Annotated in this window: 111 protein-coding genes, 4 tRNA genes and 2 pseudogenes (1 of these 117 cut by a window edge); 69 read left to right on the top strand and 48 right to left on the bottom strand. The window is 68.9% G+C overall.

Annotation, left to right across the window (positions count from 1 at the left end; translation table 11 throughout):
* Window positions 1-575, top strand: partial view of an MFS transporter gene (locus JL108_RS10265; RefSeq protein WP_205198190.1) — the end only. Its footprint begins 874 nt before the window's first position; only the last 575 of its 1,449 coding nucleotides appear in the window; its start codon lies off the left edge, out of view; the stop codon is at window positions 573-575.
* Window positions 576-755: 180 nt separating this feature from the next.
* On the opposite strand, the pseudogene JL108_RS20225 reads toward JL108_RS10265, so the two are convergent.
* The 6 genes and pseudogenes from JL108_RS20225 to JL108_RS10235 form a co-directional block, all read right to left on the bottom strand.
* Window positions 756-953: pseudogene (locus JL108_RS20225) on the bottom strand (helix-turn-helix domain-containing protein); the annotation flags it as partial.
* A gap of 72 nt (window positions 954-1,025) precedes the next feature.
* Entirely contained in the window at window positions 1,026-2,177 is a 1,152-nt protein-coding gene (locus tag JL108_RS10255; RefSeq protein ID WP_205198189.1) for a benzoate/H(+) symporter BenE family transporter, read from the bottom strand.
* A gap of 69 nt (window positions 2,178-2,246) precedes the next feature.
* Entirely contained in the window at window positions 2,247-2,840 is a 594-nt protein-coding gene (locus JL108_RS10250) for a YtxH domain-containing protein (protein WP_205198196.1), read from the bottom strand.
* A gap of 61 nt (window positions 2,841-2,901) precedes the next feature.
* Window positions 2,902-3,807, bottom strand: coding sequence for an oxygenase MpaB family protein (locus JL108_RS10245; protein ID WP_205198188.1), 906 nt, complete (start codon window positions 3,805-3,807; stop codon window positions 2,902-2,904).
* A gap of 151 nt (window positions 3,808-3,958) precedes the next feature.
* Window positions 3,959-4,498 carry a hypothetical protein gene (locus tag JL108_RS10240; RefSeq protein ID WP_240190889.1) on the bottom strand — a complete coding sequence of 180 codons (540 nt, stop codon included), beginning with the start codon at window positions 4,496-4,498 and terminating at the stop codon, window positions 3,959-3,961.
* A 29-nt stretch (window positions 4,499-4,527) separates the two neighbouring features.
* Complete coding sequence (locus JL108_RS10235; protein ID WP_205198187.1) at window positions 4,528-4,974, bottom strand: universal stress protein; 447 nt, start codon at window positions 4,972-4,974, stop codon at window positions 4,528-4,530.
* 195 nt (window positions 4,975-5,169) lie between these two features.
* Here JL108_RS10235 and JL108_RS10230 point away from each other — a divergent pair, with 195 nt between their 5' ends.
* The 5 genes from JL108_RS10230 (at window position 5,170) to JL108_RS10210 (ending at window position 9,540) form a co-directional block, all read left to right on the top strand.
* Window positions 5,170-6,297, top strand: coding sequence for a GAF domain-containing sensor histidine kinase (locus tag JL108_RS10230; RefSeq protein ID WP_205198186.1), 1,128 nt, complete (start codon window positions 5,170-5,172; stop codon window positions 6,295-6,297).
* Between the two features lie 152 nt (window positions 6,298-6,449).
* Window positions 6,450-7,079 (top strand): response regulator transcription factor, encoded by a 630-nt coding sequence (locus JL108_RS10225; RefSeq protein WP_205198185.1) that lies wholly within the window; start codon window positions 6,450-6,452, stop codon window positions 7,077-7,079.
* Between the two features lie 48 nt (window positions 7,080-7,127).
* Window positions 7,128-8,405: a serine hydroxymethyltransferase gene (gene glyA / locus JL108_RS10220; protein WP_205198184.1), complete on the top strand. Its 1,278-nt coding sequence runs from the start codon at window positions 7,128-7,130 to the stop codon at window positions 8,403-8,405.
* 2 nt (window positions 8,406-8,407) lie between these two features.
* Window positions 8,408-9,184, top strand: a complete 777-nt coding sequence (locus JL108_RS10215; protein WP_205198183.1) for an SURF1 family protein — start codon at window positions 8,408-8,410, stop codon at window positions 9,182-9,184.
* Entirely contained in the window at window positions 9,181-9,540 is a 360-nt protein-coding gene (locus JL108_RS10210; RefSeq protein ID WP_143914891.1) for a DUF3817 domain-containing protein, read from the top strand. The genes JL108_RS10215 and JL108_RS10210 overlap by 4 nt, the downstream gene beginning before the upstream one ends.
* 6 nt (window positions 9,541-9,546) lie before the next feature.
* Here JL108_RS10210 and JL108_RS10205 read toward each other — a convergent pair whose 3' ends face one another.
* The gene (locus tag JL108_RS10205) at window positions 9,547-10,350 is read right to left on the bottom strand and encodes an IclR family transcriptional regulator (RefSeq protein ID WP_205198182.1); all 804 of its coding nucleotides are present in this window, start codon (window positions 10,348-10,350) and stop codon (window positions 9,547-9,549) included.
* Between the two features lie 179 nt (window positions 10,351-10,529).
* Here JL108_RS10205 and ccrA point away from each other — a divergent pair, with 179 nt between their 5' ends.
* From ccrA to JL108_RS10170, 7 genes are read left to right on the top strand one after another with little or no spacing between them, the layout of a single operon-like run.
* Entirely contained in the window at window positions 10,530-11,804 is a 1,275-nt protein-coding gene (gene ccrA, locus JL108_RS10200) for a crotonyl-CoA carboxylase/reductase (RefSeq protein WP_205198181.1), read from the top strand.
* Between the two features lie 34 nt (window positions 11,805-11,838).
* A complete protein-coding gene (locus tag JL108_RS10195) occupies window positions 11,839-12,651 on the top strand; it encodes an enoyl-CoA hydratase/isomerase family protein (protein ID WP_185973234.1) in 813 nt (270 codons plus the stop codon).
* Complete coding sequence (locus JL108_RS10190; RefSeq protein ID WP_205198180.1) at window positions 12,651-14,756, top strand: acetate--CoA ligase family protein; 2,106 nt, start codon at window positions 12,651-12,653, stop codon at window positions 14,754-14,756. The genes JL108_RS10195 and JL108_RS10190 overlap by 1 nt, the downstream gene beginning before the upstream one ends.
* A gap of 2 nt (window positions 14,757-14,758) precedes the next feature.
* The gene (locus JL108_RS10185) at window positions 14,759-15,571 is read left to right on the top strand and encodes an ABC transporter ATP-binding protein (protein WP_143914887.1); all 813 of its coding nucleotides are present in this window, start codon (window positions 14,759-14,761) and stop codon (window positions 15,569-15,571) included.
* On the top strand, window positions 15,571-16,416 hold the full coding sequence (locus tag JL108_RS10180) for an ABC transporter permease (protein WP_205198179.1): 846 nt from the start codon (window positions 15,571-15,573) through the stop codon (window positions 16,414-16,416). The genes JL108_RS10185 and JL108_RS10180 overlap by 1 nt, the downstream gene beginning before the upstream one ends.
* A 25-nt stretch (window positions 16,417-16,441) precedes the next feature.
* A complete protein-coding gene (locus tag JL108_RS10175) occupies window positions 16,442-17,521 on the top strand; it encodes an ABC transporter substrate-binding protein (RefSeq protein WP_205198178.1) in 1,080 nt (359 codons plus the stop codon).
* 1 nt (window position 17,522) lies between these two features.
* Window positions 17,523-19,115, top strand: coding sequence for a thiamine pyrophosphate-binding protein (locus JL108_RS10170; RefSeq protein ID WP_205198177.1), 1,593 nt, complete (start codon window positions 17,523-17,525; stop codon window positions 19,113-19,115).
* A 146-nt stretch (window positions 19,116-19,261) separates the two neighbouring features.
* Here the strand turns inward: JL108_RS10170 and JL108_RS10165 are convergent, their stop codons facing one another.
* Both JL108_RS10165 and JL108_RS20220 read right to left on the bottom strand, forming a co-directional pair.
* Window positions 19,262-20,035, bottom strand: a complete 774-nt coding sequence (locus tag JL108_RS10165; RefSeq protein ID WP_307837238.1) for an enoyl-CoA hydratase/isomerase family protein — start codon at window positions 20,033-20,035, stop codon at window positions 19,262-19,264.
* Entirely contained in the window at window positions 20,032-20,157 is a 126-nt protein-coding gene (locus tag JL108_RS20220) for a hypothetical protein (RefSeq protein WP_275888621.1), read from the bottom strand. Before JL108_RS20220 ends, JL108_RS10165 begins: the two co-directional genes overlap by 4 nt.
* Before the next feature lie 74 nt (window positions 20,158-20,231).
* Here JL108_RS20220 and JL108_RS10160 point away from each other — a divergent pair, with 74 nt between their 5' ends.
* Window positions 20,232-20,750 (top strand): peptidylprolyl isomerase, encoded by a 519-nt coding sequence (locus JL108_RS10160; protein WP_143914882.1) that lies wholly within the window; start codon window positions 20,232-20,234, stop codon window positions 20,748-20,750.
* Window positions 20,751-20,838: 88 nt separating this feature from the next.
* Window positions 20,839-21,687, top strand: coding sequence for a rhomboid family intramembrane serine protease (locus JL108_RS20475; protein WP_205198175.1), 849 nt, complete (start codon window positions 20,839-20,841; stop codon window positions 21,685-21,687).
* Between the two features lie 260 nt (window positions 21,688-21,947).
* On the opposite strand, the pseudogene JL108_RS10150 reads toward JL108_RS20475, so the two are convergent.
* Window positions 21,948-22,190: pseudogene (locus tag JL108_RS10150) on the bottom strand (cell division protein CrgA); the annotation flags it as partial.
* A 62-nt stretch (window positions 22,191-22,252) separates the two neighbouring features.
* Between JL108_RS10150 and JL108_RS20470 the strand changes: the two are divergent.
* Window positions 22,253-23,005, top strand: coding sequence for a DUF881 domain-containing protein (locus tag JL108_RS20470; protein ID WP_307837237.1), 753 nt, complete (start codon window positions 22,253-22,255; stop codon window positions 23,003-23,005).
* 153 nt (window positions 23,006-23,158) lie between these two features.
* Here JL108_RS20470 and pknB read toward each other — a convergent pair whose 3' ends face one another.
* Genes pknB through JL108_RS10115 form a run of 6 tightly spaced genes read right to left on the bottom strand, consistent with a single transcriptional unit; the run spans window position 23,159 to window position 30,308 of the window.
* Window positions 23,159-24,883, bottom strand: a complete 1,725-nt coding sequence (gene pknB, locus JL108_RS10140; RefSeq protein WP_205198173.1) for a Stk1 family PASTA domain-containing Ser/Thr kinase — start codon at window positions 24,881-24,883, stop codon at window positions 23,159-23,161.
* A 46-nt stretch (window positions 24,884-24,929) separates the two neighbouring features.
* Window positions 24,930-26,396: a penicillin-binding protein 2 gene (locus JL108_RS10135; protein WP_205198172.1), complete on the bottom strand. Its 1,467-nt coding sequence runs from the start codon at window positions 26,394-26,396 to the stop codon at window positions 24,930-24,932.
* Window positions 26,393-27,769, bottom strand: coding sequence for an FtsW/RodA/SpoVE family cell cycle protein (locus JL108_RS10130; RefSeq protein ID WP_205198171.1), 1,377 nt, complete (start codon window positions 27,767-27,769; stop codon window positions 26,393-26,395). Before JL108_RS10130 ends, JL108_RS10135 begins: the two co-directional genes overlap by 4 nt.
* Window positions 27,766-29,076: a PP2C family serine/threonine-protein phosphatase gene (locus tag JL108_RS10125; RefSeq protein ID WP_205198170.1), complete on the bottom strand. Its 1,311-nt coding sequence runs from the start codon at window positions 29,074-29,076 to the stop codon at window positions 27,766-27,768. Before JL108_RS10125 ends, JL108_RS10130 begins: the two co-directional genes overlap by 4 nt.
* Window positions 29,077-29,574, bottom strand: a complete 498-nt coding sequence (locus JL108_RS10120; protein WP_143914707.1) for an FHA domain-containing protein — start codon at window positions 29,572-29,574, stop codon at window positions 29,077-29,079. It abuts the gene before it with no gap.
* Window positions 29,575-29,585: 11 nt separating this feature from the next.
* Entirely contained in the window at window positions 29,586-30,308 is a 723-nt protein-coding gene (locus JL108_RS10115) for a DUF3662 and FHA domain-containing protein (RefSeq protein WP_205198169.1), read from the bottom strand.
* A gap of 140 nt (window positions 30,309-30,448) precedes the next feature.
* On the opposite strand from JL108_RS10115, the gene JL108_RS10110 reads away from it, so the two are divergent.
* Window positions 30,449-30,531: transfer RNA gene (locus JL108_RS10110), tRNA-Leu, on the top strand.
* Between the two features lie 167 nt (window positions 30,532-30,698).
* Here JL108_RS10110 and JL108_RS10105 read toward each other — a convergent pair.
* The 3 genes from JL108_RS10105 to JL108_RS10095 all read right to left on the bottom strand — a co-directional run bounded on the left by JL108_RS10105 (window position 30,699) and on the right by JL108_RS10095 (window position 32,452).
* Window positions 30,699-31,121: a MarR family winged helix-turn-helix transcriptional regulator gene (locus JL108_RS10105; protein ID WP_205198168.1), complete on the bottom strand. Its 423-nt coding sequence runs from the start codon at window positions 31,119-31,121 to the stop codon at window positions 30,699-30,701.
* Window positions 31,118-31,774 carry a hypothetical protein gene (locus JL108_RS10100; RefSeq protein ID WP_205198167.1) on the bottom strand — a complete coding sequence of 219 codons (657 nt, stop codon included), beginning with the start codon at window positions 31,772-31,774 and terminating at the stop codon, window positions 31,118-31,120. Before JL108_RS10100 ends, JL108_RS10105 begins: the two co-directional genes overlap by 4 nt.
* Window positions 31,775-31,876: 102 nt before the next feature.
* On the bottom strand, window positions 31,877-32,452 hold the full coding sequence (locus JL108_RS10095; protein WP_205198166.1) for a dihydrofolate reductase family protein: 576 nt from the start codon (window positions 32,450-32,452) through the stop codon (window positions 31,877-31,879).
* 93 nt (window positions 32,453-32,545) lie between these two features.
* On the opposite strand from JL108_RS10095, the gene JL108_RS10090 reads away from it, so the two are divergent.
* The 3 genes from JL108_RS10090 to JL108_RS10080 are packed head-to-tail and all read left to right on the top strand — an operon-like array spanning window position 32,546 to window position 34,580.
* On the top strand, window positions 32,546-33,091 hold the full coding sequence (locus JL108_RS10090; protein WP_205198165.1) for a helix-turn-helix domain-containing protein: 546 nt from the start codon (window positions 32,546-32,548) through the stop codon (window positions 33,089-33,091).
* The gene (locus JL108_RS10085) at window positions 33,088-33,786 is read left to right on the top strand and encodes an ABC transporter ATP-binding protein (RefSeq protein ID WP_205198164.1); all 699 of its coding nucleotides are present in this window, start codon (window positions 33,088-33,090) and stop codon (window positions 33,784-33,786) included. The genes JL108_RS10090 and JL108_RS10085 overlap by 4 nt, the downstream gene beginning before the upstream one ends.
* On the top strand, window positions 33,783-34,580 hold the full coding sequence (locus JL108_RS10080) for a hypothetical protein (protein WP_205198163.1): 798 nt from the start codon (window positions 33,783-33,785) through the stop codon (window positions 34,578-34,580). The genes JL108_RS10085 and JL108_RS10080 overlap by 4 nt, the downstream gene beginning before the upstream one ends.
* Before the next feature lie 147 nt (window positions 34,581-34,727).
* On the opposite strand, the gene JL108_RS10075 is transcribed toward JL108_RS10080, so the two are convergent.
* Window positions 34,728-35,438 (bottom strand): AraC family transcriptional regulator, encoded by a 711-nt coding sequence (locus tag JL108_RS10075; RefSeq protein WP_205198162.1) that lies wholly within the window; start codon window positions 35,436-35,438, stop codon window positions 34,728-34,730.
* 181 nt (window positions 35,439-35,619) lie between these two features.
* On the opposite strand from JL108_RS10075, the gene JL108_RS10070 reads away from it, so the two are divergent.
* From JL108_RS10070 to JL108_RS10035, 8 genes are read left to right on the top strand one after another with little or no spacing between them, the layout of a single operon-like run.
* Window positions 35,620-36,714 (top strand): iron ABC transporter permease, encoded by a 1,095-nt coding sequence (locus tag JL108_RS10070; protein ID WP_205198161.1) that lies wholly within the window; start codon window positions 35,620-35,622, stop codon window positions 36,712-36,714.
* Window positions 36,715-36,719: 5 nt separating this feature from the next.
* On the top strand, window positions 36,720-37,778 hold the full coding sequence (locus JL108_RS10065; protein WP_205198160.1) for an iron chelate uptake ABC transporter family permease subunit: 1,059 nt from the start codon (window positions 36,720-36,722) through the stop codon (window positions 37,776-37,778).
* The gene (locus JL108_RS10060) at window positions 37,771-38,616 is read left to right on the top strand and encodes an ABC transporter ATP-binding protein (protein ID WP_205198159.1); all 846 of its coding nucleotides are present in this window, start codon (window positions 37,771-37,773) and stop codon (window positions 38,614-38,616) included. The genes JL108_RS10065 and JL108_RS10060 overlap by 8 nt, the downstream gene beginning before the upstream one ends.
* Window positions 38,613-39,572 (top strand): ABC transporter substrate-binding protein, encoded by a 960-nt coding sequence (locus tag JL108_RS10055; protein WP_205198158.1) that lies wholly within the window; start codon window positions 38,613-38,615, stop codon window positions 39,570-39,572. The genes JL108_RS10060 and JL108_RS10055 overlap by 4 nt, the downstream gene beginning before the upstream one ends.
* An 18-nt stretch (window positions 39,573-39,590) precedes the next feature.
* Window positions 39,591-41,126, top strand: a complete 1,536-nt coding sequence (locus tag JL108_RS10050) for an ABC transporter ATP-binding protein (RefSeq protein ID WP_205198157.1) — start codon at window positions 39,591-39,593, stop codon at window positions 41,124-41,126.
* Window positions 41,123-42,778 carry an ABC transporter ATP-binding protein gene (locus JL108_RS10045; protein ID WP_205198156.1) on the top strand — a complete coding sequence of 552 codons (1,656 nt, stop codon included), beginning with the start codon at window positions 41,123-41,125 and terminating at the stop codon, window positions 42,776-42,778. The genes JL108_RS10050 and JL108_RS10045 overlap by 4 nt, the downstream gene beginning before the upstream one ends.
* Window positions 42,775-43,665, top strand: coding sequence for a siderophore-interacting protein (locus JL108_RS10040; protein ID WP_205198155.1), 891 nt, complete (start codon window positions 42,775-42,777; stop codon window positions 43,663-43,665). Before JL108_RS10045 ends, JL108_RS10040 begins: the two co-directional genes overlap by 4 nt.
* Window positions 43,662-44,444 (top strand): DUF429 domain-containing protein, encoded by a 783-nt coding sequence (locus JL108_RS10035; protein ID WP_205198154.1) that lies wholly within the window; start codon window positions 43,662-43,664, stop codon window positions 44,442-44,444. Before JL108_RS10040 ends, JL108_RS10035 begins: the two co-directional genes overlap by 4 nt.
* On the opposite strand, the gene JL108_RS10030 is transcribed toward JL108_RS10035, so the two are convergent.
* The 5 genes from JL108_RS10030 to JL108_RS10010 all read right to left on the bottom strand — a co-directional run bounded on the left by JL108_RS10030 (window position 44,438) and on the right by JL108_RS10010 (window position 46,363).
* Entirely contained in the window at window positions 44,438-44,788 is a 351-nt protein-coding gene (locus tag JL108_RS10030; RefSeq protein ID WP_205198153.1) for a VOC family protein, read from the bottom strand. The genes JL108_RS10035 and JL108_RS10030 overlap by 7 nt on opposite strands.
* Before the next feature lie 94 nt (window positions 44,789-44,882).
* The gene (locus JL108_RS10025; protein ID WP_205198152.1) at window positions 44,883-45,146 is read right to left on the bottom strand and encodes a GlsB/YeaQ/YmgE family stress response membrane protein; all 264 of its coding nucleotides are present in this window, start codon (window positions 45,144-45,146) and stop codon (window positions 44,883-44,885) included.
* A gap of 50 nt (window positions 45,147-45,196) precedes the next feature.
* On the bottom strand, window positions 45,197-45,511 hold the full coding sequence (locus JL108_RS10020; RefSeq protein ID WP_205198151.1) for a DUF4235 domain-containing protein: 315 nt from the start codon (window positions 45,509-45,511) through the stop codon (window positions 45,197-45,199).
* Entirely contained in the window at window positions 45,508-46,062 is a 555-nt protein-coding gene (locus JL108_RS10015; RefSeq protein WP_143914719.1) for a type 1 glutamine amidotransferase domain-containing protein, read from the bottom strand. The genes JL108_RS10020 and JL108_RS10015 overlap by 4 nt, the downstream gene beginning before the upstream one ends.
* 16 nt (window positions 46,063-46,078) lie before the next feature.
* Window positions 46,079-46,363, bottom strand: a complete 285-nt coding sequence (locus JL108_RS10010; RefSeq protein ID WP_087622429.1) for a WhiB family transcriptional regulator — start codon at window positions 46,361-46,363, stop codon at window positions 46,079-46,081.
* Window positions 46,364-46,494: 131 nt separating this feature from the next.
* Here JL108_RS10010 and JL108_RS10005 point away from each other — a divergent pair, with 131 nt between their 5' ends.
* Genes JL108_RS10005 through JL108_RS09990 form a run of 4 tightly spaced genes read left to right on the top strand, consistent with a single transcriptional unit; the run spans window position 46,495 to window position 49,733 of the window.
* On the top strand, window positions 46,495-47,454 hold the full coding sequence (locus JL108_RS10005) for a MerR family transcriptional regulator (RefSeq protein WP_205198150.1): 960 nt from the start codon (window positions 46,495-46,497) through the stop codon (window positions 47,452-47,454).
* A gap of 58 nt (window positions 47,455-47,512) precedes the next feature.
* Window positions 47,513-48,316 (top strand): crotonase/enoyl-CoA hydratase family protein, encoded by an 804-nt coding sequence (locus JL108_RS10000; RefSeq protein ID WP_205198149.1) that lies wholly within the window; start codon window positions 47,513-47,515, stop codon window positions 48,314-48,316.
* Window positions 48,317-48,345: 29 nt separating this feature from the next.
* Entirely contained in the window at window positions 48,346-49,104 is a 759-nt protein-coding gene (locus tag JL108_RS09995) for a bifunctional 2-polyprenyl-6-hydroxyphenol methylase/3-demethylubiquinol 3-O-methyltransferase UbiG (protein WP_143914722.1), read from the top strand.
* Window positions 49,101-49,733, top strand: coding sequence for a YigZ family protein (locus JL108_RS09990; protein ID WP_205198194.1), 633 nt, complete (start codon window positions 49,101-49,103; stop codon window positions 49,731-49,733). The genes JL108_RS09995 and JL108_RS09990 overlap by 4 nt, the downstream gene beginning before the upstream one ends.
* Here JL108_RS09990 and JL108_RS09985 read toward each other — a convergent pair.
* Window positions 49,688-50,380, bottom strand: a complete 693-nt coding sequence (locus JL108_RS09985; RefSeq protein ID WP_205198148.1) for a GtrA family protein — start codon at window positions 50,378-50,380, stop codon at window positions 49,688-49,690. The genes JL108_RS09990 and JL108_RS09985 overlap by 46 nt on opposite strands.
* Window positions 50,381-50,488: 108 nt before the next feature.
* Between JL108_RS09985 and JL108_RS09980 the strand changes: the two genes are divergently transcribed.
* The gene (locus JL108_RS09980; RefSeq protein WP_205198147.1) at window positions 50,489-51,244 is read left to right on the top strand and encodes a polyprenol monophosphomannose synthase; all 756 of its coding nucleotides are present in this window, start codon (window positions 50,489-50,491) and stop codon (window positions 51,242-51,244) included.
* A 4-nt stretch (window positions 51,245-51,248) separates the two neighbouring features.
* On the opposite strand, the gene JL108_RS09975 is transcribed toward JL108_RS09980, so the two are convergent.
* A complete protein-coding gene (locus JL108_RS09975; RefSeq protein ID WP_205198146.1) occupies window positions 51,249-51,773 on the bottom strand; it encodes a TetR/AcrR family transcriptional regulator in 525 nt (174 codons plus the stop codon).
* 316 nt (window positions 51,774-52,089) lie between these two features.
* Here JL108_RS09975 and JL108_RS09970 point away from each other — a divergent pair, with 316 nt between their 5' ends.
* Together JL108_RS09970 and JL108_RS09965 are read left to right on the top strand one after the other, a co-directional pair.
* Window positions 52,090-53,598 carry an MFS transporter gene (locus JL108_RS09970; RefSeq protein ID WP_205198145.1) on the top strand — a complete coding sequence of 503 codons (1,509 nt, stop codon included), beginning with the start codon at window positions 52,090-52,092 and terminating at the stop codon, window positions 53,596-53,598.
* A 116-nt stretch (window positions 53,599-53,714) separates the two neighbouring features.
* Window positions 53,715-54,599, top strand: coding sequence for an EamA family transporter (locus tag JL108_RS09965; protein ID WP_307837236.1), 885 nt, complete (start codon window positions 53,715-53,717; stop codon window positions 54,597-54,599).
* 100 nt (window positions 54,600-54,699) lie between these two features.
* Here the strand turns inward: JL108_RS09965 and JL108_RS09960 are convergent, their stop codons facing one another.
* A complete protein-coding gene (locus JL108_RS09960) occupies window positions 54,700-55,251 on the bottom strand; it encodes a TetR/AcrR family transcriptional regulator (protein WP_205198144.1) in 552 nt (183 codons plus the stop codon).
* Window positions 55,252-55,277: 26 nt separating this feature from the next.
* Here JL108_RS09960 and JL108_RS09955 point away from each other — a divergent pair, with 26 nt between their 5' ends.
* Genes JL108_RS09955 through JL108_RS09945 form a run of 3 tightly spaced genes read left to right on the top strand, consistent with a single transcriptional unit; the run spans window position 55,278 to window position 59,661 of the window.
* On the top strand, window positions 55,278-56,852 hold the full coding sequence (locus JL108_RS09955) for a carboxyl transferase domain-containing protein (protein WP_205198143.1): 1,575 nt from the start codon (window positions 55,278-55,280) through the stop codon (window positions 56,850-56,852).
* Window positions 56,849-58,732 (top strand): biotin carboxylase N-terminal domain-containing protein, encoded by a 1,884-nt coding sequence (locus JL108_RS09950; RefSeq protein ID WP_205198142.1) that lies wholly within the window; start codon window positions 56,849-56,851, stop codon window positions 58,730-58,732. The genes JL108_RS09955 and JL108_RS09950 overlap by 4 nt, the downstream gene beginning before the upstream one ends.
* Window positions 58,732-59,661 carry a hydroxymethylglutaryl-CoA lyase gene (locus tag JL108_RS09945; protein ID WP_205198141.1) on the top strand — a complete coding sequence of 310 codons (930 nt, stop codon included), beginning with the start codon at window positions 58,732-58,734 and terminating at the stop codon, window positions 59,659-59,661. Before JL108_RS09950 ends, JL108_RS09945 begins: the two co-directional genes overlap by 1 nt.
* Before the next feature lie 223 nt (window positions 59,662-59,884).
* On the opposite strand, the gene JL108_RS09940 is transcribed toward JL108_RS09945, so the two are convergent.
* Window positions 59,885-60,556 (bottom strand): EcsC family protein, encoded by a 672-nt coding sequence (locus tag JL108_RS09940; RefSeq protein ID WP_143914731.1) that lies wholly within the window; start codon window positions 60,554-60,556, stop codon window positions 59,885-59,887.
* A gap of 80 nt (window positions 60,557-60,636) precedes the next feature.
* On the opposite strand from JL108_RS09940, the gene JL108_RS09935 reads away from it, so the two are divergent.
* The 4 genes from JL108_RS09935 (at window position 60,637) to JL108_RS20215 (ending at window position 63,939) form a co-directional block, all read left to right on the top strand.
* Window positions 60,637-61,608, top strand: a complete 972-nt coding sequence (locus JL108_RS09935; RefSeq protein WP_205198140.1) for a phosphotransferase — start codon at window positions 60,637-60,639, stop codon at window positions 61,606-61,608.
* On the top strand, window positions 61,605-62,285 hold the full coding sequence (aat, locus tag JL108_RS09930; protein ID WP_205198139.1) for a leucyl/phenylalanyl-tRNA--protein transferase: 681 nt from the start codon (window positions 61,605-61,607) through the stop codon (window positions 62,283-62,285). Before JL108_RS09935 ends, aat begins: the two co-directional genes overlap by 4 nt.
* Window positions 62,286-62,374: 89 nt before the next feature.
* Complete coding sequence (locus JL108_RS09925) at window positions 62,375-62,653, top strand: HU family DNA-binding protein (protein WP_087622326.1); 279 nt, start codon at window positions 62,375-62,377, stop codon at window positions 62,651-62,653.
* A gap of 170 nt (window positions 62,654-62,823) precedes the next feature.
* On the top strand, window positions 62,824-63,939 hold the full coding sequence (locus tag JL108_RS20215) for a CPBP family intramembrane glutamic endopeptidase (protein ID WP_205198138.1): 1,116 nt from the start codon (window positions 62,824-62,826) through the stop codon (window positions 63,937-63,939).
* On the opposite strand, the gene JL108_RS09915 is transcribed toward JL108_RS20215, so the two are convergent.
* Window positions 63,926-64,246, bottom strand: a complete 321-nt coding sequence (locus JL108_RS09915) for a rhodanese-like domain-containing protein (protein ID WP_143914735.1) — start codon at window positions 64,244-64,246, stop codon at window positions 63,926-63,928. The two genes, JL108_RS20215 and JL108_RS09915, sit on opposite strands and share 14 nt — an antisense overlap.
* Window positions 64,247-64,376: 130 nt before the next feature.
* On the opposite strand from JL108_RS09915, the gene JL108_RS09910 reads away from it, so the two are divergent.
* Complete coding sequence (locus tag JL108_RS09910; RefSeq protein ID WP_185973211.1) at window positions 64,377-64,778, top strand: ATP-binding protein; 402 nt, start codon at window positions 64,377-64,379, stop codon at window positions 64,776-64,778.
* 34 nt (window positions 64,779-64,812) lie between these two features.
* Window positions 64,813-65,637, top strand: coding sequence for a DUF5926 family protein (locus tag JL108_RS09905; protein WP_205198137.1), 825 nt, complete (start codon window positions 64,813-64,815; stop codon window positions 65,635-65,637).
* Here JL108_RS09905 and JL108_RS09900 read toward each other — a convergent pair.
* Window positions 65,576-66,817 (bottom strand): arginine deiminase, encoded by a 1,242-nt coding sequence (locus JL108_RS09900; protein ID WP_205198136.1) that lies wholly within the window; start codon window positions 66,815-66,817, stop codon window positions 65,576-65,578. The genes JL108_RS09905 and JL108_RS09900 overlap by 62 nt on opposite strands.
* Before the next feature lie 272 nt (window positions 66,818-67,089).
* Between JL108_RS09900 and JL108_RS09895 the strand changes: the two genes are divergently transcribed.
* From JL108_RS09895 to JL108_RS09880, 4 genes are all read left to right on the top strand, one after another.
* A complete protein-coding gene (locus JL108_RS09895) occupies window positions 67,090-67,800 on the top strand; it encodes an HAD family phosphatase (RefSeq protein WP_205198135.1) in 711 nt (236 codons plus the stop codon).
* Between the two features lie 79 nt (window positions 67,801-67,879).
* A complete protein-coding gene (locus JL108_RS09890; protein WP_143914740.1) occupies window positions 67,880-70,384 on the top strand; it encodes a glycoside hydrolase family 65 protein in 2,505 nt (834 codons plus the stop codon).
* Window positions 70,385-70,448: 64 nt separating this feature from the next.
* Window positions 70,449-71,636 carry an HNH endonuclease signature motif containing protein gene (locus tag JL108_RS09885; RefSeq protein ID WP_205198134.1) on the top strand — a complete coding sequence of 396 codons (1,188 nt, stop codon included), beginning with the start codon at window positions 70,449-70,451 and terminating at the stop codon, window positions 71,634-71,636.
* 70 nt (window positions 71,637-71,706) lie between these two features.
* Complete coding sequence (locus JL108_RS09880) at window positions 71,707-72,780, top strand: YihY/virulence factor BrkB family protein (RefSeq protein WP_205198133.1); 1,074 nt, start codon at window positions 71,707-71,709, stop codon at window positions 72,778-72,780.
* A gap of 55 nt (window positions 72,781-72,835) precedes the next feature.
* On the opposite strand, the gene JL108_RS09875 is transcribed toward JL108_RS09880, so the two are convergent.
* Window positions 72,836-74,446: a diacylglycerol kinase family protein gene (locus JL108_RS09875; protein WP_205198132.1), complete on the bottom strand. Its 1,611-nt coding sequence runs from the start codon at window positions 74,444-74,446 to the stop codon at window positions 72,836-72,838.
* Window positions 74,447-74,538: 92 nt separating this feature from the next.
* On the opposite strand from JL108_RS09875, the gene serS reads away from it, so the two are divergent.
* Window positions 74,539-75,807, top strand: a complete 1,269-nt coding sequence (serS, locus tag JL108_RS09870) for a serine--tRNA ligase (RefSeq protein WP_205198131.1) — start codon at window positions 74,539-74,541, stop codon at window positions 75,805-75,807.
* Complete coding sequence (locus tag JL108_RS09865) at window positions 75,804-76,586, top strand: HAD family hydrolase (protein ID WP_205198130.1); 783 nt, start codon at window positions 75,804-75,806, stop codon at window positions 76,584-76,586. Before serS ends, JL108_RS09865 begins: the two co-directional genes overlap by 4 nt.
* A 116-nt stretch (window positions 76,587-76,702) precedes the next feature.
* On the opposite strand, the gene JL108_RS09860 is transcribed toward JL108_RS09865, so the two are convergent.
* Genes JL108_RS09860 through JL108_RS09850 form a run of 3 tightly spaced genes read right to left on the bottom strand, consistent with a single transcriptional unit; the run spans window position 76,703 to window position 78,815 of the window.
* Entirely contained in the window at window positions 76,703-77,245 is a 543-nt protein-coding gene (locus JL108_RS09860; protein WP_205198129.1) for a sigma factor-like helix-turn-helix DNA-binding protein, read from the bottom strand.
* 13 nt (window positions 77,246-77,258) lie between these two features.
* A complete protein-coding gene (locus JL108_RS09855) occupies window positions 77,259-77,780 on the bottom strand; it encodes a bacterial proteasome activator family protein (protein WP_205198128.1) in 522 nt (173 codons plus the stop codon).
* A gap of 60 nt (window positions 77,781-77,840) precedes the next feature.
* Entirely contained in the window at window positions 77,841-78,815 is a 975-nt protein-coding gene (locus JL108_RS09850; protein ID WP_205198127.1) for an NAD(P)H-quinone oxidoreductase, read from the bottom strand.
* Window positions 78,816-78,847: 32 nt separating this feature from the next.
* On the opposite strand from JL108_RS09850, the gene JL108_RS09845 reads away from it, so the two are divergent.
* The 5 genes from JL108_RS09845 to JL108_RS09825 all read left to right on the top strand — a co-directional run bounded on the left by JL108_RS09845 (window position 78,848) and on the right by JL108_RS09825 (window position 82,230).
* The gene (locus JL108_RS09845) at window positions 78,848-79,633 is read left to right on the top strand and encodes a carbon-nitrogen hydrolase family protein (protein WP_205198126.1); all 786 of its coding nucleotides are present in this window, start codon (window positions 78,848-78,850) and stop codon (window positions 79,631-79,633) included.
* Window positions 79,630-80,691, top strand: coding sequence for a hypothetical protein (locus JL108_RS09840; RefSeq protein WP_205198125.1), 1,062 nt, complete (start codon window positions 79,630-79,632; stop codon window positions 80,689-80,691). Before JL108_RS09845 ends, JL108_RS09840 begins: the two co-directional genes overlap by 4 nt.
* Window positions 80,692-80,924: 233 nt before the next feature.
* A tRNA-Ser gene (locus JL108_RS09835) sits at window positions 80,925-81,013 on the top strand.
* 42 nt (window positions 81,014-81,055) lie between these two features.
* Window positions 81,056-81,685 (top strand): class F sortase, encoded by a 630-nt coding sequence (locus JL108_RS09830; RefSeq protein ID WP_205198124.1) that lies wholly within the window; start codon window positions 81,056-81,058, stop codon window positions 81,683-81,685.
* A gap of 62 nt (window positions 81,686-81,747) precedes the next feature.
* Complete coding sequence (locus JL108_RS09825; protein ID WP_205198123.1) at window positions 81,748-82,230, top strand: hypothetical protein; 483 nt, start codon at window positions 81,748-81,750, stop codon at window positions 82,228-82,230.
* Between the two features lie 285 nt (window positions 82,231-82,515).
* Here the strand turns inward: JL108_RS09825 and JL108_RS09820 are convergent.
* Window positions 82,516-82,602, bottom strand: a tRNA-Ser gene (locus JL108_RS09820).
* A 79-nt stretch (window positions 82,603-82,681) separates the two neighbouring features.
* On the bottom strand, window positions 82,682-83,332 hold the full coding sequence (locus JL108_RS09815) for a TetR/AcrR family transcriptional regulator (RefSeq protein ID WP_143912868.1): 651 nt from the start codon (window positions 83,330-83,332) through the stop codon (window positions 82,682-82,684).
* A 232-nt stretch (window positions 83,333-83,564) separates the two neighbouring features.
* On the opposite strand from JL108_RS09815, the gene JL108_RS09810 reads away from it, so the two are divergent.
* Window positions 83,565-83,637: transfer RNA gene (locus tag JL108_RS09810), tRNA-Arg, on the top strand.
* Between the two features lie 114 nt (window positions 83,638-83,751).
* Window positions 83,752-84,222: a hypothetical protein gene (locus tag JL108_RS09805; protein WP_205198122.1), complete on the top strand. Its 471-nt coding sequence runs from the start codon at window positions 83,752-83,754 to the stop codon at window positions 84,220-84,222.
* On the opposite strand, the gene JL108_RS09800 is transcribed toward JL108_RS09805, so the two are convergent.
* Window positions 84,215-84,655 carry a CBS domain-containing protein gene (locus JL108_RS09800; RefSeq protein ID WP_205198121.1) on the bottom strand — a complete coding sequence of 147 codons (441 nt, stop codon included), beginning with the start codon at window positions 84,653-84,655 and terminating at the stop codon, window positions 84,215-84,217. The genes JL108_RS09805 and JL108_RS09800 overlap by 8 nt on opposite strands.
* A gap of 276 nt (window positions 84,656-84,931) precedes the next feature.
* On the opposite strand from JL108_RS09800, the gene JL108_RS09795 reads away from it, so the two are divergent.
* From JL108_RS09795 to JL108_RS09780, 4 genes are all read left to right on the top strand, one after another.
* Window positions 84,932-86,239 carry an LssY C-terminal domain-containing protein gene (locus tag JL108_RS09795; RefSeq protein ID WP_205198120.1) on the top strand — a complete coding sequence of 436 codons (1,308 nt, stop codon included), beginning with the start codon at window positions 84,932-84,934 and terminating at the stop codon, window positions 86,237-86,239.
* Window positions 86,240-86,297: 58 nt separating this feature from the next.
* Window positions 86,298-89,414: an AAA family ATPase gene (locus tag JL108_RS09790; protein ID WP_205198119.1), complete on the top strand. Its 3,117-nt coding sequence runs from the start codon at window positions 86,298-86,300 to the stop codon at window positions 89,412-89,414.
* Between the two features lie 102 nt (window positions 89,415-89,516).
* Entirely contained in the window at window positions 89,517-89,867 is a 351-nt protein-coding gene (locus tag JL108_RS09785; RefSeq protein ID WP_143912863.1) for a YciI family protein, read from the top strand.
* Window positions 89,868-89,873: 6 nt separating this feature from the next.
* Complete coding sequence (locus JL108_RS09780; protein WP_205198118.1) at window positions 89,874-91,136, top strand: RNA polymerase sigma factor; 1,263 nt, start codon at window positions 89,874-89,876, stop codon at window positions 91,134-91,136.
* A 100-nt stretch (window positions 91,137-91,236) separates the two neighbouring features.
* On the opposite strand, the gene JL108_RS09775 is transcribed toward JL108_RS09780, so the two are convergent.
* The 3 genes from JL108_RS09775 to JL108_RS09765 all read right to left on the bottom strand — a co-directional run bounded on the left by JL108_RS09775 (window position 91,237) and on the right by JL108_RS09765 (window position 94,486).
* Entirely contained in the window at window positions 91,237-92,082 is an 846-nt protein-coding gene (locus JL108_RS09775) for an ABC transporter permease (protein WP_205198117.1), read from the bottom strand.
* Between the two features lie 76 nt (window positions 92,083-92,158).
* Complete coding sequence (locus tag JL108_RS09770; RefSeq protein WP_205198116.1) at window positions 92,159-93,157, bottom strand: ATP-binding cassette domain-containing protein; 999 nt, start codon at window positions 93,155-93,157, stop codon at window positions 92,159-92,161.
* A gap of 234 nt (window positions 93,158-93,391) precedes the next feature.
* Entirely contained in the window at window positions 93,392-94,486 is a 1,095-nt protein-coding gene (locus JL108_RS09765) for an LCP family protein (RefSeq protein ID WP_205198115.1), read from the bottom strand.
* 123 nt (window positions 94,487-94,609) lie between these two features.
* Here JL108_RS09765 and zwf point away from each other — a divergent pair, with 123 nt between their 5' ends.
* The 4 genes from zwf (at window position 94,610) to JL108_RS09745 (ending at window position 99,175) form a co-directional block, all read left to right on the top strand.
* Window positions 94,610-96,058, top strand: coding sequence for a glucose-6-phosphate dehydrogenase (gene zwf / locus JL108_RS09760; RefSeq protein WP_307837234.1), 1,449 nt, complete (start codon window positions 94,610-94,612; stop codon window positions 96,056-96,058).
* Window positions 96,051-97,877 (top strand): glycoside hydrolase family 15 protein, encoded by a 1,827-nt coding sequence (locus JL108_RS09755; protein WP_205198114.1) that lies wholly within the window; start codon window positions 96,051-96,053, stop codon window positions 97,875-97,877. Before zwf ends, JL108_RS09755 begins: the two co-directional genes overlap by 8 nt.
* Window positions 97,878-97,913: 36 nt before the next feature.
* Entirely contained in the window at window positions 97,914-98,789 is an 876-nt protein-coding gene (locus tag JL108_RS09750; RefSeq protein ID WP_205198113.1) for a carbohydrate kinase, read from the top strand.
* A gap of 212 nt (window positions 98,790-99,001) precedes the next feature.
* Complete coding sequence (locus JL108_RS09745) at window positions 99,002-99,175, top strand: CsbD family protein (protein ID WP_143912857.1); 174 nt, start codon at window positions 99,002-99,004, stop codon at window positions 99,173-99,175.
* Between the two features lie 169 nt (window positions 99,176-99,344).
* Here the strand turns inward: JL108_RS09745 and JL108_RS09740 are convergent, their stop codons facing one another.
* Window positions 99,345-99,713 (bottom strand): hypothetical protein, encoded by a 369-nt coding sequence (locus JL108_RS09740; RefSeq protein WP_143912856.1) that lies wholly within the window; start codon window positions 99,711-99,713, stop codon window positions 99,345-99,347.
* A gap of 3 nt (window positions 99,714-99,716) precedes the next feature.
* Window positions 99,717-102,047 carry an ATP-dependent DNA ligase gene (locus tag JL108_RS09735; protein WP_205198112.1) on the bottom strand — a complete coding sequence of 777 codons (2,331 nt, stop codon included), beginning with the start codon at window positions 102,045-102,047 and terminating at the stop codon, window positions 99,717-99,719.
* A 64-nt stretch (window positions 102,048-102,111) separates the two neighbouring features.
* On the opposite strand from JL108_RS09735, the gene JL108_RS09730 reads away from it, so the two are divergent.
* Entirely contained in the window at window positions 102,112-102,807 is a 696-nt protein-coding gene (locus JL108_RS09730) for a GAF and ANTAR domain-containing protein (RefSeq protein WP_205198111.1), read from the top strand.
* Window positions 102,808-102,817: 10 nt separating this feature from the next.
* Here JL108_RS09730 and JL108_RS09725 read toward each other — a convergent pair whose 3' ends face one another.
* The 3 genes from JL108_RS09725 to JL108_RS09715 all read right to left on the bottom strand — a co-directional run bounded on the left by JL108_RS09725 (window position 102,818) and on the right by JL108_RS09715 (window position 104,616).
* Window positions 102,818-103,666 (bottom strand): Ku protein, encoded by an 849-nt coding sequence (locus JL108_RS09725; protein WP_143912853.1) that lies wholly within the window; start codon window positions 103,664-103,666, stop codon window positions 102,818-102,820.
* Between the two features lie 82 nt (window positions 103,667-103,748).
* Window positions 103,749-104,081, bottom strand: coding sequence for a DUF3817 domain-containing protein (locus tag JL108_RS09720; RefSeq protein WP_307837233.1), 333 nt, complete (start codon window positions 104,079-104,081; stop codon window positions 103,749-103,751).
* 61 nt (window positions 104,082-104,142) lie between these two features.
* Complete coding sequence (locus JL108_RS09715; protein ID WP_205198109.1) at window positions 104,143-104,616, bottom strand: hypothetical protein; 474 nt, start codon at window positions 104,614-104,616, stop codon at window positions 104,143-104,145.
* Between the two features lie 138 nt (window positions 104,617-104,754).
* Between JL108_RS09715 and JL108_RS09710 the strand changes: the two genes are divergently transcribed.
* Window positions 104,755-105,414 carry an amino acid-binding protein gene (locus JL108_RS09710; protein ID WP_143912850.1) on the top strand — a complete coding sequence of 220 codons (660 nt, stop codon included), beginning with the start codon at window positions 104,755-104,757 and terminating at the stop codon, window positions 105,412-105,414.
* Window positions 105,415-105,557: 143 nt separating this feature from the next.
* On the opposite strand, the gene JL108_RS09705 is transcribed toward JL108_RS09710, so the two are convergent.
* Window positions 105,558-106,451 carry an SDR family oxidoreductase gene (locus tag JL108_RS09705; protein ID WP_205198108.1) on the bottom strand — a complete coding sequence of 298 codons (894 nt, stop codon included), beginning with the start codon at window positions 106,449-106,451 and terminating at the stop codon, window positions 105,558-105,560.
* Window positions 106,452-106,592: 141 nt separating this feature from the next.
* Here JL108_RS09705 and JL108_RS09700 point away from each other — a divergent pair, with 141 nt between their 5' ends.
* Complete coding sequence (locus tag JL108_RS09700) at window positions 106,593-108,134, top strand: Re/Si-specific NAD(P)(+) transhydrogenase subunit alpha (protein WP_205198107.1); 1,542 nt, start codon at window positions 106,593-106,595, stop codon at window positions 108,132-108,134.
* Window positions 108,135-108,162: 28 nt separating this feature from the next.
* Window positions 108,163-109,551, top strand: coding sequence for a Re/Si-specific NAD(P)(+) transhydrogenase subunit beta (pntB, locus tag JL108_RS09695; RefSeq protein ID WP_205198106.1), 1,389 nt, complete (start codon window positions 108,163-108,165; stop codon window positions 109,549-109,551).
* A 203-nt stretch (window positions 109,552-109,754) separates the two neighbouring features.
* On the opposite strand, the gene JL108_RS20210 is transcribed toward pntB, so the two are convergent.
* Window positions 109,755-111,836 (bottom strand): pyridoxal-phosphate dependent enzyme, encoded by a 2,082-nt coding sequence (locus JL108_RS20210; protein ID WP_275888620.1) that lies wholly within the window; start codon window positions 111,834-111,836, stop codon window positions 109,755-109,757.
* Between the last annotated feature and the right edge of the window lie 101 nt (window positions 111,837-111,937).

The raw sequence follows: 111,937 nt of genomic DNA, 5'->3' as shown, positions 1-111,937 counted from the left end.
CGCAGTTCAATCAGACGCCCCAGTCCGCCGGATACGGCTTCGGGGCGAGCGTGACCGAGTCGGGTCTGTTGATGCTCCCGGCGGCCGTGATGACCTTCGTCGCCGGCGTCGTCGCGTCCCGTATCGCCGATCGGATCGGTCCCAAGGCCGTGGTGGCCGGAGGCTCGGCCATCGCCTGCGGGGGACTGCTCATGCAGGGGCTGTGGCACGGCGAGCGTTGGCAGATGCTGGTCGCCAACGGACTCGCGGGTCTCGGCATCGGCCTGGCCTTCGCCTGCCTGGCCGCCCTGATCGTCGGCGCTGTGCCCGCGGATCAGACCGGTATCGCCTCGGGCATGAATGCGAACATCCGCACGATCGGCGGTGCGGTCGGATCGGCTGTCATGGCCGGTATCGTCACCGCGCACGCCACACCGGACGGGCTGCCCGTCGAGGCCGGTTACACGATCGGTTTCCTTGCCCTCGCCGGTGCCTTCGCCCTCGCGACCCTGTGCGCCCTCGCGATCCCCGTCCGATCGGAGGAGGAACTCGAGGACGCCCTCCTCCACGACGGTCTCAACGAAGAGCCGCGATGAAACCGAGGATCTGCTCTCGCAGCTGAGGGAATGCACCCTCGACCAGGCTCTTGGCCCCGAATCGCTCGATGCCACTCGCCGTCGGAAGGAAGTCGAAGGCCCGAGCATCTCCTTCGAGGGTCCCGATGATGTGGTCGTGGAGCTCAACGGCGAGTCCTCCCAGGTCGCCGTGAGTTCGATACCGGTCAGGCGCGCCAGGTCGAGGATCCGTCGCAGGTCGATGGTCGAGCCACCACTCTCGATGGCGCTGATCGTGCTCTGAGTGAGTCCGAGATCGTCGGCGAGATCGTGTTGTGTCATCCCGCGAGCCATCCGCGCCGGCTGGATGGCGAGGCCGATCTCGCCGGGAGCCCGCAGGCGTGCCTGTCGCCGAGTCATGGAGATCTCCGGAGAATGATCGGGATTTCGCGATACTGCGGGAGTATCGCGATATCCCGATCGAACACCCGCTCAGCGACGGAGCCGCAGCGCCAGATGGACGATGATCCCGGCGGCCAGCGCCCAGAAGGCCGCGCCGACACCCGCCAGGCTCACCCCCGACGCGGCGACGAGGAAGGTGATCACCGCCGGCTCGAGGCGGTCGTCTCCCATCAGCGCCGTTCGCAACGAGCCCGCCAGGGTGGCCAGTAGCGCCAGACCGGCGGCGGCCGCGACGAGATCGGCGGGGGCCGCCACCACCACCGCGGTGAGCAGGGCGGCGAACGGGGCGATCACGAGATAGGCCACCCCCATCGTCGTCGCGGCGATCCAGCGACGCGATGGATCCCGACCTGCTTCCGGCGACGCCGAGAGCGCCGCGCTGATCGCGGCGAGGTTGATCGCGTGCCCTCCGGCCGGTGCCCCCACGACGGTGCCGACGCCGGTCACGATCAGGCTCGCGCGCCACGGCGGCACGTAGCCGAAACCGGTGAGCACGGCGGCGCCGGGCACGTTCTGGGCGGCCATCGTGACCAGGTACAGCGGCACCGCGATGCTGACGAGAGCCTCGGTGGAGAACGCGGGCATCGTCCACCTCACCGAGGGCCAGAGCGCTCCCCCGAGTGGCTGCTCGGCGAAGGCGATGGCGAGCGCCACCGCCGTGAGGAGCGCCGCCGGCGCCGCCCAGCGGGGAGCGAGGATCATGATGACGAGCCAGACGAGGACGACGGGCCCGACGAGCCACGGCTCGGCCGCCGTCGCGGTGACCGGCACAAGACACAGCGGCACGAGCACGCCCGCCAGCATCGCCTGCGCGATCGACGCCGGAATGGCCCGCACGAGATCGGCCAGCGGCCGGAACGCCGCGGTGGCCACGATGAGGAGGCCGACGATGAGGAAGGCGCCGACCGCGGCCCGCCAACCCCCGGCGACCGCCCCGGTCGAGGCGAGCAGCGCGGCACCCGGGGTGGACCAGGCGGTCGTGACCGGAATCCGATAGCGGCGCGCGAGAAGGATGGCGCTGATCCCCTGCGTCACGCACAGAGCCAGCAGCCCGGACGCCGCCTGGGCCGGGGACGCCCCCACGGCCGCGAGCCCCGCGAGCACCACGGCGAACGAGCTGGTGAAGCCGACCGCCGCCGTGACGAGACCGGCGATCACCGGAGTGCGGGTCTCCTCACGCATGACCGGAGCGTACCGGTACGACGACGCCGCCGTCCCCAGAGGAGACGGCGGCGTCGGGGGACTCTCAGGTCAGGACGTGGAACCGGGACGCGGCTCGTCGGAGATCGTCTCCTCGAGCTGCTCGTCGATCGCGTCCTTGGTGTACGCGGCGGTGGCATCGGCCCGATCGTCGAGGGCCTGGGCCGCGGCTGCCAGGTCGTCGGCGAGAGCCTGGGCCTCATTGGACTGCTGGCGAGCCTCGTCGTCGGCCTGATCGCCGAAGGCCTCGTTCGCATCCGCGCGGTCGGTCAGTCGCTGGGACTCCTCAGCGAGGTCGTCGGAACGGTTCCAGGCCTCATTCGCCTTAGCGGCGCTGGCATCGGCCTCCTCCTCGGCAGCGAAGTCGGCGGCGCTCTTGACCTTCGCGGTCATCGCGCTGGCGGCCTCGTTCGCCCGCTCCGACACCTTGTCCGTGACATCGCTCGCCACATCGGCAGCCTTGTGGCCCGCCTCGGCGGCGACATCGGCCGCCTTGTGCTGCACGGTGTCGACCGTGCTCTGCACGGGCTCGGAGTTCCACAGCTTGTCGGCCTGCGCCTTGATCTGCTCGTAGCGCTCCCGCCCGGCCTTCGTGCCGAGCACGTAGCCGACGGCGGCGGCCGCCAGCAAGGTCAGCTTCTTCACGGTCGTTCACTCCTTATGGGATACGGGAAGACCACCATTGTGTCGCGCTCCGGACGATTCCTCACGTCGAGGCTCGCTCGGCCTCGAACCGCGGCCCGGACCCCGGGTCCGTGGCGGACTCGGGCGGGGTCATCGCCCAGCGGATGGTCGAGGTGACGACGATACCCGTCGCCCGCACGACGGTGCTCTCGGCGACGGGCAACCAGGGCACCCGCAGCGGCCAACGCGCCCAGCGAGGGAGCAGTCCGACGGCCGCCGCGGCCAGCGCGCCGTAGGGGCCGCGCAGGGTCAGTGGAACGGGTGGATGGACCAGGAGGAAGCGCGTGGCGGCGCGGGCGGCCGGCGTCGAGGCGAGGTCCGGTCGATAGGCGGCGAGCGTCTCGTCGAGCTCCCGCACCGATCGCGGCACGTCGGTCGCGCCGAGCGCTTCCCCGGTGACGGCCGCCTGCTCGACGTACAGGTCGCGCTCCTTCGTGGTGAGACGGCCGGAGCCGTACCGATCGTGGGCGCGCAGGAAGGAATCGACCTCGGCGACGTGCACCCAGCGCAGCAGCTCCGGGTCGCTCGCGGCATAGGGACGTCCGTCCGGCGCCGTGCCGCGGACGTGCTGGTGGACCGCGCGCACCACGGCCACGGCACGATCGGCGTCCTGGATCGTGCCGAAGGTCGTCTCGGCGAGGAAGGTGCTCGTGCGTTGCAGCCGACCCCAGGGATCGCCGCGGAATCCCGAGTGCTGGTCGACCGCGGCCATCGCGAGCGGGTGCAGGGACTGCAACAGGAGGGCACGGATGCCACCGACGAACATGGCGGCATCGGCGTGCACGCGCCAGAGGGGATCGTCCGGCCCGAACCGGCGCGGCCCTTCGGCACCGTGGATGCGTTCGCGTCGCCCGGCGCCTTCCGGTCCGGCGACGCGCGAGAAGATCACCCCGCCGAGGCGGGTCCGCGCGGCCTGGACCGGATCCATGGGTCGAGCATAGGCGGGCACTGGCGATAAGGAGCGGTGAACGAGCACGCACTCTGTGGTCGGTGCCGCCCTTGCTCGAAACCACCGTCCGGTGTTGCCCGGGGAGCACAGGGGAAGGCCCCGGCCGGAGCCGGGGCCTTCACGGTGACCGTCAGACGAGCCAGCGGTTCTTCTTGACGACCGGGAGGTTCTCCCACATCCGGCCGAGTCCGAGATAGCGACCCGAGGCGGTGAGGGCGAGGATTCCCAGCAGCAGCGCCTGGACGAGGTGCTCGTCCATGAACGGGTTGGTTGCCGGCCACAGCATCGCCGACCACATCAGGACCAGCATCACAGCCCCGGAGACGGACGCGATGTTGACGCCGATCCCGAGCATGAGCGCCAGCCCGATACCCAGGAGGCCGATCATGAAGAGCCAGTCGACCCAGGCCTGGCCGCCGAGGCCCTGATAGAAGTCCGCGAGCGGTCCGGTCGTGGCGTGACCCAGGAATCCTGCGGTCGGGCTGCCCCCGTTGACCCAGGAGTCCGCCCGGTCGGTGGAGAAGCCGAGGCCGAAGGTCTTGTCGAGGAAGGCCCAGAGGAACATCCACCCCATGCTCAGTCGAGCCAGTCCGAGGAGGACGTGTACAGGCCGCATGGCCGTGGTGGTGTCCGTGTGGGACGGGACATCGTGCTGGTAGGTGGTGCTCATGATGATCGCCTTTCCTTTCCGCAGGTGATCTAGCTGCCGACGTCCTCGGCGGGAGCCGGGACGGCGACGACGATGGTGGTGGAGTGGGTGAGGCAGTAGTGGCTCACCGAGCCTTGGAAGACCCGGCTCAGGCCCTTGTGCACCTGAGTGCCGACGACGAGCAGTGCCGCGTCGCGCGATGCCTCGACGAGCACCGGCCCCGGCATTCCGCTCACGACGGACAGCTTGCGAGGACTGTCGGCCTGGTCGAGCGGTCCGATGACGTCCTCGACCCACTGTTGGGCATTGGCGCGGGCGTCGTTCTCCATCGCCAGCCACGGGATCGCGTAGCCGCCCATCGCTTCGGCGGCGTCGATCTGCCAGCTGTGGACCATGTGGAGCTCGGCGCCTCGTAGATCGGCCTCGTGGGCGGCCCATCGCAGGGCCGCGGCACCGGCTCGGCTTCCGTCGACTCCGACGACGATCGTGGTGCTCATGATGTGTCCTTTCCTTCTGACACCTCCACTCTCCTCGTCGGCGAGACGTGCTGACAGGGCCGAGCGATGTGTCTGCTCGGGACGAAAGTCCCGGTCCGATCGGGACCTCTAGCGGTCCGCCGTCGTACCCCCAGACGCGTACCGGGGCGCCGGTAGAGCCACGTGACAGCAGTGACAGGCCTCTAGGCTGAGACCGTGGACGAGCGGCGGTGGGAACATGTGCTCGCGGCGGTGACCGATCTGGCGGCCGGCCGAGAGCTCGACGAGCTGATCGAGTCGATCGTCCAACGAGCCTGTGAGGTCACGGGCGCTCGATACGGCGCGCTGGGCGTCATCGATCCGGCTGCCAGCGAACACCGGCTGGCGCGTTTCACGACGTACGGGATCGATGACGAGACCCGGGCGCGGATCGGTGATCTGCCCGAGGGCCGCGGTCTGCTGGGTCATCTCATCGATCACCCGCATCCGCTCCGGCTGGACGATCTGCGCGAGCATCCGTCGTCGGTGGGGTTCCCGCCGCATCATCCGCCGATGACGAGCTTCCTCGGGGTTCCGGTGCACGTGGGCGAGGCGGTCTACGGCAATCTCTACCTCACCGGCAAGGACGGTGGCTTCGAGGTCGCCGACGAGCGCCTGGTGATCGCCCTCGCGGCCGCGGCGGGCGTGGCGATCGCCAATGCCCAGCTCTACGCCGCGCTGTTGGACGCGCGTGAGGAGCACGCGCAGCTCGCGGTGTACGCCGATCGCGATCGCATCGCCCGCGACCTGCACGATGTCGTGATCCAGCGGTTGTTCGCCACCGGCCTGTCCCTGGGTCGCTCCTCGCGGCGGATCGACGATCCGGCCGCGAGCGAGAGGGTCGCCGAGGCGATCGAGGAGATCGACGGCACGATCCGCGAGATCCGGCGCACCATCTTCGAGCTCGGCGACCGTACGGATCTGGTCAGCGCGATCCACCGGGTGGTCGAGACGGCCGCCGAGGCCCTCGAGCACCCGCCGACGGTCGAGATCGAGGGAGATCTCGAGGCCCTGGACCCGGCATTGGGCCAGCATGTGCTCGCGGTCGTCCGGGAGGGCCTGACCAATGTCGCTCGGCACGCTCATGCGGAGCACGTCACCGTCGAGATCCGGGTCGGCGCGGACGAGCTGAGCGTGTGCGTGGTCGATGACGGCCGTGGCATCTCCGCGCGCCCGCGCCGCGACAGCGGACTGCGGAATCTGCGCGAGCGCGCGCAGGCCCGCGACGGATCGGTGGCGGTGATCCCGCTGGCCCGCGGCGGCACCCAGCTGACCTGGCGCGTACCCGTCTCTCGCCTCTCCTGATCGCTGGGCGGTGACTTACGCACCCCTGACGTTGCTGCGCGGTGGGTTACGCACCCCTCGACCGCGTTGAGACGTGCGCAACCCACCGCCCACCGGGTCTGAGAGGTGCGTAAGTCACCGCCCGCGACCCGGCGATGGCCTAGATTGGAGGCGTGGAGACGACGCGGATCTTCCTGTTGGACGACCACGAGGTGGTGCGTCGCGGTATTCGCGATCTCTTGGAGGACGAGCCGGACCTGACGGTGGTCGGCGAGGCCGGTACCGCCGCGGACGCCCTCGCGCGTGTCCCGGCGGTGGCGCCCGATGTCGCGGTGCTCGACGCGCGCCTCCCCGACGGATCGGGCATCGAGGTCTGCCGCGAGATTCGTCGCCGACAGCCCGATGTGGCCGTGCTGATCCTCACCTCCTATGAGGACGACGACGCGCTCTTCGAGGCGATCAGCGCTGGTGCCGCCGGGTTCCTGCTCAAGCAGGTACGCGGAACCGATCTCATCGACGCCGTGCGGCGGGTCGCCGCCGGACAGTCGCTACTGGACCCGGCCGTCACACATGCCGTGCTCGAGCGGCTCCGTGCGAAGCCGCAGGATCCGCTGTCCGAGCTGAGCGATCAGGAACGACGCGTCTTCGTCCACCTGCGCGAGGGCTCGTCCAACCGGGAGATCGCCGAGGCGATGGTGTTGTCGGAGAAGACAGTCAAGAACTACGTGTCGACGATCCTCGCCAAGCTGGGACTCGAACGTCGTGCCCAGGTCGTGGTCTTCGCGCAACAGCACGGCATCTAAGCCCGATGCCGGGACGAGCTTGTCGTCAGGGCCGGATACTCTAGGGATATGAGCCATGACGCGCACCTCGTCGACTTCGATCCCGAGATTGCCTCGCTCCTCGATGCCGAGCTGAACCGCCAGCAGAGCACCCTGGAGATGATCGCCTCGGAGAACTTCGCGCCCGTCGCCGCCCTCGAGGCGCAGGGCAGCGTGCTCACCAACAAGTACGCCGAGGGTTACCCCGGCAAGCGGTACTACGGGGGTTGCGAGTTCGTCGATCAGGTCGAGCAGATCGCGATCGACCGGCTCAAGGAGCTCTTCGACGCCCGGTACGCCAATGTGCAGCCGCACTCGGGGGCGAGTGCCAATGCGGCCGCGCTCCATGCCCTCGCGAGCGCCGGCGACACCATCCTCGGTCTCGACCTCGCCAACGGCGGCCACCTCACGCACGGCATGAAGCTCAACTTCTCCGGGCGCCTCTACCACGTCGTCCCGTACCACGTGGTGCCCGAGACGGGCCTGGTCGACATGGACGAGGTCCGCGCTCTCGCGATCGAGCACCGGCCCAAGGTCATCATCGCGGGGTGGTCCGCTTACCCGCGCCAGCTCGACTTCGGCGCCTTCCGCGCGATCGCCGACGAGGTCGGTGCCAAGCTGTGGGTCGACATGGCGCACTTCGCCGGTCTCGTGGCAGCCGGTCTGCACCCCAGCCCGCTCCCCCACGCGCACCTGGTCACCACCACCACGCACAAGACCCTCGGTGGTCCGCGTGGCGGGGCGATCCTCACCAATGACGAGGAGGTCGCCAAGAAGATGCGCTCGGCGGTCTTCCCCGGGCAGCAGGGCGGTCCGCTCGAGCACGTGATCGCCGCCAAGGCCGTCGCCTTCAAGATGGCGCTCGAGCCCGAGTTCGCCGACCGCCAGCAGCGCACGCTCGACGGCGCGCGCATCCTGGCCGAGCGGCTGCTGGCCGATGACGCCAAGGCCGCCGGCATCCAGGTGCTGAGCGGGGGCACCGATGTCCACCTCGTGCTCGTCGACCTCCGTGACTCCGAGCTCGACGGACAGCAGGCCGAGGACCGCCTCGACGCCGTCGGCATCACGGTCAACCGCAACGCGGTGCCCAATGACCCGCGGCCCCCGATGGTCACCTCGGGCCTCCGCGTCGGCACGCCGGCGTTGGCGACCCGCGGTTTCGGCACCGACGAGTTCCGTGAGGTCGCCGACATCATCGCCGAGGCGCTCCAGCCCGGTGAGGTCGACGTCGACGGGCTGCGCAAGCGGACCGCCGCCCTGGCCGATCGCTTCCCGCTGTACCCCGGCGTCAAGCCCTTCACGGCCTGACCTTGACCGGCGAGCGCCCTCTCTCGACCTGGCGGCTGTGGTTCCGGCCGTCGATGATCGGGCTGCACGCCTTCGCGATCCTCGCGATCGCGGTCTGCGTGGTCGCCGGATCCTGGCAGCTGGGCGTGTACGACGCTCGGCAGTCCGAGCAGCGCGCCGATGTCCAGGAGGTACCGACCGCTCCCCTCGACGAGGTCTGGGGCCCCGACGACGTCTTCACCTCGGTGCAGCAGCGCCGTCCGGTGACCGTCACGGGCCAGTTCCGTCCGGCGGAGGAGCAGATCTGGGTGACGGACCAGGAGCAGGCCGGTGAGGGCGAGGGCAGCTGGCTCGTCGCGCCGGTCATGGTCGACGGCTCGGCCCTGCTCGTCGTGCGCGGGTGGACGGCCGAGGAGCCGGAGTCCTTCCCCGATGTCCCCCAGGGAATGGTGACCTTCGACGGCGTCCTCCAGCCGAGTGACACCCCGGCGGGCCGTTTCGACCCCGAGACCCGCACGATCGGTTCGGTACGGGTGCAGACCCTCATCAACGAGCTGCCCTACGACCTGTGGTCCGGCTACGCCCTCGGCGAGGACGAGGCGATCGTCCCGGCCGGGTTCGCCGCACCGGCCATCCCCGAGCCGGAGGTCTCCTGGACGGCTGGCGGCCGCAATCTCGGCTACGGATTGCAGTGGTGGGTGTTCGGCGGCTTCGTCGTCTTCATGTGGTGGCGGATGGGCCGCGAGTCCGTCGAGACCGCGCGCTCCGCATTGGACCGCGGCGATACGCTGACGACGTGACTTCCGAGCCGCAGACGACCGTGTCGCAGAAGGACGGGCTCCTCCGGGCCTATCAGGTGATGGCGACGATCGTCGGCATCAACCTCATCCTCGTGATGGCGGGCTTCCTCGGCAAGCTCGCCACCGACCACGGCTTCTTCCACGACAATGCCGGCGTCTTCCTGGTCATCGACCAGCTGCACGGACTGCTGTTCATCGTGCTCGTGGTGCTGGTGGCCAGGCTGACCCTGCGGCAGAGGTGGAGCTGGCTCTACATGGTCAGTGTGCTGTTGCTCGCCTGCATCCCGCTGGTCTCGTTCTGGTCGGAGCGCCGCACCACGCATCGGGTGCAGCGCGACCGTTCTCCCTCCTCCTAACCGCCCTCACCGCCGGGCGCCGTCATCGGCCTGCCGTTCGAGCTGGCCCTCGATCGTCGCGGCGGTGGCACGGAGCTGATCGACGATCTCGGAGAAGTCGCTGGGTGCCTCGACCATCGTCGGACGGGCGGCGGCAATCGCCGCGACGATCCGGCCGTCGTGGTGGATGGGCACCGAGGCGGCGTGCAGTCCGACCTCGTTCTCGCCCAGATTGGTCGCGTATCCGAGACGGCGCACCTCCTCGAGCTGCTGCTCGAGCTCACCGAGGTCGGCGATCGTGTGCTCGGTGACCTTGGGCGGGTCCTCCGGGTACAGGGTCGCGAGATGATGGGGCGGCAGTGCCGCGAGCAGCACCTTGCCGCTGCTGGTGCTGTGCGCCGGCGACCGTGACCCGATCCGGACGCTGACCCGCACCGGCCGGGGACTTTCGCACCCGTCGATGAAGCGGATGTCCGTGCCCTCCAGGACCGACAGGTGGACCGTCCAGCCTTGGGCGTTCGCGAGCCTCTCGATGTGCGGCATGCTGGCGCGCCTCAGTTCCTGATGATCGGTCGACGCGAGTGCGATCTCGACGAGGACCTCGCCGGGGAGGTAGACCCGCTTGATCGGGTCGTGCCGCAGGAACCCCAGATAGGTCAGGGTCGACAAGAGCCGGTGGGCTGTGGACCGCGCCACCCCGAGACGATCGCTGACCTCCGTGACGCGCAGCCGCGGCGAGTTACGGAGCCATAACAGGATGCGCAGGGCGTTCTCGGCCGACTCGACGAGATAGGGCGGCCGTGCCGCATCGTCCCCCTCAACGTATCGCATAGCAGAACATTACACCGATGATGTTGTTGTTAACAGAACGTTTCACGTCAAACCTCATTTGTTCTGTTCTAAAGAATTAACGCGGATGACATTTCCTTCCAGTGATACTCGTGCTTTGATATTGCCAGATCAACGATGTGACACGCGCCACAGGCTGGTGCGGCAATGGAGGAGAACCCGTGGACGACGTCCGAAGCCCTGTATCGACCTTCACCGGCTCAGTGCCGCTCGGTGAGCTGCCCGAGCCCGGAGAGGTTCCCAGCACCATGACCGCGCTCGTGGTTCGGGCGGAACGCTTCGGCGATCCCGAGCAGGCCTTCCAGGTCGAGACCGAGGTCCCTGTGCCGGCCCTCGGCCCCCACGAGGTGCTGATCGGCGTCAAGGCCGCCGGCGTCAACTACAACAACGTCTGGGCCGCCCGCGGCTATCCGGTCGACGTGATCGGGGCCCGGCAGCGTGCCGGGGAGCCCGAGGACTTTCACATCGGCGGCTCGGATGCCTCCGGCATCGTCTATGCCACGGGCTCCGAGGTCGAGGGCATCGAGATCGGCGACGAGGTCATCGTGCACCCGGGTTACTGGGACCAGCAGGATCCGTGGATCGCGGCGGGCAAGGATCCGATGATCGCCCCCAGCGCCCAGATCTGGGGCTACAACACGAACTACGGCTCCTTCGCCCAGTTCGCACGGGTTCAGGCCCACCAGGTGCTGCCGAAGGCCGCCCACCTCTCGTGGGCCGAGGCCGCCGCGCCGACCCTCGTCGGCACCACGGCGTATCGGATGCTGCACGGCTGGCAGGGCAATACGGTCCAGCCCGGGGACCTCGTCCTGGTGTGGGGCGGCTCGGGTGGACTCGGCACGCAGGCGATCCAGCTGGTGAACCAGGCCGGCGGCCAGGCGGTCGCCGTCGTCTCGGACGACGAGCGTGGCCGCTACGCCGAGAAGATCGGCGCGATCGGCTATATCGACCGGAACGACTACGGCCACTGGGGCGTGCCGCCGCTCGTCGACGACCGCGCCGGGCAGAAGGAGTGGACTTCCGAGGCGCGCCGCTTCGGCAAGCGCATCTGGGAGATCGCCGGTGAGCGCAAGGATCCGGCCATCGTCTTCGAGCACCCCGGCGGCACGACCGTGCCGACCAGCGTCTTCGTCTGCGAGTCCGGCGGCATGGTGGTCATCTGCGCGGGCACCAGCGGCTACGACGCGATGGTCGATCTGCGCTACCACTGGACCCGCCAGAAGCGCCTGCAGGGCAGCCACGGCACCAATGACGAGCAGGCGAAGGCCTACAACGATCTCGTCCGCGCCGGTGAGATCTCCCCGTGCCTCGGGCGGACCGTCCGCTTCGACGAGCTGCCGCAGGCCCACGCGGCCATGGGCCGCGGCGAACAGGTCTTCGGCAATGTCGTCGGCCTCGTCGGGGCCGTCGACGAACACGACGGCCGCTCTGCCTGACCCCCTTCCCCTGCTGACGAACGGAGCACGACCCATGCACTACGACGACCTGAACGTCTCTCGCGAGAACGGCGTCACCACGATCACCATCAACCGGCCCGAGAAGCACAATGCACTGCGGCAGCAGACCTTCGCCGAGCTCGGTGCGGCGGTCGCCGCGGCGGGCGCGGACAAGGAGACGCGCGTCATCGTCCTGACGGCCGCCGGCTCGCGGATCTTCTGCTCGGGCATCGACCTCGAGGCCGACGGACTCCCGGCGACCACCGAGGAGTGGGACGACCACACCAAGGGAAATGCCGATGTCATCCGCAGCATCTGGTACTGCGACAAGCCGGTCATCACCGCCCTCAACGGCGGCGCCATCGCCGGCGGCTGCAATCTGGCGATGGTCGGCGACCTGACGATCGCCGCCGACACTGCCTTCCTGTCCGAGCCGGAGATCCGCCACGGCGCCCTCTCGCCGCTGCTGATGCTGCCGTGGCTGATGAGCTTCAAGGGATTCAACGAGCTCTACCTGACGGGAGACCGCCTCGACGCGGCCCGGGCCCGCGAGGTCGGCCTGGTCAACTATGTGGTCGCGCCCGAGGACCTCGCACGGGAGGCGCAGCGTCTCGCCGAGCGGGTGGCCAATGCCCCGATGTACGCGCTCACCCTCGCCAAGCGCGCCGTGCGGCTCACCCTCGACATCCAGGGCTTCAAGGCGGCCCAGGATGCCCACCGCTATATCGACACGATCCTGCTCGGATCGCAGGGTGTCGTCGAGAAGGAGCGGATCATGGCCGTCCTCGCGGAGGACGGCATGGGCGCCTTCCTCCGCGCGAGGGACACGCCGTACGGGGAGCGATGATGGACGACCTGCGCACGCTGCTCGACCCGGTCTCCATCGCGGTCGTGGGCGCATCCCCTCGCGGGAACCGCGGTCTGCAGATCATCGAGAACCTGCAGCGCTTCGGCTCCTCGGCGCGGATCTATCCCGTCCATCCGCGGGAGACCACGATCGCCGGGCTGACGGCCTACCCCGACGCGGCGTCGTTGCCCGAGACCTGCGAGTTCGTCGCGATCGCCCTCGATGCCGATCGCTCCCTCGACGTGCTGGAGGAGTTCGTGGCCGCCGGCACCCGGGCGGGGTCGCTCATCGCCAGCGGCTTCGGGGAGGGCGGAAGCGGCGCCGAACAGCGGCGCCGCCTGGACGACATCCTCACCGAGTCCGGATTCCTGCTGTGCGGCCCGAACTGCTACGGGATCCTCAACGCCACGTCCGGATTCGCTGCCTACAGTGGCCAGCTCGTCGAGCCCTTCACCCGAGGGAATGTCGCCCTGGTCATGCAGTCCGGGGCGCTGACGCACTCGGTGACCGACTCGGCCGTGGGCCGCGGCCTCGGCCTGAGCCACCTCATCACCACCGGCAACGAGGCGGGCGTCGGTCTCGGACGTTATGTGCGGGCGCTGGCCCACGACGAGAATGTCGGCGTCATCGGCCTGTTCATCGAGGGGCTGCGCGATGTCGAGGAGTTCAGCTCCGCGGCCATCGAGGCCGCCGAAGCCGGCAAGCCGGTGGTCGCCCTCACTGTCGGCCGGTCCGCCCTGGGACAGCAGGCCGCGCTCGCCCACACCGGTGCGATCGCCGGCCAGGGATCGGCACTGGCCGGTCTGCTGCGGCGGTGTCATGTCGTCCAGGTCGACGACCTCGACGAGTTCCGCGAGACGCTGCTGCTCTTCTCCGCGGGATTGGTGCCCTCGGCCCCAGCGGCGGCGATCACGTCGATCTCCGGCGGCGGCACGGGCCTTTTGGCCGATCTGTCCGAGGACCTCGGCCTTCCGGTCGCTGAGCTGAGCGACGACTCCCATGAGAGCCTGGCCGCGGCCCTGCCGGGCTTCGCGACCGTCGCCAATCCGCTCGACCTGACCGGTGCCTCGGTCGAGGATCCCACCATCGCCATCCAGGCCCTGGATCTCCTCAAGGCCGACCCGGGAGTCGGCGTCGTGGCCCTCGCACTGAACGTCCTGCGCGGATCCGCAGGCCAGGAGTCGCTCTACCGCGAGCAGGCCGATCTGCTCGCCAAGTGCGCGGCGAACCCCGGGGCTCCGGTGCTCGCCTTGAGCCTGACGACCGGAGCGGCCGACGACGTCGTCGTCGACACCCTCACGCGCAGCGGCGTGCCGGTGCTATCGGGCGCCCGGGCCTCGATCGCGGCGATCACGGCCTGGCTCGCATGGCATGGCCGTGGTCGCCCGGCGCCGCTCGGCACCGGGATCACCGGGGATGTCGTGTCCTGGGACGGCGGACCTGTCGCGGCCGGGGCCCAGGCCATGGACCTGCTCGCTGAGGCGGGCGTGCCCACCCCCGCGTCGATCCTGGTCTCCTCCGCCGCGGAGGCCGTCGAGGCGTGGGACTCGCTCACCCCGCCCGTGGTGCTGAAGCTGGAGGCGGCCGGTCTCTCCCACAAGACCGAGGTCGGCGGGGTCGTCACCTCGATCGGATCCTGTGAACAGCTGATCGAGGAGGTCTCGCGCATGCGCGAGACCGTGCGGACGCGGGCCCCGGAGCTCGCCATCGACGGGTTCCTGCTCCAGGAGCAGGTCCAGGCGGACACGGTCGAGTGCATCGTCGGCGTCGTGCGTGACCCGCAGGTGGGGTTGGTGCTCACGGTCGCACCCGGAGGAGTATTGGCCGAGCTGATGGGTCCCGCTGTCACCGTGCCGGTTCCGGCGGTGCGGCAGGACATCGAGGAGCTCATCGACTCCTCGCCGCTGGCCACGCTGCTCGATGGCTACCGCGGCGCGGCGGCCAAAGATCGCTCGGCATTGGTAGATCTGGTCGAGCGCTTCGGCCGGCTCGCTGATCGATGCGGTTCCGACCTCGCGGCGGCGGAGCTCAATCCCGTCCTCGTAGGTGCCGAAGGAGACGGGGCGGTCGCGGTCGACGCCCTGTTCGTGAAGGAGGAGTTATGAGAATGACCACCACCGACCCAGCCCAGATCGACCGGCCCGAGGACGATCGGCTCATCTCGATCCGCGGGGCGACCCTCGCCTACCCCACGGCCAGTGGCGAGCCCGTCCAGGCCCTCGATCCGATCGACCTGGACGTCGCGAAGCAGGCCTTCGTCTCGCTCGTCGGTCCGTCCGGCTGTGGCAAGAGCACCCTGCTGAAGATCCTCGCGGGACTGCTCCGGCAGAGCAAAGGGGATGTCACCCTCAGCGGCACGCCGCTGAGCGGCCCGTCGCCCCACGTCGGCGTGGTCTTCCAGCAGCCGGTGCTGTTGCCGTGGCTGACCATCCTCAACAACGTCCTCCTGCCGATCCGAGTGCAGAAGCGCGATGTCGACCAGTACCGCGAGCGCGCGCGTGAACTGCTCTCCATGGTGGGCCTCGACGGCTTCGAGTCGCGCTATCCGTCCGAGCTGTCCGGCGGCATGCAGCAACGCGTCGGCATCGTGCGCGCCCTCGTGCCGGACCCGGAGATCCTCCTGATGGACGAGCCCTTCGGTGCCCTCGACGCGCTCACCCGCGAGCAGCTCAACGACGATCTGCAGACCATCTGGGCCGAGCAGCGCAAGACGGTCTTCTTCATCACGCACTCCATCCCGGAGGCGGTCTATCTCAGCGACCGTGTCCTGGTGATGTCCGAACGTCCTGGCCGGATCGTCGGCGACTTCACCGTGGACCTTCCCCGCCGCCGCACCCTCGACGATGTCGCGACCCCCGCGTTCGCCGAGCTCACCTCGCAGATCCGCCATCTGCTCAACGCCAAAGGAGGGATCGACTGATGTCCGTCGACACTGCCACCGTCGCCGCCCAGACCCGCGAGGACGCACCGCGCAAACGACGCCGCTCGACCAAGGGATCGGGTGACTGGATCGCCGTCATCGGCACCTTCGTCGTCGTGGTCGGCGGCTGGGAGGCGGTCGTGCGGATCGCCGATATCTCCGCGATCGTCCTGCCGCCGCCGTCGCTCATCGCCGTCAAGCTCTACGAGGGGATCGTGTACGGCACCTTCCTGCCCAATCTCGGCTATACGCTCACCGAGACGGTCCTCGGCTTCGCCATCGCGGCGCTGCTCGGCATCACCCTGGGGGCGCTGGTCGCCGAGATCCGCTGGGTGCGCCGAGCCGTCTACCCCTACATCGTCGCCTTTCAGACGGTGCCGAAGATCGCGCTCGCGCCGCTGCTGGTCATCTGGTTCGGCTTCGGCATGACCAGCAAGGTGATCGTCGCGGTGACGGTGGCCTTCTTCCCGGTCATCGTCAACACGATCGAGGGGCTGCAGAACACCGATCACCAGCGGATCGACATGATCCGGGCGATGGGGGCGGGACGCTTCGAGGCGTTCCGCCGGGTGAAGCTGCCCTCCGCGCTCCCGTACATCTTCGCCGGGCTCGACGCGGCGATCGTGCTCTCCCTGCTGGGCGCTGTGGTCGGCGAGTTCATGGGCTCACGGGCCGGACTCGGCAACCAGATCCTCATCTTCAACTCGGTGCTGGACATCGCCGGATCCTTCGCGGTGCTGATCCTGCTCTCGGTCATCGGGTTCCTGCTGCATCTCATCCTCGTCATGGTCCAGAAGCGCGTCGTGTTCTGGACCCAGGTCCACGCCGTCTCCAGCGGCGCCTAATCCGTCCCCCTCAGGAGTCAGATCCATGAACGCACTGTCCAAAGTCACCTGCTCGACCGCCGTCGCGATGACGGCCGTCCTCGCCCTGTCCGCCTGCGGCGGCTCATCGGGCGAGGGTGAGAACGAGAGCATCGTCGTCGCCATGGGCCACGAGGCGCCGTACCCCGGCGAAGAGGCCGTCATGTACGCCATCCCGAAGGGTCTCGGGCTGTTCGAGGACTACGGCATCGACGTGGACTACCAGCCCACGGCGGGCTCCGCGGTCGCCATCCAGCTGGTCCAGGCCGGTGAGGCCGATCTCGGTCAGGGCAACCCGTCCTCGGTGATGGCGGCCATCAACAAGGATGTCGACATCACCATCACCTACAACATCATCCCCGAGTACGGATCGGGTCTGGCGGTGCTCCCCGACAGCGCCATCGAGTCCCCGGACGATCTCGCGGGCACCACCATCGGCGTCGCGTCGCTGTCCTCCTCGCGTCTTCCCGAGGCGCAGGCCATGGCGGCCGAGGCGGGGCTCAGCGATGACGTGGAGTTCGTCGCCGTCGGTGTCGGCGCGCAGGCGGCGAGCGCACTCAGCTCGGGCAAGGTCGACGGGCTGTACCTCTGGGACGCCGCCTATCAGTCCATCCAGCTCGGTGGCACGGATCTGCGGGTCATCCGCGATGTGTTCCCTGAGGCCGACCAGCTGCTCGACTTCGTCCAGTACGCCAGCGGCGATGCGATCGAGAACAAGAGCGACGCCCTGGAGAAACTGGGGCGGGCTGGGGCGGTCGCCCAGGTGTGGGCCAAGGACAACCTCGAGGAGGCCCTCGACATGTTCTATGACGAGTTCCCCAATGCGCGATCCGACGGTGAGGGCCGCGAACGGGACCTGGCCATCTTGAAGTTCACGCTGGAGCAGTTCGATCCCGAGGGCAGCGCGCAGTCGGGCTTCGGTGACACGCCGAAGGATCGCACCGATGTCACGGCGGCCTTCCTCGCCGACAACGATCTGCTCCCCGAGGCGCTGCCGGCCGATGAGTATGTGGACAACAGCTTCGTGGAGGCCTACAACGAGGACATCGCTGCCGAGGTCGAGCGGATCTCGAAGGAATCGCGGTGAGATGAGGATCTACGAGGGCCTGGTCCGGGCGCTGCGGTCGGTGGGGGCCGATACGGTCTTCGGGCTGATGGGCGACGGCAATCTCGACCACGTGGTGACCTTCTCGGCGGCCGGGGGACGGTTCGTCCCCGTGCTGCACGAGGGCGGAGCCGTCAGCATGGCCGACGGCTGGTCGAGGACGACCGGGACGATCGGTGTCGCCTCCGTGACCCACGGCCCGGGGTTCACCAACACCCTGACCGCACTGACCGAGGCGGCGCGAGCGCACAGCCGCGTGCTGCTGCTCACCGGCGATACGCCCGAGGGCAGCGAGCATCTGCAGCGCTTCGATCTGCGGTCGGCCACCGAGCTCACCGGAGCGCGCTATGTGCGCGTCACCGAGGAGGGTGCCGCCGACCAGATCGCCGGGGCGCTCGATCAGGTCCGCACGGGTCCGGGGCCGGTGGTGCTCGACGTTCCGCTCGCGGTCGGCGGACGGGAGTTGCGTGGGTCTGTGGCATCGGCTCTGCCGGGCCGCGGCATCGACGTGACCGTCCTCGACGAGGATGCCCTCGATGCCGCGGTCGGTGTCCTCGCTTCGTCCCGCCGGCCGGTCGTCCTGGCGGGACGAGGAGCGGTGCTGTCCGAGGCACGCGGATCGCTGCTGGACCTCGCTGCCCGGCTCGGCGCACCGGTGGCCACCTCGTTGCTCGCGCGGGAGTACTTCGCGGGGGATGCGCGCGATCTCGGCATCGCCGGGACTCTGAGCGATCCGGCCACCCTCGACCTGCTGCTGCGCTCGGACTGCATCGTCTCCTTCGGGGCGAGCCTGAATCGCTTCACGATGGCGGAAGGGGCGCTGGCATCGGGCCGCGGCATCGTCCAGGTCGACCTCGACAAGGACGCCTTCGGCCGGCACGTGCGGCCGGATGCCGTGGTCCAGGGCGACGCGGCGGGGGTGGCCCGGGCGATGGTCGAGCTGCTCGCCGAAGCCGGGATCCAGCGTGAGGACTGGCACGCGGGTGTGCCGGCACCGTCAGCGGCCGCACCGCCGGTAGCGGCACGAGGGACGGTCGACGCGGGGGCGGCGATGGACGAGCTGAACCGGCTCCTTCCCGCGGAGCGGCTCGTCGTCACCGATACCGGGAGATTCGTGTACACGGCGTGGCGCCGGCTCGGTGTCGCGCACCCCTCGTCCTTCGTCCACACGCTCAACTTCGCGTCGATCGGACTGGGCGTCGCGACGGGTATCGGGGCGTCGGCGGCGCATCCGGATCGGCTCACGGTGGTGGTCGCCGGCGACGGCGGCGGGATGATGGGGCTGGGCGAGCTCACCACGGCCGTGCGCGAACGGCTCCCGCTGCTCATCGTGATCGTCGACGACGGGTCGTACGGCATGGAGCATCACGCGCTGCGGCAGGCGGGCCTCGACACCGACTACGCCCGGACCTCGTGGCCGAGCTTCGCCGATGTCGCGCGCGGCTACGGGGCCGAGGCGCACACGATCACCGATCTCGATCAGCTGCGCGATGTGCTGGAGCATCTGCCCGCAGTGCCCGCGGGTCCCGTGCTGATCGACCTCGTGGTGGACCCGGAGGCGATGGTCGCCGAGTAACCCCACCCCGTGAGCGGTGAGTTACGCACGTCTCAACCCGGTGGGCGGTGGGTTACGCACCTCTCAACCGTGTCGAGAGGTGCCTATCTCACCGCCCACGGTCGGGAGAGGTGCGTATCTCACCGCCCACGAGGTGGAGGTGCGGGTCAGCGACCGTGGAAGGTGGCGTTGCCGGGTCCGTCGGCCAGGAAGGACTCCATGCCGTGGCGCAGGTCTTCGGTGTCGAAGAGGGCGGACGCGACCGAGGTCGTGGCGGCGTTCGCGGCCGGCACTCCCCCGGCCTCGTACTGGCGCAGGATGTCCTTGGCGGCGCCGAAGGCCTTCGTGGGGCCGTCGGCGAGACCCTCGGCGAAGGATCGGACGTCGTCCTCGAAGGAATCGACCCCGTAGACCCGGTTGACGACATTCCAGCGTTCGAGCATGGCCGCGTCGTACTGCGCGCCGGTGAAGACGAACTCCTTGGCGCGGGCGACTCCCGCGCGGGACGCGAGCCGCTGCGTGCCGCCCATCGTGGGGGTCAGGCCGATCACCCGCTCGACCAGACCGAAGCGGGCCTTCTCGCTCGCGAGGAGCAGGTCGCAGGCCAACGCCACCTCGAAGGCCCAGGTGAGCGTCAGGGAGTGTGCCGCGAAGATCGTGGGGATCGGCAGCGCCTCGACACGGTCGGGGAGCTCGAGCATCCGATCGTAGAGTTCCTTGGTGGTCTCACGGCTGCCACGGGAGTTGAACTCGGAGACATCGACGCCGCCCGAGACGATCTTGCCCTCGGCGCGGATGACCAGAACGCGCGGCGGATCGGCCTCGACCTGCTCCAGCGCGACATCGAATTCCTCGTGCAATCGCAGCGAATAGAGGTTGACCGGCGGGTCGGAGAAGGTGAGGGTGGCGATCCCGCTGTCGCGGGTGAGCTCGACGCTCACCGCAGGCCGGCCGCGGCCGAGGACGGGTCGAAAGAGCCGCCCTTGTCGGCCGTGATCTTGCGGTAGACGACGACAGCGGCAGCGGCGAGTGCGCCGAGGACGACGAGACGACGAACAGACATGCCCACCACCGTAACGGTCCTGGTTGCCGGCTCGTGGGAGGATAGGAGAAAGCCCCCCGAAAGAAGGACCAGCAGTGCCCCTCAGCGCGACCCTGCACACCAATCGCGGCGACATCGTCGTGGACCTCTTCGAGCACCAGGCCCCGGTCACGGTGCAGAACTTCGTCGGCCTCGCCGAGGGCGGCAAGGAGTGGCTGGACCCCGAGACGCAGCAGGTCACCACACGGCCGCTGTACGCCGATGTGATCTTCCACCGTGTCATCGACGGCTTCATGATCCAGGGCGGTGACCCGCTCGGCAAGGGCACGGGCGGCCCCGGCTACGAGTTCGCGGACGAGTTCCACCCGGACTTGCAGTTCGACCGTCCCTACCTGCTCGCGATGGCCAATGCCGGCCCGGGCACCAATGGATCGCAGTTCTTCATCACCGTCGGCGCCCAGCCCCACCTGAACCGACGACACACGATCTTCGGCGAGGTGTCCGGCGATGAGAGCCGGGCCGTGGTCGATGCCATCGCCACCACCCCGACCGATCGCTTCGACCGGCCGACCGAGCCCGTCGTGATCGAGTCGGTGACCATCGACCGGTCGTGACCGAGCACAGCGAGGGCGGAGCGGGCGGCATGATGCCGCCCGCTCGTTCTCGCTGTTCGGTGGCGCAGCGTCTCGCCGGGGTGGCGATGTGACGCAACCCGCCGAGAACCATCGCTGCTACCGGCATCCCGATCGCGAGGCCTATATCCGGTGTCAGCGATGTGACCGGTACATCTGCCCGGAGGACATGCGCGAGGCATCGGTCGGCTTCCAGTGCCCCGAGTGCGTGGCCGAGGGGCGTGCCTCGGTCCGTCAGCCGCGTACGGTGGCCGGCGGCGCCATCTCACTGAACACCAGCGCGGCGACACTCACGATCATCGGCATCAATGTCGCGATCCACCTCATCGTGTTCCTGACGGGTGGATGGTCCAGTCCGCTGAGCCAGCAGGGCGCGATGTCAGGGGTGCGGGTCGCCTTCTTCGACGAGTACTGGCGCCTGCTGACGGCGGCCTTCCTGCACTCGACGTGGCTGCATCTGGGCTTCAATATGTTCGCGCTGTACCTGTTCGGTCCGTTCATCGAACAGATCCTGGGGCGCGTGCGGTTCGTGCTGACCTATCTGACCCTCGCGGTCGCGTCCTCGGTCTTCGTCTTCTGGCTGTTCGCACCCGGTGGGGCGACCGTGGGTGCCTCGGGGGCCGTGTTCGGGATGTTCGGGCTCGCGTTGGTCTTCCTCATCCGGCAGCGACAGAATGTCACGGGCATGCTGGTGCTGCTGGGCATCAACGCGTTCATCAGCCTGCAGCCGGGCATCAGCTGGCAGGGGCATCTCGGGGGTTTCGTCACCGGAGTGCTGCTGGGACTGGTCTTCGCCTACGCCCCTCGCGAGCGGCGGACGCTCTGGCAGGCACTGGTCTTCGTCGCCCTGTGGATACTGATCGCCGGCGCCACGACCCTGCGTTCGCTCGAGCTCACCAGTACCTTCTTCGGTCTCTGACCTCACCCGCCCGCTGGGCGGTGAGCCGTCAACCACCGTCTCCGAGTTGACCTCGGTCCCCTTCCGCGATCGAATGACACCCGTGTAGTTATCCACAGCTGTGTGCACACATGTGGAGAGTTACACGGGTGTTATTCACACGGTTACCCCCAGCCGTGGACAACTTGATCGACGGGAATGACGAACGCGCCGGACATCGGGCCACGATGGAGCTCTCCATCGGCCCGACGCCCGGCGCGTCGGTCGAGTAGGGGAAGGGACTACTCCCACTTCATCGCGAACCCGAAGGCCGCGACGATGAAGCCCATGCCGATCGCCAGATTCCACTGGCCGAGATCGGAGTACCAGGGGATCGTGATGTCGGTGGAGCTGATCGTGTAGAACACCACGATCCACAGCAGACCGATGACGGCCGAGATGACCATGGCGGGTGCGGCCCAGCGATTGCCGATCTTCTGCGGCTTCGGTCCGCGGGACTCGTTCTTCTTGCGAAGGGGCACGGTCGTACTCCGATGGGTTCGGCGGCCAGGCGGCCGGTTCGGTGTTCTGCACTAGCCTAGTGCGCGTGGCGAGGCATGAGGAGTCCGGGCGCGATCGGCGCGTCCGGCGCGGCTGGCATCTCGGTGTGCTGGGCGTCAGCGTCGTGTGCGGATACGCCTTCGTCGCGGCCAATGTCACCTCCGACGGTCTGGACCTGCGTCCCGCGGGTGGCGATATCTCGACCCTGCTGTCCGATCGGGCGCGCGTGGTCGAGAAGCGTCAGGCCGATGCCTCCGCGCTCCAGCGTGAGATCGACCGTTTCACCGAGCAGGCCACGAGCTCGTCGGGGCTGGACGAGGCCCGCGAGCGGGTCCGTGCCCTGGAGCCGGTGAGCGGTTTCTCCGAGCTCACCGGGCCGGGGATGCGGATCACCCTGACCGATGCCCCTCGCGAGGTCGCCCCCGAGGGCGTGGACCCGAACTTCCTGGTGGTCCATCAGCAGGACATCCAAGCCTTCGTCAACGCCCTGTGGGCGGGGGGCGCCGAGGCGGTCACCCTCCAGGGACAGCGGCTCATCTCCACCACCGGCATCAAGTGCGTCGGCAACACCGTCGTGCTCGACGGCGTGCCCTACTCACCGCCCTATGTCATCGAGGCGATCGGAGATCCGGGCGACATGTCGATCGCCCTGTCCCAGTCGCCAGAGGTCGTGACCTACCGGGACTGGGCCGCGCGGTACCAGCTCGGCTACGACCGCAGCACGGTCGACGCGCTCGTGGCACCGGCGTACGAGGGCTCGCTCAATCTCGAGCACGCCCAGGTCAGCGAAGACGGCTAGCTCTAACCCCTCGGCCCGGCGGCGGTAGCTCATCAACCTATCGATCCGGGCGGCGGTAGCTGGTCAACCTTATCGAGTCGCGATGGGGTTGATGGTCTACCGCCACCCGGGGAGGTGGGGTTGATGGCTTACCGCCAGTCGGGAGTGACCCGCTTACCGGGGTGACGGGCTCCTCGGTGGTGAGGGAGAGGGCGACTCGTCGTCATCATCATTGGTCGACACGGTGATGGTGATCTCCGCACCCGGTGACACCTGGGTGCCGCTGCCGGGGTTCTGCGAGATGACCCGTCCATTGGGCTCGTCGGCATTCGCATCCTCGGTGATGTTCACCGTGAAGCCAGCGTCCTCGAGGGTCTTCTGGGCATCGTCGCGATCCTGGCCGACGACATTCGGCACCGCGACCTGGCCACGGGAGATGATCAAGGTGACGGTGCTGCCCTTGGGCAGCGACGTGCCGGCCGGCGGATTGGTGTTCAGCACAGTGCCGGCGGCGGCCTCGTTGTCGTTCTCCTGCCGTTCGACCTGGAATCCGGCATCGGCGAGGAGCTTCTCGGCCGAGTCGGCGTCATAGTCCCTCAGATTGGGGACCTCGACCTGTTCGGGACCGGTGCTGATGACCAGATCGACGGCCGAACCCTCGTCGACCGTCTCACCCTCGCCCGGTTCGGTGCGGATCACCTGGCCGGACTCGACATCGGGATTGGCCTCCTCGACGACATCGCCGACCTGCAGTCCTTCATTGTCGAGTGCCCGTGTGGCGGTCTGCTCGTCCATGCCGGCGACCGCGGGTACCGCGGTCTGAGCGACCGGATCGTCCTCGCTCTCGAACCAGCCCGCGAAGTAGCCGAAGCCGAGCGCGGCGATCAGTGCGATGAGCAGCACCGCCAACGCGATCCACCACTTCTTCTTGGACGGGGACCCCTCCTCGTCGGCATCCGCCGCGGTCGGTACCGCCGCGGCGGCGGCCGGTGCGACCGCGGTGGCACCGATCGCCTGTGTCGCCTGGGTGGGAGCGTCGACGTGCCCACCGGCCAGCACGCGCTCGATGTCCTTGCGCATGTCGGCCGCGCTGGAATAACGGTCGTCGACGCGCTTGGCGAGGGCCTTGGCGACGATGTGGTCGATCTCGAGGCTGACCTCGGGATTGAGCTGCGAGGGGGGCGTGGCCTCCTCGCGCACATGCTGATATGCCACGGAGACCGGGCTGTCGCCGACGAAGGGCGGACGGCCGGTCAACAGCTCGTAGAGCACGCAGCCGGTGGAGTAGATGTCGCTGCGGGCATCGACGGTCTCGCCGCGGGCCTGCTCGGGAGACAGGTACTGGGCGGTGCCGATGACGGCGGCCGTCTGCGTCATGGCGCTGGAGGAGTCGGCGATCGCGCGAGCGATGCCGAAGTCCATGACCTTCACCTGACCGGCCGGCGTCAGCATGATGTTGGCCGGCTTGATGTCGCGGTGGATGATGCCCGCGCGGTGGCTGTAGTCCAAGGCGCTGAGGATGTCGGCGGTGATCGACAGGGCGCGTTCGGGCATGATCTTGCGCCCGTCGCGCAGCACGTCGCGCAGCGTCCGGCCCTCGACGAGCTCCATGACGATGTACGGGATGTTGTTGCCGTGGATGTCCTCGGCCTCGCCGGTGTCGTAGACCGCGACGATGGAGGGGTGGTTCAGCGACGCCGCCGACTGCGCCTCGCGACGGAATCGTTCCTGGAAGGTCGGATCGGCCGCGAGGTCGGCGCGCAGTTGCTTGATCGCGACGGGGCGTCCCAGACGCAGGTCACGGCCTTCGCGTACGTCGGCCATGCCACCGCGACCCAGGAGGCCGCTGATTTCGTAGCGGTCTCCCAGTGGAACGGGGGTCTCGTCCGATTCGGTCATGCTGTTCAGTCTCCCAGACGGTGTTGGGCGGTGAGGGGGGTCAGGGTCATCGCAGGATCGCCTCCATGACGGCGCGGGCGATCGGGCCGCCGAGGCGCCCGCCTCCGATATCGGAGGTATTGCCCTCCAAGGACTCGACCATGACGGCGACGGCGACCTGCGGGTCGTCCGCCGGGGCGAAGCCGACGAACCAGGCATATGGCGGGCGGCCCTCGGCCGACTCGGCGGTGCCGGTCTTGCCGCCGACCTGGACGCCGGGGATCGCGGCGGGACCTCCGGTGCCGGAGTCCACGACCGACACCATCATGTCCTTGAGCTGGCCGGCCTTGCCGGCGCTCATGGCCTCGCTGAGACGCTCGGGCTTGGTCGTGTCGAGGACTTCCAGATTGGGCGCACGCACGGTGTCGACGAGATAGGGCGTCATCACGGAGCCGTCGTTGGCGATCCCCGCGGCGACCATCGCCATCTGCAACGGCGTGGCGGTGACCTCGTACTGACCGATGCCGGTCTGCGCGAGCTGCGTGTCCTCGAGATTCGAGCTCTGGCCGGTCACCAGGCTCTCGTTGGCGGCGATCCCGGAGATGGGGTCGGTGCCGAAGCCGAACTTCTCGGCCTGCTCGATGAGCTCGTCCTCGCCGACCTGATTGGCGAGGTCGCCGAAGGTGACATTGCAGGAGACCTCGAGGGCCTGGCGCAGCGTGATCGGATCGCCACCGCAGTTGCCGCCGCCCTGATTGGGCAGCGTGTAGGTCTTGCCCGGGAACGTGAGCTCCGCTCCGCCCTTGACCTGCGAATCGGGATTGAGGTCGAGATTCTCCATCGCCGCGGCGGCGGTGACCAGCTTGAAGGTCGAGCCCGGCGGGAGCGTGGCCTGGGTGGCGCGGTTGGCCATCGGCTGGTTGTCGTCATTGGTGAGCTGGTCCCAGGCGTCGTTGGTGGCCTGGAGGTCGTGGCTCGCGAGAGCGTTCGGGTCGTAGCTCGGCTGCGTCGCGAGGGCGAGGACCGCCCCGGTCTGCGGGTCGATGGCGGCGACCGCGCCTCGGGTGCCCTCGCCGAGGTCCCGCAGCCCTTCGGCGGCGGCGCGCTGCGCGACCGGGTCGATGGTCAGCTCCACGCTGCCGCCCTGGGGCTCCTGGTTGCCGAGCAGGTCGACGACCCTGTTGACGAAGAGCCGGTTGTCGTCGCCGGACAGGATGCTGTTCTGGCTGCGTTCGATCGCGCTCTGGCCGTAGATGTAGGAGAAGTAGCCCGTCAGCGGGGCGTAGAGCGGACCCTCGGGATACTGCCGCTGGAATCGCCAGCGGTCGTTCGAGGGGACGCTCTCGGCGATCGCCGTTCCATCGACGAGGATCGCCCCGCGCTCGCGGCTGAACTGCTCGTCCATGACGCGACGGTTGCCCTCGCGGGCGTTCAGGTTGTCGGCGTCCAGCGCCTGGATGTAGTTGACGTTGAACAGCAGCCCCACGAACATCACGAGACAGGCCACCGCGAGGATGCGGATCGGCTTGTTCACAGCTTCACCACCTGGGTCTGGTCATCCGCGTCGACGCGGGAGGTCTTCGGCGCGGGGCGCCGGGTCTGGTCACTGATGCGTAGCAGCAGCGCGATGATCGCCCAGTTCATGACGATCGACGATCCGCCCTGGGCGAGGAAGGGCGCCGTCAGGCCCGTGAGAGGGATGAGGCGCGTGACGCCTCCGGCGACGATGAAGACCTGGATCGCGAAGGACATCGTCAGGCCGATGCCGAGCAGCTTGCCGAAGCCGTCGCGGCAGGTCAGGGCGATCCGCAGGCCGCGTTCGACGATCAGGCCGTAGATCAGCAGGACCGCCATGAGCCCGGTGAGGCCGAGCTCCTCGCCGAGCGAGGCGAGGATGAAGTCGGAGAAGGAGAAGGGCGTGAGCTCCGGGCTGCCCAACCCCCAGCCGCGCCCGAGCACGCCGCCGTGGGCGAGCCCGAACAGTGCGCTGATGATCTGCCCGTTCTGGTCGGGATTGCTGAAGGGATCGAGCCACGCCTCGAAGCGCACACGCACGTGACCGAAGGCCGTGTAGCCGAACCACGCCCCGACCACGAACAACAGGGCGCCGACGACCAGCCATCCGGGACGTTCGGTGGCGACGTACAGCACCACCACGAAGAGCCCGAAGAACAGCAGCGAGGAACCCAGATCGCGCTGGAAGACCAGGATGCCGACGCTGATCAGCCAGCCGAGCAGGATCGGGCCCAGATCCCGGCCGCGCGGGAGGTCGATGCCGAGCAGCCGCTTGCCGGCCAGGGCGAGGACGTCGCGCTTCACGACGAGATAGCCGGCGAAGAAGATCGCCAGGCAGACCTTGGCGGCCTCGCCGGGCTGGAAGCTGAACGGGCCGAGGTGAATCCAGATGCGTGCGCCGTTGATCTCCTGGCCGATCCCGGGGAGGAGAGGGAGCAGCAGCAGACCGATCGCCACCAGTCCGAAGGTGTAGGTGAAGCCCTGGAGTCGGCGGTGGTCACGCACCACGACGAGCACCGCCGTGAAGGCCACGATGCCGACGAAGGTCCAGATCACCTGACCCGTCGCGAAGGCCCCGCGGTCGGGGTTGATCGCCTGCCGGCCGAGGTCGAGGCGATGGATCATCACCAGGCCGAGCCCGTTGAGACACAGGACGAGGGGCAGCAGCACAGGATCGGCATAGGGCGCGAAACGGCGTACGGCCAGATGGGCGCCGACGGCGGCCAGCACGAGACCCCCGATGAGCCGGTACGTGTCGGTGGGGATGGCGCCGGTGGTCCCGAGGCCGACGGCGATATAGCCGAAGACGCCGATGACCACGGCCATCAGGGTCAGGACCAGCTCGGCGCCGCGGCGCTTGCGTGGAGCGAGGGTGGGCGATTGATCGCTCATGGCGCCCCCTCCGTCGCCGGCTCGGTGGTGGCGCTCGGGGAGGCAGAGGGCGTGGGCTCGGGGAGTGAGGACTGCAGGTTCTCGACGATCTGGTCGGCGTCCTCGCGGCTGGCGGCGCTGATGCCGTCCTCGACCCGGCCCTGCTGGTAGTCCGGGAGGTCGGCGATCTCGATGTCGGTGCGCTCGTCGACCTGCTGCAGGGTGATGCCCGGGAGGGAGGCATCGACGCCGCGATAGATGGCGACCCGGCCGTCGTCCTCGGCGACGTAGTACTGCTGCTGGCTCCACTCGTAGGCCCAGTAGGCGACGCCTCCGGCGAGGCCGAGCAGGAGGAGGACGCCGATGGTCCACCGCACCCACCGCCAGCGGCTCGGCGGTCGGGGCGCGTAGCGGAGCTCCTCGGGGTCCTGCTGCTCGCGTCCCGTGGACGGATGCTCACCGGTGGTGTCGACCGGGGCTGCGACGGCGGCGACGGGGCCGGTCTCGTCGGACTGACGGGGTCGTGGGGCGTCGGCGGCGGCACCGACGATCTGCGGCTTGCCGTCGGCGCAGGCGAGTTCCGCGTCCGTCTCGTCCTCGGTCGTGGCCTCGACGAACTCTCCGATCACGACGGTGACATTGTCGACGCCTCCGCCCTCGAGGGCCAGCCGGACCAGCTCGGTCGCGGCGGCGTCGATCGACTCCAGGCGCATGGCCTGCTCGATGCCGTCGTCGTCGACCATGTCGGACAGCCCGTCGCTGCACAGCAGGTAGCGGTCCCCCGCGGACGGCTGCAACCAGGACAGGTCGGCCTCGTTGTCATCGCGGCCGAGCATGGCGCGGAGGAGCAGAGACCGGTGCGGGTGGACGCGGGCTTCCTCGCGGGTGATGCGTCCTTCGTCGACGAGGCTCTGCACGAAGGTGTGATCGGTGCTGATCTGGGCGAGGCGGCCTTCGCGGAGGCGGTAGACGCGCGAGTCGCCGATGTGCGCCCAGGCGAGCTTCTCGCCGTCCCAGAGCAGTGCCTCGAGCGTGGTGCCCATGCCCTCGACCGCCGGGTCGTCGGTGATGAGCTGTCCGAGGCGGTCGTTCGCGTGGTCGACGGCGGTGCCGAGGACGCTCAGCGCGTCGGTGTCCTCGGGCAGGTCCCGCTCGACCTCACCGCGGATGACGTTCAGGGTCTGCGAGGAGGCGAGGTCCCCGGCGGCGGCACCGCCCATCCCGTCGGCCAACAGCAGGAGCCGGCTGCTCGCGTAGCCGGAGTCCTGGTTGTTCGAGCGTCGCAGTCCTGTGTCGGTGAGTGCGACGTAGCGGTAGGTGAGTGCCATCTACTTGCGCAGCTCCACGATCGTCTTGCCGAGCCGCACCTGGGTGCCGAGCGGCACGGGGACCGGCGAGGTGATCCGCTGGCTGCCGATGTAGGTGCCGTTGGTGGAGCCCAGATCCTCGACGAACCACTGTTCGCCGTTGCTGGCGAAGCGGGCGTGACGCGTCGAGACGTAGTCGTCGTTGAGCCGGATCGCCGCGTCGGTGCCGCGACCGAGCAGCAGCGGCTCGTCACCGAGCGGCACGCTCTGTCCGGCATTGGGGCCGTCGACGATCTGCAGCACCGAGGGCCGGCCGCGGGCCCCGCGCTTCTTGGGCGTCTTCTTCTTGGGGGTGGCGGGTGTGGGGGTCTTGCCGGCCTTGGCCGCTTTGGCGACGGGCCGGGTGGGCACCCGGGTGCCGAAGATGTCGGTGCGGATCACCGAGACGGCGGACAGCACGAAGATCCACAAGACGGCCAGGAAGCCGAACTTGATGAGAGTCAGGGTCAGTTCGCTCATGGTGCTCCGGATCACCGAGTGGACGAGGGGATGCGCACGGTGAGCGTAGTGTTTCCGAGCCGAATCTGCGACCCGTCGGCCACCGGCGAGGATTCTACGCGCCGTCCGTCGACGACCACGCCGTTGGTGGAACCGAGGTCTTCGACGGCCACGGCGGGGGCATCGGCGAGCCCGCCCACGTGGATGCGGGCGTGCCGGCGGGAGATACCTGGGTCGTCGATCTTGAGATCGCTGTCGGAGCCGCGGCCGATGACCAGGCCGGGTGGACTGACGGGGTGCTTCATGCCGCCGACCTCGAGGACCACGGCGGCTGAACGCACGGAGGTGTCGGTGAGTCGCTCGGCGGGTGAGGCGTGGACGGTCGCATTCGTGCGGCTGTCGACCGTGAAGCGTCCCGTGCGCAGCGTGTCGTCGCGCTCGAAGGTGATCGCCAGCCCGCCGGCGAGGGTGTACCGCTGCTCCTCGACGTGCTCGCGTACCAACGTGGCGAGCTCCTCGGCGAGCGTGGAGCCGAACGGTGTCAGCCGCTCGTAGTCCGCCTGGGAGAGATGCACCGTGAAGTCGTTGGGGACGAGGATGCGGTCGCGGGAGAGGATGCTGGTGGAGTTGTCGATCTCGCGTTGCAGCTCGGCAGCGATCTCGACCGGCTGCACCGCGCTGCGGAACGCCCGCGCGAAAGCACCCGTGACGGCGCCTTCGAGGCGTCGCTCGAAGCGGCTCAGGACGCCAGCCATGGTGCACTCCTCTCGCTGGGGACCGGGCAGTGACTCTCCTTGATCGTATCGGTCCCGTGGAGGCGGGCCGGTACGCGACTGGCCGAAGGGCGCTGCTAGACTCATTCCTCGGTCGTAGCGTCGGTGACGGACGGCCACACGCGCGAGTGGCGGAATGGTAGACGCGCTGGCTTCAGGTGCCAGTGTCCGCAAGGGCGTGGGGGTTCAAATCCCCCCTCGCGCACAGTACTGATCAGCCCCTCATCCGGTCTCACGGGTGAGGGGCTGTCGCGTATTCGCGGCACGCTCGGGAGGCGGCGGTAGGTCATCAACCCCTCCCGCCGGGGGGCGGTAGCCGATCAACCCCATCGAGCGCGGATGAGGTTGACGGTCTACCTGCGCCAGGGTTGATCAGTCCTCCAGCGCACGAGCGATGTCCTCGGTGGCGTCGAGGAAGGTCTGTGCCTGGTCGTCGGTCCACCGCTCGATGACCTCAAGCAGCCGTCCGATGCTGTCGGCGTAGAGCGCCTGGAAGCGCTCGATGCTGGTGGCGTGGATGTGGATCGAGCGGCGGTCGGCGGCATCGGGATGGCGTTCGATCCAGCCATCCCTCTCCAATCGGGTCAGCACCCCGGTCATCGTCGCCAGATGCGTGGAGGTCCGGTGCGCGAGGGCTGTGGGGGTCTGCGGTCCTTCGCGGTGCAGCACCTCCAGTACGGTCAGGTCGCTCTCGCGTAGCCCTGCCGTGTTGGCGACGGCGCGGTCGTGGGTAGCGAAGCCGGTGCGCAGCCTGCGGAGCGCGAGTATCAGCGAGTCGCTCGAGGGCGTGGTCATGTCTCCAGTCTCCTCGCGAACAAGGGGAACGGCGTGATCCCCACCTCGCGCAGTTGTCCGCGCACCGTTCGGTAGAACGACGGACGCAGCAGCTGGTTCGCCAGGAAGGGCACCACCTTCCCCGGGATGACGGCGTAGTTCATGATGAGGAAGGGCGCGTCCCCGGTGAACTCCAGGAGCGTGGAATTGTCGACTCCGAGCTTGTCGGCGTACCACCTCGCCACGGAGGTCCACGCCCCGACCGCCTCCTCGGAGCTCGCCTCGCCGGCGAAGTGGTTCAAGAGGATCTCCCCGCCGCGGTCCTCGGTGTCGCCGATCCTCCCCGCGTTGCGAGCCGTCAGGGCGAGCTCCGGCTGATCCAGTCCGAGGGCTGCGGCCCGTTCGACCAGCAGGTCGCTCAGCGGTTCATCGGCGTGGACGAGCAGTGCGAGATCGTAACGGGGACCGCCATCGATGGGCGGGATCGCGGTGATCTCCAGTGCGTGGGCGGTGGAGACCTCCCCCTCTGCCGTGAGCTCTGTGGCGAGTCGTGCCAGCTCGCGCCCGTGCTCCGCGCGCTTCTGACTGAAGCGGACGAAGGGGCCGGTCAGGCGCAGGTCGATCGCCCAGGCGAGGTGGGTGAACCAGCCTTCCAGTGGCGCTTCGAGGTCCATGTGTCACTCCTTGCTACGAGATTCATATTTTATGAAAACCATAGTAACCGGACAGACACTTATGCCGCGAGGTGGCGTGTGACTACTGCCTTGTCGAGACCGTCAGGATTTTCGCTGGGGAGGATCGGCCCGGCGGTAGTGCAGGGCGACCGCGCCATTGCTGAGCGGCTTGGCGGACATCAGCTCGAGGCGTCGAGTGCCGGGCAGTCCGCCCTGGTGCAGCGTGGGGCCGTGGCCGGCGATCATCGGGTGCAGGAGGAAGGCGTACTCGTCGATCAGATCCAGTCGGTCCAGTTCCGTCGCGAGGGCGCCGCTGCCGACCAGCACCCCGTCGGGAGTCGCTTCCTTGAGTTCCCGAACCGCCGTGCGCAGGTCGCCGGTGAGGTGGTGGCTGTTGCTCCACGGGAAATCAGTGCGCGTGGAGGAGACCACGTACTTGGGCTTGGACTCCAGCTTGAGGGCCCACTCGCGGATCGCCGGCGGTGCGTCCTCGTCGCCGCGGGCGACCGCGGGCCAGGAGCTCTCCATCATCTCGTAGGTGACGCGGCCCCACAGCATGGCGCCGCTCTCGTCCATGAGGCGGGTGAAGTAGGCGTGCGTCTCGTCGTCGGCGATGCCCTCCCGGTGGTCGACGCAGCCGTCGAGGGTGACATTGAGGCTGAACGTCAGCAGGCCCATAGGCCGATGGTAGGCCGTCGATTCCCGGGCCGCCCCTCCAACGCTCAACGGGAACATGAACAATATCAGTATTGATAGTGATAGCCTTGAGGTATGTCGATGCCCTCGGTAGTGCTGCACCCGGTCCGGCTGCAGATCGTGCAGGCCCTCCTCGGTGAGGAGCTGACCACCCACCAGCTCCATCGACGTCTGCCCGATGTCCCCATTGCGACCTTGTACCGTCACGTCGCCCAGCTGGTGAGGCACGAGCTGATCGAGGTCGCTGGTGAGCAACAGGTTCGGGGTGCGAGCGAGAAGACCTATCGCTTGGCGGCGGGGTTCGCCAACCCGACAGCCGAGGAGCTGGCCGGCTCGAGCTCGGAGGAGTTGTTGACGGCCTTCACCGTGTTCACCTCCGGTCTGATCCGCGACTTCGGCGAGTACCTCGGAGGCGACGGGCGCGATCTGGCCGCCGACCGGGTGAGCTTCGCCCAGGCGGACTTCTGGGCGACCGATGAGGAGGTCGACGAGCTCACCGGTGCGCTGATGGAAGCGCTCGTCGCCGTGCGCGCCCATGGCCCGGGTGAGGGACGGCGGCGACGGAAGCTCACGACGATCCTGGTCCCTCGGCCAGAGCCTGAAGCGGAGGGCTCGGCATGAGCACCGCGCAGGCTGCCGGGCTCGTGGTGGGGTACGGAGAGACGGAGGTCGCCGGTCCGCTCGACCTCCGGCTCCGCCCCGGCATCACCGCCTTGCTCGGCCGGAACGGCTCAGGCAAGACGACCTTGATGCGGACGCTCTGCGGCATCATCCCGGCACTGCGTGGGACGTGCCGGGTGCTCGACGTCGAGGTCGAGGACGGCGCGGCGGTCCGCTCGCGAGTGGGCTATCTCGGGCATGAGTCCGCGCTGGCCACGTCTCTGACCGTCGAGCAGAATCTCGAGTTCTGGCAGAGCGTCACCGGCACCTATCCCGAGGTCACCAGGGTCGGCCTGCCGGAGCTGATCGAGCGTTTCGACCTGTCGGAGCTCGTGTCGCGGAAGGTCGCGACGCTGAGCCGAGGCCAGCGTCAGCGGGTCGATCTCGCGCGGCTGGCGATGACGGACCCGGAGTTCGTCGTGCTCGACGAGCCGCTCAGCGGACTCGACCCGGTCTACGCCGCGCAGACCCGCGACCTGTTGCGTGACTGGGGACGCGAGCGCACGGTGCTCTACTCGACGCACAGCGTGCCCGAGGCGATCGAGCTCGCCGACGCCTATCTGATCGTCACCGGACACGAGGTGGTCGAGCTCGGCGGTGACGGAACGGCGGTCACCGAGACGGACATCCTCGAGATCCTGGGGAGGACCTCATGAGCGTGGGCCGCCGCCGCATCCTCGCGTTCGCCCGACGCGCCTGGCGCCAGCAGCGCAGCACCGCCGTGTGGCTGGCAGCGGTGGTCGGAGGCGTGCTCGGCGTGGTGGTGTTCCTCGGGTCCGGGGGCGCGAACACGCTGCCGGAGCTGTCCGAGCTGATCCCGACGGAGGGGACCGGCCTCGTCTCCGTCCATGACGACGGTGGGTTCCTCCCGATGACCGCCTATGTGCTGACCATGGCTCCGGCCGTCCTCGGCATGCTGGTGGCCGTCGTCGCGACGCTGACCCTCCCCGGGGTCGTCGCCGACGATGTCAGCGGCGGAGGCATCGAGGTCCTGCTCGCCGGACCGATCCCGCGCCGCTCGCTCTTCATCGCGTACCTCGGCGCCGGTCTCCTGCTCACGGCGGCTTCTTGGGTCGTGGCCACGGTGAGCTTCGCCCTGGCGATGGCCGCGACCGCCGTGGTGCTGGGGGTGAGCGTCACGGTCTCGGTCGCCTATGTTGCGGCGATTGTCGTCGTGCCCCTGTCGATGGCGATCTGGTCGTCCACGGTGACGCTGTTCGGCGCGCTGCTGTATCCCGGCAGCCTGGAGTCCAAGGCGGGCTTGAATGGCGGGCCGATCAGGTTGCTGGCGATGCTCCCGGCGCTGGTGGCCGTGCCATCGGTCCTGCTGCTGCCGGGCTGGGTACTGGCGGCCCTCGCCTGCGTCCTCGTCGGTACTACGGCCGCGAGTGCGGTGCTGGTCGCGCTGACCGCCCGGGGCTTTCGGAGCACTCGGGTCCTCAGCGCCTGACGGTGTACCCCTACGTCAGCGGTAGCCGAGCACGCGGGGTGTGACGAGATCGTCGCGGGCGCGCTTCCGGGGTTGACCCACGTCATCTGCTCGGCTACCGGAGCCTCGCCGCAAGCGCGGGCGGGCTGCTGAGTCCACCGTGCGCTCTCAGCCATGTGAGAAGTGGCCCGGGGTCGTGCGGAAGTGTCGCTTGAAGGCGTCGATGTAGCCGTTCGTGCTCGTATAGCCGACGCCGGCGGCTACATCGTGCACGTGGTCACCTCGTCCGAGGGCGGGGAGGCTGGCGTTGAGGCGGATATTGGTCCGCCAGTTCGGAAAGCTGAGACCGGTCTCGCGCGAGATCAGACGTTGGAGGGTCTTGCCGCTGGTATAGAGGCTCTCGCCCCACTGGTCCAGGGTGCGGGCATCTCGGGGGTCATTCAGCAAAGCCGTGGCGAGCTCGTAGGCCCTGGGATCACGCGGAATCGGGATGACCAGTCCGTCGTCGTCCACCGGATGGAGAGCGCTCCGGGCGGTACGCCAGGAGCGACGCGCGACTTCCGTCCGGTCGGTCTGGGCGAGGGTTCTCAGTGCCTCCGCGGCGCGCTCGGAGACCAGGACGCGCCGGGCACCGTGGACGGGCGGCACATCCGCGCACTGGATGAACATGGCACGTGAGCACGAGTTCGGAACGACATCGCCCGGAACGCCGGGAGGGATCCACGCTCCCTGTCGGGGGGTGAGCGCCCAGCGCCGGTTGCCGAGGTGGACGGTCATGCTGCCTTCGAACGCCCAGACCAGTCCGCCGCTGTCGCCGGGCAGTAGGTCCCATTCGTAGGCGCCGAATCCGTAGACGGCCCCGAAGTCGGTCCGGTGCACTCGAAGGACGGATCGATCATCCAATTCGTGCACGCGAGAGAACAGCAGATGGTTGTGCACGCGCTCTCCGAGGATGTCCGGATATTTGGATGAACTCTAGCTTAGCCTCACCTAATCTTAAGCGCGATTGTCTGTGCCTCTCCGCGCGCAAGGCCGGGGTGAATGAGCTTTCGAAGGTCCGATGTCCCACGATCGAACTACCCAAGACGAGCCCGCCGTGCGGTCGGGTCGCTGGCCGATGCTGAACACCGAGGATCGGCGGACGATGCAACGTTCGGCAGGGGTGCGGTCCGCGTGGCTCATCGTCTGCGTCGGGGCTGTGTTGCTCGCGGTCGTCGGGAGTGTCCTGGTGGGCTCATCGTCGATCTCACCCGGAGAAGCGTGGCAGGCACTCCTCGACGGGGGTGTTCCACTGACCGATGCCGCGGTGGCCGTACGGGAGGTGCGACTCCCGAGGACGGTGACGGCCGTGCTCGTCGGTGCCGCGATGGGCGCCGCCGGTGCGCTCATGCAGGGCGTGACCCGCAATCCCCTGGCCGACCCAGGGATCCTCGGAGTCAATGCGGGGGCGGCGTTCATGGTGGTCGTGGCGATCGGCGTCTTCGGGCTAGCCACGCCGTCGCGGTTCCTGTGGTTCGCCTTCGCGGGCGCGCTGGGTGCCACCGTCCTGGTCTACGCGCTCGGCAACCGGGGCCCGGCGCGCGGTTCACCGGTCATGATGACGCTGGCGGGGGCTGCGGTGACGATCCTGCTCACCTCCGCCAGCTCGATCCTGCTGCTCACCGATCGTGCCGGACAACTGGTCTTCGCGCGCTGGAGCGTCGGATCGCTCGAAGGGGCACGGCTGACGGTCATCGGGCAACTCGCACCGTTCCTGCTGCTCGGCATCGCCCTCGCGATCGTCAGCGGACGCCTCCTCAACGCGTTGAGCCTGGGCGAGGAAGTGGCCCGGGGGCTCGGTCAGCGGGTGGGTCCCGCGCGGGTGATCGTGCTCGCCGCGGTCACCCTTTGCTGCGGCGCCGGTACGGCTGCCGCTGGGCCGGTGTCCTTCGTGGGGCTGGCGGTCCCGCATCTGGCCCGCAGGATGGTGGGCCCCGATTATCGCTGGGTGACCGGACTATCAGTGCTGCTCGGAGCGGTGTTCCTGTTGCTCGCCGATATCGCCGGCCGCGTCATCGTCGCCCCCTCGGTGCTTCCGGCCGGCGCTCTGACCGCGATCATCGGCGGACCGGTGTTCATCGCGCTCGCCCAGAGCAGACGATTGCGAGAGCTGTGAACGCGATGACCATCACGTCCTCCGAGACCGGATCGCCCCGCACTGCCGAGTCAGTGCGCAGCTGGCGGCGCGCTCGGAGTCGGCGCGAGCGTTCAGTGGGGGCCACCCTGATCCTGCTCAGCCTCCTGCTGGTCTGCCTGGCCAGCGTCAGGGGGTCTTATGACCTGAATGTCGCCGAGGTGGCGCTCGGGGCGGTGGGCATCGGCGATCCGATGACCGTCTATGTCGTGCAGCAGCTGCGGCTGCCGCGCTCAGCCGTGGCCTTCGGCGTCGGGATGGCGTTCGGCGTATCGGGGGCGGTGTTCCAGTCCCTCGCCCGCAATGCCCTCGCGAGCCCGGACATCATCGGGATCAGCACCGGAGCGAGCTTCGGCGCGGTGCTGGTGATCGCGACGATCGGATCGAGCGCTGTGCTCGTCCCGGCCGCGGCATTCGGGGGAGCCCTCGTGACAGCGGCCTTCGTGACGGCGTTCTCCTTGCGCAGCTCGGTATCGCCGATGCGGCTGATCCTGGTCGGCATCGGGCTGCAGGCCACGCTCGGTGCCGTCATCGGGGTCGTTCTCGCGCGTCTCGACCCCGGCCGGATCGAGCAGTCGCTGAGGTGGCTCAGCGGCAGCATCTCCGGTCGCGGGTGGCTGCACGTCGCAGGGATCGCCGGCCTCCTGCTCCTCCTCGCCGTCCCGCTGCACGTCGGTACTCGTCCTCTGGGCGTACTCCAGCTCGGCGATCAGGTGGCGCGCTCGGCTGGAGTCGGCACCCGGAGCTGGCAGATCACGCTCATCGTGTTGGCCTGTGTGCTCTGCGCCGGAGGGGTGTCGGTCGCCGGTCCCGTGCTGCTGATCGCTTTTCTCGGCCCGCCGATCGCCCGGCGCCTCATCGGCTCGCCGGGGCCGGCGCTGGCGATGAGCGGCATCGTCTCGGGCACCGTGATGGTGGCATCGGACCTCATCGCACGGGAGGGCATCGGCCATCTCAGTCTGCCCGTGGGGATCGTCACCGGGCTGCTGGGCGCACCGGTGCTGTTGTGGGTGCTGCTGCGCGGCAAGGGAGTAGGCCATGGCTGAACAGCTCTCCGTAGAGCTTCGTGCCGAGGGACTCGCACTCGGATACGGGCGGACCGACATCGTCTCCGGTGTCGATCTGACACTGGCTCCGGGCACGGTCACCGCCGTCGTCGGGGCCAACGGATCCGGGAAGTCGACCCTCCTACGCGGACTCGCGCGTCTGCTGCCCGCGACCAGTGGTCGCGTTCTTCTGGGCGGGCAGGACATCCGGCGGCTGAGCCAGCGCACCCTCGGCAAGCGGATCGCCGTGCTGCCGCAGGCTCCGGTGGCACCGGAGGGGATCCGGGTCGCCGACCTCGTCGCCCGCGGCCGCTACGTCCACCAGTCCTGGCTGAGACCGTGGTCGCGGGCGGATGAAGACGCCGTAGGGCATGCACTCGACGTCACCGGCTGTGCCGCCTTCGCGACCCGACCGCTCGATGAGCTGTCGGGGGGACAGCGCCAGCGCGCGTGGATCGCGATGGTGATCGCGCAGGATGCCGGCGTGTTGTTGTTGGACGAGCCGATCACCTTCCTCGACCTCGCACACCAGCTAGACGTGCTCGACCTCCTCGCCGATCTCAACCAGTACGACGGACGCAGTGTGGTGATGGTTCTCCACGACCTGAACCTCGCCGCCCGCTACGCACACCGCATCGTCGTCATGCGCTCGGGGCAGGTGCTCCGCGACGGCGCACCCGACGACGTGGTCGACGACTCCCTCCTCGCCGAGGCCTTCGGGTTGGACGCGAAGGTCGTACGCGACGAGGTCGCCGGAACCCCGCACGTCCTTCCCATCGGTCGGCACCTACGCCTGTCCGCTCCCCCCGCACCAGCATCCCGAAAGGAAATCCCGTGAGGCACCGCTCCCTGATTCGCGTCACCACCGCTGTCGCCCTGACTGTCATGCTCGCTGCCGCGTGTTCCCCCGCCGATCCCGAGCCGGCGTCCGGCGATGAGACGAGGACCGTGGACGATCAGTTCGGCACCGTGACCTTCACCGGCACCCCCGAGCGGGTCGTGGCCAGTGGAAACACTGAGTCTGACATCGCCATCGCACTGGGGGTGACTCCCGTTGCGATGGGTCAGTGGTACGACGAGGACGACGGCTCATCGCCGTGGCGCCGCGAGATGCTCGACGGTGAGCAGCCGGAGATCATCGGCTACAACCCGGACGGATACGACGTCGAGGAAACGCTGGCCTTCGAGCCCGACCTCGTGCTGGGCGGCTTCGATCTAGAGGAGGAGCCCTATCGGCAGCTGAGCGCCGTCGCTCCCACCCTCTCCATGCCCTATAGCGCGACGGGGGATGAGCTGACCCGCGCCGTCGGTGTCGCGCTGAACCGCGAGGCCGAGGCCGAGGACCTCATCGAGCGCACCCAGGCGATGGTCGCGGACGCCGCGGAGGAGTTCCCCGAGCTCGACGGCAAGACCATCTCCGTCGTCTCCGACGGGTCCCCAGGCACGCTCGTCGACATGACCGGCGCCACGCTGAATCTCGGGATGCTCGAAGGGCTGGGTCTGACCGGTGCCCCCGGGGTGTCGGATTTCGCCGCGGATGACTACACCGAGGTGCCGGCGGAGAACTGGACCGTCTTCGACGGCGACATCCTCGTGGTGGCCTACTACGACGAGGCCGTGCGTGCCGAGGTCGAGGCCAGCGAGCTTTTCCAGCGCATTCCGGCGGTGCGCAACGGCCATTACTTGGCGCTGACCGATCGCGACGATGTGGAGCTGATCCGTGCCGCCGCGCCGCCGTGGGTGCAGTACGCGCTGCGTATCCTGGTCCCTCGTCTGGCTGAGATCGCCCGCTGACCGGGGACGTCTCCTGAGATGTCCACTGGATCCGCGCTGCTCAGCAAGGCCCTCGGCCACACCCGGCGCGGGGTGGTCGGTGGCGCTGCCCTCGGTGCCGTGGGGGAGTTCGCGCTGGTCGCCATCCCACTGGTGATGCAGCTCGGACTGGATGAGGGACTCATCGGCGGTGACGCGGGGGCGGTGATCGTCTCGGCCCTCGCCCTGGCAGTTCTCGGGGTGACCGCGACGATAGTGCGTCAGGCCGAGCAGCATGTCACCTGGATGGCCGGTGCGCGTACCGTCGGCCTGCTGCGGGCAGAGGTCGCGGCGGCGGTCCTGCGATGCCCCGACAGGACATCGTCCGGTGATCTCAGCAGCAGGCTGAACCGGGATGCCGATGAGATCTGGGAGTGGCTGTCGGGCGTCGTGTCGAGCATCCGTCTGATCTTCGGGGTCGCCGGTGTGATCGTGGCCGTTGCGGTGCTCGATCCGATCCTGGGCGGCCTTGCCATCGTCGCGGCCGCGCTCACCTTCCTGACCGGCGTGGCCTTCCCCCGCCGGTACGAACGCCGGAGCGCCGTGGCCGCGCGGACGATGGGCGCGTCGACCCAACGACTGGAGGAGCTGCTCACCGGACTTGGAACGATTCGCGGTCTCGGCGCAGAGGCGCCGTTCCTGCGCCGTCATCGGCACGCATCCGAGCACGCGGCCGCCTCGATGCTGGCCACTGGACGGTTAGTCGCACTCTGGTCGGCTGCCGCGTCCGCCGTGCCGTTGGCGGCCGGGGTCGCAGGACTGCTGGTCGGTGGGCTCGCGGCCGCCGACGAGCGCCTCAGCGTCGGTACCGTGGTTGCCTTCTCCGGCTGGATGATCCTGCTCGCCGACCAATGCTCGGCATTGTCTCGGCAACATGCGGGTCGCCGCTCGGCCGCGGCAGCCGCCGCTCGGCTGGCGGAGATCCTCGACGCGCCGCCCTCGCGCACGGGCCGGCGTCTCCCGCAGTCCGGGACATTGCTTGCCGAGGGGGTGCGGGACGGCGAGACATCCATCGTCGACGTCGAGCTGCCCCCGGGGGCGCACCAGCGGATGGAGGTGTCGGACAGTGGCGCGGTCGCACGGCTGTTGACAGGCGTCCAAGCTCCTGATGGGGGCACCATCGGGTTCGGCGGTATCGAGTTCGCTGATGCTGCCGAGGATGCCGTCGCCGAACGCATCCGTCTCGCGCCCCAGCATCCGGTGCTGATCATCGGGACGATCGCCGAGAACATCGCCCTGGGTCGAGCGGTCACCGTGCAGACGCTCCGCGAAGCCTGCCGCCGCGCCGGGATCCTCGACGAGATCGATGCCTTCCCCGACGGATGGGAAACCCTCCTGGGCGATCGAGGAGCGGGGCTCTCCGGTGGGCAGCGGCAGCGTATCGGCATCGCCCGCTCACTGATCGGCGAGCCGGCGGTCCTCGTCCTCGATGACGCGACCAGTGCCCTCGATCCGGTCTCCGAGGCCCGGGTGAGGGCCGGCGTGACATCGGGTGAAGAGTCGACCGTGCAGCTGGAGACCCGGAGCACGCCATGAGAGAGATCAGGTTCCTGCTCCCCTTCCTGCGGACGGATGCGAAGCGAATCGCTCTCGCGATCGTCTGCGCTCTCCTGGCCGCTGCATCCCTCGCCACGTTGCCGTTGCTCACCGGCCGTGTCGTCGATCTGGCTCTTGCCGGGGAGTCCGGCGCCATCGTGTCGGCGGCCGCGTTCGCCGCGGCCGCGGTCACCTGCCACGTCGTCGCGGGCTGGGGGGCGGCCATGCTGCTGACCGGCGTCGCGTCGCGGCTCGGCCATCTTCTACGGCGCACCTACGCGGAGCGGCTCGCACGAACCTCGCTGTGCGAGCTCGAGGCTCATCGCACCGGGGACCTGCTCTCCCGCGGCAGTGCGGAGGTCGAGGAGGTCGCCGACTTCGCCGCCTCGGGACTGAGCAGTCTCATCGTCACCGTCGTGTACCTGATCGTCAGTCTGGCGGCCCTCACGACCTACTCGTGGCAGCTCACCCTTCTCGTCGTCTCCCTGGCCCTGCCCGCGGCGATCATCGTGATGATGCGCTTCCAGCGTCGTGCCGACGAGGCCTTCGGCGCGGAGGCGGAGGCGCTCGCGGACCTCACGGCGACGGTCGTCGAAGGAGCCACCGTCGCCGTCTCCCTTCGCGGACGCGAGTCTCGTGAATGGTGGTCCCGGCGCGTGGCGGGACTCAACCGCAGGCTGCTCGACGCTGTCTCCAGGACCGTTCGCGCGTTGAACACGCTGCCCGTGCTGACCGCGCTCGAGAGTCTCGTGCTGGCCGCGCTTCTCCTCGTGGGCGGCGTGCTCACCGCCGCGGGGTTGATCACGGCCGGCACCGTCACCGCCTTCCTCGTCGCCACCGGCACGCTGTTCGCCAGCACGAGCGATCTGGGCGATATCCTCGGCGCGCTTCAGTCGGCGCGGGCGCGGGTGCGGCGTTTCATCGAGGTCGCGGGCACCTCCCCCGACACCGGCAGCACCGCGTCTCCTCGCGATGGCGCACTCAGTCTCACCGATGTCACGTTCGAGTATGCGGGGCGGCAGGCGTTGTTCGAGTCGCTGCATCTCGACCTTCCGGCCGGGTCGAGAACTGCTCTGGTAGGACCCTCGGGAGCGGGGAAGTCCACTCTGGCGAAGATCCTCGCCGGTCTCTACGCACCTGACCGGGGTGTGAGCACGGTTGGCGGAGTTCCAGCGCCATGTGCCGTCAGTTCGACGGGCGGCCGGGCCATAGCCCTGGTGACCCAGGAGCATCATCTGATCCCTGGCACGCTGCGCGAGAACCTCTTCCTGCGAGAGGATGCCGACCCGGTTGCTGGGGTCGCCGCTCTCGGTCTGGGCTCGTGGGTCGAAGCCGCGGGAGGACTCGACGCACCGCTGGATCCCGCCGGGATCGGTGCCGTCGACCGGCAGCTGATCGGGATGATCCGCGCGGTCCTGACCCGCGCCGACGTGTTGATCCTCGACGAGCCCACGGCGAGCCTCGACCTCGAGACGGACACACGCCTGCTCGACGCATTGCTGCGCGCACGGCCCGAACTCACCGTCGTGGTCGTCACCCACCGTGAGGCCGCGCTCGACCTGTTCGACGTCGTCCTGGGCGTCGAGGGAGGACATGTCACCCCCCGCGCTCGGTCCGCGGGGGCGCCACCACCATGTGAGGAGAGCTCATGAGTACGACGTATGTGCGGGCCACCGTCGCCCATGTCCAGCGGTTGACGCCCGCGATGATCCGCATCACTCTGAGGAGCGACGATCTGCGCGACTATGAGGCCGACGGGTATCCCGACGACTACTGCCGGGTGCTGTTCCCACATCCTGGCGAGCGTGAGCCGGTGATCCCGGAGACTGTGGACGGACTGCAGGTCACTCCTGCCGGCCGCGTCGATGCGCCGATGCGCAACTACTCCATCCGGCGACTCGACCGAGATGTTCGTGAGGTCGATATCGACTTCGTCGTCCACGGTCGTGGGATCGCCACCAACTGGGCACAACGGGCCCGACCCGGGGACGTGCTGGCGCTAGGACCGGCCGGTGGCGGATATGCCCCGCCCGCCGGTGTCGCCTGGCGCCACCTCGCCGCTGACATCACGGCACTTCCCGCGGCCAGTCGCGTCATCGAGGAACTGTCGGCGGGGGAACGTCTCATCGCCAGCATCGTCGTACCCACGCCGGCAGACGAGCAGAGACTCGTCTCCGCGGGTGACGTGGAATTGCGCTGGACCCATGAGCCCGATCCGGCTCGCGTCGGCGCGGCCCTGCTGCGTGCCGTCGAAGAGTTCGCTGCCCCGGCCGGCGAAGGATATACGTGGGTCTGCGGCGAGAACACTGCCTGCCGTCTCGCACGTAGGCACCTGCGTCACACGCTCGGACTGCCCGCGGACCGCTACCGCACCCTCGGATACTGGCGTCTCGACGACGAACGCTGGGCCGCACGCTACCGGGAGGTCGCCGATGAGGTCGATCAGCGGATCGAGGAAGCTGGAGCCGCGATCAGCGATGACGAACGATTCATGGACGAGGTCGAGCGCATCTACGAGGAGGCAGGACTCGGCTGGTGACCGGCTTCGCCCGGCGGGCCGGGTCGTGTGCCATCGGGGACGATGGTGCGGTGGAGTTCGTCGGCGTCGACCTGGCCTGGGGTGAGCGCGGGCGCACCGGCCTGGCGGCACTCGATGGCTCCGGAGCGCTGGTCGACACTGCGAGTGTCCGGACCGATGACGAGATCGATGCGTGGCTCGCGCCGCGTGACCTCGCGGTCGTCGCCGTGGACGCGCCGCTGCTCGTGCCGAATGAGACGGGGATGCGCTCCGGTGAGGCGGAGGTGACCTCCGCCTTCGGCCGTTACGGTGCCGGTTGCCACGCCACCAACCGCGGGCGTCCGTGGTTCGACCCGCCGCGCGGTGAGCTATTGGCTCGTCGACACGGCTGGACGACTGATCCGCGGCGCGTGGAGGGCGTCGTCTGCGTCGAGGTCTATCCACACGCGGCGCTCGTGGGACTGTTCGCCCTGCCCTACCGGCTCGCCTACAAGCGCGGGCGCGGGCGGATGATCGATGAACGGCGCGAGGAATTCAGTCGGCTGCTCGGGCTCCTCGAGAGTGTGCGCAGGCTCCGTCTGATGTCGTCACCGGTGTGGGCACGGCTGCGTACCGCGGTGGAGGGCGCGCGCCGGCAGGTCGACCTGGACCGGGTCGAGGACGAGATCGACGCCATCGTCTGTGCGGATCTCGCCTGGCGGTGGCGTCATGAGGCGGGCACGCTGCGGGTCTATGGCGACCCGTCGGCCGGCTATCTCCTCGCGCCGCCTCCGCCGACGCACGCGGCGCGTCGTCAGTGAGCGCCCGAGATGCAGAACACGTTGCCGTCCGGGTCGGCCATGACGATCCAACGGAAATCGCCCATCGTCTGCTCATCGAGACGCTCCGCGCCCGACGCCACCAGTCGCGCGGCCTCGTCGTCGAGATCGCCATCGGCTTCCAGATCGAGATGGACACGATTCTTGCCGGGTGTGGGATCGGCGACCTTCTGGAAGGCCAGGCGGGGGCCGCTGCTCAGTTGCACCACCGAGAACCAGCCGTCGTTCTCGGCGATGACCTCGCCTCCGGTCTGCTCGGCCCACCAGCGGCCGAGTGGCAGTGGGTCGGTGGAGTCACAGGTGATCATCACGGGGCGCAGGCTCATGTACAGCACTCTAGAACCGACCACTGACATCGCAGCCGCGTAGACGAGGGGCCGCCGACCGGGTGGTCGGCGGCCCCTTATCGGGTGGCGCGGGTCAGGCCTTCTTGCGACCCGTGACCGCGTTGAACACGATGAGGACGATGATCGCGCCGATCACCGATCCGATGATGCCGGCGGTGTTGCCGAGACCGAAGCCGTCGCCGCTGATGACGGCGCCGATCGAGCCACCGACGAACGAGCCGACGACGCCCAGGATGATCGTGCCGATCACGCCCATGCTGTCGTCACCGGGGACGACAGCGCGTGCGATGAAACCGGCGATGAGGCCGACGAGCAGGAAGACGAGGAGACTCCACATGATGATGCCTTTCGTGACGGGGAAGTGAGGGGGGAAGTGAGGGGACGGGGTCAGTTACCGGGCCACTCGCCGGTGGCCTTCTGGAACGCACGCGCGCCTTGGCGTTGGACGAGGGCCTTCACCACGGAGAAGATCGCGCCCTGCAGCACGGCGGCCAGCAGGATCTCCTTGAGCGAGAACTCCGACTCCAGCGGGCCCGGGGCGTCTCCCTCGGAATTGGGGCTCACCCGCTTCCAGATCTGCTTGAAGGCGAAGCCCGCCACGACACCGGCGATGATCGAGCTGACGATGCCGACCGGCTTGTAGAGGATTTTTGCCGAGGTGCTCGCCTCGGCCTCCGCACCCGCGAAGTCCTTGCCGCTCATCGCTGTCCCACCACGTCCACGATGGTGGCGTTGAACGCCTCGAGATCGTCGGGATTGCGTGAGGTGATGAGGTCGAAGCCTTCTGCGGTGCAGTGCTTGACCGTCTCGTCGACCCACTGGCCACCCGCGTTGACGATGTCGGTGCGCAGGCTCGGGTATGACGTCAGCGTCTTGCCCCGCGTGAGCCCGGTCTCGACGAGTGCCCAGGGGCCGTGGCAGATCGCGGCGATCGGCTTGCCGGCCGCGGCGAAGGCCTTGATGAACCCGAGTGCGGTGTCATCGAGACGGAGGGTGTCCGCGTTGACGGTGCCACCGGGGATCACCACCGCGTCGAAGTCATCGACCGAGAGATCGGCGATGGTGGCGTCCGGGGCGAACGTCTCGTCCTTGTCGACATCGCCGACCATCGACTGAACATCGTCGGAGGCGGGGGCGGCATGGACGGCTCGGCCTCCAGCCGAGATGATGGCCTCTCGGGGGGACGTGAGTTCGACTTTCTCGACGCCGACCTGTGAGGTGATGATCGCGATGGACTTGCCTTCCAGAGACATGGTCCTCCCTTCGCCGTCAGCTGGCGATCCGCTGCTCGAGCAGCTTGGATCGTTCGGATTCGGTGAGTCCGCCCCAGACGCCGTAGGGCTCCTGGACGCGCAGGGCGTGCTCGCGGCACTGGTCGATGACCGGGCAGGTGGCGCAGACGGCCTTGGCGGCCTCTTCACGCCGATGTCGCTTGGCGCCACGCTCGGCTTCGGGGGAGAAGAACACCGAGGAGTCGGCACCCATGCAGGCGCCCTCCCACTGCCAGGCGTACGACTCGATGATGGGGGACGGGAGACGCTTGATGTTCACCATGCTGCTGCCTTCCACGTGCGAACTGTGGGACGTCGTGGCTGCTTGCTCAACCCCGAGTGATGACGTGCCGATAAACTTACTCATAACCTATTCACATGGCAAGGCCGTGAACAAGTTCTAAACTGATCGAGATGGTGATGACCCCCGACCCGCCCCCTCCCGCGGATCCTGACGAGGCCTCGACCGCTGCCCACTGGCGCGGTGCTGCCGACGTGACCTGGAGCGTGGGCATGGTCGCCGAGCGCCTGGACATCTCGGCCTCGACGCTGCGCACATGGGAGCGCCGCTACGGTCTCGGCCCCACCTTGCGCACGAGCGGAGGCCATCGCCGCTACTCCGCGCTCGACATCGACCGCGTCGATCTGATGCGTCGGCTGTTGGCGCGTGGGGTCACCGCCCAAGAAGCGGCCAAGGTCGCCAAGCGACTCGTCGGCGACCAGGCATCCGCGACGGAGATCGTCCCCGCTGCCGAGCCGACACCCGACCAGCGTCGCCTCGCCGAGCAGTTCGTCGAGGCGACCCAGTCCTTCGACGCTCGTGCGCTCCACCAGGTCGCGGCGACCGCGCTGGAGACCTTCGGCACCGTGGAAGCCTGGGACGACGTGTTCGTGCCGGCCTTCGTGGAGATCGGCGAGCGCTGGGCCGACGGCCGACTGGGAGTGGAAGGCGAGCATCTCGCCAGCTCGAGCGTCCTCAGCGCCTTGCGTGCGCATTCGCGCCGTCAGACGCTGCCCGAGCTCGACCGCCCGACCTCGGTCATCGTCGCGAGTGCGGAGGACGACCAGCACAAGCTCCCCGTCGTGGCGCTCGAGGCCGCGCTGTGCGAACACGGCATCAGCTCGGTGGAGCTCGGCGCGCGACTGCCCGCGTCGGCATTGGAGACGGTCCTGACCGCGGTGCGTCCGCAGGTGCTGTTCCTCTGGGCGTCGATGACCAGGCCTCCCCGCGACCCCGTGATCGCGGTGCTCGACCGGCTCGCGGACGACACCACCGTCGTGCTCGCGGGTCCCGGCTGGCCGGCCGATGTCGCCACCGTCAAGGGACTTCACGACACCGTCGAGGTCGTGCTCTCCCGCGTCCTGGCCACCTGAGCGCCGTCTCGCGCCGCACTCGGTCCGTGGGTGGGGCGCAGGACACTAGGGTGTGCTCATGAGCGAGCGTCAGGTGGAGACCGAGATCGAGGGACCGATCGCCCGGGTGTGGCTCAATCGGCCCGACAAACTCAATGCGATCACCTTCGACCTCCTCGACGGCCTGGTCGACGCCGCCGCGACGATCGAACGCGAGCGCGGCGTCCGCGCGGTGCTGCTAGAAGGACGCGGCTCCTCCTTCTGCGCCGGCCTCGACTTCGGTGCGGTCCTGACCCGCAAGCGCGAGGTGGCCAGGCGCTTCCTCGCCAACCCCCTTCGCGGCACGAACGGATTCCAGCGCCCGCTCTGGGTCTGGCGCGAACTGCCCGTCCCGGTCATCGCGCTCACCCGCGGACACGTCTTCGGCGGGGGCATCCAGCTGGCGCTCGCGGCGGACTTCCGCTTCACCACACCGGACTGCCAGTGGTCGGTGATGGAGGCCAAGTGGGGCCTCGTCCCCGACATGAGCGGCTCGGTTCCCCTCGGTGATCTCGTGCCGGCCGATGTCGCCAAGCGGCTCGTACTGACCGGCGAGGTCTTCTCCGGCGAGAAGGCCGTCGACTACGGTGTCGCCTCCGGGGTCCATGAGGATCCCTCGGTCCCGGCGGAGGAGCTGGTCGATCAGATCCTGGAGCGCTCGCCGGATGCCGTCGCCGCCGGCAAACGGCTCATGGACCGCACGCGCCGGTCCACCCCGCGCCGCGCATTCCGTCTCGAACGCCGCTTCCAGCAGGCGATGATGCGTTCGGCCAACACCCGGGAGGCGCGACGCGCCGGCACCGCCAAGGAGGCTCCGGCCTTCGGCCCCCGCACGTTCGGCTGAGTCGTCCGGGGCCCGGGTAGGGTGGTGCCGTGAGTGAGAAGCGCAAGAAGGTCGCCGACCAGTACGACCGCGATTACGACTACACCAAGTACTGGGACAACCGGGACTACGAGCATGCCGCCGAGGAGATCGCGATCCGACGGTTGCTGGACGGACAGCGCTTCGCCGCCGCCGCCGACATCGGTGGCGGTTTCGGTCGGCTGTCGCTGCTGCTGCGCGAGTACGCCGACCGCGTGACCCTCGCGGAGCCGAGCCGCACCCAGCTCGAGGCCGCCGCCAAGCTGCTGGAGGGCACCGACATCGCTCAGGTCCAGATGCAGGCCGATGACCTGAAGTTCGAGGACGGCGAGCTCGACCTCATCACCATGGTCCGCGTCATGCATCACCTGCCCGCCCCGGCGGACGAGTTCGCCGAGATCGCGCGTGTGTTGCGTCCCGGCGGCACCGCGATCATCGAGGTCGCCAACCTCGGCCACTTCAAGAACCGTCGTAAGTACAAAAAGCTCGGTCAGCCGCTCCCGACCGAGCCCGTCAGCATCCGCACGGCCCCGGTCGACGAGCCCGACGCGATCGCCTTCGTCAACCACAACATCGACACCGTCGTCGGGCAGCTCTCGGAGGCCGGACTGCAGCTGAGCGACAAGCTCTCGGTGAGCAATCTGCGCAGCCAGACCCTGAAGAAGTACCTGCCGATCGGGGTCATGACCACCGTCGAGAAGCTCGCCCAGCGTCCGCTCGCCGGTCGTGACTTCGGTCCGTCCATCTTCCTGAAGCTGCGGCGCCGCTGAGGTCGTACCGCACCCTCGGCCTCGCGGTCGGGAATGAGGCTCAGGCCGAGATCGAGGTCAAGCGGTCTCGGTTCCTCGCGTGTGTCCGCCGGGTGCAGAGTGAGGACGACGCCCGAGCGACCATCGAGGAGATCCGCGCCCGGCACCGCGACGCTCGGCACCACTGCACCGCCTTCGTCATCGGGCCACGAGCGGACCTCCAGCGCTCCAATGACGACGGAGAGCCGTCCGGCACGGCCGGTCGGCCGATGCTGGAGGTCCTCAACGGACACGGATTGAGCGATGTGGTGGCCGTCGTCACCCGCTGGTTCGGTGGCACGCTGCTCGGTGCCGGTGGGCTCGTTCGCGCCTACGGAGACGCGACCGCGGCGGCCCTCGATGTCGCCGGCACCCGTGAGCGTCGCCTCCTCGACATCGTGCGGGTCCAGGTGCCGATGAACGAGGCGGGCCCGCTGGAGCACCGCCTACGGCAGGCGGGGGAAGTGATCGACGCCCACTACGACGAGCGGGTCACCTATCGCGTGGCCACGACCGATGCGGACGCGCTCACGCGCGACATCGCGGTGTGGAGCGCCGGTGCCGTTCAGGTGGAGTCGGCGGGATCGCTCTGGCGCGACATCGTGGGATGAGGCGCGTCGGCGTCGCTGCCGGTGAAGACGACCTTCTCGGCGCGCTCGAGCCGGGTGCCGGAGACCGGTACCTCCTCGCGGTGATGTCCCCACACCCAGTACCGGTAGAGCACGAAGCGGAAGATCGTGCCGAGGGCGAGGCCCACGACGTTCGCGGAGATGTTGTCGGCCAGGGCGCTGGTCAGGTCGAGCACGTGATGGCTGAACCACAGGCACAGCAGGCTCACACCCATGCCGCCGAGCGAGACCACCAGGTACTCCAGGAACTCCTTGAACCATCCGGGACGCCGTTCGGCACGGAAGGTCCAGTAGCGATTGCCTACCCAGTTGAAGACGATGGCCACGGAGGTGCTCACCGTCTTCGCGCCCAGGGCGGTGGTCACCCAGGTCTCGCCGCCGAGGGGGCCGAAGCGCAGCAGATTGAACAGACCCACGTCGACGACCAGCCCGATGAGACCCACCACGCCGAACTTGAGGGCGTAGCTGACGACGCGATCCCACAGCGTGTGCACGGCGCGCGCAAGGGGGAGGGGCACGGGGCGGCTGCCTTCGGTGACGGGACGACGAGAGCCGGTCTTCCGGCCGATCTCCCACAGTAGCTCGCCGGCCGAACCATGCTCGCGGAGCCGATCGGGGTCGATCGGCACGATCCCGAGCGGGCTGAGGACCCCTGGCGTACCGTGGGCGGGTTGTGACTCCCGCGAGCCTGGGGAGTCGGCAATCGTGACCGCTACCGACCTCCGGGAGACGCCGCCATGGACCAGGGCACTCGTGCGTTGGTGATCGTGCCGACCTACAACGAGCGCGAGAACATCCTCGAAGCGCTCGATCGCGTACTGCTGGCAGTGGATGCCGATGTGCTGGTCGTCGACGATGCGAGTCCCGATGGCACGGCCCAGCTCGCCCGTGACTATGAGGACGACCGTGTGCACCTACTGGAGCGGTCCGGGAAGCGCGGCCTCGGCAGTGCCTACATCGCCGGCTTCGACTGGGGGCTGGAGCGTGGCTATGGCGTCCTCGTCGAGATGGACGCCGACGGCTCGCACCCGGCCGGCCGGCTCGAGGCCCTCATCGAGGAAGTGCGCTCAGGACGTGCGGACCTCGCGATCGGGTCGCGGTGGGTGCGCGGCGGCTCGGTGGTCGACTGGCCGCGGCACCGGGAGGTCCTCAGCAGGGGTGCGAACACCTACGCCCGGCTGATGCTGGGGCTCGGCGTGCACGATGCGACGGCGGGCTTCCGGGCCTTCTCCGCCGAACTGTTGCGACGCTACGACCTGGGCGCGGTGAACGCCCGCGGCTACTGCTTCCAGATCGACATGACCGTGCGCGGACGCGATCTCGGTGCCCGCATCGTGGAGATCCCGATCGAGTTCCGCGACCGGGAGAAGGGCACCTCGAAGATGAGCGGCGACATCATCCTCGAGGCGATGCGGAAGGTCACCTGGTGGGGTCTTCGCCGGCTGGCCGGCCGCAAGCTGCAGGAGCGCCCAGCGCTCGACGCCCCGCGCTGATCTCTTAGAAGTCCAGGCGGGCGAGCACGTCGCGCACGTGCTCGAGCGCCTGGGGATGGGTGAATCCCGAGGTGTCGTCGAAGTAGAGGCCGTCGCCGATCAGCTGGATCGTGCGGGCGAGGGCCTCGTCGCCGAGATGCTCGCTGAGCACCGCGAACCACTGTTCTCGCAGCGAGGCGAGGGCGTTGCCGGCCCGCTCGTCGTTCTCCTGGGCGATGCGGGCGGCGGCGATCAGTGCGCGATCGAAGGCCGAGCCGGAGTCCACGGAGGTCTCCAGGTAGTAGTCCACGGGTCCTTGCGGCGCCGTCCGCATCGCGGCGATATCGCGTTCACCCATCTCCTGCATGCGAGAGAGCATCGCGTCGACGAGGTCGTCCTTGCTGTGGAAGTGGTAGAGCAGTCCTCCCTTGGAGACCCCGGCCGCCCCGGCGACATTGTCGAGTGTCGCCGAGCGGCTCCCCTCGGTCACCAGCAGGGTCTCGAAGGCGTCGAGCAGCTTGTCGCGAGTGGAGGGTTCCTCGGCCGGCATGCGCCGAGTCTAGCGATGACCGTAGGGACCCCGTCCGCCAAGGAGCGAGCGCCAGCGAGTGACTAATGGAGCCATCGCAGAAGGGGCGTAGCCGCGATGGAAGCGAAGCGAGGCGGGTTACGCAAGCCGGTGAGCTTACGTATCCCGCCTCGCCCGCTCGTTCCTCGCGGGCTCACGTTCGGGCGCTGAGCGCCCTCACTGGCGAGCGAGTACACGCCCGTGAGCGAAGCGAGGCGGGGTGGGCTCAGTGTACGTGGCATAGCTCATATACCAGGGAATTTGGGTACTGTACCGGCTGGACGGTACAGTAAAGCTCATGACCATGATCGATACCTCTGCGCCGGTCCGTGCCGGCCGCCGTGAGTGGCTCGCCCTCGCGGTCCTCATGATTCCCGTCCTCCTGGTGTCGGTCGACAACACGGTCCTGAGCTTCGCGCTGCCGGAGATCAGCACGGATCTGCGGCCCACCGGGAACCAGCTGTTGTGGATCGTTGACATCTACGCGCTCATGCTCGCCGGTCTGCTCATCGCGATGGGCTCGATCGGCGACCGCGTCGGCCGTCGCCGGCTGCTGCTCATCGGCGCGAGCGGCTTCGGGGTCGTCTCGCTGTTCGCCGCGTGGGCCGAGTCCCCGGAGGCGCTCATCCTCGCCCGGGCCCTCTTGGGCTTCTTCGGCGCGACCCTCATGCCCTCGACGCTCTCGATCATCCGCAATGTCTTCGACCACGCCCGCGATCGCCGCGTCGCCATCGCCACGTGGGCGGCGATGTTCTCCGGTGGCGCCGCTCTCGGCCCCATCGTCGGCGGCTGGCTGCTCGAGCACTTCTGGTGGGGCTCGGTCTTCCTCATCAACGTGCCGCTGATCGTCGTCTTCCTGCCCTTGGCGCTGTTCCTGTTGCCGGAGTCTCGCGACCCCAACCCGGGGCCCCTCGACTTCGCCTCGATCGCTCTGTCGATGCTCGCCATGGTGCCCGCGGTCTTCGCGATCAAGCACGGCGCCAAGGCCGGGCTCGATTCGGTGACCCTCGCCTCGATCGGCCTGGCGATCGGCGCTGGCTGGCTGTTCGTGCGCCGGCAGCAGCAGCGCGACAATCCCATGCTCGATGTCACCCTGTTCAAGAATCGGGTCTTCACCGGCGCGATCGTGGCCAACATGCTGAGCCTGATGGGTCTGGCCGGGTTCCTGTTCTTCGGATCCCAGCTGCTGCAGCTCGTGATCGGGCTGTCGCCGATGCGGGCGGCCACGGTGCTGCTGCCCGGTCTGATCGTCACGGTGGTGTTCGGCTTCGTCGCGGTGCGTCTCGTCGAGCGCTTCCCGGTCCGGGTGCTGGTGAGCGGCAGCTTCGTCGCCTCCTCCCTCGGCTACACGATCGCCGCGTTCACCGGACATCCGACGGTGATGAGCGTGCTCATCGCCTTCGCGATCATGGGGATCGGCATCGGTATCGCCGAGACACTCACGAATGACCTCATCCTCGCGAGCGTCCCGCCCCAGAAGGCGGGCGCGGCCTCAGCCATCTCCGAGACGGCCTATGAGGTCGGAGCGGTGCTGGGTACGGCGGTGCTCGGCAGCATCCTGACTGCCACTTACCGGGCACAGCTCACGGTCCCGGCGGAGTTGGCGTACGGCGAGAAGCGGCATGCCTTCGAGACCCTCGGCAGCACGATGCAGTACGCCGCGAAGTATCCGAACGGTCTAGGCGAACAGCTCGCGGAATCGGCCCGGAACGCCTTCGATCTCGGCGTGCAGCTGACCTCGGGCACGGCGATCTTCGTCGCCCTCGCCGCCGCCTTCGTCTCGTGGCGGGCCTTCCGCCGCCTCTGACCTCGCCGCTCGGGCGGTGCGCTATCCCATACCTCACGACGCGAGGTACGGGATGACGCACCGCCCGAGCCCATGCCGTGGCCGGCGCTGTCGTAGCCCGGTGAGATCGTGGGAGCGTGCCGGCACGCGACAGCGCCCTGGCCGTGCTCGTCGCGGTGCTCTGGGGACTCAACTTCGTCATCATCGACGAAGGGATGAGCGGCGTGCCCCCGCTGCTGTTCCTCGCGGTGCGTTTCGCCTTCGTCGCCTTCCCGCTCGTGCTGTTCGTGCCGCGACCAGGGGCCCGATGGCAATCGGTGGTGGCTGTGGGAGCCTTCATGAGCCTCGGACAGTTCAGCCTGCTCTACCTGGGGTTGGCGGCCGGCATGCCCTCGGGGCTCGCCTCGCTGGTGCTCCAGGCGCAGGTGATCTTCACGATCGTGCTGGCCTGGGCCGCGCTCGGTGAACGCACGGCGACCCGTCAGGTCATCGGGGTGGTGGTCGGCGCGGCCGGTCTGCTCCTGGTGGCGATCGCCCACGGGCTGCGAGCCCCGGTGCTCCCGGTGGTCATCACGATCGGCGCGGCGTTCTCCTGGGCCGTGGGCAATGTCGTCGCGCGACAGGCCAAGGTGTCCTCGGGGCTGTCCCTCGTGGTGTGGTCGGCGCTCGTCGTGCCGGTGCCGTGTCTGCTGCTCTCACTGCTCGTCGACGGTCCCGCGGCGATCGCGGATGCCGTGTCCGCCTTCGGCTGGGGCGCCGCGGCCAGCACCGCCTACACGGCTATCGGTGCATCGCTGATCGGGTACACGATCTTCAACGGACTGCTCTCCCGGCATCCGGCCGGGTCCGTCGTGCCGTTCATCCTGCTGGTCCCCGTCGTCGGCATCGCGGCGGCATGGGCCGTGCAGGACGAGGTGCCCACCCCGCTGGAGGCGGTGGGTGCGGTCGTGATGATGACCGGTGTCGCGATCGCGAGCATCACTCGGCGGCGTCCGCCGGTCGCCCTCGGCGAGCCGTCCTAGCCCCCGAGACTCGCGCCGCTGACGCTCAACTCTTGCCGGGCTGTGGCCCCTGGGGCGCCGTGAAAAGGGCCACAACCCGGCGAAAGTCGGACCCGGAGGGTCAGGGGCCGAGGAGGGCGCGGTGGGCCATCTGCGTCAGGAGGGCGCGCATCTGCCGGTCGTTCAGGCGGGCGGAGTGCGGCGTGGAGTTGAGCAGGCCGAAGGCCGCCTGCACGCTCGCTCGCGCGGCCGGGCGATCGAGGTCCGTCCGCAGCTCGCGGAGCACACCGACCCACACGTCGATGTACGCCAGCTGCGTCTCGCGCACCCGCTCTCGTGAGGCGGCGTCCAAGGTCGACCACTCGCGCTCCTGGATCACGATGAGCGCCGGATGGGTGAGCGCGAATTCCACGTGCCAGTCGATGAGCGCGTCGAGGGCGGCTGAGGCATCGGGGGCCTCATCGGCGCGCCGTGTGCCCTCCGCGAGGAGCCGGTCGCTGACCGAGGTGAGCGAGTGCTGCAATAGCTCGGCCTTGCCGGAGAAGTGCTTGTAGAGCGCGGGACCGGAGATGCCCACCGCCTCGCCGATGTCCTGTACCGAGACGCCGTGGAACCCCCGCTCGGCGAAGAGCTCCGCCGCGACGTCCACGATCTGCTGTTGGCGGGTGACCACGATCGCAGCGTAGCGCATCGTGGTTAATGACTGTTAACCTTCGAGGCGTGACCCTCCAGGATCTCGTCTCCGAACTCCGTGAGCGCACCGCCGTCGCCCGGCGTGGCGGCAGCGATGCCGCCCGCGAACGGCATCTGTCCCGCGGCAAGCTGCTCCCTCGAGATCGCGTGGACCGGCTGCTCGACCCCGGCTCACCGTTCCTCGAGATCGCACCGCTCGCGGCGCACGACATGTACGGCGGCGATGTGCCGAGCGCGGGTATCGTCACCGGCATCGGCCGGGTCGCGGGACGCGAATGCGTCGTCGTCGCCAATGACGCGACGGTCAAAGGCGGCACCTACTACCCGCTCACCGTCAAGAAGCACCTGCGGGCGCAGACGATCGCCCAGCAGAATCGGCTCCCGTGCGTCTACCTCGTCGACTCCGGTGGAGCCTTCCTGCCGATGCAGGACGAGGTGTTCCCCGACCGCGAGCACTTCGGCCGGATCTTCTACAACCAGGCACAGATGTCGGCGCAGGGCATCGCGCAGATCGCCGCCGTCATGGGCTCCTGCACCGCCGGCGGCGCCTACGTGCCGGCGATGAGCGACGAGAGCGTCATCGTGCGCGACCAGGGCACGATCTTCCTCGGCGGGCCGCCGCTCGTGAAGGCCGCCACCGGCGAGGTCGTCACGGCCGAGGAGCTCGGTGGGGGAGACGTGCACGCCCGGACCTCCGGCGTGGTGGACCATCTCGCCGAGGACGACGAGCACGCGCTGGCGATCGTCCGCTCCATCGTCGAGACCCTCGAACGCCCACAGGCCCCCGCCTATGTCCGGCGCGAGCCCGTCGAGCCGAGGGATGACCCGTCCGGCCTCTACGACGTGATCCCCGACGACCCGCGCGTGCCCTATGACGTACGCGAGGTCATCCGCCGGATCGTCGACGACTCGCGCCTACACGAGTTCAAGCCGCTCTACGGCGATACCCTCGTCTGCGGTTTCGCCCACATCTGGGGCTACCCCGTCGCCATCCTGGCCAATAACGGCATCCTCTTCAGTGAGTCGGCGATGAAGGGCGCGCACTTCATCGAGCTGGCCAACCAGCGCGGCATCCCGCTGGTCTTCCTGCAGAACATCACCGGCTTCATGGTCGGCAGGGAGTATGAGAACGGCGGCATCGCCAAGGACGGCGCCAAGCTCGTCACCGCCGTGGCGTCCAGCGTCGTCCCGAAGTTCACCGTCGTCATCGGCGGCTCGTACGGCGCCGGGAACTATGGCATGTGCGGCCGCGCCTACGACCCGCGCTTCCTCTGGATATGGCCCAACGCCCGGATCTCGGTCATGGGCGGCGAGCAGGCCGCGTCGGTGCTCGCCACCGTCCGCCGCGACGCCCTCGAGGCCAAGGGCGGCGAGTGGAGCGAGGAGGACGAGGAGGCCTTCAAGGAGCCGATCCGCGCGCAATACGAGGAGCAGGGGTCCCCCTACTACTCCACCGCCCGACTGTGGGACGACGGCATCATCGACCCGGCCGACACCCGCCGCGTGCTCGGCCTCGGACTCCAGGCTGCCTCGCACGCTCTCATCCCCGCCACCCCACAGTTCGGAGTGTTCCGGCTATGACCTTCTCCCGTGTCCTCATCGCCAACCGTGGCGAGATCGCCCGCCGCATCATCCGGGCCTGCCGCGACGCCGGACTCGTCAGCATCGCGGTCTACTCCGAAGCCGACGCCGACGCCGCCTTCACCCGCGAGGCCGACGAGTCCGTGCGCATCGGCCCCACCCCCGCGAGCGAGTCCTATCTCTCGATCGAGGTGATCCTCGACGCCGCCCGTCGCACCGGTGCCGAGGCGGTCCATCCCGGTTACGGCTTCCTGTCCGAGCGGGCGGAGTTCGCTCGGGCGGTGACCGAGGCCGGGCTGGTGTTCATCGGCCCGAGCGCCGAGGTGATGGAGGCGATGGGCCGCAAGGACCGCGCCCGCGATATCGCCGAGCGCGCCGGGGTCCCCGTCACCCCGCGCTTCGAGCCCGATGACATCTCCGCGGACGCCTTCCCGGTCCTCGTGAAGGCGGCGGCAGGAGGGGGTGGCAAGGGCATGCACGTCGCTCGACGCCCCGATGACCTCGCCGATGCGCTCGCGGTGGCGAGTCGTGAGGCCCGGTCCGCCTTCGGCGATGACACGCTGCTGATCGAGAAGTACGTCGAGCGGGGTCGGCACGTCGAGGTGCAGGTCTTCGGCGACACCCGCGGCGAGATCGTGCATCTCTACGAGCGTGACTGTTCGGCGCAGCGACGGCACCAGAAGGTCATCGAAGAGGCTCCGGCGCCCTTCCTCGACCCGGCGGTCAGGCAGTTGCTGCTCGACTCGGCAGTCGCGCTCTGCCGCGAGGTCGGGTATGTGGGCGCCGGGACCGTCGAGTTCCTGGTCGCGGGCACCGATGCCTACTTCCTGGAGATGAACACCCGGCTCCAAGTCGAGCATCCGGTCACTGAGGAAGTCACCGGTGTCGATCTCGTGCAGTGGCAGTTCCAGATCGCGCAGGGGGAACCGCTGCCGCTGCGCCAGGACGAGATCGGCTGTGAGGGCCACGCGATCGAGGCCCGGATCTATGCCGAGGACCCCTATGCCGGCTTCCTGCCGCAGGCCGGTCGGGTGGTCGACGTGCAGTGGCCGTGGCACGAACGCGTCGAGGCGGCGCTCGACGGTCCAGGCGAGATCGGTACGGCCTACGATCCGATGCTGGCCAAGATCATCACGCGCGGGGCCACGCGGGACGAGGCGATCGACGCGCTCGTCGCCGCGCTGAGCGAGACGGCGGTGCTCGGGGTCACCACCAATACCGGCTTCGTCCGCCGGCTGGCGGACAGTACGGCCTTCCGCGAGGGCGATGTGCACACCGGATGGCTCGATGATCCCGAGCTCTCGTCCGCATTGCTCGATCGACCGGAACTCAGTGACCGGGCGCTGGCCGAGGCGGCTCAATGTATGACCGAGCCGGCCGAGGACGATCCCTTCGGGTGCCGCGACGGATGGCGTTCGGCCGGCCACGCAGGTCCCGACCGCGTGGTCCTCGTCGAACAGTTCGGTCAGCGGCACGAGATCGACCTGGATGCTTCCGCGCAATGTCGTCGTGAGGCGATACCTGAGCCGTGGATAAGTGCGCCGTGGCTACGGCGGATCGGCGGCCGGGTCTGGGTCGCCCAGCACGGTGAGTCGTGGGTTCTGGAGGTCCCGGATCCGATGTCGCGTGCCCGCTCCGCCGCCCAGGGCGACGAGACGGTGACGGCGCCGATGCCGGGAACGGTCCTTACGGTCGAGGTCGCCGAAGGCGATCGGGTCGTCGCCGATCAGCGCATCGCGACGATGGAGGCGATGAAGATGGAGCTCACGCTCGTCGCCCCCCACGACGGAGTGGTGGGAGAACTCGGCGCCCGGCCGGGGCAACAGGTGCCGATCGGGCAGGTGATCGCCCGGGTCACCGCGGCCGACGGGGACGCCTGATGGGCCGCGCCCTGCCGATGACGGTCCGCGAGGAGGGACTGCCCGAGCGGGTGACGATCTACGAGGTCGGACCGCGCGACGGGCTGCAGAATGAGAAGGCGATCGTCCCGCTGGAGGTCAAGGCGGCGTTCGTGGAGCGGCTGGTGGCTGCCGGCCTGCCGATCGTGGAGGCGACGAGCTTCGTGCATCCGCGCTGGGTGCCGCAGCTCGCCGATGCGGCCGAGCTGGTGGCCCGGCTCGACCTGGGCGGCCCGACCCCGCTGCCGGTGCTGGTGCCCAATCAGCGCGGCCTCGATCGGGCGATCGAGGCCGGATGCCGGCACATCGCGGTCTTCGCCAGCGCGACGGAGACCTTCGCGGCCAAGAACCTGAACACGACGCTGGAGGACCAGTTCGCGATGTTCGAGCCGGTCGTGCGGCGCGCCCTCGATCAGGGGATCGATGTCCGCGCCTATGTGTCGATGTGCTTCGGCGATCCGTGGGAGGGCGCGGTCCCGATCGAACAGGTGGTCGCGGTCGGCACCCGGCTGCTCGGCCTCGGTGCCTCGCAGCTCTCGCTCGGCGACACGATCGGCGTGGGAACCGTGGGTCACGTGGGCGCACTCGTCGAGGCCTTCGGCGCTGCGGGTGTGGGTGTCGACCAGCTCGCGATGCACTTCCACGACACCTACGGCCAGGCGCTCGCCAATGCCCATGCGGCGTTGCGCCAAGGGATCACGACCTTCGACGCCTCGGCCGGCGGCCTCGGCGGATGTCCCTATGCCGAGAGCGCTACCGGCAATCTGGCCACCGAGGATCTGATCTGGATGCTCGACGGCCTCGGCATCGAGCACGGCGTCGACCTCGATGCGGTGGTGGCGACGAGCATCTGGATGGCCGAACAGCTGGGTCGCCCCAGCCCGTCGGCCGTCGTCCGCGCCCTCACCTGAACCCCGAACCCGCTCTCTGACCCTCCGGGTCCAACTTTTGGCCACTTGTGGCCCCTTCGGAAGCCGGAGAAGGGCCACATCTTGGTCCGGAAGCTCACCTTGTCCGGTTGTCGAGACGATCTCAGTATGCGGTCACCCCGCGAGGAGAGAGCAGGATGTGGCCACTTGTGGCCCGTTCAGAGGTCGTCGAAAGGGCCACAAGTGGCCAAAAGTTGGACGGGGCTCAGCGCAGCCGGCGGTCGCGCAACTCGGTCTGGGCGTACTTCCCGACCTGCCAGGTGCCGAGACCGTCGGCGCCGGCGCCCACCGCGCCGCCCAGCAGCGGCACCCGCTTGCCGACGAGCATGACCGCACGCCGACCGACCGTGCGACCGACGAGCTCCCCGGTGACCTCCCGGGCGATGCGGTCGTCGAGCGCCGGGTCATGGACCGGCGAGGTGGCCATCGCCATCGGCGATGACGGCAACCGGTGGCTACGGATCATCTGCTCGACGGTCTCCTCGCCCAGCATGACCGCCAGGATCGCATTGCGGACCCGTGGGTCCTCGATGTCGTAGCCGCGCAGATGCGCCACGCTCGCGACCAGATGGCACTGCACGATCGTCACGCCCACGACATTCGCCGGCAGGGTCGCGGCCGCGATCGAGAGGCCGCCGAGATTGGTGACGAATCCCTGGAGCCCGGCCAGGCTGGTGTGCGTGCGCACGAGGGCTGCGACGGCCTTCTCGACGTCGCCACCGTGGCTCGCCAGCTTGCCGCCGGCCGTCTCGATGACCGGCCGCAGGGGTCCGGCGCCGTCGATGGCGCGATCCAGCACCGCGCGGACATAGCCGGAGGCGACGCGGGGAACCAGCTTCGATCCCGCGCCGACGGCCATAGTGCTTCCCAGACCCATACCCCCAGGATAGAAGCCGTTCCTATCCGCGGGGCCCGAATCTGCGCGAGGATGTGAGGGGGACGATCGAGGGAGCACCCATGACGGTCCGGACACCGCCTTTCTCGCAGCAGGTCGTGAGCCCGGCGTGGCGCTCCGCGGCGACGGAGTGGATCGCCGAGATGGTCACCCGTGCGGGGTGGCGTCTCACCGGCCCGATCCGCCAACCGCGTATTCGACCCTGGTCGACCCAGCTGGTGGTGGCGACCGACCACGGCGATGTCTGGTTCAAGGCCAACTGCCGCGCGGCCCGGTTCGAAGCGGGGGTGCACCAGCTGCTCACCCAGCTGATCCCCGAGCTTCTCCAGCGACCGCTGGCCGTCGACCCGCGCCGCGGATGGCTGCTCACCGCCGACCACGGAGAGCGTCCCCTCGAGGACACGGACGCCGGCACCGCGGACTGGTGCGCGCTCGTGCGCGAGGGAGCGCGATGGCAGCAGCGGCTGGCCGACCATGGAACCGAGCTGCTGGAGGCCGGGCTCCCGGATCATTCCCCCAGGACGGTGCCCGAGCGGTTCGATCAGCTCCTCGACGCCCTCGAAGGTCTGCCGGACCTGCATCCCTCGGCGCTCACGGCTGACGAGGCGACGCGATTCCGGCGGCATCGCGACGAACTCGCCGAGGCGTGCGCGGCATTGGAGGCCTCGTCGCTGCCCACCACGTTCCAGCACGGCGACCTGCACTGGGGCAATGTGTGGGGAACGCGCGAGCAGCCGCGATTGTTCGACTTCGGCGACGCGAGCTGGGCGCCCGCCGTCGAGCTGCTGTCCGTCCCCCGCGCGGTCGCGCGCATGGGGGCGGATGTCGACTGGCCCGGAGTCGTCGCCGCCTACCTGGAGGTCTGGGACATCGACCACACGGCCTGGGGCGTGGCCTGGAACGCGGCGACCTTCACCCATGCGGTCAATCGCGCCGGGAGCTGGTGGAGCCTGCTGCAGGAGGCGACCGAGGCCGAGTGGGAGCAGTGGGGTGAGGCACCGCTGGCCCATCTGCGCGAGATGATGAGGACATGACCGGACCGGTGCCGCTGCCGCCACCCGTGTGGGACTTCACCTCGGCGCGGTGGCCGGAGGACGACTGCGTCGCGGCGGGCGCCGACCTCGAACCCTCGACTCTGGTCGAGGCCTACCGCAATGGCCTCTTCCCGATGCCCGATGGGGGGCAGCTGTTGTGGTGGTGCCCGCTCGAGCGCGGTGTGCTCGAACCGGGGCGCATCCGGGTCTCGCGGTCGCTGCGCGCCTCGACGCGTCGGTTCACGATCACGGTCGACCAGGACTTCGCCGGAGTGGTCGCCGGGTGTGCCGATCCGCGTCGCCCGGGCGCCTGGATCGACCGCTCGATCGCGCGCGCTTACCAGCGATTGCACGAATTCGGCTGGGCACATTCGATCGAGGTCCGTGACGACGACGGTGCGCTGGTGGGCGGTCTGTACGGCGTCGCCGTGGGACGCCTGTTCGCCGGGGAATCGATGTTCCATCGGGTGAGAGACGCGTCCAAGGTGGCCCTGGTGGCGTTGAACGAACTCTTGGAATCGCAGGCAGGATCGGACTATCTTGTCGACACGCAGTGGCAGACGCCGCACCTGGCCTCACTCGGCGTGACCACGGTGAGACGAGAGGAGTACCTGCGTCGTATCGGCCCGCTGACCGCCGGTCAGCCGCTGGACTGGACGTTCTCTACCACCGGATAAACCCCGCGACACGGCCGGGTAGGGCTTGGAATTTCGCGGAGTATTCATAGACTGGCGGACGCACACATCAATCTGCACTAGGAGTTTTCGTGGCTCTCTCCCGCAACGACCTCGTCGCCGCCCTCGCTGAGCAGGCCGGCGTGACCAAGACCGACGCCGACAAGGTGCTCTCGGCCTTCAGCGATGTCGTCCTCGACGCCGTCTCCAAGGGCGACAAGGTCTCCATCCCCGGCATCCTGTCGGTCGAGCGCGTCGAGCGCGCCGCTCGCACGGGCCGGAACCCCGCCACCGGCGAGACGATCGACATCCCGGCCGGTTACGGCGTGAAGGTCAGCGCCGGCTCGCGCCTGAAGGCCGCCGCCAAGTAAGACGTCCCGCTCCGGACCTTCCTCGCCGCCGATCGCGGCGAGGGAAGAGGTCCTGTGCGTGATGGCGACATCGACGCGCCCCCGTTCCTCGTGGACGGGGGCGCGTCGTCGTTCCGGCTCCTGTGGACGGGCTCCGACGGTTGTGGGCGGCATATGTGACGATGCGAGGCATGGCCACCCGCTTCCACCGACTCGCACGCGAGTCCACCGACTTCGCCCACTGGAAGCTGCCGGTCGCCGCGGTGCTCGCGGTGTGCTTCTTCTTCGCGGCGTCGATCGTGCTCGTGCTCGGTGCGCTCGTGGTGGTGGCCATCGACGGGTCGCCCGGTGGGGTCGACGACTTCCTCGACGCCACGGCACGGTTCGACCTGCTCGATCCGGGCATCTTCGCGTTCGCGATGGTCTCCATCATCGTGATGGTCCCGAGTGTGTGGTCCGCGACGGCCATCGTGTGGCGCAGGCACGCGCGCTACCTGCTGTCGGTCGAGGGGCGGCTGCGATGGGGTTGGCTGGCGCGGTGCGCGCTGATCGCGGTCGGGGCGCTGGGAGTCGCGATCGGCGGGGCGGTGGCTATGGAGGCCTCCACCGGACCCCTGACCTACGAGTTCACCGGGCGATCGGCGTTGATGATCGTGCTCGTCCTGCTGCTCGTTCCGCTGCAGTCTGCCGCCGAGGAGTACGCCTTCCGTGGTTTCGGTCTGCAACTCATCGGTTCGTGGGTGAGATCGCCGGTCCTGCCGCTGCTGGTGACCACGCTGGTATTCGCCGCCGGACACATCTACGAGTTCTGGGGCCTGGTCGACGTCGCGGTGTTCGGGTTGACCGCCGGCTGGTTGACGATCCGTACCGGGGGACTCGAAGCGGCGATCGCGGTCCACGTGGTCAACAACGTGCTGCTGTTCGTGCTCGGCGCGGTGGGGCTTGTCGACCCCACGGGCGAGCAGGGCGATCTCGGTCCCGTCGATGTGCTGCCGACGGTGGTCGCGATGGCGGTGATCGTCGCGCTGGTCGAGTGGCAGGCGCGTCGAGTCGGACTGGTGACCGAGCGTGCGCCCCAGCCGCCGCGTCCGGTGCCGCCGGTCGGTCCAGCGACGCCCCCGCGTCCACCGGTGACGGGACCACCCGCCGGGCCGCCGATGAGCTGGCCCCCGCAGGCGGCGCCCCCGCCGCGGCATCCGGTGGTGCCGGTGCCGCCGAACGCGCCGGACTATCCCGGGCAGCTCACCCCCGGCTGGCCGCGTCCTGGAGAAAGGGGCAGCGGTGACGAACGGGTCAGGCGGTGGTGACGGGGCGTCCCGCGGCGTGCCACGCCTCGATGCCGCCCTCGAGGTTGACCACGTGATAGCCCTGCTGGGAGAGCCAGGCGGTGGCTCGTGCCGACCTGCCGCCGAGGTGGCACATGACCACGGTCGGGGTCTGCGGATCGAGCTCTCCGACGCGGTCGGGCAGCGTCCCCAGGGGGATATGCGTCGCCCCGGATACATGCCCCGAGGTCCACTCATCGGGCTCGCGCACGTCGAGCACGACGAGCTCGGCCGGCAGCGGATCGGGCAGGTCGGCGACGGTCACCGAGGGGATCGACGAGTCGTTCATGGTTTCATTGTGTCGCACGGTCAATTGCACGGCGAACTCCCCGAGTGGTTTCCTAGGTGACGCTGTCGGGTCCTTGTTCGAGTTGAGGGGCCGTGTCGTCTGGGCGAGGATGGAGCGACAGGAGGTGACCATGATCGAGACGTCGGCGTCTGTCAGGCTGCCGTTCGAGTCCTCCACGCCGAGCCTGGCGCGGACGAAGCTCGCGGCCTTCCTGACCCGACACGAGGTCAGCCCCGAGGTCATCGACAATGGCCTGATCGTCTTGAGCGAGATGATCGCCAACGCGGTGTCGCACGGCTCCCCGGACGACAGCGGATCCATGGAGATCACCTGGTCGATCAACGGCGAGCTGCTCGAGCTCAGCGTCCTCGACGCCGGCAGCGGAGCGACTCTCAAACCGGTCGACTTCGACGAGGACTCGCTGAGCGGTCGCGGGCTCTCCATCATCAACCGTGTGGCCGACCGCTGGTGGGTGGACATGTCCCAGGGCACGCGAGTCAGCGCCGAGCTGGCGATCAGCGACGCCCTCTGATCTCAGGAGACCTGTGGGTAGGAAAACACGTCGCGTGCGTCACCGCGTCGAGAAGATGCCCTTCGCCGCCCGACCCTTCGAGGGACTCCCCGATGAGCGTGAGTGGATAGCGCTCCGCAACTTCGTCGAGCGCGGACGCGCCACCGTGACCTTGCGCGATGGTCGGCAGATCAGCATCGTCAGTCAGCTGCCCGGTGCCGTGGCGGCCTGTGTCAAGGAGGACGGCGAGATCCAGGTCGCCATCCAGGTGGCGCACGATTTCGGTGATCTCAGCCGGGATCTGGCGCATGCGATCGCGCTGGCATCCGATCGCGAGCCCGGTTCGATGGTCTCGATGACCGACCCGGGGGTCGGGGAGCGGATGCAGGACATCATCGACCCCGACAGCACCTTCGAGATCGAGCTCCTGGAGAACTTCGACTTCTGGAAGCCCTCCGATCCGGAGATCGAGATCGACATGAACCTCGACACGGCGATGCTGGAGGCCAAGACGCTGTCGCACGCCAGCTGGCGGATCCGGCCCCACGCCTACGTCACGCAGTACGGGTCCTTCGAGTCCTATCTGCGGTGGTTCCTCGTCGAGGACGAGAATGCGGTGCTCACCGCTCTCGCGCGGCTCCACCTGGCGGCGACCGATCGCGTCGGGGGCCGCCATCTGCTGGGCACGTTCAAGGCCGACGGCCTCCCGGTCCTCGTGTGGGAGGTGGACCGCTTCGACGATCACGAGAAGCTCGCCAAGCATCTCGCGAATGTCGAGGAGGCGTTGACGGAGGCGCTCGCGCGCGATGACGAACCGCTCACCCAGGCGGAGCGGTCGGCGCGGCAGAGCCTGTTGTCGCGCCAGGTGGTCGTGCGCTGACCCTGTCGATCGGGCACGACATGCACCTCGGGCCGCCGCGGCCGGAGCCGAGCTCGGACCCGGGGATGGTCACGACGTCGATCCCGGCGTCGCGGAGCCGGTCGTTGGTCTGCTCGTTGCGTTCGTAGGCCACTGTCACGCGCGGTGCGAGGGCGAGGGTGTTGTTGCCGTCGTCCCACTGCTCGCGTTCTGCGGTGACCGGGTCGAGTCCGGTGTCGATGCGGTGCAGTTCCTCGATGCCCATGGCCTCGGCGGCGGTCTCGAAGAAGGGCCGGGCCGGTGCCGCGTGGAGATCCTCGCCGTCCCAGGTGATCGCGTGCGCTCGCAGTCGTGCGGCCATCGTCGGGTAGACCACCACCGTGTCGACGTCGACCATGGTGACGATCGTGTCGAGGTGCATCGTGGCCCGGTCCTGGGCGATCGGCACCGCGAGGACGGTCCGGGCGAGGCCGTGGGACAGCACCTGCTCGGCGAATCGCTCGCAGCCGGCCGGTGTGGTTCGCTCGCCGACGCCGACGGCGATCACGTCCGGCGCGAGCAGCAGGACGTCCCCGCCCTCGAGATGCTCGCGGTGGGGGCCGTGGAGGACGGTGGTGTCCTCGAAACGCGGATGAAAACGGTAGATCGATCCGGTCAGCTGGGTCTCGCGTGACCGCGCGGGCATCGCGAGGCTGGTCACGGCGACGTGCTCGGGGAGCCAGAACGAGGAGTCGCGGGTGAACAGGAGATTCGGCAGCGGGTCGATCAGGAAGTCCTCGTGGGCCAGCAGACTCGTGACCAGGGTGGAGGTCCCGCTGAGCTCGTCGTTGCGCAGGCCGGCGGTCAGGACGGTGGCGAGCGCGGAGGGCTCGAGATCGGCGAGGGCCTCGCGCAGATAGCGACGGAGCCCGAGGCCCAGTCGCGGGTCGGCCGCCGTCTCGTCGATGACGTGGTGCCGGGCGGCCGGGTCCTGCAGTGTCTCGGTGAGCAGCGCGACGAGGTAGAGCACCTCGACTCCTCGTGCCCGCAGCGCATCGGTGAAGGCGTCGTGCTCCTCCTGGGCTCGCGATACCCAGGGGATCGCGTCGAAGAGCAGCTGATCGTTGTTCCGCGGCGTGAGGCGCGCCAGCTCCGGGCCCGGCCGGTGCACCAGGACGGTACGCAGCGTCCCGGTCTCGCTGTCGGCGCCTCGGAACGTCATGTCGGCAATCTACGAGCCCGAATCGTCGCGCGCCAGCGGTCTCCACCGGCCGCCGACCACGAAGGATGTGACTCTGGGGTTGCTCCGGTGACCCCAGAGGCACATCTTTCGTCGGGGCTCGACGGACGATGTGACTCTGTGGCTGCCAGGGCAACCGCGGAAGCAGATCCTTCGTCGTCCTCGGCGGACCCGGGAAACCGACGATCGAGAACGTGGTTCGACTCACCGCGCCCAGGCTTTCGCATCGGAACTCTGGCCGTAGGCTTGGTGGGGTGAATTGGAGCGACTACGACGCCGCGCTGTTCGACCTCGACGGTGTCATCACGCCCACGGCCGTCGTGCACATGCGCGCCTGGAGCGCGATGTTCAACGACTTTCTCGCCGACCTGCCCGACCAGCGTCCGTACACCGATGACGACTACTACCGTTATGTCGACGGCAAGCCGCGCTTCGAGGGCGTGGCGTCGTTCCTGGAGTCGCGTGGGATCGACCTGCCCTACGGCGACCCCGCCGACGATTCGAGCCAGCGCACGGTGTGCGGGCTCGGCAACCGCAAGAACGAGGCCTTCTCCGAGGTGCTGGCCGCTGAGGGCGTCGAGGCGTATCCGGGGTCGCGACGGCTCGTCGAGCAGCTCGCGGAGCGGGGCATCAAGCTTGCGGTCGTGTCCAGTTCGCGCAATGCCCCCACCGTCCTGCGTGCGGCGGGGATGATCGACTACTTCCCCGTCATCGTCGACGGTCGTGTGGCGGAGGAGGAGCAGCTCGCCGGCAAGCCCCAGCCCGACACCTTCCTCGACGCCGCGGCCAAGCTGAGCGTCCCGAAGGAGCGCGCCGTCGTGCTCGAGGACGCGGTGTCCGGCGTGCAGGCGGGCCGTGCCGGGGCTTTCGGTCTCGTCGTCGGCGTCGACCGCGGTGCGGGCCGCGACACATTGCTGGAGAACGGCGCCGATATCGTCGTCACCGACCTGGAGGAGCTGGCATGAGCGAGCGCAGCGAGCGAATGGTGGGTGTTGACGAGTGCCGCCATCGGCCTAGTCTTCTTCTCGTCGAGGCGGTGGGGGCATGAGCTCACATGAGGCACCGCGCATCCACGACTTTCTGGATCGCGGCCGGTTCCCGCTCGACGAGTGGCGTCTGGTCGAGGACCACCCGAACCACGAGGATCTCGGGGTCACCGAGACCCTCTTCGCCGTCGGCAACGGCTACCTGGGCATGCGGGGCAATGTCATCGAGGGCCGCGACTCGCATACCCACGGCACCTTCATCAACGGCTTCCACGAGACCTGGCCGATCCAGCACGCCGAGGAGGCCTACGGCTTCGCCCGCGTCGGCCAGACCATCGTCAACGCCCCCGATGCCAAGATCATGCGGCTCTACGTCGACGACGAGCCGTTGCTGCTCACCATCGCCGACCTGGTCGAGTACGAGCGGTCGCTGGACTTCCGCTCCGGTGTGCTCGAACGCGACATCATCTGGCGGACGCCGAGCGGCAAGCGCGTCCGGGTCTCCACCAAGCGCATGGTGTCCTTCACACAGCGCCACCTCGCGGTCATGACCTTCGAGGTCGAGATGCTCGACAGCGCCGCGCCGATCGCCATCTCCTCGCAGATCCTCAACCGCCAGGACGGCGAGGACGAGTACCACGTGCGCTCCAAGGCGATGGGCGAAGGACACGACCCCCGCAAGTCCGACACCTTCAGCCGCCGCGTGCTCGAGCCGATGTACAGCTGGGGGAGCGCGGCCGACGGGCGGATGGTCCTCGGCTATCGCGCGGTCGACAGTGGCATGACCCTCGCGGTCGCCGCCGACCACCTCTTCGAGACCGACAACGAGTGGGAGCAGTCGGTCCAGGTCGACGACGACCTCGCCAAGATCACCTACAAGGTCAACGCCCAGCCGGGCAAGCCCGTCAAGCTCGTCAAGCTCGCGGCCTATCACACCTCGCGGGGTGTGCCGCCGCGCGAGCTCGTGGATCGCTGCCGCCGCACCCTCGACCGCGCCAAGGACGAGGGCGTGCAGAAGCAGTTCGACGACCAGCGTGCCTGGCTCGATGCGTTCTGGGAGCGCTCCGATGTCACCGTCGCCGGCCAGCCGGCGATCCAGCAGGCCGTGCGCTGGAATCTCTTCCAGATCGCCCAGGCCTCGGCGCGCGCCGAGGGTCAGGGTGTCCCGGCCAAGGGCGTCACCGGCTCGGGGTACAGCGGCCACTATTTCTGGGACACCGAGGTCTATGTCCTGCCGTTCCTGACATACACCTCGCCGCACTGGGCCCGCAACGCGCTGCGCTTCCGCTATTCGCTGCTCGACGCGGCCCGTCGACGGGCCACCGAGATGGCCCAACGCGGCGCGTTGTTCCCTTGGCGCACCATCAACGGCGAGGAGGCCTCGGCCTACTACGCCGCCGGGACCGCGCAGTACCACATCGACGCCGACGTGGCCTACGCGCTGACCCAGTACCTCGCGGCCACGGGGGACACCGAGTTCCTCACCCGCGAGGCGATCGATGTGCTCGTCGAGACCGCGCGGATGTGGGCCGACCTCGGATTCTGGCGCGACGAGCAGGACGGTGCGTTCCACATCCACGGTGTCACCGGCCCTGATGAGTACACGACCGTCGTCAACGACAATCTCTTCACCAATGTCATGGCCCGGTTCAACCTGCAGGCGGCGGCGCGGGCGGTGCGGGAGCTGGCCGAGCGCGACGGCGCCACCTACGATCGGCTCGTCTCACGACTGTCCCTCGTCGAGACCGAGGTCGAGGACTGGGAGCGCGCCGGCCGCGACATGGCCATCCCCTTCGACGAGCACCTCGGCATCCACCCGCAGGACCAGCATTTCCTCGAGCGGGAGGTCTGGGATCTCGACCACACGGGCCTCGACAAGCGTCCGCTGCTGTTGAACTATCACCCGCTGGTCATCTATCGCTTCCAGGTCATCAAGCAGGCCGATGTGGTGTTGGCGCTGTTCCTGCAGGGCGATCACTTCACCGATGAGCAGAAGCGCGCCAATTTCGAGTACTACGACCCGATCACCACCGGCGACTCGACCCTCTCGGGGGTGGTGCAGTCGATCATGGCCGCCGAGGTCGGCTATCACGACCTCGCGCTGCGGTACTTCCTCGGCGCGCTCTTCGTGGACCTCGCCGACCGGCATCACAATGCGAGCGACGGCGTCCATGTCGCCTCGACCGGGGGTGTCTGGAGCTGTCTGACCTCGGGATTCGGCGGGTTCCGCGATCACAATGGGGTCTTCGCCCTCGATCCTCGGCTCCCGGACGGCTGGCAGGAGCTCACGTTCCGGGTCACGTTGCACGGGGCGCGGGTACGCGTCTCCGTGCGGTCCGACGAGGTCGAGCTGGTGGTCGAGGACCAGCAGCCCGATGCCGACGGGCGTCTCGTCACGCCGACGATCGTGGTGCGAGGCAAGGAGATCGCGGTGCCCGACGACGAGCCCGTCGTCGTCGCCCTCGACGGCCAGGGGCCACGGCTGGAGGGCACGCCGCCCCCGGTGGCCGGCCGTCGCCGCGCCGACGGCACGATCATCTCGGCCATCGTCCCGGGGGCCTGAGCCGTTCATAACAAGCTCGCCATCATCTCTTGATGTTCGAACGTTTGTTCGATACTATAGGTGTATGACTTCGGGGGATCTGGCGCAGCGGCTGCGGGAGACCGCAGCGCTGTTGGAGGCGTTCGCCCCCTCGACCGATGCGCTACGGGCGCTCGAAGAGACGAGCAATGCGATCGATGCCGCTAAGGCTCAACTGACTGCTGAGATGTCGGAGACCCTGGAGTACGAGGGTGAGGGGTATAGCTCGGTGAAGGCGTGGTTGCGTGATCAGCTCCGGGTGAGCTCGCGGCGGGCGAGTGAGTTGGTCAGGTCTGGGGTGACGCTGAAGCAGATCCCCGAGGCCGCCGAGCTGGCCTCAGCCGGTGGGATGTCGTTGGAGCATGTGAAGCACCTGTCGTATGCGGTCACCCATGTCGGTCCGGGTCATACCCGTGAGCTGCTCCCGGAGCTGTTGGACGTGGCCTCGACTCACGAGCCTGCCGCGCTACGTCAGGTGGTCCGCACCCTGCGGGACGCGGTCTATCCCGATGAACTGGATCAGGCGTGGATCGATGGCATGGCCCGTGAGGATATCCAGGTGAACCCCGTCCCTGGCGGTGTTCACATCAACGGGTTCCTCAACTCCACCACCGGCGCCAAACTCACCACGTTGTTGCAGTCCCTGTCCGCGCCCCAGGGCGCCGATGATCCGCGCACGAGCGCCCAGCGGCGGGTCGACGGGCTGGAACGTCTCCTCGACTCGGTGTTGGAGAGCGGGCTACCGCGCGATCAGGGGGTGCGTCCGCACCTGGCCCTGACGATCGACGCCAGCACCCTGATGAACGATGCCGGGTCTGGGGAGTTGGTGGGGTTTGGGACCATCGGCATCCGCCAGCTGCAGGAGATGATCTGCGAAGCCGACCTCACTCCCGTCGCCATCGGGGGTAAGGACGGAGTCCTGGACGTCGGCAGATCCAGCCGGTTGGCGACACCCAGGCAACGGACTGCGGTCCTCGCCCGACAAGGACACCAATGCGCGTCCCCGGGATGTCGGGCACCCGTGGTGCATATCCACCACATCATCTGGTGGTCCCGCGGTGGACCCACCGACCTCGCGAATTTGATCGGGCTATGTCCGAGATGCCATAGGGCGGTTCATGCCGGAGCACTCGTGATCGACCCCACGACCCACGAGTTCCGCGACAGACACCACCGCCTCCTCCCCGGCAGTCACCCCCGACACCGACGACGAAAACTCGCCCACGCCAGCTGACCTGATCTGCTCGGCGTCGACGGACCGACTCCCGTAGGCTCAGCGGAACGCTGTCGACGAGGGGAGTGCCGTGATCGTGGCGTGGCTCGCCGTCGCCCTCGTGGCCGGCGGCATCGTCGCCGCGGTGCTGCGATGGCGGCAGACGGCCGACAGCCCGGCGCTCGCCACTCGCGTCGAAGGACTCACCCGGCGTCACCCGATCTCGCTATGGGGCGTCAACCTTCCCTACCTCGCCGTGCGGACCGTCCGGCGCTGCGGTGACGTGCGGGTCACCGGTCTGGCCGCCGAGATGACCTACTACGCGCTCATCTCCCTCCTGCCGTTGGCCAGCGCGCTCGGCGCCGCGCTCGGATTCGTCGAGAGGGTGGTCGGCCGTGCCGAGGCCGATCGTCTCGAGGAGGCGATCGTCGAGACGGTCGGCGGCGTGTTCGACGAGGACGTCGCCACGGATGTCGTCATCCCGATCGTCGAAGGCACCCTCCGTCAGGAACGCGCCGGGTTGGCGATCGGCAGCATCGTCATCGCCGTCTGGCTCGCGAGCCGGATGTTCAGGGCGGCGATCCGCGCACTCGACGATGCCTACCAGGTGCGGGAGCGCCGCACCTTCCTCCAGCAGGTCCTCCTCGGTGTCGGACTGTCCTTCGCCGCGATCGTGACGGTGCTGGTGCTCGTGTCCCTCATCGTCATCGGACCGCTCTTCGGCAGCGGCCGCGAGGTGGCCGAAGCCGCGGAGATCGGCGCCCTGTTCGACGACACCTGGAATGTGCTGCGGTGGCCGGTCGCGGCGGTGGTCTGCATCGCCTTCCTGGTGGCGCTCTACCGGTTCGGACCGAACACGACGACCACCTGGCGGCAGTGCTGGCCGGGAGCGGTCTTCGGCACCCTCGGTCTGATCGTGGCGGCCTGGGGGTTCCAGGTCTATCTGCGGGTGGCCGGACCACGGACCCCGCAATTCGACGACTCCACGATGGCGGTCGACATCGCCACCCAGGTGCTCGGCTCGGTCCTCGCCGGTGTGCTGTGGGTCTGGCTCAGCAGCATCGTCGTGCTCGCCGGCGGGGTCCTCAACGCCGAGATCACCCGAATCCGCGAGCGGTCGAACACGCCTGACGATGGCGAGTCGCCGGTGAGGGGCGGTGCGTGAGCGTCCATCTCGTCCGAGCAGATGGACGCTAACCCACCGCCCGAGGGGAGGGGCGTCAGGTGGCCGGGGGAAGCGCGACCGGCACGCGGATGAGCACGACTCCCTGATGCACCTCGGCGGTGATCTCGCTGCCCTCACCGACACCGTCGCCGTCGAGTTGCATCGGCACCGGCTTCTCGGCCTTCACGTGCACGCGCTCGCCGCTGAGCCGGGTCAGGCGTTTGTCATTGGTCAGCCGCCGAGTCATCACCCGCGCGACGATGGCCACCCAGCCGATGAACCGCTTGGGCGCCACCACGACGACATCCAGACGGCCGTCGTCGATCTCCGCGTCGGGGAGCAGAGGAATCCCACCCTGCAGCTGTCCCACATTGCCGACCACGACGGTACGCGCCTTGAAGGTCACCGGCTCCTCGTCGTCGATGGTGATGGTGACCTTGGTGCGCGGGAAGGTGATGGCCCGCGTGCCGGAGACGAAGTAGGCGAGGAAACCGACCTTCTTCTTCAGCTGGTCGTTGACCCCCGACATGATCATCGCGTCCATGCCGAGGCCGGCCATCACGAGGAAGGCGGTGTCGTCCTCGTCGTCGCGGCGGAAGGTCGCCAGGTCGATCGCCCGGTCCTGTCCGGCATAGACGACATCGAGCGCGTCCCGCGTGTTGACCGGGATGTCGAGATTGCGGGCCAGGAGATTCCCGGTGCCGTGGGGCAGGATGCCGACCGCGACACCGGTGCGAGCCGCCTCCTCGCACACCGCGCGCACCGTGCCGTCGCCACCGGCGGCCACCACGAGGTCGACGCCACCGGCGATCGCCGCGCGCGTCTGCCCGTGACCGGGATCCTCGACGGTCGTCTCGAACCAGCGTGGCTCGTTCCATCCGTAGGAGGCGGCGACCTGGCTCACCTTCGCCCGGAAGTCGGCCACATCGGCGATCTTCGACGGATTGAGGATCACGGCGGACTGGAAGCGGCCGCTGCCGGTGGCGGTGGCCGTCTCGGACGGTGCGCGGCCATTGCCGCTGACCAGCAGGATCCACAGCAGCATCGTGGCCAGCGACCCGAAGGCCACCCCGGCGACCACATCGCTGAAGAAGTGCACCCCCAGGAGGACGCGACTGGCGGCGACCGCGAGGGTGAGCAGGGTCCACAGTGTCAGCAGGACCCGGCGCTTCCATCCACGCCCGGTCGCGACGACCGTCAACAGTCCCAGAACGGTGAAGAAGACGCCCGCACCGGCACTGTGGCCGCTGGGGAAGGAGTAGCCACCGATCTCATGGAGTGGGTGATCCCAGAAGGGGCGATCGCGGGTGAAGATGAGCTTGATCAGCGCATTGCCGCCGATGACGACGATGCCGCTGGCGATCACCCAGCCCGCGATCCCGCGTTCCTTGCGCCACAGCATCCAACCCGCCAGGACGGCGAGTCCGATACCGGTGCCCCAGTTGCTGGCGACGACGGCGATGATCTCGAGGAGATCGATGAGCCACTCTCGTTGCCGGCTGACATCGTAGGCGGCGTCGGCGATGCTCCGATCGAGGTCGAGCTGGGCGGACCACCCCCACGACAGTCCGATCGCCGGAACGGCGAACAGCAGCGTCAGGACGGCTACCAACGCCGGTATCTGCCACTGCCGGTCGGGGTCAGCGCGTCGGACGTCGATCGCCACGGGGCTCCTCTCGGGTGATGCGGTGCTCGAACAGCGTAATCGACCGGCACCGGACAGTCCCGTCGGCGCGGGCCGGTCGATAGGCTGGCAGCGTGATCGACCCGCGCGTTCTCCGTGACCAGCCCGATGCCCTGCGTGATGCTCTGCGCCGCCGAGGCGAGTCCGTGGACCTCGTCGACGAGCTCATCGCCGCCGACGAACACCGCCGATCGTCCATCGCGGCCTTCGAGCACCTGCGCAGCGAGCAGAAGACCCTCGGCAAGCAGGTCGCCAAGGCCCAGGGCGAGGAGAAGCAGGCCCTGCTGACGCGCACCAAGGAGCTCTCCGCCCAGGTCAAGCAGGCCGATGCGGACCGGGACGAGGCCGGCCGCCACTTCCACGCCCTGATGCAGCGCGTTCCCAACTTCACCGCGCCGGAGTCCCCCGAGGGCGGCGAGGACGATTTCGTCGTGCTGGAGACCCACGGCACGCCGCGTGATTTCGCCGCTGAGGGTTTCGAGCCGCGGGACCACCTCGAGCTCGGCGAGCTGCTCGGCGCCATCGACATGGAGCGGGGAGCCAAGGTCAGCGGCTCGCGCTTCTACTTCCTGACCGGGGTCGGCGCACAGCTGGAGCTCGCTCTTACTCAGCTCGCGATGAGCAAGGCGGCCGAGTGGGGCTTCACCCCGGTCATCCCGCCCGCGCTCGTCAAGCCCGAGGCGATGGCCGGCACGGGATTCCTCGGCCAGGCCGCCGACGATGTCTATCGCATCGAGAAGGACGATCTGTACCTCGTCGGCACCTCCGAGGTGCCGATGGCGGCCTACCACAGCGACGAGATCCTCGACCCCGCCGCGATGCCGCTGCGCTATGCCGCCTTCAGCCCGTGCTTCCGTCGTGAGGCCGGGTCGTACGGCAAGGACACCCGCGGCATCTTCCGGGTCCACTGGTTCGACAAGGTCGAGATGTTCGTCTACACCTCCGAGGAGGAGTCCTACGCCGAGCATGAGCGCATCCTCGGCTGGGAGAAGGCGTGGCTCGACGCGCTCGAGCTGCCCTATCGGGTGATCGATGTGGCCACCGGCGATCTCGGCATGTCCGCCTACCGCAAGTTCGACTGCGAGGCGTGGATCCCCACGCAGGGCACCTACCGCGAGGTCTCCTCGGCCTCCAACTGCACCCAGTTCCAGTCCCGGCGGCTCGACATTCGGCTCCGCGGCGAGGACGGCACCGTCCCCGCGGCGACCCTCAACGGCACGCTCTGCGCCATGACGCGCACGATCGTGGCGCTGCTGGAGAACGGCCAGCAGGCGGACGGCTCGGTGCGTCTGCCCGCGGCCCTCCAGCCCTTCCTCGGCGAGATCCTGGAGCCTCGCCGATGAGCTGGTTCCCGAAGCTCGTGGCGCTGGACGTCGACGGCACGATCGTCGACGGTGAGAACCTGATGACGACGGCGGTCGGCACGGCGATCCACGCGATGCGCGAGCGCGGCTCCGAGATCGTCATCGCCACCGGACGGTCCGCCCCCGGCGTGTACGACGTGCTGCACAAGCTCGCGATCGACGACGGCATCGCGGTCTCCAGCAATGGCTCGGTGGTCTTCGATGTCGACCCCTTCCGGGTGCGTCACCTGGTGACCTTCGATGCGCGTGAGGCGGTCGCCCGGGTGCTCAAGACGATGCCCGAGGCGATCGTCGCGGTCGAGGACGTCGGTGTGGGCTATCGCGTCTCCCAGCCGTTCCCCGCCGGCGAGATCAACGGCACCATCGTCGTCGAGGAGGTCGATGACCTCGTGCGCGAGCCGGTCAGCCGCGTCATCATCCGTTCGCCCGAGCACGACTCGGAGGAGTTCCACGCCCTCGTCGCCGACCTCGGCCTCGACGACACCAACTACTTCATCGGCTACAGCTCCTGGCTGGACTTGGCACCGGTCGGCGTCTCGAAGGCCTCCGGGCTCGACTACGTGTGCCAGGCGCGGGGCATCTCGCCCGCGGATGTGCTCGCGGTCGGCGACGGCCGCAACGATATCGAGATGCTGCAGTGGGCCGGACGCGGCGTGGCGATGGGCCAGGCGCCCGACGAGGTCACACGCGTGGCGGACTCCGTCACCGGCGGCATCGACGAGGACGGTCTCGCCGAGGAGCTCTCCCGCTACCTCTGAGGTCCCCGGGCCCCTGATCTTCCGTCGGCCGCTCACGCAAGATGTGCCTCGGTGGTCGCCATGGCAGCCACCGAGGCACATCCTTCGTGGGGGTCAACAGCAGCCACGCTGTACTACTAGGCGGTCTTCTCCAGATCGTCGAAGACGTCGAGCACCTGGGCGATCGTGGGCGGCGCGACCGGACTCGGGGGTGCCGGTGACTCGGTCTCCCGGGCGCGCCGCAGGTGGCGCTTGACCGTGGACAGCGAGCATCCGAGGCGCTCCGCGAGCTGCCGGCTCGTGTCATCGGGATGTGCTCGGCGGGTCGCCATCACCAGATCGTGGTCGACCGGACCGCCGCCTGACCGAGGGGCGTCCTGGGTGGGATCGTGGAGAGGACCGTCGATCCCGAGCACACGGCGCATCCGCTGACGTTCCCGCTCGCTCGTGCACGCCACGAAGCCGGAGACGTCGACCTCGACGACCGCCTGGTACAGGCATTCGGGCAGTACCTCACAACCGGCGCAGCGACGGTGCGCCGCGTCCCGCTTGGCCTGGAAGTCCCGCCACTGCTCGGCCGAGGACTCGTGCCGGGCGGGAGGGCAGAGCAGTTGCTCGTCCTGGTAGACCTCCGGTCGCATCGCGCACGGAGGAAGCGAGCGTGAGGACGTGATCAGCACGGTGGCATCGCTCCTAGAGGTACATTCCGCCGGTGCCCGGGTCACCGCGTCCGCCGGCAGGATCGGCCGCGGAGGAATCGGGGGCCTGCGCGCCGGGTGGCAGCGCGAGGCGCATGTTCGCGAACTGCGTCTGGGCCTGCACCTGTTGGGCGTAGAGGGCGGCCTGGATGCCGTGGAAGAGTCCCTCCAGCCAGCCGACGAGCTGCGCCTGAGCGATCCGCAGCTCGGCCTCGGTGGGCGAGACCGCGTCGAAGGGGAGGCTGAGACGCTCGAGTTCGGCGACCAGCTCGGGGGCGAGTCCGTCCTTGAGCTCGGTGATCGACTGCTCGTAGATCTCGCGGAGCCGGGAGCGGCTGGCATCGTCCAGCGGCGCGGACTTCACCTCATCGAGGAGCTGACGGATCATGCCGCCGATGCGCATGACCTTGGCGGGCTGCTCGACGAGGTCCGAGAGCGGAGTGCCGGTCTCGGCGGCATCGCCCGAGGGCGCGGCGACCGGGTGCCCTGAAGGATCGATCACGTGATCGTCGCTCATGGCACCAGTCTAGATGACACGACGGCATGAACGTATCTGGTAGGCGAAGGAGCGCCGCCTTCAGGCGAGGGTGAGCAGGATCTTGCCCGAGTGGCTGGACTCCTCCATGATCCGGTGCGCGTCCGCGACCTGGCTGAGATCCATCGTGGCGTGCACGATCGGCTTGACCGTGCCGTCCTCGAGGAGCGGCCAGGCCTGCTCGGTCATCTGCTGCACGATCGTGGTCTTCTCCTCGACAGGACGCGCTCTGAGCGAGGTGGCGGTGACGGCGGCCCGTTTGGCGAGGAGAGCACCGAGATTGAGCTCGCCCTTGACGCCGCCCTGCAAGCCGATGACCACGAGGCGGCCCGCGGTGTTGAGGGCCGCGACATTCTGGCCGAGGTACTTGGCGCCGATGATGTCGAGGATGACATCGGCCTTCAGATCCGCCGCCCGCATCGCCTCGACGAAGTCCTCGTCGCGGTAGTTGATGACGTGATCGGCCCCGAGATCGCGGCACAGCTGAGCCTTCTCGGCCGTGCCGACGGTGGTGACGACGGTGGCGCCGAAGGCCGTGGCGAGCTGGATGGCCGTGGTGCCGATCCCGCTCGATCCGCCGTGCACCAGGAAGGTCTCGCCCGGATGCAGGCGGCCGATCATGAACACATTCGACCAGACGGTCGAGTAGGTCTCCATCAGGCCCGCGGCGGTCACCAGATCGATCCCCGCCGGAATCGGGGCGACCTGGCCGAGCGGGACGCTGACGTACTCGGCGTATCCGCCGCCGGTCAGGAGCGCGGCGACCTGCCGTCCCACCTGACCGTCGTCGACGCCCTCGCCGACGGCGGTGATCTCTCCCGAGCATTCGAGCCCCAGGACCCGGGTCGAGCCCGGCGGCGGATCGTAGAGCCCCCGTCGTTGCATGACATCCGCACGGTTCACGCCGGCGGCGGAGACGCGGATCAGCACCTCGCCCGGTCCGGGCTCAGGGATCGGAACATCGACCACTTCGAGGGCATCGGGTCCACCGGGCTCGTTCACGACGACAGCACGCATGGGACCACCGTAGCGATGCGACACTGGTGCGCATGCGTATCGCCGTGGTCCAGCTCGCCGCCGATATCGACGCGGCGCGCAATCGTGAGCTCATCGCCTCCGCCCTCGCGGGGGTCGAGCCCGGGTCGACCGACCTGGTGGTGCTGCCCGAGGCCGTCATGCACGATTTCGGCAGCGCCGACCATGATCTCGCCGCCGTCGCCGAGTCCCTGGACGGTCCGTTCGTGTCTTCGCTGACCGAGCACGCGGCACGTCTCGACACCACGATCGTGGCCGGGATGTTCGAGCGCACCGACGGACTGCCGTACAACACGCTCGTGGTCGCCGGCCCGCAAGGTCTGCGGTCGACCTATCGCAAGATCCACCTCTACGACTCCTTCGGCTATCGCGAGTCCGATCGGCTGCGCGCCGGGGCGATCGAGCCCGTCGCGATCGATATCGCCGGGACCCGGGTCGGGCTGATGACCTGCTACGACCTGCGCTTCCCCGAGCTCGCCCGGGCGCTGATGGACACCGACCCCGTCCCCGACGTCCTGGTGGTCCCGGCAGCCTGGGTCGCGGGCGAGCGCAAGGTCGATCACTGGCGCACGCTGCTGGCCGCTCGCGCGCTCGAGAACACCGTGTACGTCGTCGCGGCGGCGCAGGGAGGCGATCGCTACACCGGTCATTCCTTGGTCGTCGATCCCTGGGGCTCTATCGTTGACGAGGTTCGCGGTACCGACACCGCCGTGATCCGCGCCGATCTGGAACCCCGGGTCGTCGCCCGTTCCCGCGAGGTCAACCCCTCGCTCGCCAACCGGAGGATGCGCTCGACGTGAGCACCACGCAGCCCGGCCGCCGTCGCCGTCTCGACGCGTCGGTCGCCCCGGTCTACGAGCGACCCACCCGCGGACCGCGCTTCGCCTCGCCGCGCACGGCGCGTGCCTTCGAGTGGCTCACGGTCGTCGGCTGGCTCGTGGGCTTCGTCGGCTCGCTGAGCAGCGTCGTGGCGACACCCGTCTCCATCCCCGAATGGGTGTGGCGGTCGAGCGCCGCCCTCCTGCTGGTCGCGTTCTCGATGATGCTCACGCACCGGGTCGGTGGCCACATGCGGTTGTGGGTGCCGCTCGCGGTCCTGGTGGCCGCGGGAGCGATCATCACCGAGCGGGGGCTGCTGCTGGTGGCAGCCGCCGGACTGACCGCCGTGCTCTCCGCGCTGGTGGCGGTCATGCTGACGCTGCCGGCCCCGACGGTGGGCGCTTCCCTACGCGAGTACGGCATCTCGCTTCTGCTGGCCGTGAGCGGAACGGTCGGTGTCGCCGCCTGGAACGCCCCGGCGAACGTGCCGGTGTACAGCGGTCTCGTGCTCGCCTCGGCGGTCGCACTGGGCGTGGCGACCATGTGGAGTCTCGGCGCCGGTCTGCACGGCTTGAGCCGACAGCATCTGTGGATCCTCGTGGGCGTCGCCGTCGTCGCGGTGCTGCTGTTCGTCTACGGCGGCATCGTGCGCCTCTACGGCAGTCCGGGGCTGAAGGAGGCGCTCGACGACTCCATCATCTGGATGCGCCAGAACATCGGCGGGGTCCCCCGGCCCTTCGAGGTCCTGATCGGCTTCCCCGCCATCATCGTGGGTACGTCCTTGCGATCGCGCTACCGCGAGGGATGGTGGGTGTGCGTCTTCGCGGTGCTCGGCACCGCGGTCATCACGACCTCGCTCATCGACCCGGGTGCCTACCCGTCGTACTTCGCCTTCTCGACGCTCTACTCGGCCGCTTTGGGCATCCCGATCGGGCTGCTGCTGCGGCGCATCATCCTCTCGCCGCGCTCGGCGCGAGCCGCCCGTGCGGTGGCGCCTCCGTCCCGGGTCGAGCCCGGACGGTTCAGCCCGCTGAAGTGACCGCCTCTGCCGGCTCGGGGCGGTGATTGGTCAACCGCCACCGGGGGTGTGTCAGGTGCACCATGCACCGACATCGTGCCCGAGCGGATCCCGATGACGTGTCAACCAGCCGATCCCGCCGGTGGCAGTCGCTCGGGAGTTCCGTGCCGCCGCGGTGGTCACGACGGCCCATGGAGCGCTGTGCTGGTGCCGGGTGCGAGAATCGAGATGGCCTCATCTCGCGAGATGAGCCAGGAGGGGTGCCGGAGTGGCCGATCGGAACCGCCTTGAAAGCGGTCGCTGGCAGAGATGTCAGCCGCGGGTTCGAATCCCGCCCCCTCTGCTCCACGACGGACACCGTGCCGGCCGCTGAAAGGGGACGATCGTGACGAGACGACGCGTAGCGACCCTGGCCGTGGTGGTCGTCGCCCTGATCGTCCTCGTGGCAGTCGGGTGGTTGGTCGGCCGAGGAGAGGATGAGCCCACCGCGGCTCCGAGCCCCTCGCCCACTCCCACCGAGCCGGCCGAGGACCCCTGCACCACGGACGAGCCCTTCACCCCGTCCTCGGCCGTCGTCGACGGCATCGACGCGCCCGTCGTGGCGATGCCACGCGACGGCAACGATGTGCCCGGAGTGCTGCCCCTGGACGGCGAGGGGGCCTCGGCGATCGCCTGGGACGAGCCGCCGGGCGTCTCCCCGGGGGATCCGTCCGGCAATGTGCTGCTCAACGCGCACACCTTCCCCGACGACGGTGCACTGGGCAATCGGTTCCTGGACGAGCTCGAGCTCGGTGATCCGATCGAGCTGCGCGGCGACGACGGACAGCGCCTCTGCTACGAGGTGAGCGAGCGCGTCGAGGTCCTCGCGGCCGATGGCTTCCCCCGCTACTACGAGGACGCGGGATACCCGCAGATCGCCCTCATCGTCTGCTCCGGCGATCGTGTGGGACCCGGTGACTGGACCCACCGCACGATCTGGTTCGCCGTACCGGCCGAGGCCGATCTCGCCTCCTGACTGCGTGCGACACTGGTGTCGCCCGCCATCCGTCCCGACTCCCGATTGGGCCCATCGATCCTGTGACTCAGCAGCCTGAACCCTCCGCGCCCGCGCCCCGCTCGCTCTATCGCCTCGACTGCGCCCACGCGATGCTCAGCATCGGAGCCTATGTCCTGGTGGCCGGTGTCGCGGTCCTGGTGGCCTTCTGGACGGTCCAGTTCGATCCGTGGGGTGCCATCGTCGCCGCGACCGGCGCAGTGGTGGCGGTGCTCGCCCTCGTGCTCGCCGCGCGGCTCGCGCTGCGTCCCCCGGTGGTCCTCATGCTCGACGGGGCCGGGTATCGCGGACGTGTCCGGGCGCAGCGCCACGCCTTCGAGGGACGCTGGAAGGACGTGCGCGACGTGAAGGCCTCGTCCCGCCACCTCCGCTTCACCACCGTCACGAATGACGAGCAGGTCTTCCCACTCGAGACGATCGACACCCGCGACCGCGCCCGGCTGCTGCGCGATGTCTACGATCGCCTGAACACCGCCCACGGCTACACCCGCTTCACCTTCGACTGACCCTCACCGACACACCGCCTGGGCGGTGAGTAGGCGTCCTTCTGGCGACGCGATCGGTGTATCAGCGTCCTTTCGTTCGCTCAGAAGGACGCCTAGGCACCGCTCACTGACGGAGATGGACGCTGATACACCGCCCGTGGGGCGGGTTGGGTGCGGAGCGCTCGGGCGAGGGTCGGGCTGGGTGGTCATCCTCGGTGCGGAGCGAGCTCCGCACGCTATCGGGTTGGGTGGACACCAGCGAAAGAGAACGAGGAGCCGCCTTTCGACGGCTCCTCGCGTTGGGTGCGGAGATGGCGGGATTTGAACCCGCGAGAGGTTTAACCCTCAACCCGCTTAGCAGGCGGGCGCACTAGGCCACTATGCGACATCTCCTGGCGCACCGGATCAACCGATCCGATGCAACCTGTTCAGGATAGCGGCCGATCACGGCCCGCCCGGAATCGGGGGCGGGTCAGTTCCGTGCGCCGTGGACGAGTGAGTAGTGGTCCCGTCGGGACAGCGGGTCCTCATCGATCGGCGTCGCCTCGTGCGGATGGGCACGCAGGCCGTCGAGCATCAACGTGATGAGCCGGTGCGGCACTGACGACTCCTCGCCCATCGGGAGGGTCTGGATGCTCGACATCGTGAACGGGATCGTCGCGATATCGGTCGCGGTGACGTCCCCGCGGAGACGCCCCTCGTCCTTGGCCCGTTGCACGTACTCGACGATCGGCTCGCTCCACTTACGCCCCGGCTGGTACTCCGGGTCGTTGTGGTGCTGACGCCGCATGATCGACGCGGTGGCCGGCTGCGCGACCAGCAACTGCACGCTCCGCCGGATGAGTGTCTCGATCGCGTCCCAGCCTGAGGACTGCTGAGCGCATTCCTCGGCGACGACATCGAATCGCTCCACGATGCGGTCGTACAACGCACGCACGAGATCGGGGTGAGAAGGGAAGTTGCGGTACACGGTGCCGATGCCCACACCGACCCTGTCGGCGAGTCCGTGAAGAGGCGCGTCGATGCCGAGTTCGGCGAAGTAATCTTCGGCACCCACTAGCAGACGCTCGCGGTTCGCGACCGCGTCTCGCCGCGTGGGGAGCCGACGTTCTGGCTTGGTCATGGGTCCACTGTACGAGGCTTTGAGTAACAATGTTTAACGGGACGAATGTTTGAAATTCCAGTGACTATTGCGGGTCATACGGGTCCGGTCCTCCAGGTGGCGGAGGCCTGGTCCGGCATCCTCCGGAACGACCATGACGACCCGCCGATGAGAGCGAGAGCGGTCGAGGGGCAGGCCCGAATTGGGCGCCGCGCGGAGGACCGGGTAGAGTAGGCGAGGCCGTTATCGGCAAGCGCCTGTAGCTCAACGGATAGAGCATCTGACTACGGATCAGAAGGTTTGGGGTTCGAATCCCTACAGGCGCGCTTCACATCCCTCACGAGGTCTCCGGCATCCGTCGGAGACCTTCGTCGTTCTCCGGAACCCTGCGGGCCCGGCTCCGTCTCGGTAGGGTCGCACGGGAGATCGAGGAGGGTCCCATGGCCGAGCCCCAGACGCCCGATGCCGACACCAAGCGGCGCGTCGTCGACGCGCTGACCGAGCGCGTCCGCGGCGAGCTCGCCGCGGCGCAGGCGAGCGTCGAGGCCGAACAGGCCGCCAGCGAGCTCGACCCCGAGGATGTCGTCCGCGCCGATGACCAGTCCCAGGCCGATGATGCCGGTGACCTGAAGCCGCTCTTCGAACGATCCGCGAGCCGTCAGCGGGAGATCCTCGACGCGATCGAGGCGCTCGACTTCTCCGAGACCGATGTCGCCCGTCCCGGAGCGGTCATCGGCTTCGACGGCGATCGCTACGTGCTCGGCGTCGTCTCCGATGCCTTCGAGGTCGACGGCATCACCTATGAGGGCATCGCACCCGACGCGCCGGTCGCCGCCGCCGTCGACGGCCTGCGTGCCGGCGACAGCTTCACCGTCGGAACGCGCACGGTCCGCCTCGAGTTCGTCAGCTGACCTCGGGGTCGGCGTCCGCTGCCCCCTGGGCACGTTCCCGTGCTCGCGCCGCCACGCCCTCGTCGGTGCAGAACCCGGTACCCGAGGACTTGAGGCACAAGAGCCCGAGCAGCCGGTCCCCGTCCACGACGGCCAGTCGCCGGCGCCCCTCGGCCACCATCTGCCGCCGCAGCGGTTCGAGCTCGGTCGCCGGGGGGACGGTCCGCTCGGCGAGCAGGCCGTGGACACTCGCCAAGTCCTCGCGCCCGGCGGTCTCCAGATCCTCCCGCTCGATCACGGAGACGAGTCGGTCGCCGTCGGTGATCAGCAGCGCGTGCACGTGGTCGTCGGTGAGGATCTCCAGGGCCTGCGCGACGGTGCAGCCGGTCGGCTCGATGCGTGGAGATCGCAGCATGCCGTCGACGGCCGTCGGGGCGGTCGGCCGTTCGCTCATCGTGGGTCTCCCTCCGATCGATCTCCAGCCTAGGGCGTGTCTGACAATTCGTGGCCGTTGCGAGCGGCGTATCCGCGGGATGCCTCGCCAGGCGCCGGAGCGAAGCCATACCGGGGGATTGTCTTGCGAGCGACGGCAACGCAGCGAGGCGCCCGCGGGACGTCGCGCAGTAGGTCACGAATTGTCAGACACGCCCTGGGCGTGGGGAGGCCTACGCTGACCTCGTGACCACTACGCAACCCCGATCGGGGGAGGCCAGGCCCCGAGGAACGCACCGTGACTGAGCACGGCGACTGGCGTCGCGGCCGGCCGGTCACCACCCCGCCTCCGTCGCAGCCGCCGAGCTATCCCCGCCCGCCGCGGAAGACGAGCCGCGACTGGACGGTGGAGGACGCGGTCGACGGAGGCTTCTTCGTCGTCGCGGCACTCCTCGTCGTCTGGCTCGGCTGGGAGGTGCTCTCCGGCGAGTCCGGCCTGTCCCTGCTCGGGATCGTGAGCGGGATCGTCTTCTGGCTGCTGCTCGCCTATGTGGGTCTCCCGCGGCTGCAGCAGCTGCTCGCCCGGATCTACGTGCCCGACTACTTCATCGGGCGCGCGGTGACCGATGTCGGCCTGCTCGGCGACGTGGTCAACCTGGCCGCGGACGGCTCCGCCGAGGACGTGCACGAGGCGATGACCCGCGCCGGCTGGACGCGCGCGGACGACGTGACGCTCCGGTCCTCGTGGGGCATCGTGATCTCGGCGGTGCTGCGCCGGTCCTATCCGGCCGCGCCCGTCTCACCGCTGCTGCTGTTCGGCCGTCAGCAGGCCTTCGCCTACGAACAGGAGGTCGACGGCAACGCCTCGCAGCGGCATCACGTGCGATTCTGGCCGGTCCCCGAGGGTTGGGTGCTGCCCGGCGGCTTCCGCGTCGACTGGCTCGCCGCCGCCACCTACGACCGCGCCGTCGGTCTCTCGGCGTTCACCCTCCAGGTCACCCACAAGGTCGACGGCGACGTGGACATCGAGCGCGACTACGTCGTCGGCACCGTCCGCTATGCGATGCCGGAGACGCGACTGCGCGTGATCGAGGACTTCTCGACCGCCTTCACGTCCCGCAACGGGGGTGGTGACATCGTCCGCACCGACGGCTCCCTCGCCATCGTGGACGTGGACGGACTCAGCGGACAGGACACCGCGCCGTCCCCCGGCGCACCCCGGCGCGCCCCCTGGGAGCGACGGCTACCACCGCCCGCCCTGCTGATCTGCGGCGCCTTCGGTCTCGTCAAGGCGCTGTTGACGCTCATCGGCGCGATCACCCTCGCCTTGCACGGCGGACTCGCCGACACCATCACCGAGGTCGTCGGCATGGCCGTCGGCGCGGCGGCCGTGGTCGCGCTGTGGGGGTTCACCCTCGGGCGCCGGCGCTGGGCCCGCACCCTTCTGATGGCGGTGGCGACCGTCGACGCCGTCTCGCAGCTCGTCCTGCTCTCCGGCGACGCGCATCCCGGTCTGTTGGTCCTCGCCACCACCAGCCTGTCGGTGCTCGTCATCGTCACGGTGAGCTCGACCTCCGTGCGCCGCTGGGTCACCGGCCGCGCCTGAACCGGTCCGCGCGCTCGTCGTGGGGTCGTGTCGGTGCGACGTGCGACAATCACTGGCGATGTTCAGTGCCATTCTCGGTCGCGATGATTCGACCTCCCGGCTGCGGGAGGACGTCGAGCGCACCGTGTCCAGCCACGGCGGCCTGGTCCTGATCAGTGGCGAGGCCGGCATCGGCAAGACCACGCTCGTCGGCTCCGCGGTCGAGCACGCCCGCGCCATCGGGGCGATCCCGGTCGTGGGCACCTGCTCCAGCTCACCGGCGGCCCCGGCCCTGTGGCCGTGGACGCAGGTGGTGCGTGCCCTCCATCGCGCCCTCGGCACCTCCGAGTTCGGCACCTTCATCGCCGATGCCGGCCTCGATCCCACGGACCTCACCACCCTCGTCGAACCCGGGGCGGATCCTGAGTTCGGTCTCTTCGACTCGATCGCCTCGATGCTGGCCGCGGTCGCCCACGTGCACCCGCTCGTCATCGTCGTCGAGGATCTGCACTGGGCCGACCCAGCGACGGTCGATCTGCTGGGCCACCTCGCCCGACACACGTGGTTCGAGCGCCTGCTTCTCGTCGGCACCTATCGCGACACCGAGATCGACGACGGCGGCAGCCCGGCTCATCGAGCGTTGACAGCGATCGCGCCGCAGGCCGGAACGATCGCGGTCACTGGTCTCGATCTCGAGGCCGTCGAGGCGTTGGCCCATCGAGTGTCCGGTCAGCGACCACCGGCCTCGTTCATCGCCGACCTGCACCGGCGCACCGGCGGCAATCCGTTCTTCGTCGAGCAGACCACCCGCCTCTGGGCCGGCGGCTACGGCGAGCACGCCCTCGCCCCGGGGGTCATCGAGGCCGTCCGCCGGCGTCTCGCCCCGCTGCCGGAGAGCACCATCGCGCTCCTGCGGGCCGCCGCGATCGTGGAGAATCCCGCCTCCCTGCGGGTACTCGCGGAGGTGGCGGGGATGCCCTTCGGGCGTGCCTCGGCCGGCGGCGCCGCGGCACTCTCGGCGCGACTGCTCCGCGTCGACGGCGAGGGCCGGTACGCCTTCGTGCACGATCTCGTCCGCGAGACCGTGCTCACCGATCTCGATGCCGATGCGGCAGCGGCGCTGCACCGTGCCGTCGTCGTGGCACTGGACGAACACCCCGATCTCGTCCTGCCGGGGCAGGCCGCGGAGCACGCCGTCGCCGCGGGTGCCCTGATCCCGGCCGAGCAGACCGTCGACCTGCTCGTCGCGGCCGGTCGCGATGCCAACGCACGACTGGACCTCCCTGCCGCCGCGGACTGCTATCGCCGTGCCGCGGACCTGACAGCCGACCCCGACCGCAGGGCGCTCATCCGGCTCGACCTCGCCACCGAGCTGCACTTCGCGGCAGCACTGCGCCGTGAACCTGACGACGAGGCCACCGATCTCATGGTCGAGCTGCTCGACACCGCCGCGGAGCTGTCGCCCACCGCGGGGGCGCGCCTCGCGCTCGGCCTGCAGCGTTATCCCGATGTCGACTCCGCGCGGGTCCAGGCGTTGCTGAGGCACAGTGCGACGTCTCTGCTCCCCGACACCCCGGACGACGACGCCGAACTCGCGGCCGCCGTCGTCGAGCACCTGGCCGCGGCAGCACGAGCCGGGTCCGATCACGAGGTGCTCGCCGCCATGTTGACCGTGCACCACGCCTCACTGTGGAGACCCGGCACGGCGGCCGAGCGGCACCGGGTGATGCACGAGCTGGAGACGGTCGCCCGCCGCACCGGTGACCGCGACACCGAGCAGTTCGCCGCCTCGATGCAGTGGGTGACGATGCTGGAGCTGAACGACCCCGGCTATCTGGAGCAGTACCGGGTCTTCGCCACGCTCGCCGCGCGTTACCGCACCCCGCGGCTCGCGGCGAGCGAACATGTCGACGGCGCCCTCATCTCGGGCTTCCGGGGTCGCTTCGACGAGGCCTGGGAACGCTTCGCCACGGCAGAGACCCTGCTGCCCTCCGAGGACCTCTTCTGGTGGATCACCCGCTATCTGAAGTGGAACCTGCACCTGCTGCGCGGTGATGAGCGATCGGCACGGACCATGCTCGAGCCGTTGCTCGGGGGTGAGCTCGACAACGAGCTCCTGCTGGCGACTCAGTGTGTCGCGGAGCGGCGCTTCACCGAGGCCGCCGCGCATCTGCGCCGCGTCGATGCCGAGAGCGACTCCCTCCCGCAGGTGGTCCACGACCGGGTGACGGCCCAGGTGGCGGCCGGCACCGGCGACCCGGAGCTCATCGGACGTGCCCGTGCCCGCCTCGCCGACCTGAGCGGCAGCTGGTCGGTCGACCTCTACGGCATGGACCTGGGCGGCCCCGTCGACCTCTATCTCGCGATGGTCGAGGCGGCAGCCGGTCAGCGCGAGCGAGCCGTCGAACTGGCGGAACGGGCGATCGGCCAGGCTGAACATCTCTCGACGCCCTACTGGGCGACGGTGGCCCGGCTCGAGCTGATGTCGATGCTCGAGCCCCACGATCACCGTGTCCCCGTCGTCAGGGAGCGGCTCCGTGATGCCCTCGGCAGCATCGAGGCTCCCGCGATGAGAGCCCGGATCGAGAGCCTGCTCGATGACATCGCCTCGACGGTCGCCGTGGCCCACCCCACCGCGGAGGCGATGACCGGCGAGTTCCGTCGTGACGGGCCCACCTGGCGCGTCGGGATCGGTGGGAGGTCGGTGTCCGTGCCCGATGCCAAGGGGCTGGGAGACCTCCACGCTCTGGTCTCTTCCCCGGGCGCCGATATCGCCAGTGTGGACCTACTGACACCAGGAGCCGAGCTCGAGGCATCGGCGGCCTCGCGATTCGGGGGTGACCCGGTCCTCGACGACACCGCTCGCGAGCAGTACCGCATCCGGCTCGATCAGCTGGACGGGCTCCTCGACGCCGCGGGGCAGCGCGACGACACGGAGCGCCGCGACACTCTGCTGGCCGAGCGAGCCGCGCTCATCGACGAGCTCCGTGCGGCCACCGGGCTCGGCGGTCGCTCACGCCGACTCGGCGATCAGGCCGAGCGCGCTCGCAAGACCGTCGGCGCACGCATCCGCGACACGCTGCGCCGGCTGGACGACGTGCACCCTGAGCTCGCGGCCCATCTGCGTGCCTCGGTGAGCACCGGCAGTGCCTGCGCGTATCGGCCGCAAGAGCCGATCAGCTGGGTCTTGCGATGAGAGAATCGATCCGTCGGAGCCGGGCTGTCGATTCTTCCGCCGCTCGTTCGTCTACCAGGTGAGAGTCCGCATCCGGCGGATGACAACGGAAGGAACACCGACATGAAGTACGTCATGCTGCTGATGGGGAATCTGGACGACGCTCGCTGTGGCGAGGGCCCCGAGGCTCCGAGCGATCAGGACTTCATCGACTTCGACCGGGAGCTGGAGGAGGCGGGCATCCTGCGCGGCGGGTTCGGTCTCACCGATCCCGAGTTGGGCACCACCGTGACCAAGGCCTCGTCGGATGCCGCTCCCGTCATCACTGCCGGACCGTATGCGGAGAGCCGTGAGTTCGTCGGCGGCACGATCGTGATCGAGGTCGACGATCTCGACGAGGCGCTGCGCTGGGCCGCGCGGTGCCCGGGTGCCGTGGGCGGGCGTGTCGAGGTCCGCCCCATGCTGGAGTTCTGAGCGCGGATGACCGGCCGGCCCGACGAGCTCCTCGCGCGGCTGCACCGCGACGAGTGGGCTCGGCTGGTCGCCGTCCTCGTGCGCCAGTTCGGCGATATCGAGCTCGCGGAGGAGGCCGCGCAGGCGGCGATGGAGACCGCCCTCGTCCGCTGGCCGGACGAGGGCGTCCCCCGCTCGCCGAGCGCCTGGCTGCTGACCACGGCGCGCCGGACGGCGCTGGACCGGGTGCGCCGCGATGCCGTCTACACCGGCAAGCTCGCGGGGTACGCCCTCGAGCACCCGGCCAGCGCGCCGCCGGCCGAGAACGAGGCGATCGCCGGTCTCGAAGACGTCTTCGACGAACAACTCGCCATGATGATGGCCTGTTGCCATCCCGCGATCGGCCCGGCCGATCAGATCGCCATGATGTTGCGCTTCGCGGCCGGTCTGACGACCGTGGAGGTCGCCGCCTGCCTGCTGCAGAGCGTCCCCACGCTGCAGGCGCGGATCACCCGCGCCAAGAAGCGCATCGCGGCCAACCGCATCCCGATCGCCGTGCCCCGGGAGTCCGATGCCCTGGCCGAGCGCCTGGACCTCGTGCTGAGTGCCATCTCGTTGATCTACACCACGGGCTACGACACTCCCGCCGGTGAGCGGGTCGTGCGCGCGGAACTGACGGGCGAGGCGCTTCGTCTGGCGCGCATCGTGGTCGGGGCCCTTCCCGAGCAGGCGGAGGCCGAGGCCCTCCTCGGACTTCTGCTGCTGACCCAGGCGCGCGAGCCCGCACGTATCGATGCGGACGGGGTGCCCGTCGCCTTGGAGGATCAGGAGCGTGGCCGCTGGGATCGCGCCATGATCGCTGAGGGGACGACCTTGGTCGAACGGGCCGCGCGGCGTCCGACCGCCGGTCGCTTCACGATCCAGGCGGCCATCGCCGCCGTGCATGCCGAGGCGGTCTCCTTCGGCCGCACCGACTGGCGCCAGATCGTCGTGCTCTACGACCTGCTGCTCGCCCGAGGGGACGATCCCGTCGTCCGGATGAACCGCGCCATCGCCATCGCTCGACGCGATACTCCCGCGGCCGGTCTGGCGCTCCTGCGCGAGCTGGAGAGCGTGCCCGAGCTCGAACGCCACCATCCGTTCCACGCCGCGCTGGCGCTGTTGCACACCGAGGTGGGCGATATCGAGGCTGCGCGGGCATCGTGGGAGCGTGCTCGCGAGCTCGTCGACGGCACGCCGCAGCGGCGGTTCATCCAGCGAAGACTCGATGACCTGCGAGGTGGGCGGTGAGTAGGCGTCCGTTCTTCGGAGAGGGCGGTGAGTGAGCGTCCGTCTGCCCACGAGAACGGACGCCTACTCACCGCCCTGCTCGTCCCAGGGCCTGGTCGTTCTACTTGCGGTTGTAGAGGCGCATGGTCGCCGCGCCGAAGACCGCGATCAGGCCGGCGCTGAGGATCGCCAACCACAGCAGGTCGGTGCCCGGCCAGTCGCCGCTCATCAACGCGCGGACGCTGTCGACCGCGAAGGTGATCGGATTGACGTTGACGAAGGCCTCGAGCCAGTTCGGCATCGTCGACGGATCGACATAGGCGCTGGACAGGAAGGACAACGGCATGATCAGCATCATGCTGACGCCCATCACCGACTTCTCCGAGCGCAGCAGCAGCCCGAACATCGTCCAGATCCACGACAGCGCGAAGCAGAACAACAGCAGCACCGCCACCCCGGCGAGCACGCCGGTGACGCCGCCATCGGGTCGGTAGCCCAGGATCAGGCCCATCGTCACGATGACCACCGAGGCGATCAGGTAGCGGAAGCCATCGCCCAGCAGGTAGCCGACCATCGGCGCCGGCCGCCAGATCGGCAACGTGCGGAACCGGTCGAAGACGCCCTTCTCGATATCGGTGTTGACCGCGAGACCCGTGTACATCGTGATCATCACGATGCTGACGACGAGGATGCCCGGCAGGAAGAACTGCAGGTAGTCCGTCGGCGAGCCCGCGAGCGCGCCACCGAACAGGTAGGTGAACATCAGCGTCATCATGATCGGGAACAGCGTCACGTCGAACAATTGCTCGGGCACGTGCTTGATCTTCAACAGGGCGCGCCAGCCGAAGGTCGTGGACGCGGCCCAGGCGGACGGTCGCGGTGGCCGCTCGGTGGTGAACACCCGAGCCAGGTCGGCCGAGGTCGGCGTCTTCGGCTCGGTGGCGGGAGCGGTGTCCTGCGCAGTCATGCCGTCACCTCCAAGAAGAGAACAGGATAGGACGGTGCCGGCATGACACCTTGTCCGTTCGCTCGCTGGCGCTCGCTCATGCCGCATCCTCCTCGGTCGTAGCGGGTCGGTCGGTGAGAGCGAGGAAGACCTCGTCGAGGCTCGGCTGCCCCATGGAGAAGGCGTCCACGACGATGCCCGCCCGCGCGAGCTCGCCGAGGGCCACACCGGTCTGATGCGCGGCCATCTCGCTGACCGGACCACTGCCGATGTCCTCCTGCTCGCGGACGCGGGCGGTGAGCGCCACCGGATCGGCATCGCGCTGGATGTCCGCCGCGAGGGTCTCCGCGAGGATGGCCGCGGCCTGCTCGCGTCGTTCGGCGTCGCGCAGCCGGACGTGGACGCTGCCGAGCCCGATCGAGGCCTTGAGCTCGCCCTTGGTGCCCTCGGCGATGACCTTGCCCTCGTCGATCACGGCGATGCGGGAGGCGAGCTGGTCGGCCTCGTCGAGGTACTGGGTGGTGAGCAGCACGGTGGTGCCCTGGCCCACGATGGCGCGGATGATCTCCCACACCTGGTTGCGGCTGCGCGGGTCGAGCCCGGTGGTGGGCTCGTCCAGGAACAGCAGCTGGGGCACCGACAGCAGGCTCGCGGCGATATCGAGTCGCCGGCGCATGCCGCCGGAGTAGTTCTTGACCTGACGCCGTGCGGCGGCGGTCAGGCCGAGCGTCTCGAGGAAGAGATCGGATCGCGCCGCGGCCGCCTTCTTCGAGTAGCCCAGCAGCCGGCCGAGCAGGACGAGATTCTCCTGGCCGGTGAGGTCCTCGTCGACCGAGGCGTACTGACCGGTCATCGCGACGAGACCGCGCACGGTATCGGCCTCACGGACGACATCGTGGCCGAAGACGCGGGCCTCCCCGTCGTCGGGGCGCAGCAAGGTCGCCAGCATCTTCACGGTGGTCGTCTTGCCGGCTCCGTTGGGGCCGAGGACGCCGTAGACCGTCCCGGCGGGCACGGTCAGGTCGATTCCGTCGACCGCGGCGGTGTCGCCGAATCTCTTGACGAGTCCGCGGACTTCGATGGCCGCATCGGACACGGCTCACTCCTCTCGTTGGTTTCACCCAGAAGGCGCGAGGAGCCCGCTAGATCCGATCTAGCGGCCACCACGTCGATACTCGCCAGAGGGCGGTAGGTCATCAACCTCTCGTCGCGGGTAGGGGTAGCTGGTCAACGTCATCGAGGCTGGATGGGGTTGACCAGCTACCGCTGCGCACGGGACGGAGGCGCGAAGGGTTGACCAGCTACCGCCATGAGGCGGGGAGAGCTGGCCTCAGCCGCAGATGGAGGTGTCGGCGGTGGTGGCGCCGGCGCTGGGACCAGTGGAGGAACCGGGCTGTTCGGGCTGCTCGGGGGCCGCGGGATCGGCAGGCTCCGTGGTCTCCTCGGCCGCCGTCTCCTGGCCCGGAGGGACGTCGTCGCGCAGCGCGGCGAAGAGCGCACGAGCCTCGTCGGTCATCTCGACGCGGTTCTCGTCGAAGCTGGCGGGCTGCCAGGGCATGACCTGGAAGGTGATGCCCGAGAGCGGCACCCGCGCGAGCCGGCGCGCGAGCCCGGTCATGTCGCCGACACTCCCCAGCTCGTCGTCCACCGTGAGCGACTTGGTGACCGCGTCGAGCAGCCGCACGAGACGATCCGGACGGGTCAGCACGCCCTGGCTGGTGGCCTTCTGCGCGATCGAGGACATCACCAGCTGTTGATGTTCGAGGCGGGCGATGTCCGATCCGTCGCCGAAGGCGTGCCGGGTGCGCGCCAGGGCGAGGGCCTGCTCGCCGTCGAGCTCGTGCCGCCCCGCGTCCAGGTCGACCATCGAGAGCTCGTCGCGCACCGGCTCCTCCAAGCACATCTCGATACCGCCGATCGCATCGACCATGCCGGCGAAACCGTCGAAGTCGAGCACGACGAAGTGGTGAACCGGGACCCCGGTCACCTCCTGTACGGCCTTCACGGCGCAGCCGGGACCGTATTCGAAGGTGGCGTTGATCATGCTGAGGCCACCGGCGAAGCCGTCGTCCTCGCAGGCGGGGACCTCGGTGGTGAGATCGCGGGGGATCTGCACGGCGTCGACCCGGGAGTCGTCCTCGGAGAGATGCGCGAGGACCATCGAGTCGCTGCGCCCGCTGCCGTCGTCCTCGCCGTACTTGCCCTCACCAGCCGAGCGGCTGTCCGAGCCGATGATGAGGATGTTCAGCGGACCATCGGGCTCGGAGGCCGCCGTCGTGTCGACGTCGATCGTCTTCACATTGCCGGCGAGCTTGAGCGCGATACCGCCCACGAGGAGCACGGGCAGCACGACGGCCACGATCACGCTGGTGATGATCCGTCGTTTGCGCTTGGGGCGGATGATGTGCCGGCCGCGCTTGCCCATGGTGCTCCCTGATTTCTGATGACCGGCTCAAGGGTAAGCGGTCCACACTAATCCCTGTGCCGCCGGAGCGCATCTGGGGGCCCTGTCGCCTTCATCGTGCAGGTGGACGCCCACGGTCGTAGCGTGAAATCCCCGTCCATCTGCGAGGAGCGATCCGTGGAGTCCACCCCGTCCGATCATCTCGAGCCGCAGGTCATCGTCCTGTTCGGCGCCAACGGCGACCTCGCCAGTCGCAAGCTCTATCCGGGTCTATACGCGCTCGCCGCGGCCGGTCTGCTGCCCCCGGACTTCCGCCTCATCGGGACCGGCCGGCACGAGCCCGAGGGCGGGGACTTCGGTGCGGTCATCGAGGGGGCGCTCGACCGCTTCGTCGGCGATACCGATCCGGCCGTGGTGGAGAGGCTGACCGACCGGGCCTCGTTCGTGACCTCGGCCGACGACGGTGAGGATCTCGCGGCCGCGGTCGGCGATGCGCGCGACGAGCTGGGCGGCGACGCTCGCGTGCTCGTCTACCTGTCGGTGCCTCCCTCGGCGATGACCGGGATCGTGCGGATGCTGGGGGAGACCGGCATCGCGGACGGCGCACGGCTCATCGTCGAGAAGCCCTTCGGCAGCGACCTGCCCTCGTCGCGCGAGCTGGACGCGGCCTTGAAGGAGGTGGTCGCCGAGGACCAGGTCTTCCGCATCGACCACTTCCTCGGCAAGGAGGCGGTGCAGAACATCCTGGCCTTGCGCTTCGCCAACGGTCTGCTCGAGCCGGCCTGGAATCGCGGGCACGTGGCCTCGGTGCAGATCGACGTGCCCGAGGAGCTCACCATCGAAGGCCGTGGCTCGTTCTACGAGGGCATCGGCGCCTTCCGCGACATGATCGTGACCCACCTGAGTCAGGTGCTCGGCTTCGTCGCCATGGAGCCGCCCGTGCACCTCGACGCGCTGAGCCTGCGCAATGAGAAGGCGAAGGTCTTCGCCGCGATGAAGCCGCTCGACCCCGAGCGGGTGGTCTTCGGGCAGTACGAGGGTTATCGCGACGAGGACGATGTCGATCCCCAGTCGCAGGTGGAGACCTTCGTGGCGGTGGAGGTGTTCGTCGACAACGACCGGTGGGACGGTGTGCCTTTCTATCTGCGCACCGGCAAGGCGCTGGCCGCGACCCGCCGCACCATCACCCTCACCTTCCGCACACCGGCCGGCGGTCGCTTCGGCGATCAGATCGACTGCCCGGATCAGCTCGTCCTCGAGATCGGCGACGAGCCTGAGATCGGGATGGAGATCTGGGCGAAGCGGCCGGGCCCGGAGATGTCTCTGGTGCGCTCGGCCGTCGCGATCGAGGTGCCGGCCGAGACGGACTCCGCTCCCTTGGAGGCCTACGAGCGTCTGCTGCTCGACGCCATGCGCGGCGAGCAGACCCTGTTCACGCGTTCGGACGAGATCGACCGTCTGTGGCAGGTCGTGACTCCGGTCTTGGACGACCCTCCCGAGCCGGTGCCCTATGCCCAGGGGTCGTGGGGGCCGGAGGCCGCGCTGGAACTGCCGGGCGCCATCGGGTGGCGGGTCGGACGCGACGATGGCTGAGGAGGACGGGGGCCCGGAGTTCCTGCCCATCGCCGATCACGGTCTCATCGGCGACCTGCGCACCGCGGCCCTCGTGGGCACTGACGGCACGGTCTCGTGGTTCTGTCCGAGCCGCTTCGACCAGCCGAGCGTCTTCGCTTCTCTGCTCGATCCCGAGAAGGGAGGCTCGTGGGTCCTGCGCCCGGTCGACGGCGCGGTCCGCACGCAGCAGTTCTACTTCCCCGACACCGCGATCCTCGCGACCCGATTCCTCACCGAGGAGGGGGTGGTCGAGGTCCACGACTTCATGCCGGTCACCGGTGCACACGATGACGACCACCGACAGCGGCTGGTGCGGCGCGTCACCGCTGTGCGGGGAAAGGCCCGGATCTCGACCCGGGTGGCCGTGAGACCGGACTACGCCCGCGAGGATCCCCATCTGGAGGGGGTCGACGGCGGTGTCCTCCTGACTGGCCCGCGCACGCGGCTGGGTCTCAGCTCGACGGCCGAGCTCACGATCGACGGCCCCGATGTATGCGCCGATGTCATGCTCGACAGCGGCGAGTCCGTCTTGTTCGTGCTCGAAGCGCTCGAGGACGGCGACGCCCTCGAGCCCTGCGGCGACGAGGACACCCACGCACTGTTCGAGAAGACCTCGCGCTTCTGGCGCGGGTGGCTGGCGACCTCGCGCTACCAGGGCCGATGGCGCGAGACGGTCCATCGCTCCGCCATCACCTTGAAGCTGCTGACGCACGAGCCGAGTGGGGCGGTGGTGGCCGCGCCGACCACGAGCCTGCCCGAGCGGGTCGGCGGCGGGCGCAACTGGGACTACCGGTATGTGTGGATCCGCGACGCCGGGTTCACCTTGTACGGCCTGCTGCGCCTGGGATTCACCGACGAGGCCGGCGCCTTCGTGCGGTGGCTCTCCGAACGACTGGGCGACGAGGACCACGCCGACCACGATCTCGGTCCGTTGCGCGTGCTCTACGACATCGACGGCGACACCCCGGTCGACGAGCATGCGCTGGATCACCTGCGGGGCTACCTGGACTCCCAGCCCGTCCGGGTCGGCAATGCCGCGGTCGACCAGCTGCAGTTGGACATCTACGGCGAGGTCATCGACTCGATCTACCTCTACAACAAGTACGGCCCGGGCATCAGCCAGGACGCGTGGTCTGACCTGCGTCGCGTGCTCGACTGGCTGCTCGAGCACTGGGACGACGAGGACGCCGGCATGTGGGAGATCCGCGAGGAGGGCCGCAAGCACACCACCTCCCGGCTCATGTGCTGGGTCGCCGTCGAGCGGATGATCCGGATGGCGCGCTTCCGCAGCCTGCCCGGCGACCTGGAGGAATGGTCACGTGTCCGTGACGAGATCCACGCGGCGATCATGGAGAACTGTTGGAATGAAGAGCTGCAGGCCTTCGTACAGTCCGAGGGCGGCTCGGCTCTGGACGCCGGCGTGCTGCTGATGCCGATGGTCAAGTTCACCTCCCCGGTCGATCCCCGCTTCCTGTCCACGCTCGCCGCGATCGAGGAGCGGCTCGTGGCCGACAGCCTCGTCTTCCGCTACGACATCGACGACGCCCCGGACGGACTCGACGGGGAGGAGGGCACGTTCAGCCTGTGCTCCTTCTGGTACGTCGAGGCGCTGACCCGGGCGGGCCGTCTGGAGGAGGCCGAGATCGCGCTGGAGAAGATGTTCACCTATGCCAACCACCTCGGGCTGTATGCCGAGCAGGTCGGGGCGACGGGCGATCAGCTCGGCAACTTCCCGCAGGCGTTCACCCACCTGGCGCTCATCAGCGCTGCGCTCAATCTCGATCGCGCCCTGGGCTGACCGCTCGGCGGGCCGGGGCAGTGGGAGGATGGCGCCGTGGGTGCAGAGGTCATGGTCATCGGTGAGGCTCTCGTCGACATCATCGTGCGTCCCGGTCGCGGGGACGACGAGTACCCGGGCGGGAGTCCGGCCAATGTCGCGCTGGGTCTCGGCCGGCTCGAGCGATCGGTGCGGCTGCTGACCGCCCTCGGCGATGACGACCGCGGTCGGCGCGTCCGCGGGTGGCTGGGGGATTCGGATGTCGAGGTCGACGCGCATCCGCTCGCGCGCACCGCGACGGCGCGGGCGACCCTGGCGGCGGACGGCAGCGCCCAGTACGACTTCGATCTCGTGTGGGACATCGCCTCGCTGAGCATCGACGACGCACCGCGGGTGGTCCACATCGGTTCGCTGTCGGCATTGCGCGAGCCAGGAGCCGGGCGTGTCCGTGAGCTCGTCGACGGTCTCGGCGACGACATCGTGGTGACCTACGACCCGAACATCCGTCCGAGCCTCATCCCGCCGCGCGAGGAGAGCCGCGCCCTCGTCGAGGACTGGGTGCGGCGCAGCACGCTGGTCAAGGTGAGCGACGAGGACCTCGCCTGGCTGTATCCCGCCGAGCCGGCGCGGGAGGTCGCGGAGCGTTGGGCGGGGCTCGGTCCGGAGTCGGTCGTGCTGACCCGTGGAGGCGAGGGCGTCGAGGTCTTCGGCCCCGGTGACCGCGTGCGGGAGTATCCCGCGCCGCGGGTGGAGGTCAGCGACACGGTGGGAGCGGGGGACAGCCTGATGGCCGCGCTCGTGGATGCCACCCTCTCGGCCTCGCCGGCCGCGTGGGATCTCGACGAGGTCGCCGAGCGAGCGCTGCGGATCGCGGCGATCACGGTGAGCCGGCCCGGCGCCGACCCGCCCACCCGCTCCGAACTGGACCACTAGGAACCTGCGGCCGAGCGGTACCTGGTCAACCTCACCATGCCCGTGGGGGTAGACCGTCAACCCCATTGCCTCCCGATGAGGTTGCTCATGTACCGCAGTCGAGTTCTCGACATGGCACATATCACGGCCGTGGGGTGCTGTTCAAGATGCGCGGTGGCGGTGTGCGCGGTTCACTGGAGACATCAGGCCCCCATCGAAAGGACTGAGTACCCATGGGACTGGACGACAAGATCAAGAACGCGGCCGAGGACCTCAAGGGCAAGGCGAAGGAGGCCACCGGCAAGGTCACCGACGACAAGTCCAAGGAGGCCGAGGGCAAGGGCGACCAGACGAAGTCGAGCTTCAAGCAGGCCGGCGAGAACGTCAAGGACGCCTTCAAGGACTGAGGCTCTCCCTCGACGATGCGGCCCCCGATACGCTCGGGGGCCGCTTCGTCATGTCAGGGGCACCTTCCTCGCCCGGGGCGGTGCGGGCGGGGGGTACAGGCGAGCGCGCGGACAGACGACGGCCCCCGGACGCTTCACGCGTGCGGGGGCCGTCGTCAGCTGCGAAGTCTCAGACCGCGGGCTTGGGCGGATCCGTGGGGCTCGGCGGCGGGGTGTACGGCGGCACCTGGGCGTCGTCGGCCTTGGCCTTCAGGTAGGCGACGACACCACCGATCCCGGCGGCGACCAGACCGACGACCGCGAGGCGGCGGACGGCCTTGAAGCGCTTCTTCTTCTTGGTCTCGACCGGCAGGCGATCGCTGACATCATCGGGCAGGCGGTCGATGAGCTGGTCACGCAGCGAGACCAGCTCCTTCTTGTCGGGGAGACGATCCACCACCTGGTCGCGGAGATCGGCGAACTCCTCCCGATCAGGCAGATGTCCTGCCAGCTCCTCGACCTGCGCGCGCAGAGCCTTGGCCTTCTTGCGCTTTCCCATCGCTCACTCCTTCGATTCGATGTGGACGTCATCCGGTCCTAGATCTTTCCGTATTCCACGCCAGACTGCATGGCGGAGGATTCCTGAGCCGGTCCAGCCAGCGTAGACGACTTCACCCACAACCGAAGGTGAAGTCCAGATCGCATCCGCCGCGACGTCCGCCGGCACGTCGACGAAAGGCGGCGTCACGCGCTTCCCGCGCCGCAGGATCGCGCTCAGCTGGGCCCGCTGCCGGTCCGAGAATCCCGTCCCGACACGTCCGATGTAACGCAACCCCTCGGGCCCGGGAATGCCGACGAGCAGAGAGCCGAAGCCCTTCGGCGCGCCGGGACGCCAGCCGCCGACGACGACCGACTGGGCATGCTGGTGCTTGATCTTCAGCCAGGCGGGCGAGCGTTCCCCGGCCACGTACCGGCTGTCGCGACGCTTGGCCACGACCCCCTCGAGCTTCGAGCGCCGGCTGGCGGCGATCGCATCCTCCAGGGACCCCGTGAACGCCTCGGGGGTGACGAGGATCTCGGCGTCGAGATGGAGATCGCGCAGCGCGCGGCGGCGCTCGTCGTAGGTGGAGTCCTGCAGCGAACGCCCGTCACCCACCAGGAGGTCGAAGGCGAGATAGGTGACCGGCACCTCATCGATCAGGGCCCGCACCTCGCGCTCCTTCTCCACCCCCATCCGGCGCTGCAGAAGGCCGAAACTCGGGATCGCCTGCGCGTCGAGGGCGACGATCTCCCCGTCGATCACCGTGCCGGGGGCGATGCTCTCCCGGGCCGCCTCGGCGACCTCGGGATAGCTGGCGGTGACATCGCGGCCAGCGCGGCTGAAGATCCTGGCCCGCTCCTCGTCGACCGCGATCACCGCCCGGACCCCGTCCCACTTCATCTCGAACGCCCACCTGCCCTCGCGGACATCGCGCGGGTCGGCCAGCGTCGCGAGCATGGGCCGCACGAAGCCGATATCGGCGGGCGGGTCGGAGCGTTGGTCTTTCATCAGGTGGATGAGCCAGTTCTCACCGGTGCGGATGAGGGCGAAGGTGCGGGCGGCGCCACCGAGACCGCCGCTGTCGCTCCCGTGCAGGGTGGCGATGACCTCGTCGTCGCGCCACTTGCTCGCCGTGTAGGTGCCGCTGTCCCAGATGTCCACATGCCCGGCGCCGTACTGGCCCTTCGGGATGTCGCCGTGGAAGCTCGCGTACTCCAGCGGGTGGTCCTCGGTCGGGACGGCGAGATGGTTGCGCGACGGATCGTCGGGCACTCCCTTGGGCAGCGCCCACGAGACCAGCACGCCGTCTCGCTCCAGCCGGAAGTCCCAGTGCCGGCGTCGGGCCGCGTGCTCCTGGATCACGAAGCGCAACTCATCGCTCTCGCGGGGACGCGGCCGTTCGCTCGGTACCGGCTCGGGGGTGGCGGAGGCGTCGCGCATGGAGCGATAGGTGTCGAGTCGGTCGGGGGTCGGCGGGGCCAACCCGGCCATCGGGTCGCCGCTGTCGCGGAGCCGCTCGAGGACCTCGCCGTACTCGAGCTGGCGGAGGTCACCGTCCAACTCGTCCCAGGACCGGGGCACCGCGACCGTGGGATGCTCGCGACCGCGCAGCGAGTACGGGCAGATCGTGGTCTTGTTGCCGTTGTTCTGACTCCAGTCGACGAGGACCTTGCCGCCCCGCTTGGCCTTGGCCATCGAGCTCACCACGAGATCGGGGTGCGCCTCCTCCAAGGCGACCGCGAGCTGCTTGGCGAAGGAGCTCAGATACTCCGCACCGCGGCTCCCGTCGACCGAGCAGTACAGGTGGAGGCCCTTGCTGCCCGAGGTCACCGGGACCGCCTCGAGACCGACATCCGCGAGCAGCTCGCGGGCGGCGTGGGCGACCTCGACGGCCTCGGCCAGCCCGGCACCGGGGCCCGGATCGAGGTCGAGGACGAGTCGATCGGGACGGAGCGGCTCGCCGAGATCGTCGACGCGCCACTGCGGGACGTGCAGCTCCAGCGCGGCGACCTGACCGGCCCAGGCGAGATCGGCCACGCTCGCGAACACCGGATAGACATTGCGGTGCGAGCGGTGCTGCACGGTGACCTGGCGGATCCAGGACGGCGCCGAGTCAGGGAGGTTCTTCTCGAAGAAGACATCGCCGGGCGCGTCCGAGGTGCCGACGCCGTTCACCCAGCGTTTGCGGGTCACCGGACGTCGCGAGAGGTGCGGCAGCATCACCGGGGCGACCTGCACGAGGTAGTCGATCACCTCGGCCTTCGTGGTGCCGGTCGCCGGATACAGCACTTTGTCGGGATGGGTGAGACGCAGCAGCCGTCCGTCGATGGTCACCGTCTGAGCACTGCTCATCGCTATTGCCTCCCCTCGCGGACCTCGCGTGATCTACGCTGAAGCCTCACGATAGGTCGAGAGGATGGCCATGGGCACGTCGGAGTTCTTCTCCGAGATGGCGTTGGAGCTGTACGACCAGCCGTCCACGGAGCAGACCGTTGATCTGATCACCAAGTTCGCGCAGTCGGCGATCGGCGGCAGTGACTCGGGGATCATGCTCGTCCACGCACGGCAGCGCATCGAGACCGCGGCCTCGACCTCGCCGCGGGTGGAGGAGTCGCACGAGCTGCAGCGCACCCACGACGAAGGACCGTGTCTCGACGCCCTCGAGGGGGTCGGCAGCTATCTCTCGAACGATGTCGCGCGGGACGAGCGGTGGCCGACCTGGGGACGCGCCGTCGAGAAGCTCGGGATCCGCAGCGCGATCAGCGTCCGCCTGGAGACCCGCCAACGCCGCTACGGATCGCTGAACATCTACGCCGACGACCCGGACGCCTTCACCCCCGAGGATCTCGCGGTGGCCGAGATCCTCGGCCGGCACGCCTCGGTGGCCCTGGCCGCATCGCACAGCGAGGACGGGCTCATGTCGGCGATCGACGCGCGCAAGCTCATCGGCCAGGCGCAGGGCATCCTGATGGAGCGCTTCGATCTCGACTCCGACCGTGCCTTCGACGTCCTGCGACGCTACTCCCAGGACGGCAACCGCAAGCTGCGCGACGTGGCCGAGGCGATCGTGCGCCATCGCGGAAGCTCGGTCGGCGGGGCCCCCACGGCCTGAGGCCTCGCGGTCAGCTGGACTTGCGCTTCGAGCTCGACGACTTGGCGGTCTTCTTCGCTCCGCCGGTCTTCTTCTTGCGGGCATCGACGCTGCGCTTGAGCGCCTCCATGAGGTCGACCACCTCACCGCCGTCCTCGGAGTCCTCCTCGCTGACGCCGAAGGTCTTCTCGGTGTCGAGCGTGTCGCCCTGTTCGAGCTTGGCGTCGACGAGTGCGCGTAGCTGCTCCTGGTAGTCGTCGGTGAAGTCGGCGGTGTCCAGGTCTCCGGCGAGGGAGTCGACGAGCTGCTCGGCCATCTTCAGCTCCTTGGCGGTCACCTTCGTCTCGCCGGAGAGGACGTCGAAGTCCGGCTGTCGCACCTCGTCGTCCCACAGCATCGTCTGCAGGACGAGGGCGTTGTCGCGGACTCGGAGCACGCCGAGGCGGGTGCGCTGGCGCAGGGCGAAGTGCACGATCGCGGCGCGGTCGGTCTCCTCGAGCGTCCGGCGCAGCAGGGCATAGGGCTTGAGCGCGCGTTCCTCGGGTTCGAGGTAGTAGGAGGAGTCGAGTCGTAGCGGATCGATCTGGTCGGCGGGGACGAACTCCACCACGTCGATCTCGCGGCTCTTCTCGGCCGGCAGCGAGGAGATGTCGTCCTTGGTCAGCACGACGGTCTGCGTGCCGTCGTCATAGGCCTTGTCGATGTTCTTATAGGCGACGACCTGCCGGCACACCTCGCACCGGCGTTCGTAGCGGATGCGGCCTCCGTCCTCGTCGTGCACCTGGTGCAGGGAGAGATCGTGGCTGCTCGTGGCGGAGTACAGCTTCACCGGCACGTTGACGAGCCCGAAGCTGATGGCGCCCTTCCAGATCGCTCGCATGCGTTCAGTATCGGCGCGGCGGCGCGGCGGCGCCACTGCTCGGGCGGTCGAGATCGCGACCGAGCAGCGGTGAGGGCCCCGGTCAGCGGGCGGGCGCGGTGTCCCGTTCGGGGGCGTCGAGGCGGCCGCTGCGCTCGGCCCAGATATCGAAGACGATCGTCGCCAGGGGTGGGATGGAGGCGAACAGGCCCCACAGGAGCGTGGGGATCGACCACCGGAACACGCGCCAGGCGAGCAGGGTGACCGCGATGTAGAGCATGAACAGCCCGCCGTGGATGGGGCCGAAGACCTGGACCCCGACCTCGGAGGTGTCGGCGATGTACTTGATGTACATGCCGATCAGCAGACCGGTCCACGAGAGCGCCTCGGCGATGGCGATGGCACGGAAGAGAGGACGCACGATCCGGGGGTTCACGGCGCCGAGCGTACGGGAGCGGGCCAAGACGATCCTCGGCCCGCTCCCGTGGGTCACTCTCCTACTTGGCCGAGTCGGACTTCTTGACCTTGTCGGGGTTACTGATCGGGCCGACCGTGACCGTCCCGACGCTTCCGCCCCCGCCCCCGCCGCCGATGCTCACCGGGGCGCCGACACGCACCGAGGTGACCGGCGGTGGACTGCCGTAGAGCCGGCGCCAGGTGTCGTGCGACATGGGCGGACGCGGACCGCCGATGCCGGCGCCGCAGAGCTCGCCGTCGGGGTACTGCCGGCAGCCGGTGGCAGGAGGGGCCGGTGTCTGGGGCCGCGGTGCCGGCGGGGTGACCTGGCGGTTCAGGTCGACGCCGCATCGCCCGTCCTCGTAGTACTCGGTGATGCCGCCGGAGATGCGTTTGGCATATCCGGGGACAGTGCTGCAGTTCTGGGCGCTGGCGGCGGGCGCGGTCAGTACCAGGCCGGAGCCCAAGAGGCCGGCGACGGCGATGCCGCGCAGGGCGATGGAGAGTGCTTTCACGATGTTCTCCTCGGTCGAAGGGGTCGATCGGGTCAGCTTCTCTCCGGCAGCCGGATCCGGTCTATCCGTAGTGCTACGGGTTCGTCCGTATCGTGGCGGTTCACGTGCGGGAAACGTGGATTCGACACAATGGGTGCCATGGCATTCCATCTGCGCGTCGAGTTGCCGGACGTTCCCGGCTCGCTGGGCGCGTTGGCGACGGCACTCGGTAGTGCCGGCGCCGACATCGAGGCCATCGAGATCGTCGAGCACCGGTCCGATGGCTTCGCGGTCGACGACGTGCTCCTCGAGCTGCCGCCGAGCGTCATGCCCGATGCCCTCATCACGGCCTGCCATGCGCTGGACGGCGTGCGGGTGCACTGGATCTCACGCTATGCCGCCGGCGCGAACCTGCGGATGGATCTCGAGGCGGTGGAGTCGTTCACCGCCGAGCCGGCGAAGGCCATCGAGCGGCTGGTCGATGTCGTGCCCGATACCTTCCGCACGGACTGGGCGATGGCGATCGTGCGCCGGCGCGGTGCCGTCCAGGTGGCCTACGGCACGGGTGCGGCTCCGCATCTCATCGACGAGGCGGAGCAGTGGCTCGAGCTGGACTCCTCCCGTGCCCTCGACGATGTCGAGGCCTGGGAGTCGATGGTGCTGGCCGGTGCTCCCGGGCGCCTGCGCCGCGGACAGCGGTTCGCTCTCGTGGTCGGACGACGAGGAGGACCCGAGTTCCTGCCCTCGGAGATCGCACGACTCGGGCACATGACGGCCCTCGCCGCCTCCGTGCAGGACCCCGACGCCGCCGACTGGTGACGGGGGCCCCGGGCGGTGGGTAGGCGTCCGTTCTCAGTCGACAGCGGTGGGGGGTGGGTGGCGGTCGTGCGTCGGGGGGGGGGGGGGGGCGCGGGGGGGGGGGGGGGGGCGCCCCCCCCCCCCCCCACCGCTCTGCGAAGGGGTCAGCTGTGCCGGTCGGTCATGGGCACGTGACTGTGGTGGTAGCGACCCAGCGCATCGACCTCGGCCTCGAGCTGCGGGACCGTCTTGCGGGTCAGGCGACGGACATAGGGCCAGGTCGCCGGCGAGTTGACGAAGGCCTTGGACCAGTTGGCGATCAAGACCCCCTTGGGCACGTAGACGCGGGCCTTGCGCTTCGCGAAGCCGGTCAGGATGTGCTCGACACATTCCTCGACGCTCGTGGTCGAGTTCGCCGGGTAGGGCAGCTTGCTGCGGATCGCCTTGAACGTGGGCAGATCGTTCTCGGCCCCGCGCACGATATCGGTGTCGATCCACGAGGGATGGCAGATGCCGACCGTGATGCCGAGGTGGGCCACCTCCTGGCGCATCGCGACGGCGAGGGATTCGCATCCGGCCTTGCTCGCGGCGTACGGCGCCAGGCCGGCGATATTGGAGAAGGCGGCGAGCGAGGAGACGACCAGCAGATATCCGCGCGTGCGTTGCAGATGGGGGATCGCGTGCTTGGCGGTCCGGAACACGCCGTTGATGTTGATGTCGATGACCCGCTCGAAGGCTGAGTCGTCGATCTGACGCACGGTGCCGTACGAGGCGATACCGGCATTGGCCAGCACATAGTCGAGCCGTCCGAAGTGCTCGGCGGCGCTGTCGACGGCCTGAGCGATGGCTTCGCCGTCGCGGACGTCGGCCTCCCACCAGGCCGCGTCGTCACCGAGCTCCTCGGCCAGCTGAGCGAGGAGGTCAGGCTCGAGGCCGAGGAGCGCGACCTTGCCGCCGTGGGCGACGAACTCGCGAGCGGTGTGAGCGCCGATGCCGCGGGCGGCGCCGGTGATGAGGGCGACTTTTCCGCTGAAGGCGGAGGAACTGAGCGTGGCCATGGGCTTAAGATACCGTTGGTATGTGAAATGTGCCACTGGCGATGTCACATTCCCTCTCCTATCGGGCCGATACCCCCCACATGGTGAGACACGTGTCTCAGCCGGTGGTCACAATCGCGTTTCGTCGCTAGTGTTCGCGAGGTGAAGATCGGAATCGTCACCGAGTCGGTGCCTGGAGAGACGCGTGTCGCGGCGACTCCGTCGACTGCGTCGCAATTGATCAAGCTCGGCTACGAGGTCGTGGTCGAGTCGGGGGCCGGTGAGCTCGCGAGCTTCCCCGATGCTGCCTTCGTCGGGGCAGGTGCGTCGGTCGGAACGGGCGAGGATGCCTGGTCGGCCGATGTGGTGCTGAAGGTGAACGCTCCCGCCGAGGACGAGCTGGACCGTCTGCGCGAGGGCGCCACGGTCGTGAGCCTGATGAGCCCGGCGCTGAACCCCGACCTGGTCGATCAGCTCGCGGCGCGGCCCATCACCGCCCTGGCGATGGACGCGGTGCCGCGCATCTCGCGCGCCCAGTCGATGGACGTGCTCAGCTCGATGGCCAATATCGCGGGCTACCGCGCCGTGGTCGAGGCTGCCAACGAGTTCGGCCGCTTCTTCACCGGCCAGGTCACGGCCGCGGGCAAGGTCCCGCCGGCCAAGGTCCTGGTGGCCGGTGCCGGTGTGGCGGGTCTGGCCGCGATCGGCGCTGCCTCGAGTCTCGGTGCGATCGTGCGCGCCACCGACCCGCGCCCCGAGGTCGCCGATCAGGTCAAGTCCATCGGCGGCGAGTACCTCGAGGTCGTCGTGCCCGATGAGGACAAGGAAGTGTCCTCCGATGGGTACGCGAAGGCCACGAGTGAGGCCTATGACCGCCGTGCCGCGGAGATCTATTCGGAGCAGGCGGCCGATGTCGACATCGTCATCACCACGGCCCTCATCCCCGGCCGCGCGGCGCCCCGGCTGATCACGGCGGCCGATGTGGCCACCATGAAGCCCGGCAGCGTGATCGTGGACATGGCCGCCGCGCAGGGCGGTAATGTCGAGGGATCGGTGCCCGGCGAGCGCGTGGTCACCGACAACGGCGTCATCATCCTCGGCTACACCGACCTCGCCGGCCGTCTGCCCACGCAGGCCTCGCAGCTGTACGGCACGAACCTCGTCAACCTGCTCAAGCTGCTGACTCCGGAGAAGGACGGCCAGCTGGTGCTGGACTTCGACGATGTGGTGCAGCGCGCCATCACCGTCGCGCGCAACCGGGAGAAGCTGTGGCCTCCGCCGCCGGTGCAGGTCTCGGCCGCGCCGGCCCCCGCGTCCGCCGCCTCGGCTCCGGCCCCCGCCGCCGAGGAGAAGCCCGCGCTGACCCAGCGGGGCAAGTACGCCCTGGTGGCTGCCGGCGTCGCGGCGCTGTTCCTGGTGAACGCCTTCGCTCCGGCGCCATTGCCGCAGCACTTCACCGTGCTGACGCTCGCGATCGTCATCGGCTACTACGTGATCGGCAAGGTGCACCACGCGCTGCACACGCCGCTGATGAGTGTCACGAATGCGATCAGCGGCATCATCGTGGTCGGTGCGATGCTCCAGCTCGCGACCGACGATGTCGTGATCCGGGTGCTGGCCTTCGTGGCCGTGCTCGTGGCCAGTATCAACGTCTTCGGCGGCTTCGCCGTGACCCGACGCATGCTCGGCATGTTCTCCAAGTGAGCAGAGCCCGAAGGACTGATTGGTCGACATGACTGCTTTTAGCGTGGCTACTGCCGCTTACATCGTTGCTGCCCTGCTGTTCATCCTGTCCCTGGCAGGGCTGTCCAAGCACGAGTCCGCCCGTCAGGGCGTGACCTATGGCATCGCCGGCATGGCGATCGCCCTGCTCGCGACCTTCATCCTGGTCGTCGACGTCTCCGACACCCTCGGCATCGTGCTGCTGCTGGTGGCCATGGCGATCGGCGCGACGATCGGCCTGATACGGGCGTCGAAGGTCGAGATGACCGGGATGCCCGAGCTCATCGCGCTGCTGCACAGCTTCGTCGGCCTCGCCGCCGTGCTCGTCGGCTGGAACGGCTACCTGCAGCACCCGGTCTACGCGCTGGAGTCGCTGGAGCGGATCCACAGCGCCGAGGTCTTCATCGGCATCTTCATCGGTGGCGTCACGTTCACCGGCTCGATCGTCGCCTTCCTCAAGCTGTCGGCGCGGATCAAGTCCGCCCCGCTGATGCTGCCGGGCAAGAACTACCTCAACATCGGCGCGCTGGTCGCCTTCGTGGCGCTGACGATCTGGTTCGTGGCGACCCCGAATATCTGGCTGATGATCATCGTCACCCTGATCTCGCTCGCGCTGGGCTGGCATCTGGTCGCCTCGATCGGCGGCGGCGACATGCCCGTGGTGGTCTCGATGCTCAACAGCTACTCCGGCTGGGCTGCCGCGGCGGCGGGCTTCCTGTTGAGCAACGACCTGCTCATCGTCACCGGCGCGCTGGTGGGCTCCTCGGGTGCCTACCTGTCCTACATCATGTGCAAGGCGATGAACCGGTCCTTCATCTCGGTGATCGCCGGCGGCTTCGGGATCGAGGCCAGCGGCGGTGACGACACCGACTACGGCGAGCACCGCGAGATCGTCGCCGAGGACACCGCCGAGCTGCTGAAGAACGCGTCGAGCGTCATCATCACGCCGGGCTACGGCATGGCCGTCGCGCAGGCGCAGTACCCCGTCGCCGATCTCGTGCGCAAGCTGCGCGAGCGGGGTGTGGAGGTGCGGTTCGGCATCCACCCCGTCGCCGGCCGCCTGCCCGGACACATGAACGTGCTGCTGGCCGAGGCGAAGGTGCCCTACGACATCGTCCTGGAGATGGACGAGATCAACGACGACTTCGCCGACACCTCGGTCGTGCTCGTCATCGGCGCCAACGACACCGTCAACCCGGCCGCCTCGGAGGACCCGACCAGCCCCATCGCGGGCATGCCGGTCCTGCACGTATGGGAGGCCGAGAATGTCATCGTCTTCAAGCGGTCGATGGCCGCGGGCTACGCCGGCGTGCAGAACCCGCTGTTCTTCCGCGAGAACACCCAGATGCTCTTCGGCGACGCCAAAGAGCGCGTCGAAGACATCATCCGCAACCTTTAAGCGAGAAGGCAGGCTCGCCGAGCGTTCGTTGCGGCGAAGCCGGGCCCTCTAGGTGTGATGACAAGCTCGCCGAGCATTGGGGCCCGGCGAAGCCGGGCCCTCTAGCCGAGCGACAGCCTCGCCGAGCGCGGGGTCGCGGCGAAGCAGGGTCCTGCGGGGAAGCGGGCCGGCCCTGACGGCTCGCTGGTCGACCGGCGGGTGATTCAGTCCTCGGGCTGACCGAGCGTCATCATGAGCCGGTTCGCCCAGGCGAACATCGCGCAGACGGCAAGAAAGTCAGCGACCGCGTCGTCGTCGAGACCGACCTCGCGCAATGCGGCGATATGGGCCGCGGTGACAGCCGTCGGGGTGACGGCGATGGTCGAGGCGATGAACGCGAGCGTGCGCTGTCGCAGGTCCGCCAGACCGGTGGCTCCGTGCGTGGCCAGCGCGGGAGCACTGACCCGGTCCTTGGACAGCTGCACCTGTCTGCGCCCGTGTACCGAGGCGCAGTACTCGCAGCCGGTCGTCAACGAGGTGGCGAGCGCGGCCAACTCTCTGTCGGCGCGGCCGAGGGCGCCGCTGCCGGTCATGATCGCGTCGTAGAGGGCGGTGCGCTCGCCGAGAACCTCGGGGTCGTGCAGGAGGGTGAGATAGAACGGCGACCACTTGCGGGGGGTGCGGCTGTCCGCTCCCGCCTCCTTCTCGGGCGGGGCGGGAGCGTCAACCCATGGATGCCAGCGGTAGGTCGGGAAGCGCTCGGCGGGGTCGGGCACCTCACCCATGTCGCGAGCGGGAGGAACAGTGGCGGCAGCGGTGGCTGGAGCAGCGAGGCAGCGCAGACCGGTGAGCAGTCGCGTCAGGTAGCTGACGTAGGCGACCACCTGAGTCGCGACGACGATGTCACGGGGTGAGCAGCCGCGCTTTCGGAGCAGTGCGATCTCGGCTTCGCCGGAGTCGATCGGGTCCAAGGCCACCTGTTCGGCGTGTTCCAGGATCGCGCCGAGCGGGCGGGGCAGCTCTCGCCAGCGCGACGAGCTGAGGACGCGCTCGGTCAGGTCGGCGTCGACCGATCGCAGAGCCCGTGTGTACCGGTCCGTCAGCTCGGAGTCCTCGTGCACCTTGGCCACTCGCAGGGCGATCGCCCACCTCCACGCGGGGGGTAGGCCGTCGGCGTCGTCGGGCATCAACACGGCGCGGCCGACCGAGACAGTGAGATCGCGCAGGTCTTCACGCAGTCTGGACAGCAACGGGTGCGACGTGATGTCGGTGCTCGTCTCAGGTCTGGTCATCGGCTCGCCCGCGAAGAGTCGCTCAATGCGTTCCCTGGCGGCCGGCAGATCGATGTCCTGGCTCGCCACCCAGTCGTCGTCGTAGTAACTGTCCTCGTAGCGTGACCCGGAGTCGCACAGGAGGGTGACGACGCTGCCGGTCTCGCCCGCATCGCGCATTCGTGCGATGAGCTCGAAGGCCCCGACGAGATTGGTGCCGGTGGAGGGCCCGGCACTGAGATTCATTCGATCGTGGAGCCAGCGCATCGCGGCGATCGAGTCGGCATCGGCGACGCGCAGCACCTCGTCGATGACGGCGGGCACGAATGACGGTTCCACCCGGGGGCGGCCGATGCCCTCGATGCGTGAACCGCACGCCACGACATCCCGGCTCCCGGTGCGCCATGCCTCGGCGAATGCCGACCCTTCGGGGTCGACGACACAGAGCCGCGTGCGGGCGCCGATGTACCGGCTGTAGCGGCCGATGGTCGCGCTCGTGCCGCCGGTTCCGGCTCCAACGACGATCCACCTCGGCTCGGGGTGCCGTTCGGCGCGCATCTGTTCGAAGATGGAAGCCGCGATGTTGTTGTTGCCCCGCCAGTCGGTCACCAGACTCGCGCGAGCGAATTGATCGAGGTAGAAGTAGCGCGGTCGTTCGCCGAGTTTCTCCGCGCACTCGTACACCGCATCGGCAGTCTCCACGAACGAGCAGGTGCCTCCGTAGAACTCGATGAGTCGGATCTTCGCGGGAGAGGTGCTGCGCGGCATCACGGCAACGAACGGTAGGCCGAGCAGTCGAGCGAAGTGAGCGATCGAGACCGCCGTGGAACCGCTGGAGGCCTCGACCAGGGTGGTGTGCTCATCGACGTCGCCGTTGACGAGGCCGTACAGGAGCAGTGAACGTGCGAGTCGGTGTTTCAGGGAACCGGTCGGATGGGTCGACTCGTCTTTCAGGTAGAGATCGATTCCCCACTGTGTCGGCAGTGGCAACAGTTGCAGATGCGTGTCCGCGGTCCTCGTGCGATCGGACTCCAACAGTGCGACGGGGGGGGGGGGCCCCCCCCCCCCCCCCGGGGGGGGGGGGGGGGCCGGGTTGGCCGCCCGCCGCACACGGGGGGGGGGGACCCCGGGGGGGC

The organism is Aeromicrobium sp. YIM 150415, from assembly GCF_016918125.1.
Taxonomy (GTDB): Bacteria; Actinomycetota; Actinomycetes; order Propionibacteriales; family Nocardioidaceae; genus Aeromicrobium; species Aeromicrobium piscarium.
The sequence above is the reverse complement of the archived record's forward strand: the minus strand, read 5'-3'. Positions and strand labels throughout refer to the sequence as shown.

What these genes read in the sequence shown, in the direction of transcription:
- JL108_RS10255 (WP_205198189.1), bottom strand. Translation starts at nt 2,177, where the DNA reads ATGCGTGAGGAGACCCGCACTCCGGTGATCGCCGGTCTCGTCACGGCG.
- JL108_RS10245 (WP_205198188.1), bottom strand. Translation starts at nt 3,807, where the DNA reads ATGGATCCGGTCCAGGCCGCGCGGACCCGCCTCGGCGGGGTGATCTTC.
- JL108_RS10240 (WP_240190889.1), bottom strand. Translation starts at nt 4,498, where the DNA reads ATGAGCACCACCTACCAGCACGATGTCCCGTCCCACACGGACACCACC.
- JL108_RS10235 (WP_205198187.1), bottom strand. Translation starts at nt 4,974, where the DNA reads ATGAGCACCACGATCGTCGTCGGAGTCGACGGAAGCCGAGCCGGTGCC.
- glyA (WP_205198184.1), top strand. Translation starts at nt 7,128, where the DNA reads ATGAGCCATGACGCGCACCTCGTCGACTTCGATCCCGAGATTGCCTCG.
- JL108_RS10205 (WP_205198182.1), bottom strand. Translation starts at nt 10,350, where the DNA reads ATGCGATACGTTGAGGGGGACGATGCGGCACGGCCGCCCTATCTCGTC.
- JL108_RS10195 (WP_185973234.1), top strand. Translation starts at nt 11,839, where the DNA reads ATGCACTACGACGACCTGAACGTCTCTCGCGAGAACGGCGTCACCACG.
- JL108_RS10190 (WP_205198180.1), top strand. Translation starts at nt 12,651, where the DNA reads ATGGACGACCTGCGCACGCTGCTCGACCCGGTCTCCATCGCGGTCGTG.
- JL108_RS10185 (WP_143914887.1), top strand. Translation starts at nt 14,759, where the DNA reads ATGACCACCACCGACCCAGCCCAGATCGACCGGCCCGAGGACGATCGG.
- JL108_RS10180 (WP_205198179.1), top strand. Translation starts at nt 15,571, where the DNA reads ATGTCCGTCGACACTGCCACCGTCGCCGCCCAGACCCGCGAGGACGCA.
- JL108_RS10175 (WP_205198178.1), top strand. Translation starts at nt 16,442, where the DNA reads ATGAACGCACTGTCCAAAGTCACCTGCTCGACCGCCGTCGCGATGACG.
- JL108_RS10170 (WP_205198177.1), top strand. Translation starts at nt 17,523, where the DNA reads ATGAGGATCTACGAGGGCCTGGTCCGGGCGCTGCGGTCGGTGGGGGCC.
- JL108_RS20220 (WP_275888621.1), bottom strand. Translation starts at nt 20,157, where the DNA reads ATGTCTGTTCGTCGTCTCGTCGTCCTCGGCGCACTCGCCGCTGCCGCT.
- pknB (WP_205198173.1), bottom strand. Translation starts at nt 24,883, where the DNA reads ATGACCGAATCGGACGAGACCCCCGTTCCACTGGGAGACCGCTACGAA.
- JL108_RS10130 (WP_205198171.1), bottom strand. Translation starts at nt 27,769, where the DNA reads ATGAGCGATCAATCGCCCACCCTCGCTCCACGCAAGCGCCGCGGCGCC.
- JL108_RS10125 (WP_205198170.1), bottom strand. Translation starts at nt 29,076, where the DNA reads ATGGCACTCACCTACCGCTACGTCGCACTCACCGACACAGGACTGCGA.
- JL108_RS10120 (WP_143914707.1), bottom strand. Translation starts at nt 29,574, where the DNA reads ATGAGCGAACTGACCCTGACTCTCATCAAGTTCGGCTTCCTGGCCGTC.
- JL108_RS10115 (WP_205198169.1), bottom strand. Translation starts at nt 30,308, where the DNA reads ATGGCTGGCGTCCTGAGCCGCTTCGAGCGACGCCTCGAAGGCGCCGTC.
- JL108_RS10105 (WP_205198168.1), bottom strand. Translation starts at nt 31,121, where the DNA reads ATGACCACGCCCTCGAGCGACTCGCTGATACTCGCGCTCCGCAGGCTG.
- JL108_RS10100 (WP_205198167.1), bottom strand. Translation starts at nt 31,774, where the DNA reads ATGGACCTCGAAGCGCCACTGGAAGGCTGGTTCACCCACCTCGCCTGG.
- JL108_RS10095 (WP_205198166.1), bottom strand. Translation starts at nt 32,452, where the DNA reads ATGGGCCTGCTGACGTTCAGCCTCAATGTCACCCTCGACGGCTGCGTC.
- JL108_RS10090 (WP_205198165.1), top strand. Translation starts at nt 32,546, where the DNA reads ATGTCGATGCCCTCGGTAGTGCTGCACCCGGTCCGGCTGCAGATCGTG.
- JL108_RS10085 (WP_205198164.1), top strand. Translation starts at nt 33,088, where the DNA reads ATGAGCACCGCGCAGGCTGCCGGGCTCGTGGTGGGGTACGGAGAGACG.
- JL108_RS10080 (WP_205198163.1), top strand. Translation starts at nt 33,783, where the DNA reads ATGAGCGTGGGCCGCCGCCGCATCCTCGCGTTCGCCCGACGCGCCTGG.
- JL108_RS10070 (WP_205198161.1), top strand. Translation starts at nt 35,620, where the DNA reads ATGTCCCACGATCGAACTACCCAAGACGAGCCCGCCGTGCGGTCGGGT.
- JL108_RS10065 (WP_205198160.1), top strand. Translation starts at nt 36,720, where the DNA reads ATGACCATCACGTCCTCCGAGACCGGATCGCCCCGCACTGCCGAGTCA.
- JL108_RS10060 (WP_205198159.1), top strand. Translation starts at nt 37,771, where the DNA reads ATGGCTGAACAGCTCTCCGTAGAGCTTCGTGCCGAGGGACTCGCACTC.
- JL108_RS10050 (WP_205198157.1), top strand. Translation starts at nt 39,591, where the DNA reads ATGTCCACTGGATCCGCGCTGCTCAGCAAGGCCCTCGGCCACACCCGG.
- JL108_RS10045 (WP_205198156.1), top strand. Translation starts at nt 41,123, where the DNA reads ATGAGAGAGATCAGGTTCCTGCTCCCCTTCCTGCGGACGGATGCGAAG.
- JL108_RS10040 (WP_205198155.1), top strand. Translation starts at nt 42,775, where the DNA reads ATGAGTACGACGTATGTGCGGGCCACCGTCGCCCATGTCCAGCGGTTG.
- JL108_RS10030 (WP_205198153.1), bottom strand. Translation starts at nt 44,788, where the DNA reads ATGAGCCTGCGCCCCGTGATGATCACCTGTGACTCCACCGACCCACTG.
- JL108_RS10025 (WP_205198152.1), bottom strand. Translation starts at nt 45,146, where the DNA reads ATGTGGAGTCTCCTCGTCTTCCTGCTCGTCGGCCTCATCGCCGGTTTC.
- JL108_RS10020 (WP_205198151.1), bottom strand. Translation starts at nt 45,511, where the DNA reads ATGAGCGGCAAGGACTTCGCGGGTGCGGAGGCCGAGGCGAGCACCTCG.
- JL108_RS10015 (WP_143914719.1), bottom strand. Translation starts at nt 46,062, where the DNA reads ATGTCTCTGGAAGGCAAGTCCATCGCGATCATCACCTCACAGGTCGGC.
- JL108_RS10010 (WP_087622429.1), bottom strand. Translation starts at nt 46,363, where the DNA reads ATGGTGAACATCAAGCGTCTCCCGTCCCCCATCATCGAGTCGTACGCC.
- JL108_RS10005 (WP_205198150.1), top strand. Translation starts at nt 46,495, where the DNA reads ATGGTGATGACCCCCGACCCGCCCCCTCCCGCGGATCCTGACGAGGCC.
- JL108_RS10000 (WP_205198149.1), top strand. Translation starts at nt 47,513, where the DNA reads ATGAGCGAGCGTCAGGTGGAGACCGAGATCGAGGGACCGATCGCCCGG.
- JL108_RS09980 (WP_205198147.1), top strand. Translation starts at nt 50,489, where the DNA reads ATGGACCAGGGCACTCGTGCGTTGGTGATCGTGCCGACCTACAACGAG.
- JL108_RS09975 (WP_205198146.1), bottom strand. Translation starts at nt 51,773, where the DNA reads ATGCCGGCCGAGGAACCCTCCACTCGCGACAAGCTGCTCGACGCCTTC.
- JL108_RS09970 (WP_205198145.1), top strand. Translation starts at nt 52,090, where the DNA reads ATGACCATGATCGATACCTCTGCGCCGGTCCGTGCCGGCCGCCGTGAG.
- JL108_RS09955 (WP_205198143.1), top strand. Translation starts at nt 55,278, where the DNA reads ATGACTGTTAACCTTCGAGGCGTGACCCTCCAGGATCTCGTCTCCGAA.
- JL108_RS09950 (WP_205198142.1), top strand. Translation starts at nt 56,849, where the DNA reads ATGACCTTCTCCCGTGTCCTCATCGCCAACCGTGGCGAGATCGCCCGC.
- JL108_RS09945 (WP_205198141.1), top strand. Translation starts at nt 58,732, where the DNA reads ATGGGCCGCGCCCTGCCGATGACGGTCCGCGAGGAGGGACTGCCCGAG.
- JL108_RS09940 (WP_143914731.1), bottom strand. Translation starts at nt 60,556, where the DNA reads ATGGGTCTGGGAAGCACTATGGCCGTCGGCGCGGGATCGAAGCTGGTT.
- JL108_RS09935 (WP_205198140.1), top strand. Translation starts at nt 60,637, where the DNA reads ATGACGGTCCGGACACCGCCTTTCTCGCAGCAGGTCGTGAGCCCGGCG.
- aat (WP_205198139.1), top strand. Translation starts at nt 61,605, where the DNA reads ATGACCGGACCGGTGCCGCTGCCGCCACCCGTGTGGGACTTCACCTCG.
- JL108_RS20215 (WP_205198138.1), top strand. Translation starts at nt 62,824, where the DNA reads ATGGCCACCCGCTTCCACCGACTCGCACGCGAGTCCACCGACTTCGCC.
- JL108_RS09915 (WP_143914735.1), bottom strand. Translation starts at nt 64,246, where the DNA reads ATGAACGACTCGTCGATCCCCTCGGTGACCGTCGCCGACCTGCCCGAT.
- JL108_RS09910 (WP_185973211.1), top strand. Translation starts at nt 64,377, where the DNA reads ATGATCGAGACGTCGGCGTCTGTCAGGCTGCCGTTCGAGTCCTCCACG.
- JL108_RS09900 (WP_205198136.1), bottom strand. Translation starts at nt 66,817, where the DNA reads ATGACGTTCCGAGGCGCCGACAGCGAGACCGGGACGCTGCGTACCGTC.
- JL108_RS09890 (WP_143914740.1), top strand. Translation starts at nt 67,880, where the DNA reads ATGAGCTCACATGAGGCACCGCGCATCCACGACTTTCTGGATCGCGGC.
- JL108_RS09885 (WP_205198134.1), top strand. Translation starts at nt 70,449, where the DNA reads ATGACTTCGGGGGATCTGGCGCAGCGGCTGCGGGAGACCGCAGCGCTG.
- JL108_RS09865 (WP_205198130.1), top strand. Translation starts at nt 75,804, where the DNA reads ATGAGCTGGTTCCCGAAGCTCGTGGCGCTGGACGTCGACGGCACGATC.
- JL108_RS09855 (WP_205198128.1), bottom strand. Translation starts at nt 77,780, where the DNA reads ATGAGCGACGATCACGTGATCGATCCTTCAGGGCACCCGGTCGCCGCG.
- JL108_RS09850 (WP_205198127.1), bottom strand. Translation starts at nt 78,815, where the DNA reads ATGCGTGCTGTCGTCGTGAACGAGCCCGGTGGACCCGATGCCCTCGAA.
- JL108_RS09845 (WP_205198126.1), top strand. Translation starts at nt 78,848, where the DNA reads ATGCGTATCGCCGTGGTCCAGCTCGCCGCCGATATCGACGCGGCGCGC.
- JL108_RS09815 (WP_143912868.1), bottom strand. Translation starts at nt 83,332, where the DNA reads ATGACCAAGCCAGAACGTCGGCTCCCCACGCGGCGAGACGCGGTCGCG.
- JL108_RS09805 (WP_205198122.1), top strand. Translation starts at nt 83,752, where the DNA reads ATGGCCGAGCCCCAGACGCCCGATGCCGACACCAAGCGGCGCGTCGTC.
- JL108_RS09800 (WP_205198121.1), bottom strand. Translation starts at nt 84,655, where the DNA reads ATGAGCGAACGGCCGACCGCCCCGACGGCCGTCGACGGCATGCTGCGA.
- JL108_RS09790 (WP_205198119.1), top strand. Translation starts at nt 86,298, where the DNA reads ATGTTCAGTGCCATTCTCGGTCGCGATGATTCGACCTCCCGGCTGCGG.
- JL108_RS09785 (WP_143912863.1), top strand. Translation starts at nt 89,517, where the DNA reads ATGAAGTACGTCATGCTGCTGATGGGGAATCTGGACGACGCTCGCTGT.
- JL108_RS09780 (WP_205198118.1), top strand. Translation starts at nt 89,874, where the DNA reads ATGACCGGCCGGCCCGACGAGCTCCTCGCGCGGCTGCACCGCGACGAG.
- JL108_RS09775 (WP_205198117.1), bottom strand. Translation starts at nt 92,082, where the DNA reads ATGACTGCGCAGGACACCGCTCCCGCCACCGAGCCGAAGACGCCGACC.
- JL108_RS09765 (WP_205198115.1), bottom strand. Translation starts at nt 94,486, where the DNA reads ATGGGCAAGCGCGGCCGGCACATCATCCGCCCCAAGCGCAAACGACGG.
- JL108_RS09755 (WP_205198114.1), top strand. Translation starts at nt 96,051, where the DNA reads ATGGCTGAGGAGGACGGGGGCCCGGAGTTCCTGCCCATCGCCGATCAC.
- JL108_RS09745 (WP_143912857.1), top strand. Translation starts at nt 99,002, where the DNA reads ATGGGACTGGACGACAAGATCAAGAACGCGGCCGAGGACCTCAAGGGC.
- JL108_RS09740 (WP_143912856.1), bottom strand. Translation starts at nt 99,713, where the DNA reads ATGGGAAAGCGCAAGAAGGCCAAGGCTCTGCGCGCGCAGGTCGAGGAG.
- JL108_RS09735 (WP_205198112.1), bottom strand. Translation starts at nt 102,047, where the DNA reads ATGAGCAGTGCTCAGACGGTGACCATCGACGGACGGCTGCTGCGTCTC.
- JL108_RS09730 (WP_205198111.1), top strand. Translation starts at nt 102,112, where the DNA reads ATGGCCATGGGCACGTCGGAGTTCTTCTCCGAGATGGCGTTGGAGCTG.
- JL108_RS09725 (WP_143912853.1), bottom strand. Translation starts at nt 103,666, where the DNA reads ATGCGAGCGATCTGGAAGGGCGCCATCAGCTTCGGGCTCGTCAACGTG.
- JL108_RS09710 (WP_143912850.1), top strand. Translation starts at nt 104,755, where the DNA reads ATGGCATTCCATCTGCGCGTCGAGTTGCCGGACGTTCCCGGCTCGCTG.
- JL108_RS09705 (WP_205198108.1), bottom strand. Translation starts at nt 106,451, where the DNA reads ATGGCCACGCTCAGTTCCTCCGCCTTCAGCGGAAAAGTCGCCCTCATC.
- pntB (WP_205198106.1), top strand. Translation starts at nt 108,163, where the DNA reads ATGACTGCTTTTAGCGTGGCTACTGCCGCTTACATCGTTGCTGCCCTG.